The 81,665-nt window shown below is 39.9% G+C and carries 82 protein-coding genes; 75 read left to right on the top strand and 7 right to left on the bottom strand.

Annotated features, from left to right (window positions below):
* Nucleotides 1–458 precede the first annotated feature (458 nt).
* The 15 genes from IJ535_RS03715 (at nt 459) to IJ535_RS03645 (ending at nt 8,304) form a co-directional block, all read left to right on the top strand.
* A complete protein-coding gene (locus tag IJ535_RS03715) occupies nt 459–1,589 on the top strand; it encodes an RNA-directed DNA polymerase (RefSeq protein ID WP_294299022.1) in 1,131 nt (376 codons plus the stop codon).
* Nucleotides 1,537–1,845: a hypothetical protein gene (locus tag IJ535_RS03710; RefSeq protein WP_294299019.1), complete on the top strand. Its 309-nt coding sequence runs from the start codon at nt 1,537–1,539 to the stop codon at nt 1,843–1,845. The genes IJ535_RS03715 and IJ535_RS03710 overlap by 53 nt, the downstream gene beginning before the upstream one ends.
* A 4-nt stretch (nt 1,846–1,849) precedes the next feature.
* Entirely contained in the window at nt 1,850–1,963 is a 114-nt protein-coding gene (locus tag IJ535_RS03705; RefSeq protein ID WP_294299017.1) for a CD1375 family protein, read from the top strand.
* Nucleotides 1,960–2,214 carry a hypothetical protein gene (locus IJ535_RS03700; protein ID WP_294299015.1) on the top strand — a complete coding sequence of 85 codons (255 nt, stop codon included), beginning with the start codon at nt 1,960–1,962 and terminating at the stop codon, nt 2,212–2,214. Before IJ535_RS03705 ends, IJ535_RS03700 begins: the two co-directional genes overlap by 4 nt.
* Before the next feature lie 25 nt (nt 2,215–2,239).
* Nucleotides 2,240–2,404 (top strand): hypothetical protein, encoded by a 165-nt coding sequence (locus IJ535_RS03695; protein WP_294299012.1) that lies wholly within the window; start codon nt 2,240–2,242, stop codon nt 2,402–2,404.
* Nucleotides 2,385–2,903: a phage holin family protein gene (locus IJ535_RS03690; RefSeq protein ID WP_294299009.1), complete on the top strand. Its 519-nt coding sequence runs from the start codon at nt 2,385–2,387 to the stop codon at nt 2,901–2,903. Before IJ535_RS03695 ends, IJ535_RS03690 begins: the two co-directional genes overlap by 20 nt.
* Nucleotides 2,869–3,585: a lysozyme gene (locus tag IJ535_RS03685; protein ID WP_294299008.1), complete on the top strand. Its 717-nt coding sequence runs from the start codon at nt 2,869–2,871 to the stop codon at nt 3,583–3,585. The genes IJ535_RS03690 and IJ535_RS03685 overlap by 35 nt, the downstream gene beginning before the upstream one ends.
* A gap of 141 nt (nt 3,586–3,726) precedes the next feature.
* Nucleotides 3,727–3,858 (top strand): hypothetical protein, encoded by a 132-nt coding sequence (locus IJ535_RS03680; RefSeq protein ID WP_294299006.1) that lies wholly within the window; start codon nt 3,727–3,729, stop codon nt 3,856–3,858.
* 153 nt (nt 3,859–4,011) lie between these two features.
* Nucleotides 4,012–4,209: a helix-turn-helix transcriptional regulator gene (locus IJ535_RS03675; protein WP_294299003.1), complete on the top strand. Its 198-nt coding sequence runs from the start codon at nt 4,012–4,014 to the stop codon at nt 4,207–4,209.
* Nucleotides 4,210–4,240: 31 nt separating this feature from the next.
* Nucleotides 4,241–4,426 carry a hypothetical protein gene (locus IJ535_RS03670; protein WP_294299000.1) on the top strand — a complete coding sequence of 62 codons (186 nt, stop codon included), beginning with the start codon at nt 4,241–4,243 and terminating at the stop codon, nt 4,424–4,426.
* A 178-nt stretch (nt 4,427–4,604) separates the two neighbouring features.
* Entirely contained in the window at nt 4,605–4,946 is a 342-nt protein-coding gene (locus tag IJ535_RS03665; protein ID WP_294298997.1) for a hydrogenase maturation nickel metallochaperone HypA/HybF, read from the top strand.
* A 27-nt stretch (nt 4,947–4,973) separates the two neighbouring features.
* Entirely contained in the window at nt 4,974–5,555 is a 582-nt protein-coding gene (locus IJ535_RS03660; RefSeq protein ID WP_294298994.1) for an ABC transporter ATP-binding protein, read from the top strand.
* A 17-nt stretch (nt 5,556–5,572) separates the two neighbouring features.
* Entirely contained in the window at nt 5,573–6,268 is a 696-nt protein-coding gene (locus tag IJ535_RS03655) for an MgtC/SapB family protein (RefSeq protein ID WP_294295750.1), read from the top strand.
* A 124-nt stretch (nt 6,269–6,392) separates the two neighbouring features.
* Nucleotides 6,393–6,623, top strand: a complete 231-nt coding sequence (locus IJ535_RS03650; RefSeq protein ID WP_294295749.1) for a GlsB/YeaQ/YmgE family stress response membrane protein — start codon at nt 6,393–6,395, stop codon at nt 6,621–6,623.
* Between the two features lie 103 nt (nt 6,624–6,726).
* Nucleotides 6,727–8,304: a helicase HerA-like domain-containing protein gene (locus tag IJ535_RS03645; RefSeq protein WP_294298992.1), complete on the top strand. Its 1,578-nt coding sequence runs from the start codon at nt 6,727–6,729 to the stop codon at nt 8,302–8,304.
* Here the strand turns inward: IJ535_RS03645 and IJ535_RS03640 are convergent, their stop codons facing one another.
* Nucleotides 8,305–9,129 carry a biotin--[acetyl-CoA-carboxylase] ligase gene (locus IJ535_RS03640; protein ID WP_294298990.1) on the bottom strand — a complete coding sequence of 275 codons (825 nt, stop codon included), beginning with the start codon at nt 9,127–9,129 and terminating at the stop codon, nt 8,305–8,307.
* 271 nt (nt 9,130–9,400) lie between these two features.
* Between IJ535_RS03640 and leuB the strand changes: the two genes are divergently transcribed.
* The 34 genes from leuB to IJ535_RS03470 all read left to right on the top strand — a co-directional run bounded on the left by leuB (nt 9,401) and on the right by IJ535_RS03470 (nt 49,158).
* Complete coding sequence (gene leuB, locus IJ535_RS03635; protein WP_294298987.1) at nt 9,401–10,492, top strand: 3-isopropylmalate dehydrogenase; 1,092 nt, start codon at nt 9,401–9,403, stop codon at nt 10,490–10,492.
* 179 nt (nt 10,493–10,671) lie between these two features.
* Entirely contained in the window at nt 10,672–12,342 is a 1,671-nt protein-coding gene (gene ilvD / locus IJ535_RS03630; RefSeq protein ID WP_294298984.1) for a dihydroxy-acid dehydratase, read from the top strand.
* Between the two features lie 374 nt (nt 12,343–12,716).
* Nucleotides 12,717–14,387, top strand: coding sequence for a biosynthetic-type acetolactate synthase large subunit (ilvB, locus tag IJ535_RS03625; RefSeq protein WP_294298980.1), 1,671 nt, complete (start codon nt 12,717–12,719; stop codon nt 14,385–14,387).
* A 23-nt stretch (nt 14,388–14,410) separates the two neighbouring features.
* Nucleotides 14,411–15,493 (top strand): 3-phosphoserine/phosphohydroxythreonine transaminase, encoded by a 1,083-nt coding sequence (gene serC, locus IJ535_RS03620; RefSeq protein ID WP_294298978.1) that lies wholly within the window; start codon nt 14,411–14,413, stop codon nt 15,491–15,493.
* Nucleotides 15,494–15,626: 133 nt separating this feature from the next.
* Nucleotides 15,627–16,790: a phosphoglycerate dehydrogenase gene (locus IJ535_RS03615; protein WP_294298976.1), complete on the top strand. Its 1,164-nt coding sequence runs from the start codon at nt 15,627–15,629 to the stop codon at nt 16,788–16,790.
* A gap of 94 nt (nt 16,791–16,884) precedes the next feature.
* The gene (locus IJ535_RS03610; protein ID WP_294298969.1) at nt 16,885–17,757 is read left to right on the top strand and encodes a mechanosensitive ion channel family protein; all 873 of its coding nucleotides are present in this window, start codon (nt 16,885–16,887) and stop codon (nt 17,755–17,757) included.
* 17 nt (nt 17,758–17,774) lie between these two features.
* On the top strand, nt 17,775–20,687 hold the full coding sequence (locus IJ535_RS03605; protein WP_294298966.1) for an insulinase family protein: 2,913 nt from the start codon (nt 17,775–17,777) through the stop codon (nt 20,685–20,687).
* Between the two features lie 134 nt (nt 20,688–20,821).
* Nucleotides 20,822–21,736, top strand: a complete 915-nt coding sequence (gene era / locus IJ535_RS03600; RefSeq protein WP_294298964.1) for a GTPase Era — start codon at nt 20,822–20,824, stop codon at nt 21,734–21,736.
* Nucleotides 21,737–22,462 (top strand): DNA repair protein RecO, encoded by a 726-nt coding sequence (gene recO, locus IJ535_RS03595; protein WP_294298961.1) that lies wholly within the window; start codon nt 21,737–21,739, stop codon nt 22,460–22,462.
* Nucleotides 22,459–22,596, top strand: coding sequence for a hypothetical protein (locus IJ535_RS03590; RefSeq protein WP_294298959.1), 138 nt, complete (start codon nt 22,459–22,461; stop codon nt 22,594–22,596). Before recO ends, IJ535_RS03590 begins: the two co-directional genes overlap by 4 nt.
* 56 nt (nt 22,597–22,652) lie before the next feature.
* Complete coding sequence (locus IJ535_RS03585; protein WP_294298958.1) at nt 22,653–23,231, top strand: hypothetical protein; 579 nt, start codon at nt 22,653–22,655, stop codon at nt 23,229–23,231.
* 15 nt (nt 23,232–23,246) lie between these two features.
* Nucleotides 23,247–24,644: a glycine--tRNA ligase gene (locus tag IJ535_RS03580; RefSeq protein WP_294298955.1), complete on the top strand. Its 1,398-nt coding sequence runs from the start codon at nt 23,247–23,249 to the stop codon at nt 24,642–24,644.
* Between the two features lie 28 nt (nt 24,645–24,672).
* Entirely contained in the window at nt 24,673–25,323 is a 651-nt protein-coding gene (locus IJ535_RS03575; protein ID WP_294298953.1) for a hypothetical protein, read from the top strand.
* Nucleotides 25,324–25,342: 19 nt separating this feature from the next.
* Complete coding sequence (locus IJ535_RS03570; RefSeq protein ID WP_294298950.1) at nt 25,343–26,986, top strand: putative manganese-dependent inorganic diphosphatase; 1,644 nt, start codon at nt 25,343–25,345, stop codon at nt 26,984–26,986.
* A gap of 686 nt (nt 26,987–27,672) precedes the next feature.
* The gene (locus IJ535_RS03565; protein ID WP_294298947.1) at nt 27,673–29,151 is read left to right on the top strand and encodes a flagellin N-terminal helical domain-containing protein; all 1,479 of its coding nucleotides are present in this window, start codon (nt 27,673–27,675) and stop codon (nt 29,149–29,151) included.
* A 486-nt stretch (nt 29,152–29,637) separates the two neighbouring features.
* The gene (locus tag IJ535_RS03560; RefSeq protein WP_294298943.1) at nt 29,638–31,089 is read left to right on the top strand and encodes a flagellin N-terminal helical domain-containing protein; all 1,452 of its coding nucleotides are present in this window, start codon (nt 29,638–29,640) and stop codon (nt 31,087–31,089) included.
* 381 nt (nt 31,090–31,470) lie between these two features.
* Nucleotides 31,471–31,656, top strand: coding sequence for a type II toxin-antitoxin system HicA family toxin (locus tag IJ535_RS03555; protein ID WP_294298939.1), 186 nt, complete (start codon nt 31,471–31,473; stop codon nt 31,654–31,656).
* Between the two features lie 21 nt (nt 31,657–31,677).
* On the top strand, nt 31,678–32,076 hold the full coding sequence (locus IJ535_RS03550; RefSeq protein WP_294298936.1) for a type II toxin-antitoxin system HicB family antitoxin: 399 nt from the start codon (nt 31,678–31,680) through the stop codon (nt 32,074–32,076).
* Nucleotides 32,077–32,083: 7 nt separating this feature from the next.
* Entirely contained in the window at nt 32,084–32,266 is a 183-nt protein-coding gene (locus IJ535_RS03545) for a hypothetical protein (RefSeq protein ID WP_294298933.1), read from the top strand.
* A gap of 2 nt (nt 32,267–32,268) precedes the next feature.
* Nucleotides 32,269–32,817, top strand: a complete 549-nt coding sequence (locus tag IJ535_RS03540; protein WP_294298929.1) for a helix-turn-helix domain-containing protein — start codon at nt 32,269–32,271, stop codon at nt 32,815–32,817.
* Nucleotides 32,818–33,212: 395 nt separating this feature from the next.
* Nucleotides 33,213–34,721 (top strand): flagellin N-terminal helical domain-containing protein, encoded by a 1,509-nt coding sequence (locus IJ535_RS03535; RefSeq protein ID WP_294298927.1) that lies wholly within the window; start codon nt 33,213–33,215, stop codon nt 34,719–34,721.
* A 221-nt stretch (nt 34,722–34,942) separates the two neighbouring features.
* Nucleotides 34,943–35,467, top strand: a complete 525-nt coding sequence (locus IJ535_RS03530) for an adenine phosphoribosyltransferase (RefSeq protein WP_028243037.1) — start codon at nt 34,943–34,945, stop codon at nt 35,465–35,467.
* Between the two features lie 728 nt (nt 35,468–36,195).
* On the top strand, nt 36,196–36,897 hold the full coding sequence (gene tsaA, locus IJ535_RS03525) for a tRNA (N6-threonylcarbamoyladenosine(37)-N6)-methyltransferase TrmO (RefSeq protein WP_294298922.1): 702 nt from the start codon (nt 36,196–36,198) through the stop codon (nt 36,895–36,897).
* A 68-nt stretch (nt 36,898–36,965) separates the two neighbouring features.
* Entirely contained in the window at nt 36,966–38,213 is a 1,248-nt protein-coding gene (locus tag IJ535_RS03520; protein ID WP_294298918.1) for a transglutaminase-like domain-containing protein, read from the top strand.
* 56 nt (nt 38,214–38,269) lie between these two features.
* Complete coding sequence (locus IJ535_RS03515; protein WP_294298913.1) at nt 38,270–38,986, top strand: aspartate/glutamate racemase family protein; 717 nt, start codon at nt 38,270–38,272, stop codon at nt 38,984–38,986.
* A gap of 109 nt (nt 38,987–39,095) precedes the next feature.
* Nucleotides 39,096–40,607: an amino acid adenylation domain-containing protein gene (locus tag IJ535_RS03510; RefSeq protein ID WP_294298910.1), complete on the top strand. Its 1,512-nt coding sequence runs from the start codon at nt 39,096–39,098 to the stop codon at nt 40,605–40,607.
* A gap of 354 nt (nt 40,608–40,961) precedes the next feature.
* Nucleotides 40,962–41,195, top strand: a complete 234-nt coding sequence (locus IJ535_RS03505; RefSeq protein ID WP_294298908.1) for a phosphopantetheine-binding protein — start codon at nt 40,962–40,964, stop codon at nt 41,193–41,195.
* Nucleotides 41,196–41,199: 4 nt separating this feature from the next.
* Entirely contained in the window at nt 41,200–42,792 is a 1,593-nt protein-coding gene (locus IJ535_RS03500; RefSeq protein ID WP_294298905.1) for an MBOAT family O-acyltransferase, read from the top strand.
* 160 nt (nt 42,793–42,952) lie between these two features.
* Entirely contained in the window at nt 42,953–44,011 is a 1,059-nt protein-coding gene (locus IJ535_RS03495) for an SGNH/GDSL hydrolase family protein (protein ID WP_294298902.1), read from the top strand.
* Nucleotides 44,012–44,113: 102 nt separating this feature from the next.
* Nucleotides 44,114–44,929: a flagellin gene (locus IJ535_RS03490; protein WP_294298899.1), complete on the top strand. Its 816-nt coding sequence runs from the start codon at nt 44,114–44,116 to the stop codon at nt 44,927–44,929.
* A 162-nt stretch (nt 44,930–45,091) separates the two neighbouring features.
* Nucleotides 45,092–47,293: a hypothetical protein gene (locus tag IJ535_RS03485; protein ID WP_294298895.1), complete on the top strand. Its 2,202-nt coding sequence runs from the start codon at nt 45,092–45,094 to the stop codon at nt 47,291–47,293.
* 187 nt (nt 47,294–47,480) lie between these two features.
* On the top strand, nt 47,481–48,353 hold the full coding sequence (locus IJ535_RS03480; RefSeq protein ID WP_294298893.1) for an NAD(P)/FAD-dependent oxidoreductase: 873 nt from the start codon (nt 47,481–47,483) through the stop codon (nt 48,351–48,353).
* A 30-nt stretch (nt 48,354–48,383) separates the two neighbouring features.
* Entirely contained in the window at nt 48,384–48,695 is a 312-nt protein-coding gene (trxA, locus tag IJ535_RS03475; protein ID WP_294298890.1) for a thioredoxin, read from the top strand.
* 19 nt (nt 48,696–48,714) lie between these two features.
* Nucleotides 48,715–49,158, top strand: coding sequence for a MarR family winged helix-turn-helix transcriptional regulator (locus IJ535_RS03470; RefSeq protein ID WP_294295476.1), 444 nt, complete (start codon nt 48,715–48,717; stop codon nt 49,156–49,158).
* Nucleotides 49,159–49,160: 2 nt separating this feature from the next.
* Here the strand turns inward: IJ535_RS03470 and IJ535_RS03465 are convergent, their stop codons facing one another.
* Together IJ535_RS03465 and IJ535_RS03460 are read right to left on the bottom strand one after the other, a co-directional pair.
* Nucleotides 49,161–50,345 carry a hypothetical protein gene (locus IJ535_RS03465; RefSeq protein WP_294298887.1) on the bottom strand — a complete coding sequence of 395 codons (1,185 nt, stop codon included), beginning with the start codon at nt 50,343–50,345 and terminating at the stop codon, nt 49,161–49,163.
* Between the two features lie 25 nt (nt 50,346–50,370).
* Nucleotides 50,371–51,318 carry a hypothetical protein gene (locus IJ535_RS03460; RefSeq protein WP_294298886.1) on the bottom strand — a complete coding sequence of 316 codons (948 nt, stop codon included), beginning with the start codon at nt 51,316–51,318 and terminating at the stop codon, nt 50,371–50,373.
* 177 nt (nt 51,319–51,495) lie between these two features.
* On the opposite strand from IJ535_RS03460, the gene IJ535_RS03455 reads away from it, so the two are divergent.
* Nucleotides 51,496–53,832 carry a hybrid sensor histidine kinase/response regulator gene (locus IJ535_RS03455; RefSeq protein WP_294298883.1) on the top strand — a complete coding sequence of 779 codons (2,337 nt, stop codon included), beginning with the start codon at nt 51,496–51,498 and terminating at the stop codon, nt 53,830–53,832.
* Between the two features lie 15 nt (nt 53,833–53,847).
* The gene (locus IJ535_RS03450; protein ID WP_294298880.1) at nt 53,848–54,087 is read left to right on the top strand and encodes a hypothetical protein; all 240 of its coding nucleotides are present in this window, start codon (nt 53,848–53,850) and stop codon (nt 54,085–54,087) included.
* A gap of 74 nt (nt 54,088–54,161) precedes the next feature.
* Here IJ535_RS03450 and IJ535_RS03445 read toward each other — a convergent pair whose 3' ends face one another.
* On the bottom strand, nt 54,162–54,617 hold the full coding sequence (locus IJ535_RS03445) for an acyl-CoA thioesterase (protein ID WP_294298878.1): 456 nt from the start codon (nt 54,615–54,617) through the stop codon (nt 54,162–54,164).
* A 183-nt stretch (nt 54,618–54,800) separates the two neighbouring features.
* On the opposite strand from IJ535_RS03445, the gene IJ535_RS03440 reads away from it, so the two are divergent.
* From IJ535_RS03440 to IJ535_RS03420, 5 genes are all read left to right on the top strand, one after another.
* Entirely contained in the window at nt 54,801–56,630 is a 1,830-nt protein-coding gene (locus IJ535_RS03440) for a hypothetical protein (protein WP_294298875.1), read from the top strand.
* Nucleotides 56,631–56,804: 174 nt separating this feature from the next.
* Nucleotides 56,805–58,145, top strand: a complete 1,341-nt coding sequence (locus IJ535_RS03435; RefSeq protein WP_294298874.1) for a butyryl-CoA:acetate CoA-transferase — start codon at nt 56,805–56,807, stop codon at nt 58,143–58,145.
* Between the two features lie 200 nt (nt 58,146–58,345).
* A complete protein-coding gene (locus IJ535_RS03430) occupies nt 58,346–59,869 on the top strand; it encodes a glycoside hydrolase family 43 protein (RefSeq protein WP_294298872.1) in 1,524 nt (507 codons plus the stop codon).
* 21 nt (nt 59,870–59,890) lie between these two features.
* Nucleotides 59,891–60,844, top strand: coding sequence for a glycoside hydrolase family 43 protein (locus IJ535_RS03425; protein ID WP_294298870.1), 954 nt, complete (start codon nt 59,891–59,893; stop codon nt 60,842–60,844).
* Nucleotides 60,831–61,079, top strand: coding sequence for a DUF6171 family protein (locus IJ535_RS03420; RefSeq protein ID WP_294298867.1), 249 nt, complete (start codon nt 60,831–60,833; stop codon nt 61,077–61,079). Before IJ535_RS03425 ends, IJ535_RS03420 begins: the two co-directional genes overlap by 14 nt.
* 107 nt (nt 61,080–61,186) lie before the next feature.
* Here IJ535_RS03420 and IJ535_RS03415 read toward each other — a convergent pair whose 3' ends face one another.
* Nucleotides 61,187–62,107 carry an ArsR/SmtB family transcription factor gene (locus IJ535_RS03415; protein WP_294298866.1) on the bottom strand — a complete coding sequence of 307 codons (921 nt, stop codon included), beginning with the start codon at nt 62,105–62,107 and terminating at the stop codon, nt 61,187–61,189.
* Nucleotides 62,108–62,507: 400 nt separating this feature from the next.
* Between IJ535_RS03415 and IJ535_RS03410 the strand changes: the two genes are divergently transcribed.
* The 9 genes from IJ535_RS03410 to IJ535_RS03370 all read left to right on the top strand — a co-directional run bounded on the left by IJ535_RS03410 (nt 62,508) and on the right by IJ535_RS03370 (nt 70,430).
* Complete coding sequence (locus IJ535_RS03410; RefSeq protein ID WP_294298863.1) at nt 62,508–63,935, top strand: ABC transporter substrate-binding protein; 1,428 nt, start codon at nt 62,508–62,510, stop codon at nt 63,933–63,935.
* Between the two features lie 61 nt (nt 63,936–63,996).
* On the top strand, nt 63,997–64,893 hold the full coding sequence (locus tag IJ535_RS03405) for a carbohydrate ABC transporter permease (protein ID WP_294298857.1): 897 nt from the start codon (nt 63,997–63,999) through the stop codon (nt 64,891–64,893).
* A 1-nt stretch (nt 64,894) separates the two neighbouring features.
* Entirely contained in the window at nt 64,895–65,764 is an 870-nt protein-coding gene (locus tag IJ535_RS03400; protein ID WP_294298854.1) for a carbohydrate ABC transporter permease, read from the top strand.
* A gap of 9 nt (nt 65,765–65,773) precedes the next feature.
* Nucleotides 65,774–67,294, top strand: a complete 1,521-nt coding sequence (locus IJ535_RS03395) for an alpha-N-arabinofuranosidase (RefSeq protein ID WP_294298851.1) — start codon at nt 65,774–65,776, stop codon at nt 67,292–67,294.
* A 133-nt stretch (nt 67,295–67,427) separates the two neighbouring features.
* Nucleotides 67,428–68,315 (top strand): DegV family protein, encoded by an 888-nt coding sequence (locus IJ535_RS03390; protein WP_294298848.1) that lies wholly within the window; start codon nt 67,428–67,430, stop codon nt 68,313–68,315.
* 3 nt (nt 68,316–68,318) lie between these two features.
* The gene (locus IJ535_RS03385; RefSeq protein ID WP_294298845.1) at nt 68,319–68,891 is read left to right on the top strand and encodes an HdeD family acid-resistance protein; all 573 of its coding nucleotides are present in this window, start codon (nt 68,319–68,321) and stop codon (nt 68,889–68,891) included.
* 1 nt (nt 68,892) lies between these two features.
* Nucleotides 68,893–69,138, top strand: a complete 246-nt coding sequence (locus IJ535_RS03380) for a hypothetical protein (RefSeq protein WP_294295440.1) — start codon at nt 68,893–68,895, stop codon at nt 69,136–69,138.
* Nucleotides 69,139–69,146: 8 nt separating this feature from the next.
* Entirely contained in the window at nt 69,147–69,719 is a 573-nt protein-coding gene (locus tag IJ535_RS03375) for a TetR/AcrR family transcriptional regulator C-terminal domain-containing protein (RefSeq protein WP_294298843.1), read from the top strand.
* Between the two features lie 126 nt (nt 69,720–69,845).
* Nucleotides 69,846–70,430, top strand: a complete 585-nt coding sequence (locus tag IJ535_RS03370) for a manganese efflux pump (RefSeq protein ID WP_294298840.1) — start codon at nt 69,846–69,848, stop codon at nt 70,428–70,430.
* Here IJ535_RS03370 and IJ535_RS03365 read toward each other — a convergent pair.
* Nucleotides 70,374–71,006 carry a hypothetical protein gene (locus IJ535_RS03365; RefSeq protein WP_294298838.1) on the bottom strand — a complete coding sequence of 211 codons (633 nt, stop codon included), beginning with the start codon at nt 71,004–71,006 and terminating at the stop codon, nt 70,374–70,376. The genes IJ535_RS03370 and IJ535_RS03365 overlap by 57 nt on opposite strands.
* Nucleotides 71,007–71,225: 219 nt before the next feature.
* On the opposite strand from IJ535_RS03365, the gene IJ535_RS03360 reads away from it, so the two are divergent.
* The 10 genes from IJ535_RS03360 (at nt 71,226) to rpsI (ending at nt 80,978) form a co-directional block, all read left to right on the top strand.
* Complete coding sequence (locus IJ535_RS03360) at nt 71,226–72,926, top strand: VanW family protein (protein ID WP_294298836.1); 1,701 nt, start codon at nt 71,226–71,228, stop codon at nt 72,924–72,926.
* An 18-nt stretch (nt 72,927–72,944) separates the two neighbouring features.
* Nucleotides 72,945–73,943, top strand: a complete 999-nt coding sequence (locus tag IJ535_RS03355) for an AIR synthase family protein (protein WP_294298833.1) — start codon at nt 72,945–72,947, stop codon at nt 73,941–73,943.
* A gap of 197 nt (nt 73,944–74,140) precedes the next feature.
* Nucleotides 74,141–74,623, top strand: a complete 483-nt coding sequence (locus tag IJ535_RS03350; RefSeq protein ID WP_294295887.1) for an Lrp/AsnC family transcriptional regulator — start codon at nt 74,141–74,143, stop codon at nt 74,621–74,623.
* On the top strand, nt 74,620–75,789 hold the full coding sequence (locus tag IJ535_RS03345; protein ID WP_294298831.1) for a pyridoxal phosphate-dependent aminotransferase: 1,170 nt from the start codon (nt 74,620–74,622) through the stop codon (nt 75,787–75,789). Before IJ535_RS03350 ends, IJ535_RS03345 begins: the two co-directional genes overlap by 4 nt.
* 314 nt (nt 75,790–76,103) lie before the next feature.
* Entirely contained in the window at nt 76,104–76,601 is a 498-nt protein-coding gene (gene trmL / locus IJ535_RS03340; RefSeq protein ID WP_294295889.1) for a tRNA (uridine(34)/cytosine(34)/5-carboxymethylaminomethyluridine(34)-2'-O)-methyltransferase TrmL, read from the top strand.
* Nucleotides 76,602–76,610: 9 nt separating this feature from the next.
* Nucleotides 76,611–78,374 (top strand): energy-coupling factor transporter ATPase, encoded by a 1,764-nt coding sequence (locus IJ535_RS03335; RefSeq protein WP_294298829.1) that lies wholly within the window; start codon nt 76,611–76,613, stop codon nt 78,372–78,374.
* A 46-nt stretch (nt 78,375–78,420) separates the two neighbouring features.
* Nucleotides 78,421–79,221, top strand: a complete 801-nt coding sequence (locus IJ535_RS03330; protein ID WP_294298827.1) for an energy-coupling factor transporter transmembrane component T family protein — start codon at nt 78,421–78,423, stop codon at nt 79,219–79,221.
* Between the two features lies 1 nt (nt 79,222).
* Nucleotides 79,223–79,960, top strand: a complete 738-nt coding sequence (gene truA / locus IJ535_RS03325) for a tRNA pseudouridine(38-40) synthase TruA (protein ID WP_294298826.1) — start codon at nt 79,223–79,225, stop codon at nt 79,958–79,960.
* 177 nt (nt 79,961–80,137) lie between these two features.
* Complete coding sequence (rplM, locus tag IJ535_RS03320) at nt 80,138–80,566, top strand: 50S ribosomal protein L13 (RefSeq protein WP_294298823.1); 429 nt, start codon at nt 80,138–80,140, stop codon at nt 80,564–80,566.
* A 13-nt stretch (nt 80,567–80,579) separates the two neighbouring features.
* On the top strand, nt 80,580–80,978 hold the full coding sequence (rpsI, locus tag IJ535_RS03315) for a 30S ribosomal protein S9 (RefSeq protein ID WP_294298820.1): 399 nt from the start codon (nt 80,580–80,582) through the stop codon (nt 80,976–80,978).
* Nucleotides 80,979–81,134: 156 nt separating this feature from the next.
* On the opposite strand, the gene IJ535_RS03310 is transcribed toward rpsI, so the two are convergent.
* Nucleotides 81,135–81,665 (bottom strand): tyrosine-type recombinase/integrase (locus IJ535_RS03310; RefSeq protein WP_294298814.1); only part of this gene is annotated, 531 nt, incomplete at its 5' end.

Here is an 81,665-nt window from a genome sequence, read left to right as displayed (position 1 = left end):
GTCTTCTTTGTGGCTGTGCTGTGCCTCTGAACGCTGCGCTGTCTTTCTCGGCTTGGACCTTCGGGCTCGCCTTGACTTGCGACCAACCTTCCGTTGCATAGCAACGCTAAAGGGGGACCGGGGGATTTCTCCCCCGCGTATCTCCATAATTAAATATACTAGGGGCTTTGAGATGCGACTGACCGTGTCCCATCGTGCTTTGCGCGCTTCGGTGGCAATGGCAACAATGGTCTTCTTTGTGGCTGTGCTGTGAATCTGAACAATGCGCTGTCGAACTCGAATTGGAACTACGGGCTGGCCTTTACTTTCTGCTTTTGGAATAATAACCAATGCATCTCAAGGTCATTTACACCGCAGGCCGTTGCAATACGGCTAGGCTATTGCCGAGTGGAAATTCAGCCGATGAAGGAGAGGGCTAGTAATACGGACATAATGAACGCCTTCTAGGTGAATAAGTCATGAAAACATATAAGCATTTATTCGAGCAAGTGGTTGCAGAGGATAATATAAGGCAAGCGATAGAAGAGGCAGCAAAACGCAAACGGGAGCGAAGAGATGTGAAAAGAGTGCTCAACAACATGGACTATCATGTTGAAAGAGTTCAAAAGATGTTGATAAATGAAGAATATTCAGCGCATATCGACAGAGTATGTGTAATCAACGAAGGGACGCACTTGAAAGTAAGGCGAATCAGAAAGCCTCATTTCAAATACGACCAGATAATACACCACGCGGTGATACAAGTGTTGGAACCCATTCTGATGAAGCCTATGTATGAGATGAGCTGCGGATCTATTCCAGGACGAGGCTCACATTACGGCAGAAAGAGAATTGAAAAATGGATTCGTTCTGATGCTAAAAATACAAAATATATCTTCAAGATGGATATCAAACATTTCTATGAAAGTGTAGATAAGGATATCCTAAAAGGCATGCTCCAGAGAAAGATTAGAGATTGGAAGATGCTCAATCTACTATTTGAAATCATTGACGGATGTGAAAGAGGTCTACCGCTTGGTAACTACACATCACAATGGTTTGCGAACTTCATGTTGACCGAGCTAGACCACTACGTTAAGGAGGAGCTTAAGGCTAAATACTATGTTAGATACATGGATGACATAGTAATCTTTGGACCTAATAAGAAAGAGCTCCACAGGATACACAAGGAGATAGAAAGATACTTGAGAGAAAGGTTCCATTTGAGAGTCAAAGAGAACTGGCAAGTATACCGCTTCGAATATGTATCGCGTAAGGATGGAAAGCTCCACGGAAGAGACCTTGATTTCATGGGTTTTAGGTTCAAGAGAAACAGAACCATCTTAAGACGTTCTATTTACTATCGAATCACAAGGAAAGTAAGGAGAGTGGCCAAGAACGTGACCATCCAAGGAGCGTGCGGCATGGTTAGCTACATGGGATACATCAAGAACACCGATTCATATATGGTCTACAAAGAATACATCAGACCGGTTGTGAATATAGGAAAGCTGAAAAAATTCATATCTGTTAGAAGAAAGAAGGAGGCGATTAGGCGTGAAAATTACATGGAGAACCGTGACAGGTACACAGACAGAAGTTCCGCTTGAAGTAGATGTGACATCAAGCCAGGATACAGTGTATCTAAGACGAGACATCAAGCCAACTACCATAGAGATGGAAAGTGGCAACATTGAAGGCTACACATACCAAGAGGCGCAGCTGACAGTTGATGAGTACGAGCAATACATTTCAGAGATGGAACAGCTTGAGTCCGAAGCATTCAAAGCACAGGTTGCAAACAACGAAGCAATCATGGAAGCTTTGGCCGAAATGTACGAGATGATCGCAACGATTGGAGGTTGAAAGAATGGTTAAATTATATGCAAGATTAGTTATCTTAGGTAGCAGAACCATTGATGAAGTGCCTGAGAAGTTCAGAGAGGCTGTCCTTGAGGAAATCGAGAGACAGAAGTTTCTATGAAACGTCAAGAACCTGAATACTATCCTAAGTATTCAGGCAAGAGCGGAAGCCTAAACAATGCATTGAAAGAGTTAGGCGAAAAAACATTGAACGCTAAGGGGAAGATAAAAGTTGCAAAAGCAAATGCAATACCAGACTACACTGGCAGAGCAGAACAGAACCTTGCGTTGATTGAATTACTTAAGTCAGGAGCACTTATCAAACCAAAGTTAAGTGTTTTTGATACATCCTCAATTGGAGCATCTAAATGATGCTCCTTTTTAAGTGGAGGCACAATTGGAAAAAATATTACTAGCACAAAGTGAAATCATTGGAAGGCTCTGCGCGTTATGCGAGGAGCTGACAAAAGAGCTGGCTCAGTTCAAATGCATAGAACGCGAAGAAATCCTTCTGAAAGAAATTATGGAGGAGGACAATGTTTATGAGAACATTAATAGCTAATCTCAAGCTGTGGGTGGCAGCACTAAACACACCTAAGATTAATCTATGCGCCGCAGCAGGCGCACTTGGCAGTATCATCACATACCTATTCGGAGGATGGACAGAGGGCATGCAGACATTAATGGTTTTGATGGTAATTGATTATGTGACAGGATGGATTGTTGCTGCAGTATTCAAGCAGTCGAAGAAGACTGAAAGCGGAGGACTGTCGAGCAACATCGGTTTCAAAGGATTATGCAAGAAATTCGTCGAATGGATGATTGTGGCAGCTATGTTTAGACTAGATATTCTATTAGGCATTAAATATCTGAGAGACCTTTGTATAATTGGTTTTGCTCTCAATGAAATCATATCCATAACAGAAAATGTTGGATTGATGGGAATACCACTCCCACCAGCAGTCCAAAAGGCTATTGCAATATTAAACGAGAAAGCAGGAGCAGATAAGAAGGAGGATGAAGACAATGAAAACATCAACGGCAGGTCACAACCTGATTAAATCGTACGAGAACTGCAAACTGACAGCGTACAAGGCAACCTCATCAGAAAAGTATTACACAATCGGCTGGGGGCATTACGGATCAGATGTAAAGAAGGGAATGAAGATAACTCAAGCACAGGCTGACGCATACTTCATCAACGATTTGGCAAAGTTCGAAGCCAAGGTCAACAAGTACCAGGCTAAATACAATTTCAATCAGAATCAGTACGATGCACTGGTGAGCTTCGCATACAACGTAGGCTCGATTGATGGACTCACAGCAAATGGCACAAGAACTATCGCTCAGATATCTGCGAAGTTTGGAAGCTACAACACCCAAAAAGGAAAAGTACTTGCTGGATTGACTAAGAGAAGAGCTGCTGAAAAGAAGCTCTTTAATACAGCTGTCAAAGCAAGCTACATATATGAAGGCGTAGACATGAGTTTAGTGTTTAACGCCACATATTACGCCAACAGATACGCAGACCTTAAAGCGACCTATGGAACGAATGCAGCACAGCTCTTTGAACATTTCAAAGCTTACGGAATGAAGGAAGGCAGACAGGCGATTGATACATTCAACGTTGTAACCTACAAGGCAAGATACGCGGATTTGCAGAAGGCATTCGGAAACAATCTGCCTGAGTATTACAAGCATTATTGCACATATGGACATGCGGAGAAGCGAACAGCGGTGTAATCCTCCCTATATAGGCTCAGTGACTTAGGATATCTTAGGTTGCTGGGCTTATTTTTTTAAAAAAATTAAGAAAATTATTGAAAAACTGTTGACAATATACCGAAAAAGGTATATTATATAATCAGAAAGGAGGTAAAGACAATGGCTAAGAAAAAGAAGAACAAAAACAAAAAGAAGTTCCTAAAGAACCTCGAAGAGATTACAATAGGAACTATCGCAGGAGTCTTATCAGGAATTGCAACCTCGCTGATAATAAAACTCCTAAAGTGGTAAAGCAAAGGGGCGAAAGCCCCAACGCTTTCCTTGATTATAGCAACAAGCCATTGTTAAATCAATATGAGAATAGCGATAATTGTAGCCGTTATGGTAGGATGTGGAGTTACAATATATCTTCACAGAAAGCACAACAAAAGAGAGGATTAAAGCATGGACTTAGGGGCTAATCTAAAAAAGGCAAGAAACGATGCCGGACTGACACAAAAGCAATTAGCAGAAGCTCTTGACGTATATCAAAAAGATATAAGCCGATGGGAAAAGAACGAGCTAACTCCCAACACTCTGACCTTTGCAAAAATATGCAAAGTGCTTAATGCTTCTGCTGACGAAATACTCGAATTGCAATAAGAAATAACAAATATTTAAAGGAGAGGGAAAAATGAAAAAATACTACATTTACGACAAAGACGAAAGAAACTACCAGCAATACACATTCGAGCAAGTAAAAGAGTTCTTCAATATAGAGGACGATACAATCAAGGATATTGACGATGTGGAAGAATATCTGAAAAAAGAAGCGGATGGAATGGCTGTTCCATGGACAATTGAGGAAGTTCAAGACTGAGAGGCTTTTCTTGAACAAGAATAAAAAACGGCGTCACTTAGATAGACTCTAGGTGGCGCCGCCTTTTATTTTGTGGACAGATATGATATAACAATGTTCATAAAATACAAAAGAAAATTGCATGTGTCTATAACGGGGATGACTAATGCGATATTAAATAACTAGCAACGAGGAAGATATGCACGAATTAGCAGTAACAGAATATGTATTTAATTTGGTAAAAAAGCAGGCTGATGCCAATAAAGTAGAAAAGGTAGAAAAGATTCATCTGCTTATCGGTGACCAGTGTGATTATGTACCAGAGATTATTGAGGAATACCTGCAGGTAATGAGCGAGGGCACACCTCTTGAAGGTGTAAAGGTGGATGCCAAGGTAAAGGAATCTACAGTAATCTGTAAGGATTGCGGGGCAGTATTTACACGTCATGAATTTGCAGGAAGCTGCCCTAAATGTGGCAGCGATAATCTAAAGCTTAACCGGTGCACAGATTTTATTGTGGAAAACATCGAAGTTAAATAATTATTCTGATACAGAAGGTTTTTACAAATGACAATCATACTAGATAATATAAGCAAATCATATAATGGCAAAAAGGTACTTGATAATCTAAAGGTGGAGATAGAGGATGGCAGATGCTATGCTTTTGTAGGAGAAGCAGGTTCAGGAAAGACTACAGCTCTTAAGATATTCATGGGGCTAGAGCAGCCTGATGAGGGAAGCGTAGCTAGAATGGGAGATTACAAATATCCTACACTTCACAGCGCCTACGTTTCCCAGAATGGACAGCTTAATCTTAAGAAAAGCGCTACCTGGAATGTAAAAAAGGCTCACAGATGGGCTAGTAAAGGTAGGGCAGCAGAGGAACTTTTAAGGTTTCTTGATGCAGATAAATTGGAGCTTCCTGTTAGCGAGCTAACACCAGTTGAACGCCGATTGGTGGAGCTTACAAGAGCATTCTTTGTTCCTGCTGATTTCATAGTTTTAGACGAGCCATTTGAAGGAATGGATGAAGAGCTTAGAGCAAAATGCCTGGATTACATTATGCAGGTAAAAGGCAACAGACCTCTTCTGATAGCTCAAAGAACAGAGGACGGATTGGATTTCGCTAAAAAGATAAGATTGTCATAATGCTACGGGGGGTGTTTATGGTAAATACGATAATAGATTATTTGCAGGGAATGAACGATGGGGCAGTTGCCATACGTCTTGTTCTAGCCACCTTATGTGGCAGTTTGATAGGATGGGAGCGTGTAGTTAGACGGCACAGCGCAGGTATCCGTACATTTGCCTTGGTTAGTTTAGGCTCAGCAGTTGCCACGGTTCTTAACTTATATCTTGCAATACTTCCTAACATGGAAGCAGATGTTAGCCGTATTCCTGCTGGAGTTGTAAGCGGTATTGGCTTCCTTGGCGCAGGTACTATTATCGTAACAGGACGAAACCAGATAAAAGGGCTCACTACTGCAGCATCTCTTTGGGTGGCATCATGTATGGGAATGGCTTTTGGTGCAGGCTATGTGTTTGTGGGATTTGTATGCTTTGCTCTTGTAATGATTGCAAATGTTGTCCTTGTTCACGTAAGCCAGCAGATTGAAGAGAACAGCCGTTACGTCAGCATCTATATCGAGGTTGAGGAAACCAATGGTGTCAAAAAGCTTAGAAAGAAATTTTCCGAGATGGGCTACAGCATAAGCAGTATGAACAAGACTAAGGATAAGACACTTTCTGGTTCTGACACAGCCCTTATGATAGAGCTTGATTTCGGCAGCAAGCATTCTCATCAGGAACTGCTGGATGCTCTTAATAATTTAGATTTTGTAAGTTATGTTGAAGAGGTCTAGGATATTTATTTTTTACTAGAAACTAATTTTTTGAATTAAGGATTTTTACTTCCTCACATTATATTGTTTTTAGAAGCTGAATAGTTTCTATTGCAACTATCAACATTATAATGGAGGGAATTCTATGAATATTTTAGTAAGTATTATTACTGGCGGAATTGCTGGTTGGCTAGCTGGTATAATCATGAGATCCAACCACAATGTACTTATCAATGTGTTGCTTGGTTTGGCAGGCGGCGCAGTGGGTGGATTTATCCTAAGACTCCTTGGCATTTACGCTTATGGTTTCCTTGGAAATATACTGGTAGCTATCATTGGCGCTTGTCTTTTGATATTTATTGCAAAAAGATTTTAGGAATAAACCCTATTTAAAGTCTGACGAATTGTAGGATTCGTCAGACTTTTTTGTTATACTAATAAAAGTGAGAGTTAATTATGGAAAATTTTGGAGGGTGATTATGATTAGAGATGGTAAGGTTTGGATTGCAAATACAAAATCAGGGGAGCAGATTTTTATTCTTCCTAAGATGGCTAACAGACATGGCCTTATTGCTGGTGCAACGGGAACAGGAAAGACTATCACACTTAAGGTGATGGCAGAATCCTTTTCTGATATGGGAGTTCCAGTTTTTCTTGCTGATGTAAAGGGCGATATTGCAGGCATGATAAATCCTGGCAAGGATAGCGAGGATATGCAGGCTCGTATAACGAAGTTTGGATTAGATTCCCAGGGCTTTTCTTATCATAATTATCCAGTTACTTTTTGGGATGTTTTTGGTAAGAATGGTATTCAGGTCCGTACCACTATTACAGAGATGGGACCACTGCTTTTATCTAGAATTCTTGATTTAAACGAAAATCAAAGCAGCATTCTTTCCATAGTTTTTAAAATTGCCGATGAAAATAATCTTGCCTTAATTGATACTAAGGATTTAAAGTCCATGCTTAATTATGTGGCTGATAATAATAAGGAATTTGAGGATGAGTATGGAACACTTAACAAGCAAAGTATAGGCGTTATTCAAAGAGCTGTTGTGGCATTGGAGATGGCTGGAGGAGAGCAGTTTTTTGGAGAGCCTGCAATAGATATACGAGACTTTTTGACAGTAGGTGAGCAGGGACGTGGAATGATTCACATTCTTGATAGCAGAAGCCTTATTAACAATGGCACCCTTTATTCTACATTCCTTCTTTGGATGCTTTCGGAATTGTTTGAGACTATGCCAGAGGTAGGTGATTTGGATAAGCCAAAGATGGTCTTCTTCTTTGATGAGGCTCATCTTTTGTTCAAGGATACACCAAAGCATTTGATTGAAAAGATAGAACAGGTTGTTAAGCTGATTCGCTCTAAAGGAATTGGTGTTTATTTCATCACCCAAAATCCTAGAGATATTCCAGATGGGGTATTGGCGCAGCTTGGAAATAAGATTCAGCACGCTCTTAGAGCATACACACCATCTGACCAGAAAGCTATTAAGGCTGCGGCAGATTCGTTCCGGGAGAATCCTGCATTTAAGACAGTTGATGTGATAGAAGCTCTTGGTACAGGAGAGGCAGTAATATCTGTCCTTCAGGAGGATGGAACACCATCTATTGTGGAGCAGGCAGCTATACTGCCACCTCAGTCTCAGATGGGCGGAATATCAGATTCAGAAAGAGATAATGCAATAAAGGCAAGTATTCTTTATTCCAAATATGCTAATGGTTATGATGCCGAGTCGGCTTATGAGTTGTTGCAGAGAATGGGAATTGAAAAAGCTGAGGCAGAGGCGAAGGCTGCGGCAGAAGCTGAGGCTGCAAAAGTAGCTGCAAAGGAGCAGGCGGCAGCTGAAAAGGCAGCCGCCAGAGAAGCTGAAAAGGAAGCAAATCGCAAAAAGAGAGCGGCCAAATCTGTTGGAACCACTGTGGCAGGCACCCTGGGACGTGAAGTGGGAAAGAAGCTTGGCAAGCAGATTGGGGGCAAGTTCGGTCAAACACTTGGCGGTAACACAGGGGCTCAGCTATTTAGAGGCTTGCTTAACACATTGATTAAATAATTAGATTAATCTTTCGTTAAACTTTTTAAGGATTTGTTCCTTATTAATCTGGCTCCAGTCTAAAAGATGGCTGTAGATTTCTGCAATCAGCTGGTTCTTAGAGATTGGAGCTTGGCCATTTTTGAAAAGTGAACCGACGATTGATTGTAAGTCTTCAGGAAATTGGCTTATATCAGAGTCGAAATTAATGCCGATTCCAACAACAATCCACTGAACCATTCCAGAATCAAATTCGATTCCAGATTCAGTTAGAATCCCGCAAACCTTACACCCATCAATGAATAAATCGTTGATGGGTTTTATTTTTGGAGAAAGACCGGTTAAGCTTTCTATTGAATCTGAAACAGTAATGCCAGTGTAGGCTGTGATAACATCTGGCTCTAATGTAGGAAGCATTTCCGGGGAGAGGATAACACTCATGTAAATGCCACCCTCAGGAGAATAGAAGCTGTGGGTACCTCTACCTTTGCCTATAGTCTGACTACGTGCAATTATAAGAGAACCATGACAAATCCCTTCCATAGCCATTTCTTTGGCGGTTTTGTTGGTGGAATCCAAGGTATCAAAAATGTGGATAAGAGCTGTATCAATATTTCTATCCATGTTAGAAAGAATTCCCTGGGCAGAGATGATGTCGTTGCTTTCACCTAGGCGATACCCCTTTTTGTTTACAGCTTCAATTACATAGCCTTGTTTTCTTAGCTCGTTTATAGCTTTCCAAATAGCGTTTCTGGATATGCCAAGGGAAGAAGCAATGGCTTCACCAGAGATATAAGTATTTTTATTTTTTTCTAGTAATTCTAAAACCTTGTCTTTTGAACTCATGGGAGGACTCCTAAGTATTTATGGTAAGTGATGTTGTTATATGCTGCGATGTTACTATTCGCAGTAACTAAAACTACATTCATTATCTACGAATAGTAACTTTATTTTCACACTTTAAAGTAGTAAAGTTTACTAAACTCTCCATATATATATTAGAAGTATTTATGCTATTTTGTCAAAGTTATTAAAATGGGTCGCAACTTCTTGAATTTCACACTTTACTGCGATAAACTATTAAAAATGGTTTTTATATATAAGGGAAGGAATAATCATGACTTACAACATTGGTGTAATCAAAGGAGACGGAATTGGACCGGAAATCGTTAAAGAGGCAGTAAAGGTATTAGATGCCGTTGGTGCTAAGTTCGGTCATCAGTTTAATTATAATGAGATTCTTATGGGAGGCTGTTCAATCGATGCAACAGGAGAGCCTCTTACAGATGAGGCAATTGAAGCAGCAAAGGCTTCAGATGCAGTGCTGATGGGTTCAATCGGTGGCAACACATCTACCAGTCCTTGGTACAAGCTACCTGCTGATAAGCGTCCAGAGGCCGGATTACTTAAGCTTAGAAAGAGTCTTAATCTTTTCGCAAATCTCAGACCAGCATATTTATATGAAGAATTAAAGGAAGCTTGTCCTCTGAGGGATGATATTATTGGCGAAGGCTTCGATATGATGATTATGCGTGAGCTTACTGGAGGACTATATTTCGGAGAGCGCTCTACTAAGGAAGAGAATGGACAGCTTGTTGCCAGAGATTCTCTTACATATTCCGAGACAGAAATCAGACGCATTGCAAAGCGTGGTTTTGATATTGCAATGAAGCGTCGCAAGAAGGTTACATCTGTTGATAAGGCTAACGTACTTGATAGCTCAAGACTTTGGAGAAAGATTGTTGAGGAAGTGGCAGCTGATTATCCAGAAGTTACTTATGAGCACATGCTTGTAGATAACTGCGCAATGCAGCTTGTGAAAGACCCTGGACAGTTCGATGTAATTCTTACTGAGAATATGTTCGGAGATATTTTATCTGATGAAGCATCTATGGTTACCGGTTCCATTGGAATGCTATCATCAGCTTCGCTTAATGATACAAAGTTCGGACTATATGAACCATCAGGCGGTAGCGCGCCTGATATTGCAGGAAAGGGCATAGCAAATCCTATAGCTACAATTCTTTCTGCAGCAATGATGCTTCGCTACAGCTTCGATTTAGATGCTGAAGCAGATGCCATCGAAGCGGCAGTAAAGAAGGTACTAAAGGACGGCTACCGTACCATCGACATCATGCCCCGAGACGGCAGCGCCGTAAAGCAGGTCGGCACCGTGGAGATGGGCAACTTGATTGTAGAACGACTATAAAAGGCTTCCCCCTTGGGGGGTGCTAGACTCCAGTGGAGTCTGTTTAGCACCGACCGAGCCGGAGGCGAGAAAAGCTGTCACCGCAGGTGACTGATGAGGGGGGATGTAAATGCGACCCTCATCCGTCTGCTTCGCATCCACCTTCCCCCAGAGGGGGAAGGCTTTGAAAGGAGTCAAATATGAGAAGTGATAATGCAAGAGCTGGCATGCAACAGGCACCAGCACGTTCCTTATTTAATGCACTGGGCTTTACCCCAGAGGAAATGAAAAAGCCAATGGTTGGTATCGTATCGTCCTACAACGAAATCGTACCAGGCCATATGAATATTGATAAGATTGTAGATGCTGTAAAGCTTGGCGTTGCCGAAGCTGGTGGAGTTCCAGTAGTGTTCCCGGCTATTGCTGTATGTGATGGTATTGCCATGGGACACATCGGAATGAAATATTCCCTTGTAACACGTGACCTTATTGCAGATTCTACAGAGTGTATGGCACTTGCACATCAGTTTGATGCACTTGTAATGGTGCCAAACTGTGATAAGAATGTACCAGGTCTTCTTATGGCAGCAGCCCGCCTTGATCTTCCTACAGTTTTCGTATCAGGTGGTCCAATGCTTGCAGGTCATGTAGGTGGTCAGAAGCGTTCCCTTTCATCTATGTTTGAGGCAGTTGGTGCACATGCGGCTGGCAATATGACAGAGGATGAGGTAGAAAATTTTGTAGAAAATGTTTGTCCAACCTGTGGTAGCTGTTCAGGTATGTATACAGCCAATTCCATGAACTGCCTTACAGAGGCACTTGGAATGGGACTTAGAGGAAACGGCACAATCCCTGCTGTTTATTCAGAGCGAATTCGTCTTGCTAAGCATGCAGGTATGGCTGTTATGGATATGTATAACAAGGGTATTACAGCTCGTCAGATTATGACAAAGGATGCAATCCTTAATGCTCTTACAGTTGATATGGCACTTGGTTGCTCAACAAACTCAATGCTTCATTTGCCAGCTATCGCTCACGAAATCGGATTTGATTTCGATATTGAATTTGCAAATCCTATTTCTGAAAAGACTCCAAACCTATGTCATCTTGCACCAGCAGGTCCAACATACATGGAAGACCTTAACGAGGCAGGCGGTGTATGGGCTGTTATGAAGGAGCTTGCAGACATCGGATTACTTAACACAGACTGCATGACAGTTACAGGAAAGACTGTTGGAGAAAATATTAAAAATGCAGTAAATAGAAATCCAGAGGTTATCAGACCTGTGGACAATCCATATACAAAGACTGGTGGACTTGCAGTCCTTAAGGGAAATCTTGCACCAGATGGCTCCGTAGTAAAGCGAAGCGCAGTTGTGCCAGAGATGCTTGTACACGAAGGTCCAGCCAGAGTATTTGACTCAGAGGAAGATGCTATCGCAGCCATCAAGGGTGGCAAGATAGTAGAAGGCGATGTAGTGGTTATCCGCTACGAAGGTCCAAAGGGTGGTCCTGGTATGAGAGAGATGCTCAATCCTACATCTGCCATTGCAGGTATGGGACTTGGCTCATCAGTTGCCCTCATTACTGACGGTCGATTCTCAGGTGCCAGTCGTGGAGCTTCCATCGGACATGTTTCCCCAGAAGCTGCCGTAGGCGGACCTATTGCACTTGTTGAAGAAGGAGATATAATCTCCATCGATATACCAAATTACACCATGACACTAAAAGTTTCGGATGAGGAGCTTGCTGCACGTAAGGCTAAGTGGCAGCCTCGCGAGCCAAAGGTTACAACAGGTTATCTAAGAAGATACGCAGCGCAGGTTACTAGCGGCAACCGCGGCGCAATTCTGCGTACCCCAGAGATTTAAACCGCTGGTTACGTTAACAAGCCCTGCTTCAACTGTTACGCTCACAAGCATTATATTTCTACGCTCGCTAAAATGCTTCGCTTTAGAAACATAATAGCTTGTTAGCTACAGTTAAAGCAGTTCTTGTTAACTACCAGCTCATCTAATAAGCGGCTACACAACCTAGGCAAGCGCGAGCAGGGGTGCTAAAGGTCCAGTGGACCTTTGCTTAGCACCGACCGGAGTGGAACAGAGAAAGTATCATGCAAGCTAGGAAGGAACCGCGAAGCGCAAGCGTAGCGGGAGGTTGCCTAGCGCAGTATGAGGGGTGCCCTGCGGGAGCATGAAAAACTACTAAGCCGCGTAGATATATATACGTCGAGAAAGGTAAAGATATGTTATTAAATGGTTCAGAGATAACTATAGAATGTTTGAAGGAGCAGGGCGTGGATACTGTGTTTGGGTATCCGGGAGGCGCTATTCTTAATTTGTATGATGAGCTTTATAAGCATAAGGATGAGATTCATCATGTGCTTACAAGCCATGAGCAGGGCGCAGCCCATGCAGCTGATGGCTATGCAAGGTCTACAGGTAAGGTTGGCGTGTGCTTAGCTACCAGTGGTCCTGGGGCTACAAATCTTGTTACAGGTATAGCAACAGCACACATGGATTCAGTGCCAATTATTGCCATTACATGTAATGTTGCGCTTCCACTTCTTGGTAAGGATTCATTCCAGGAAATTGATATTGCAGGTATTACAATGCCTATCACAAAGCATAATTTCATTGTGAAGGATGTAAGGGATTTGGCAGAGACAATCAGACGTGCCTTCGTTATTGCAAAGAGCGGTCGCCCAGGTCCTGTACTTATCGATGTGCCAAAGGATGTTACAGCTCCTAATAATAAATGCGAATATATGCCTATGAAGCCTATTCCTGTAGGTAGGGTTAAGAAGAATATTACTCCAGAAGCTTTGGAGGGTGCAGTAAGCCTTATTAAAAAGTCTAAGAAGCCAGTGATTTTTGTCGGTGGTGGAGTTGTGCTTTCAGGTGCGGCTAAGGAGTTAAAGAAATTTGTTGACCTTGTAGATGCTCCAGTTTGCGATACTCTTATGGGTAAGGGTGCATTTAGTGGAACAGATGAAAGATATACTGGAATGCTTGGAATGCATGGCTGTAAGGCTTCTAATCTTAGTGTTTCAGAGTGTGATTTGCTTATTGCAATCGGAACTAGATTTTCAGATAGAGTTCTTGGCAATCCAGATAAATTTGCTAAGAATGCAAAGGTGCTACAGTTTGATGTAGACCCAGCAGAAATCAACAAAAACATCATTACTGATCATGCAATCATAGGTGATGTTAAAGAGACTTTGTCTAGATTAAATAAGATATTGGAACAGCAGAACCACGAAAAATGGGTGGCTCAGGTTAAAGAGCTTTCTGACAAGAATCCACTTAAGATTCCATCAGAGGGACTGTCAGGACAGTTTGTTGTGGCTGAAACATATCGTCAGACTAAGGGCGAGGCTATCATTACTACAGAAGTTGGGCAGCATCAGATGTGGGCAGCTCAGTTTTATAAATATAAAAAGCCACGTCAGCTTCTTACATCAGGCGGACTTGGAACAATGGGCTACGGTCTTGGAGCTGCTATTGGTGCGGCAACAGGAAATCCTGGCAAGAGAGTAATTAATATTGCTGGAGACGGCTGCTTTAGAATGAATATGAATGAGATGGCAACAGCTTCTAGAGAGAAGCTTCCAATCATAGAGATTGTTATTAACAATCATGTGCTTGGAATGGTTCGTCAGTGGCAGACCATCTTTTATGAAAAACGCTATTCTGCAACAGTTTTAGATGACGGCGTAGATTATGTAAAGCTTGCAGAAGCCATGGGGGCAACAGGAATCAGAGTTACTTCCCAGGAAGAATTCAAATCGGCACTCAAGGAGGCACTAGTCTCCGAGAAGCCAGTGCTTATTGACTGTATCATTGATTCGGATGATAAGGTATGGCCAATGGTAGCACCGGGAGCACCTATTAATGAGTTCTTTAAGGAAGACTAATTCTAAATAAAGGAGAGAGCGTAATGAGTAGAGTTTACAATTTTAGTGCAGGACCAGCAGTTTTACCAGAAGAGGTATTGAAGGAAGCGGCAGATGAAATGCTTGATTATAAGGGCTGTGGAATGTCGGTTATGGAAATGAGCCACAGAAGCAAGGTTTTTGATGAAATCATCAAGGACGCTGAGGCTGATATCCGTAAGCTTATGAACATCCCTGATAATTATAAGGTGCTTTTCCTTCAGGGTGGTGCAAGCCAGCAGTTTGCAGCAATACCTATGAATCTTATGAAGAATAAGAAGGCTGGTTATATCATCACAGGACAGTGGGCTAAGAAGGCATATCAGGAAGCAAAAATGTATGGCGAGGCTGTAGAGCTTGCTTCATCAGCTGATGAGACATTCAGCTATATTCCAGATTGCTCGGATTTACCTATCACTGATGATATGGATTATGTTTATATCTGCGAAAATAACACAATCTATGGTACAAAATTTAAGACTCTTCCTAATACAAAGGGTAAGGATTTGGTAGCAGATGTTAGCTCATGCTTCTTATCAGAGCCAGTGGATGTTACAAAGTATGGTATCATCTATGGCGGTGTTCAGAAGAACGTGGGTCCAGCTGGTATGGTTATTGTAATTATTCGTGAAGATTTAATCAGAGATGATGTTCTTCAAGGAACACCAACAATGCTTAAGTATAAGACACAGGCAGACAATGACAGCTTGTATAACACTCCACCATGCTATGATATTTATATCTGTGGCAAGGTATTCAAGTGGCTTCTCAAAAACGGCGGTCTTAGCGCAATGAAGGAGCTTAATGAGAAGAAGGCTAAGATTTTATATGATTATCTTGATTCTTCAAAGCTTTTCAAGGGCACTGTTAGAAAGGAAGATCGTTCACTTATGAACGTACCTTTTGTTACAGGTAATGAAGAGCTTGATGCTAAGTTTGTAAAGGAAGCAACAGCTGCAGGCTTTGTAAACCTTAAGGGTCACAGAACTGTTGGTGGCATGCGTGCTTCTATCTACAACGCTATGCCAATCGAAGGTGTAGAGAAGCTTGTTGAATTTATGCGTAAGTTCGAGGGGGAAAACGCGTAAGACGTTTTTTAATACCTATGAGGAGCCTGTAGGTAACAAGCTATTATATTACTCAAGGGAATCATCAGATGACTGGAGTAATATAATGCTTGTTACCGTAACAGGCGGACTAGGATTTTATGGAGGTTATAGAATGTTTACATATAATTGTTTGAATCCAATTTCAGATAAGGGTCTTATAAATTTTTCAACAGATTACAAAAAGGTTGAAAATATTAGCGATGCAGATGCATGCTTAGTTCGTTCAGCAGCAATGCATGATATGGAGCTTGGCAAGAAGCTTGCATGTATCGCAAGAGCCGGAGCAGGCGTTAACAACATTCCGCTTGATAAATGTGCAGAGGAAGGAATCGTTGTATTTAATACACCTGGTGCTAATGCAAACGGTGTAAAGGAGCTTGTATTCGCCGGAATGCTTTTGGCATCACGCGATATCATTGGTGGTATCCAGTGGGTAAACGAAAACAAGGATGACGAAAATGTTGGAAAGACAGCAGAGAAGGCTAAGAAGGCTTTTGCCGGAACAGAGCTTGCTGGTAAGAAGCTTGGTGTAATTGGCCTTGGTGCTATCGGTGTAAAGGTTGCTAACGATGCCACACATCTTGGAATGGAGGTTCTTGGCTATGACCCATACATCTCTGTAAATGCAGCATGGAATCTGTCTCGCAATGTTAAGCATGTTACTAATGTAGAAGAAATCTATAAGGAATGTGATTTCATTACAGTACATGTTCCACTTCTTGATTCTACAAAGGGAATGATTAACAAGGAAGCTGTACAGCTTATGAAAAAGGGTGTAGTAATCCTTAACTTTGCAAGAGACTTGCTTGTTGACGAGGCAGCGGTAATAAACGGTATCGAATCAGGTAAAATTCGTCACTATGTTACAGATTTTGCCAACCCAACAGTAGCTGGTGTTAAGGGAGTTATCTGTACACCTCATCTTGGTGCTTCTACAGAAGAAGCCGAGGATAACTGTGCAGTGATGGCTGTTAAGGAAATCATGGATTACATGGAAAATGGCAACATCATCCACTCAGTAAATTATCCAGATTGTGATATGGGAATCTGCTCTGCAGAAAGCCGTGTAGCCATTCTTCACAAGAACAAGGCTGGTCTTATCGCATCATTTACAGGTATCCTTAGCAAGGAGAATGTAAACGTAGATGACATGACTAACAAGAGCCGCGGAGATTTCGCATACACACTTCTTGATTTAGGAACAAAGCTAACTGATGAAATTATCGCAGAAATTGAAAAGGTTGATGGGGTAATTAAGGTTAGAGTGGTAAAATAAATACAAAGAATAGAAAGACGGCTGATTTAGCCGTCTTTTTTCATCCTCTAAAGTGTGTTATAATACTACAGATTGTAAAGATTTGGAGGATGCTATGGATACAGTAGAAACAGTATCAGCAGATGAGCTGGTTCAAGATATTCAAACAGGAGTATTTCAGCAGCAATTAGAAAGCTTGGTTCCTAAGTTCTGGAGTTTCTTTTGGAGTGCTATTTTGGCACTTATCGTATTTTTCATTGGAACTCGCATTATAAAAGGTGTTATAAAGCTGTTTCACAGGGCAATGAACATTAAGGACGTTGATCCTGGTGTTGAGACTTTCTTAGAGTCGGTTCTTAGATGGATTCTTTATATTATATTACTCACCATTATACTTGGATTGTTTGGGGTGACTACCACTTCAATATCTGCCGCTGTTGCAGGATTTGGTGTGACCATTGGTCTTGCACTGCAGGGGGCACTTTCCAATTTTGCTGGTGGTATATTGATTCTTCTTATGCATCCATTCAAGGTGGGGGATTATATTATTGAGCATGCCACTGGGCAGGAAGGTACTGTTAGCAAGATTAATATCATTTATACCACTCTTAAGATGGTGGATGGCAGATTGGTGCAGATTCCAAACGGTACACTTTCAGCAGCGTCTCTTACCAACTGTACAGCCCAGGAATATCGCCTCTTTAATGAGACTGTTGGCATTAGCTATGATAGCGATATCAAAAAGGCTAAAGAAATCCTTAAATATATTGCAGAAAACTGCGAGCATAGGGTAGATAATCTCCCTATTCAGGTGTTTGTATCTGAGCTGGGAGACAGTGCAGTGCTGCTAGGGCTTAGATTCCCTATAGAGATTGATTACTTTTGGCAGGCAAAATGGGACACCTTAGAAGAAATTAAAAATAGATTTGATAAAGCTGGTATTGAGATTTGCTTCAATCAGTTGGATGTCCATATTAAAGATAAATAGACTAGAAAGGCATAATATTGAATAACGCATACGAATTATTAAAAGAGGAAAAGCTAGAGGGGCTTGATTCCTTAGGATTTATATTTGAGCACAAGAAGACAAAGGCTCGTATTTGTTTTATTTCAAATGATGACGATAATAAAGTATTTTATATTGGATTTAGGACTCCCCCAAAAGATTCTACAGGTGTAGCTCACATAGTTGAGCACACTGTACTTTGCGGCTCTGAAAAATATCCAGTAAAGGACCCTTTTGTAGAGCTTGTAAAGGGAAGTCTTAACACATTCCTTAATGCTATTACATATCCGGATAAGACAGTTTATCCAATAGCCAGCACTAACAAAACAGATTACATGAATCTTATAGATGTATATATGGATGCAGTTTTCCATCCAAACATCTACAAATATCGTGAAATCTTTGAGCAAGAGGGCTGGCACTACGAGATGGAGAATGAAGATAGTGATTTAACCATCAACGGCGTTGTTTACAACGAAATGAAGGGCGCATATTCTTCACCAAATGATGTGTTGTCTCGCCAGATACTTAATTCTCTATTTCCTGATACCACCTATGCTATTGAATCAGGCGGTGATCCTAAGGTAATACCAACTCTTACCTATGAGGATTTTTTGGCATTCCATAGTAAATACTATCATCCTAGCAATTCTTACATATATGTATATGGAGATGTGGATATAGATGAGCTGTTAGAATACCTGGATACTAAATATCTTCGTTACTATGACTATTTGCAGGTGGATTCTGAGATTAATATGCAGCCTGCCTTTGATAAGCCTGTAGAGATAACAGTTGATTATCCAATCGGGGCAGACCAGGATACGGCTAACAATGCATATCTTTCTTATAATGTCTGTATTGGAGATGTTCTAGACCCTAATATGTACAGGGCTTTTGATGTTTTAAATTATGCACTTGTTTCAGCACCTGGTGCGCCACTATATCAGGCTTTGATAGATGCTAACATTGCAGAAGATGTTGATTGTTCTTTTGAATCTTCTCAAAGACAGATGTATTTTTCTATTGTGGCAAGAGGTGCCAATGAAGAAGACAAGGATAAGTTTGTTGAGATAATCGAAAGCACTCTTAAGCAGCAGATTGAAAAGGGCATCGATAAAAAATCATTATACGCTGCTATTAATGGAGAGCAGTTTAGGGCCAGAGAGTTAGATTTTGGTAGTGCGCCTAAGGGACTCATTATAGGTCTGCAGCTTCTTGATAGTTGGCTATATGATAGGAATCAGCCATTCTTACATCTACATGGTGTAGAGATATTGGAGAAAATTAAATCAAGAGTTGATAACGGATTGTTTGATTATATTGCCGATGTATTCCTTTTATCAAATAAGCATAAATCTATAGTTACACTTCGCCCTAAGCAGGGTCTTACAGCAGCCGATGACGAAGCACTTAAGGTTAAGCTTGCAGGCATCAAAGCATCCATGTCTGCAGAAGAGATAAAAGAGATTGTTGAGCATACAGCTTATTTAAAGGAATATCAACAAACACCTAGCCCTAAGGAGGATTTGGCAAAGATTCCTCTTCTTAGCAGATACGATTTAACCCGCCAGGCTAGGCCTATTGATTTGGCTGTTTATGAGGAAGATGGAACCACAATCCTTCATCACAAGGTAAGCACTAATGGCATCCATTATTTTAATATGGTGTTTGATATATCAGACCTTCCACTTGAATCAGTGCCTTATGTATCAATGCTAGAACGGTTTATTGGTCTAATGGATACAAAGAATTACAGCTATACTGATTTTACCAATGAGATGTATTTGCACACTGGTGGAATTACTACAAACACAGCAGTTCATGAGATATATGGTGAAAGTGATAAGTGCAAAATGACCTTTGAGGTTCGTTCAAAGTTCATTTATGAGGAAGCAGAAAATGCCAAGGATCTTGTCCTTGAAATGATATGCAATACTAATTTCTCAGATGAAAAGAGGTTAAAGGAGCTTATTACAGCTGAAAAGTCTCAAATGGAATACATCCTAAATTCCAGAGGCAATCAGGTGGCTGCCACAAGAGCTCGCTGTGGATATTCAAGGCGTGCAAATATAGCAGACCTTGGAAACGGAGTTCGCTTTTATCGCTTCCTAAAAGATATAGAAGACAACTTTGAAGCTAGAAAAGAGGAAATTATATCTACACTTAATAAAATTAGCGAGATTATCTTTTCTAAGGATAGGCTGCTGATTTCTTCAACTGGCAAGGGTGAGGCTTTAGAACAATCAAGGAAGCTTGTAGCTCAAATAAAGCCAATGCTTACCCAGCAAAGGTTAGAGTTTGAGGGTAGTGACAGCTTTGAGATACATCCTGTTAAGGAAGCTTTAAAGGATGCCTCTCAGATTCAATATGTTGCCATGGCTGGAGATTTTGTTAAAGCAGGATATAATTATAGTGGAGCTTATAAGATTCTCAACACAATCCTAGGCTATGATTATTTCTGGATAAAGGTAAGAGTTCAGGGTGGAGCCTATGGCTGCAATATGAATGCAAGTCGCCAGGGAGATATGGTATTTGTTTCATACCGTGACCCAAATCTTGCTGAGACAATAAAGGTATTTGAGCAGACAGGTGATTATCTAAGAAGCTTTGATGCAGACGAACGCGACATGACCAAATATATAATAGGAACAGTTAGTGGAATGGATACACCTCTTACACCATCCCAGAGAGGGCTTAGAGGGCTTAATTGTTACTTATCTGGTGTTACACAGGATATTCTTCAGCGCACTCGTGATGAGGTATTGGATGCTACTGTGGAGGATATACGTGCACTAGCTGCGCCTGTGGATGCAGCTATGGAGCAGGGATATGTATGCGTCGTAGGTAATGAATCTGTAATCGAGGCGAATAAGGAACTATTTAATAATATAGAGAGTTTATATAATTAATTTAGGAAGAGCACCCTCATCAGTCAGCTGCGCTGACAGCTTCCCCCAGAGGGGGAAGCCATAAGAAAGCCTTCCACAAAAGGGGGAAGGTGTCGCCGCAGGCGACGGATGAGGGTGTATCTAGAGGTATTAGAATGAGTGAAAATTTTAAATCAGGTTTCGTTACTATAGTAGGCCGCCCAAACGTAGGCAAGAGCACTCTTATGAACCATATTATCGGTCAAAAGATTGCCATCACCAGCAACAAACCTCAAACAACACGAAACAGAATCCAGACTGTCTACACAGACAGCGAAAAGGGACAGATTGTCTTTTTGGACACTCCAGGTATGCATCAGGCTAAGAACAAGCTTGGTGAATACATGATGACAGCAGCCAAGGGTACCATTAATGACGTAGACCTTATTCTTTGGCTTATTGAGCCGGACACTAAGGTAGGCGCAGGTGATAAGAAGATTGCAGAGCTTCTTGGCACTGTAGATGCACCAGTTATTCTTGTAATTAACAAGATAGATATGGCAGATGGTGCCAAGGTTGGTGAAGCTATTTCAGCGTACAAGGATTTGTGCAATTTTGCAGAGGTTGTTCCAGTATCAGCTCTTCATGGGGAAGGCTGTGATGATTTGCTTTCAACCATATTTAATTATCTTCCTGAGGGACCAGCCTTCTATGATGAGGAGACTGTTACCAATCAAACCCTTAGAGAGATTACAGCAGAGATTATTCGTGAGAAATCTCTTCATGCTCTTAATGACGAGGTGCCACACGGCATTGCAATCCTTATTGACAGTATGAAGGAAAGACCAGGGAAAAGACCTATGTGGGATATTGAAGCTACTATCATTTGCGAGAAGAATTCCCACAAGGGCATTATCATAGGAAAGGGCGGCGCCATGATTAAGAAAATCGGCACTAATTCCCGCTATGAGATTGAAAAGCTGCTAGAGGCTCAGGTCAATCTAAAGCTTTTTGTTAAGGTTAAGAAGGATTGGCGAGATAGTGATTTCGAACTTAAGAATTTTGGATACAAGAAAGAGGATTTGAACTAAATGGGACTTGTTACCCTGACAGGGTTAGTGCTATCAAGCTCTGATGTGGGCGAATTTGATAAGAGATTGGTTATCCTTACAAAGGAATCCGGTAAAGTGACTGCCTTTGCAAAGGGAGCCAGACGCCCTAATAATCCCCTTATAGCAGCCTGTTCACCATTTTGCTTCGGTACATTTGATGCTTTTGAAGGAAGAAATTCTTATCATGTTAGCAAGGCTAATATTTCTAATTACTTTAGGGATCTTGTAATGGATTATGATAAGGTTTGCTTAGGGTCATATTTTTTAGAGGTGGCAAACTTTCTTGCAGTGGACGGCGCAGACGAAAGGCTTAGACTAGCACTTTTATATCAAAGCCTTAGGGCATTGGAGTCGGGCAAGTTTAGTCATCGGTTACTTAAGAACATCTATGATTTAAAAACATGGGTTATAGATGGAGAGTATCCAAATGTATTTAGCTGTATGAAATGTGGCAGCAAGGAAAATCTTACAGCATTTTCTGTAAAACACCATGGAATGCTATGTGATAAATGCGAAAATCTTGAGGCAGGAATAAAAATTTCCACCTCAACCCTATATGCTATGCAATTTATTGTTTCCTCAAGCATTGAAAAGTTGTATACTTTTGTGTTGAATGGAGAAACTGAGGAAGAATTGACTAGAATTTTGGACGCTTATAGATTAAACTATAGGTCGCACAAATATAAGAGCGAGGAATTTTTATGACAACTAATAAGTCAAGGACACCTGGTATGCGCTCTAGAAATACAGGGGCCCGTCCTAGACAGGGAGTGGCTTCAAGGGAGTTGCAGGAGGCCAGAAGAAAAGAAGACAGCGAGAAGTTTTACGCAATCGAATAATTTTTGGAGCAGGCATTATAATAGTTGCAGCCCTGTTAATTTTTATCATTATAAAGTTGATAGGTATTGCGCTTAATTCAAGCAAGACAGCCGATACATCCAAGCTTACATTTACAGCAGATGGACAGGTTGTATTCGAGGAAGTTACAGACTTTGACTCAGACACTTATTCTAAGTCAGAGTTTAAAAGCTACACTACAGATTTAATAGATAGCTTTAATGATACCTATGGCAATAAGGCTATTGCTCTTAACAAGCTAAAGGTTAGTGGTGACAAGGCCTATGTTAAGGCTACTTATAAGGATGCCCAGTGCTATAGTTCATTTACTTCATATGAAACATATAATGGGTCTTATACTGATGCAGTAGAGGCAGGATATGATTTTGCAGCCTTGTTTTCACAGGTGGCAGATGGTAAGCTACTAGAGGCTAATGTCATTAATGCAGATGAGATATTTGCTGATTCTTATGTTGCAGTAGTTAATGAGAATGTTACTGTTACAGTCCCTGGCGACATTACCTACGTCTCTAATGCAGATATCACACTTGTAGATTCAGATACCATTACCATTTCTCAGGCGGATGGCAATGCAGATGCTACGGATTTGGTTTATATAATATATAGTAATAAATAGAAGGGAATATATATCATGGAAAAAACAATGGACAAAATAATTGCTCTTGCAAAAGCTAGAGGCTTTGTATATGCAGGCTCCGAAATCTATGGTGGTCTTGCTAACACATGGGATTATGGTAACCTTGGTGTAGAGCTTAAGAACAATGTTAAGAAGGCATGGTGGCAGAAGTTTGTTCAGGAGAATCCATACAATGTTGGTGTTGATTGTGCTATTCTTATGAATCCACAAACATGGATTGCTTCAGGACATCTTGGTTCTTTCTCAGATCCACTTATGGATTGTAAGGAATGTCACGAGCGTTTTAGAGCTGATAAGATTATTGAGGATTTTGCAGCTGAAAAGGGTATTGAGCTTAAGTCATCAGTAGATGGTTGGAGCAAGGAAGAGATGAAGGAATTCATCGAAAGCAACAATGTTCCATGTCCTACATGTGGTAAGCATAATTTTACAGATATCCGCGAGTTCAACCTTATGTTTAAAACATTCCAGGGTGTTACTGAGGATGCTAAGAATACTGTTTATCTTCGCCCAGAGACAGCTCAGGGTATCTTTGTTAACTTTAAGAATGTTCAGCGTACATCTCGTAAGAAGGTTCCATTTGGTATTGGCCAGATTGGTAAGTCATTCCGTAACGAGATTACACCTGGTAACTTTACATTCCGTACACGTGAGTTTGAGCAGATGGAGCTTGAGTTCTTCTGCAAGCCAGGCACACAGGATGAGTGGTTCCAGTACTGGAGAGGCTTCTGCCGTGATTGGTTAATCTCACTTGGCATGAAGGAAGATGAGATGCGTCTTCGTGACCATGATCCAGAGGAGCTTTCATTCTACTCAACAGGCACTACAGATATCGAGTTCTTATTCCCATTTGGTTGGGGCGAGCTTTGGGGTATCGCAAGCCGTACAGATTACGACCTTACTCAGCATCAGAATGTTTCTGGTCAGGATCTTACATACTTTGATGATGAGTTAAATGAGAAGTATTTACCATACGTTATCGAGCCATCACTTGGTGCTGACCGTGTAGTTTTAGCATTCCTTTGCGCAGCATATGATGAGGAAGAAATCGGTGATGAGAATAGAAGCGATGTACGTACAGTACTTCATTTCCATCCAGCACTTGCACCAGTTAAGATTGGTGTGCTTCCACTTTCTAAGAAGCTTAATGAGGGTGCAGAAAAGATTTTTGCAGAGCTTTCTAAGAAGTATAACTGCGAGTTTGATGACAGAGGTAACATTGGTAAGCGTTATCGTCGTCAGGATGAGATTGGTACTCCATTCTGCGTAACATACGATTTCGATTCAGAGGAAGACCATATGGTTACAATCCGTCATCGTGATTCAATGGAGCAGGAGCGTATTGCTATCGCTGATTTGGATGCATACTTTGCAGACAAGTTTACATTTTAATTAATGTATATTAAGGAGGATTAATGCTATGGAAAACCCTAATGTAGAGGGCGTTAAAGGAGATGTTCGTGAGCTTGAAGAAGCTAAACCTTCTGTTGATTTAGGTGAGGATTTATTATTAGAGCAAATCGATGCATTTCGTGAAAAAGCAACACAGCTTCAGCAGCTAATCGCTCAGAAGGAGCAGAAGGCTGCTGAGTTAGAAGCAATAGTTAGAGAAAAAGAAGCAATAAATGTAAAGTTGCAGGAGGAGCTTGCAAGAAAGCAAGAGGAAGCAGATAATCTTGTTGCTGATGTAGAGACTCAGGTAGACAGAATGATGCAGGTTGTTAAGAACAACATGGATCAGCTTGAGGTTGATATTAAAGGACAGGTTAGTGGCAACCAGGAATCTTACGAGACTCACAGCAAGAATTTACAGGATACACTTAAGAATGTATCAGCAGGTCTTGATTCAATCCAAAGCGAGCTTTCTGAGAAGACACATTCAGAATCAGTTCATTTATATCGCTTGATTCAGGATTTATTAAAGGAGCATGACAACAGTGAAGAACAGGCTCTTAAGGCTGTAGAGCATTACAGCTCACTTAAGAAACTTTCTGTTGTAGTAATAGTTTTATTAGTAGTTTCACTTGGATTATCAGCAGCTTCATTTATTCATTCTTTAGGAATTTTTTAAGAGATAAAATGGAGGAAATATGCCGAAGTCAGTTTATATAATCGGTCACAAAAATCCAGACACAGATAGTATTTGTGCTGCTATAGCTTATTCTTATCTTAAGAATGCACTTAGCAGTGGTGATAATTTTGTTCCAAAGAAGGCGGGTCCACTAAATGAAGAAACCCGTTATGTTTTAAATCGTTTTAACGTACCGGAGCCAGAGACAATCTCTGACGTAGGTGCACAGCTAATGGATATCGAGTACAGACAGTTAGAGGGTGTTGACGGACACATCTCGTTAAAGAAGGCATGGGAAATCATGCTTGATAGGGATGTTGTTACTCTTCCTGTTGTAGCAAGAACAGGTAAGCTAGAGGGTGTTATCGTAAATGGTGATATCGCTTATTCATACATGGATATATACGATAACAGTATTTTATCCCGTTCACGTACTCAGTATTCTAATATTATAAGCACACTTAATGGTAGACTTGTTACAGGAAATCCACATGCTTATTTTGTAAAAGGTTCTGTGGTTATTGCATCAAACAGCCGTGAGGAGCTTATTGATGATATTAAGACAGATGATTTGGCGATTGTTGGTAACATTACAGCCCGTCAGCTTATCTGTATTGAGGCAGGATGTAGCTGCCTGATTGTTTGCGGCGCAAGCAAGGTTGAAAAAGAGGTAGCAGAGCTTGCTGAAAAGAAGCAGGTAGTTCTTATTACTACTGAGTTTGATACATTTACAGTAGCTCGTCTTATTCATCAGTCTATGCCTATTAGACAGTTTATGCAAAAGGATAATATCATAAGCTTCGAATTAGACGACTATGTTGATGAAGTAAGAGAGGTAATGAAATCTGTTAGACATAGAGATTTCCCTATCTTAGATGAGAATAGACATTATATTGGTATGGTTTCAAGACGTCTTCTTTTGAATATGCAAAAGAAGAGAGTAATTCTTGTTGACCACAATGAGAAATCTCAGGCGGTAGATGGAATCGACCAGGCTGATGTTCTAGAAATCATCGACCACCACAGATTAGGTTCACTGGAGACTGTTTCTCCTATATTATTTAGAAATCAGCCTTTAGGTTCTACAGCTACCATCGTTACCCTTATGTTTAAGGAGCGAGGGGTTGATATTCCAAAGGATATTGCAGGTATACTTTGTTCAGCTATCCTTTCGGATACCCTTATGTTTAGGTCACCAACCTGCACACCTACAGATGAATCTCTTGCAAGAGAGCTTGCTGAGATAGCAGGTGTAGATGTTACAGAGCTTGCAACATCTATGTTTGAAGCAGGAAGTGATTTCAAGGATCGTACAGCAGACCAGATATTCCATCAGGATTACAAGGTATTTACAAGCGGTGAGATTAAGTTTGGCGTGGCACAGGTTAGTTCAGTTTCCCGAAGCCAGCTAAATATCATTAAGCCAGATTTGCAGGCTTATATGGATACAGTTCTTGCATCATCTAGCCTTAATGCAGTATTTGTAATGCTTACAGATATTCTAAATGAAACTACAGAGCTTTTATTTGTAGGTTCAGATGCTGGCAAGATTATTGCAGACGCATTCCGTATGCCAGTTGCAACAGACAGCTACATGCTAGAGGGAGTTGTTTCCCGTAAGAAGCAGCTCATTCCACCAATTATGGAATCATTGCAGGAATAGAATAATTTATTTATGACAATTCCGTGAAAAACGGTAAAGAACAATTAAAGATGTTATAATAGGTGTTACAAGAAGACTAAGTCTTTGCTGTAACACCTTTTTTATAGCTAAAATAATTTTTTGAAAAATTTTTCAAAAAGGGGTTAAGTTTATAACGGTACGTCCGATATAAGTATTGCAAGGCTAAAAAAGCCTAGCCTTCTCCCTCCGGGAGAAGGTGTCACCGCAGGTGACGGATGAGGGTAAAAACTACCTACAGAAATATTTTTTAAATTTTTTCAATTTAGGGGTTAAGTTTTCCAATCATCATCCGATAAAGTATTTAGAGATAAATGAAAAGGATTTCTGAATCTCGATTTTAAGTTACATCACAACCTCATATAGGTTTCGTTACCAGGACAAGGATGTTAAGGATCGAAATATTCGTTATATCTTTTTATTTATCTATTGTACTCACAATAGTGTTTTTTCATGCACGCTTTTTTTTTAATAAGGAGGAGATGGTCATTAGATGGCCACTCATAGCAAGTGATTTTCACATTAAAATGTGAAAATGCACATACAGATGATATCTAAGCAGCATATGCGCGAGTGCTGTAAGATATAAATGTAACTAAAAATATTGAGTGCGAAGGCACTTCTTCCAGGAAAGGAATCCAGGAAGTATCTACAAGGAGGTAGAATTTATGGTAGTACAACACAATATGCAAGCAGCTAATGCTTCTAGAATGCTTAACATCACATCTGGCAATCAGGCAAAATCAACTGAGAAACTTTCTTCAGGTTACAGAATCAACAGAGCAGCAGATGATGCAGCAGGACTTTCAATTTCAGAAAAGATGCGTAAGCAGATTAGAGGTCTTGATCAGGCTTCTACAAACGCACAGGATGGTGTATCTGCAGTGCAGACAGCTGAAGGTGCTTTAACAGAAGTTCACTCAATGCTTCAGAGAATGAATGAACTAGCAGTTCAGGCTTCAAACGGAACAAACAGTGAGTCAGACCGTTCATCTATCCAGGATGAAATTAATCAGCTTACAACAGAAATCGACCGTGTTGCTGAGACAACAAAGTTCAACGAGACATATCTTCTTAAGGGCGATTATGGTACAAAGACAATCCAGATTAAAGCTCATGATGCAGGTCTTGCAGGAACATTAACTCAGAACACAACAAAGGCTACCTTTACAGTTAAAGCTCTTGGAATGGGCGACCAGGTAACAATTGGTGGTACAAATTACACAATCGGTGTTTCTGGTTCAACTACAGCAACTATGCTACAGAACGCACTTAAAGTTATTGGTGCTGGTAATGGTTCAGCTTCAACATTGGGTAATGGAGAGGTTGTAAAGATTGATGGAAAGTCATTTACAATTGCATCTACTACAAATGTTGAGACTTCTGAATTAAACAAAGACGAGTTGGATAAGTTCGCAAGTAATGGTTCAACAATTGAGTACAATGGCAAATCTGTAACATTATTTAATGATACAGGAACAGCTAATGCAAATGGACCAGCATCAGGTATTGATTCAAAGAATACTACAGTTATTACTGCAGCAAAAGCTTACGAGCTTATGGCAAACGAACTTAGAGCAGCATCTTCAATCGGTGCAGATAATGTTATTGCGGCTCCTACTGTTAAGTTTGATACATCTCAGGAGGCTACAGCAGCAAATGTTAACAAGCGTCCAGATGAATTGACAGACAAGAAAGTAACATTTACTATGACAAAGGGAACAGCTGAGGTGCAGAATGACCTTACATTTAATCTTCATGTTGGTTCTGACGCTGATATGACAAACAAGATTGGTGTAACAATAGCTGATATGAGCTCTGCTTCACTTGGTATCCAGGGACTTAACGTAGCAGATGCAACAGGTAAATCTGCAACATACGCAATCGATGCAATCGCAGATGCAGTAGCGGCAGTATCTGCGCAAAGAGGTGCACTTGGTGCTATCCAAAACAGATTAGAGCATACAATCGCTAACGTAGATAACGTAGTTGAGAATACTAACGCTGCTGAATCTCGTATCCGTGATACAGATATGGCTGATGAGATGGTTACATACAGCAAGAATAATATTCTTCAGCAGGCAGGTCAGTCAATGCTTGCACAGGCTAACCAGTCTACACAGGGCGTACTTTCAATCTTAGGCTAATTCGTGATTTTTAAAGCTTGACTTTCAAAATCACGAACATGACGAGCCCATCACCGCAGGTGATTTTCAAATGGGCGAGTATCATTGGCTAATTTATTAAATGAGAAAACTTTCAACGATTCGTTTTCGCGCAGACTAGTTAAATACTAGAGTATTTGGGGCCTTAAGGTCCTTAAGGCCCCATTTATTAAAAGCGAAAAGAATCACTTTAACTTCGATAGTAATTTATGGTATGTCGCGCGAGTACCGTAGTTATTATATAGTTTCATTCAGAGGCAAGTAGATTTTGAATAAAATTGAATGCTTGCATTCAAATTTTAAGAAAAATCTATTTGACGAGAACCTCATATGAGCAAAAGGAAAGCTGCGTAGCAGCGATTTTGCGAATAGGAGCTGAATGAAACAGAGTAGGGTAATAACAATCAAGTGCAAAAGCACTTCTCCTAGGAAAGGATTCCGGGGAGTATCTACAAGGAGGTAGAAATTATGGTAGTACAACACAACATGCAAGCAGCTAATGCTTCAAGAATGCTCAACATCACATCTGGAAATCAGGCAAAGTCAACTGAGAAACTTTCTTCTGGTTACAGAATCAACCGTGCAGCTGATGATGCAGCTGGTCTTTCAATTTCAGAGAAGATGCGTAAGCAGATTAGAGGTCTTGATCAGGCTTCTACAAACGCACAGGATGGTGTATCTGCAGTGCAGACAGCTGAAGGTGCTTTAACAGAAGTTCACTCAATGCTTCAAAGAATGAATGAACTAGCAGTGCAGGCTTCAAATGGAACAAACAGTGAGTCAGACCGTGCTTCAATCCAGGATGAAATTGATCAGCTTACAACAGAAATCGACCGTGTTGCTGAGACAACAAAGTTCAACGAGACATATCTTCTTAAGGGCGATTATGGTACAAAGACAATCAATATCAAAGCTCATGATGCAGGTCTTGATGGAACACTTACTCAGAACACAACAAAGGCTACCTTTACAGTAAAGGCTCTTTCAATGGGCGATGAAGTAACAATTGGTGGCACAAATTATACAATCGGTGTTTCTGGTACAAACACAGCTACAATGCTTTCAAATGCACAGACTATTCTTGGTGCTACAAGCCTTTCAAACGGTGAAGTTGTAAAGATTGATGGAAAGTCATTTACAATCGCATCTACAACTAACGTTGAGACATCAGAGCTTGCAGCTACTGAGCTTAACAAATTTGCAAGCAACGGTTCTACAATCGAGTACAATGGCAAGTCTGTAACATTATTTAATGATGTAAGAGACAAAGGACCTTCTACTGGTGTTGATTCTAAGAACACTACAGTAATCACTCAAAAGAAAGCTTATGAGTTAATGCAGAATGAGCTTAGAGCAGCTTCATCAATTGGCGCAGATACAGTTATCGGTGATCCTACTGTTAAGAAGAATGGAACAGATACTATGGATGAGACTAGTGCAAACGTAGTACAAGCAGGAGCAAATGATAAGTTTACATTCACAATGACAAAGGGAACAGCAGAAGTACAGAATGACCTTACATTCAACCTTCATGTTGGTTCTGATGCTGATATGACAAACAAGATTGGCGTAACAATCAAGGACATGAGCTCTGCTTCACTTGGTATCCAGGGACTTAACGTAGCTGATGCAACAGGTAAGGCTGCAACATACGCTATTGATGCAATTGCTGATGCAGTTGCAACAGTATCTGCACAGAGAGGTTCTCTTGGTGCTATCCAGAACAGATTAGAGCATACAATCGCTAACGTAGACAACGTAGTTGAGAATACTAACGCTGCTGAATCTCGTATCCGTGATACAGATATGGCTGACGAAATGGTTAACTACAGCAAGAATAATATTCTTCAGCAGGCAGGTCAGGCAATGCTTGCACAGGCTAACCAGTCTACACAGGGTGTACTTTCAATCTTAGGATAATTCGTGATTTTTAAAGCTTGACTTGAAAAATCACGAACATGACGAGCCTATCACCGCAGGTGATTTTTAAATAGGCGAGTATCCGATTATTCGTTTCGCGCAGACTAGTTAAATAACTAGTGAAATTAGGGGGCTTGCTATCCCCTAGCAGGCCCCTAAATTTTCAAAACAGTGCCTCTGGCACTCTCTTGGAAAGGGACTTCAAAGAGTAACTTACAAGGATGTAATTGATTTGGACCTCCACTTGGAGGTCCATTTTCTTTGTGCAAAAATTTTCACTTGACATAAATACGAATACACCGTAATATAATTACGAATAATACAAATAATTATTGCTTTACACACGTGTGGACACGTGTTATTATTAAGGGAGAGTATTACTTGAAAACAAGCGAATTAACAAAAATACTTAGAAGAAATGGGTGTTATTTGGTTGAAAATGGTGCGGAGCATGATAAATGGTATAGCCCTATAACAGATGAGTACTTCAGAGTACCTAGACATCCAGGAAGAGAAATTGCAAAGGGAACAGCAAATAGAATTTTGAAAGACGCAGGTTTGAAATGATTATTTAAGGAGGAATTGTTTATGGCGAAGTATACATACCCTGCTATTTTTACACCAGAAGATGACGGATTGTATTCAGTATATTTTCCGGATATTAAAGGTTGTTATACTAGCGGAGAAAATCTTGCAGATGCAATTTATATGGCACAAGATGTTTTAGCATATGCATTATTTGATTTAGAACGAGAAGGTTTAGCTATACCTTCATCTTCTGATTTATTAGATGTAAAGCATGAGCCAAATGAGTTTGTAAATTACATAGCATGTGATACCTTGAAATATAGAAAATTACATAATAATAGAGCTGTTAAGAAAACACTTACTATCCCAGAATGGTTAAATGAAACAGCTACAGAAATGGGAATTAATTTTTCTCAAGTGTTGCAGGAAGCACTATTACAGAGAGTAAATATGGGGTGACTACAATATGTGTAAAGCTGTCATGGATTTGAAACAAGAGGGAATAGAGCAAGGTGAAGAAAACATACTTAACCTGTATTCTTGGCTTATAGAGAATGGCCGCGACACAGAGGCAAGGGACATTATGATAAAGGAAAATAGCAGTCTTCGCAAGAAGCTATATGATGAGTATGCTAATACGGTTAAATAATTATGATATCAACAGCAGATGAAAAAAGTAGAGTTTCAAAGAATATAAAATATTTGCTTGAAGTTAAAAAGAAGACCCGTAAACAGGTAGCAACCGATTTAGGATATAAATATACTACCTTTTGCGATTGGGTCAATGGAAACACAACCCCAAGCTATAGCTTTTTAGAAAAGCTTGGGCAATACTTTAATATTGAGCCATGGCAGTTTTATGGAGATTTAACTGATGGCAAGGTAGGGCGTGCTAAGGCTTTGGTTGCATATGCTAATGCCGCAGCAGATGCTAAGTTATTAGATATAAGTATGTTGGATAATTTAGGAGATGTCCAAATCAAAAGCCTGATGGAATCTGGATTCAGATTTCGCCATAAAACATTAGAAGAATATGAAGGTGTTAAGATAACAATATCAGCATCAGACGCTGTTACAGACCTATCTGTTAGTGGCAATCAGTTATTTATTTCAAATGGAGATGTTAACACACCTGTACCACTCAGTAAAGTTGTTCAGCTAATGGATATTATGCAAGCAGTATTAGATGAGAATAGTTAGAATAGAAATAGGACTTCCAGCCGGGAGGTCCTATTTTTTTGAAATCTATTCTAAAGTTTCGAAAATCTTTTCCGATAACTGTAGTAGATGGAAACAGTAAACAAATTGTTTTTGTTGTCCACCTAAGTTTAGTTGTTTTTCATTATCGCGCGGAAAAGTGACTAAACTACACTAGTAGCTTTACAATTTAATAAGGCTAAACTACTTTAATTTCTTTCCTTGATTACACGCGGAGGTTGGTCACTCCCTTGTAATATAGATACTGGAAATAAGCCTAAAGTATGTATGTTTCCATGTCATGAAACTTTTTTAAGATTATTAACTAATGTTATGCGAAAAAATATCGCATCTCTCATGAATGGAATCGTGAGAGTATCTACAAGGAGGTAGAAATTATGGTAGTACAACACAATATGCAGGCAGCTAATGCTTCAAGAATGTTAGGAATAACAACAAATGCTCAGTCTAAGTCTACTGAGAAACTTTCAAGTGGTTTTAGAATCAACAGAGCCGCTGATGATGCAGCTGGTCTCTCAATTTCAGAGAAAATGAGAAAGCAGATTCGTGGTCTGGATCAGGCTTCAACCAACGCATCAGACGGTATCTCAGCAGTACAAACCGCCGAGGGTGCCCTTACAGAGGTACATTCTATGTTACAGAGAATGAATGAATTGGCAGTCCAGGCAGCAAACGGTACAAACTCTGAAGATGACCGTTCATCTATCCAGGATGAAATTATACAGTTAACTACAGAAATCGACCGTGTCGCTGAGACGACTAAGTTCAATGAGACCTATCTTCTCAAGGGGGACTTTGGCACCAAGACACAAGTAATTAAGGCGCATGATGCGGGTCTTGAAGGCACACTTACACAGAACACCACAAAGGCAACATTTACAATCAACGCTCTTGCAATGGGTGATACAGTAACAATTGGTGGTACAAAGTACACAATTGGTGTCGCTGGAGCTACAACCGCAACAATGATTAATAATGGTTTAGCTATTTTGGGTGCAACAAATCTGACTAATGGTTCTGTAGTTAAGATTGATGGTAAGTCATTTACAATTGCTGACAACACAAATGTTAACACATCTGAGCTTAACAAGAATGAGTTTATCAAATTTGCCAGCAACGGTTCTACTATTGAATACAATGGTAAAACAGTGACACTATTCAACGATATGGGAGCGACTGGACCAACTACAGGAACAACAGGTGTAACAGAGACTGGTGTGGATTCTAAGAATACAACCGTCATTACTCAGGCAAAAGCATATGAGCTTATGGCAAATGAGCTAAGAGCTGCATCTTCTATTGGTGCAGATGCTGTTATTGATGGATTGACAGTTAAAATCGGTAATACAACAATCATGACAAATGGTCAAGCAGAGAGTAATATTGCTACAGCAAGCAATAAGTTACCATCTGAAATCACAACAGCTAATAATAAGGTTCAGTTCATCATCCAGAAGGGAACAGCAGTAGTTCAGAATGATCTTTCATTCAATTTGCATGTAGGTTCAGACGCTGATATGACAAATAAGATTAGCGTAAATATCGAATCAATGTCAGCAACAGCACTTGGAATCCAGGGCTTAAATGTAAGTGATGCCACAGGTAAGGCAGCAACATACGCAATTGATTCTATTGCAGATGCTTTAACAAAGGTTTCTGCTCAGAGATCTAGCCTTGGTGCCATCCAAAACAGATTAGAGCACAGTATAGCAAATCTTGATAACGTAGTTGAGAACACAGATGCCGCTGAATCACGTATCCGTGATACAGATATGGCTGACGAGATGGTTACATACAGCAAGAACAATATTCTTGCTCAGGCAGGCCAGTCAATGCTCGCTCAGGCAAATCAGGCAACACAGGGTGTTCTTTCATTACTTCAGTAATTAGCGTGGCCAAACGCATCGGTACACACAAGCTTCCCGAAATGAAGCTTAGTACTATCCACAAATTGGGGTCCTCCGGGACCCCTTTTTTAGGTTTATACAATGCACTTGAAATATAGATACAAAAACCGTATAATTTATAAGGATAATATCTTTTTATCCAATGTTTTTGTTAGCCGCTCCAATGGAAATTATGCGGCACATAAGATAGAAGGAGTCATATGAAAAAAGTAGAAGATTACATCAGAACTATTCCGGATTTCCCAGAGCCAGGCATCATGTTCCGTGATGTTACAAGTATTTTACAGGATGCTGAAGGCTTCCACCTCGCTATTGATGAGATGAAGAAGTTACTTGAGAATGTTGATTGCGATGTTATCGCAGGCGCTGAGAGCCGTGGATTTATATTTGGTGCACCACTTGCTTATGCACTTAACAAACCATTTGTACTTATTCGTAAGAAAGGTAAGCTTCCATGCGAAACTATCGAGAAGACTTACGACCTTGAGTACGGCACAGCTACTATCGAAATGCATAAGGATGCAGTTAAGCCAGGCCAGAAGGTTGTTATCGTAGATGACCTTATCGCTACAGGCGGTACTATCGAAGCAGCAGCTCAGCTTGTTGAGGAGCTTGGCGGAGAGGTTGTTAAGATTATCTTCCTTATGGAGCTTGCAGGTCTTAATGGACGTGAGAAGCTTGCTAAGTATGATGTATCATCAGTTGTTACATACGAAGGAAAGTAATAGAGATTATTATTGGGCAGTACTTTAGGTACTGCCTTTTATAATATAGGTTTTTGTAGGCTTTTTCCTTAAGTAGCCCACAAGAAGTCATAGCTTTTTGTGGGTGTTTTAATTTTTGGTCCTAAAAACATTGAATTAGTCAGGTGTATTTCCCTATTAAATAAAATCGTTTATAAATATAAGTGTTATTTATTTGTTTATAAAATCCACTTATCACTCCCAAGAAAAAGTTAAGTGTAAATAGGCTTTTATCCTAGAAAGCTTACTATTTTGGTAGGTAGTTAAGTGGTATATTTGACATCTCCAATTACACTTATAAAAAATGTAAGTGCTTTTGCACATCTAGTGAGAATCACTTAATTCACATCCTAAAAAGTGCGTTTATTCTAGGTTTTCTCCAAAAACACTTAACTTTTTAAAATTGGTGGTAAGTGTTTTTCTTCTATAGCCATATTCAGCTTAAGAATTCCAGCAAAAGTTAAGCGGTTTAGCAATTCTCAGAAATTCACCCACATATTAAAATCTCAAAAGTTAAGTGGATTTCAAAAGCTTCTTATTTCCGCTTAAAAGTAAAAAACGCTGTTAAGTGGATTATTATAATTTGAAAAATACACTCAATTATTTCTTTTTATTCCCTCAGTTAATTAAGATTTTCTACAAGAATACATTACTTTTTTTATATGTATTAGTATAATGATATTTGAAGCTGCATATAAGCAGTACTATTTTTGATTAAACAAGCTGAGGTAAAGATGGAATTAAAAGAAATTGCATACATTAAAACAGGATTTACACAGAAATTTGGCATACCTAGGCAAAGCGGGCTGGCAGATGAAATAGGTTATATTGTATTCACCTCAGAATATAGAAATCCTACATACATAGAAGGTATTACGGATTATGATTATCTGTGGTTGCTATGGGGGTTTTCTAAGAACAAGCCATTAGAAGGTGGCACAGTGCGTCCGCCACGTCTAGGGGGAGAAAAGCACATGGGAGTGTTTGCAACAAGAGCACCATATAGGCCTAACAATATAGGTATGTCCTCTGTGAGGCTTTTAGAGGTAAGACAAACAGAAAATGAAGGACATATTCTAGTGGTAAGTGGCGTTGATATGTTAGACGGCACACCTATTTATGATATAAAGCCTTATATCCCTTATGCCGATGCACATCCAGATGCCAGGGGAGGTTTTACCGATTCATTGTCAAAAGATCGGCAGGTGCAGGTTGATTTTCCAAAGGAGCTTCTTGAGAAGCTTCCAGAAGATATTAGAAGGTCTGCAATACAGGTGTTATCTCAGGATCCAAGAGCGGGCTATGATAGAGGAAAGCAAAGAGATTTCAGAATGGCATATCACGGTTATGATATTGTCTTTATGGCAACAGATGGGGGACTAGTAGTAACTGATATTATTAAGCCCTGTTAGATTTGACTATATGTTCCATGATTGATAAAATTATCTTCGAGTGAATTCACTCTGGAGAATGTATTATTATGGAAAATGATGTCAGAAGAAAAAATCATAAAAAAATGCAAAAAACAAGTAGGCTCATTATACTTATCGCAGCTGCAGTTGTGGCAGTCTGTGCAGGGGTGGGGGCCTACTTTTATTATGATTATTCCAATAGAGTTTATACAAAATGCCAGGTGGAGCTTGGAGGGCAGGTAAAAGCTACCGACTTTCTAAAAAATCCATCTGATACGGCTGAATTTGCCACTGGTAGTGTATATTCAACAGATATTGCAGGCAGCTATGATGTAAAAGTGATATGTGGCAGATATACTTATGATTGCGTGCTAGAGGTGGTGGATACCGTAGCTCCAGAGCTTTCAGTAAAGGAACTGACACGCACTAAGGAAGAGATTCCAAAGCCAGAAGATTTTGTAGAATCGGTAAGTGATGCCTCAAATGATGTTAAGGTATATTTTGGTGAGGGAATCAGCTTTGATAATTATGGTGATATTCCTATTAATATTGTTGCAGAGGATTCATCATGCAATTGCACAAGTGTCAATACAACCCTTCATCTTGTGGAAGAGTATGATATTGTTCCACCTGTTATAGAGGGGCAGCTGGATAAGACTGTCTACACAGGACAGGCAGTTAGCTTTAAGCAGGGAATTATAGTTACAGATAATGTAGATACAGATATAGAAGTGCAGGTTGATAGCAGCCATGTGAACCTAGATGTTCCAGGGGAATATCCTATAGAATATACAGCAACGGATTCTATGGGAAACATGGATTTAAAAGAAGGGGTTATCACTGTAATTAAGGCTGAGTACACAGAGGACGAGGTTAATGCACTAGCCGATGAGGTACTGTCAGGAATTATTACAGAGGATATGTCAGACTACGATAAGGCTCATGCAATCTATGTGTGGGTGAAGGGCAATATTGGCTATAGCGAAAGTGAAGATAGAGGTGATTGGCATAAGGGTGCCTATGATGGCCTTAAGAATCGCCATGGAGATTGCTACAACTATTTCGCTGTCAGCAAGGAACTTCTTACCAGGGCAGGTATTAAGAATGAGGATATCGAAATCATTCCGACTGCCACCAGACATCATTTCTGGAATGTAATAGATTGTGGCGAGGGCTGGAGACACTTTGATACTACACCTCGTACAGATAAGGAATTCAAAGGATTTTATCTTACAGACGAGGAGCTGATGGAATATTCCAACGCCCACTATCGTTCCCACAATTACGACAGAGAAATATATACTTATTTTAATTGAATGAGGCTTCTCCCTCTGGGAGAAGCTGTCAGCGAAGCTGACTGATGAGGGTGAATATGAAAAAACTAGGAATTATCGGTGGCCTTGGTCCAATGGCAACAGCCTATTTCATGCGCCGCATTATCGAAATGACGGACGCCGCCACAGACCAGGATAACATTGAAATGATTATATACAACTGCCCAACCATTCCGGACAGAACAGGCTACATCTTAGGTGAGAGCGAAGAGAGCCCTTTGCCTAAGATACTAGAGCTTGCACATGAATTAGAGCGGCAGAATGTTGATTATATAGCTATGCCATGCATTACAGCTCACTTTTTCCACGACCAGATTGCAGATAGCGTATTTGTGCCTGTATCGAATGGAGTAAAGGAAGCTGCCTTGTATCTACACGAAAGAGGAATTAAAAATGTAGGTATCATGGCTACAGATGGCACAGCTCAGATGCATCTATTTGATTCTGTGTTCAAGGACTACGATATTAAATGCATCTACCCATCTACAGAATGCCAGAAGCTTGTTATGTCAATAATCTATGATGATGTTAAAGCAGGCAGACGTGTGGCAATGAAGGAATTCGAGTTGATTAAAACAGAGCTTCTAGAAGCAGGGGCAGATGTGATAATACTAGGCTGCACAGAATTATCCATAGTAAAACGCGACCACGCTGTAGGAGATAAGGTGCTAGACATCATAGACGTACTAGCCGCCGACTGCGTAAAAAAATGCGCAAAGCTAAGAAAAGAATACGAAGAATTAATAACAAAATAAAAAAGCCTTCCCCTTGAGGGTTGCTAGGCTCCAGTGGAGCCTGCTTAGCAACGACCGAGCCGGGAGGGGAGACAAGGGGGGACCGCTTTAGCGGTGGATGAGGTGTATAATGCAAAACAACGTACTAGACTATTTAAACGAATCTTTAAACCGAGTACCAACCAAAATCGCCTACGCAGATGACGAGGTACAGCTTACTTTTTCAGACGTAAAAAATATCATGGATTCCGTAGGAACAGGCTTGATAAACAAAGGTTGCAAGCGTGAGCCAGTTATCGTGTTCATGAAAAAGAGTCCAAACACCATAGCAACCTTTTTTGGGGTAATCAATGCAGGCTGCTATTATGTTCCAATCGATAGCGAAATGCCTGCTACAAGAATTAATCTTATTTTAGATAACTGCAAGCCACGTGTAATTATCTGCGATGATAGCACAGTGGAAATCGCAAAAGGCTTTGATTATAAAGCAGACATTGTTCTGTTTTCAGATATCGTAAATACGAAGCCAGATTATGATGCACTTGCTCTTGTAAGAAAGAAGGCAATCGATACAGACCCAATATACATAGTATTTACATCAGGCTCTACAGGTGTGCCAAAGGGTGTGTGTGCCTGCCATCGTTCTGTTATCGATTACATAGAGCAGCTATCAGAAACACTTGGCTTCAACGAGGACACTATATTTGGAAATCAGACACCACTTTATTTTGATGCCTGCCTTAAGGAGCTTTATCCAACACTTAAGTTTGGAGCAACTACATATTTGATTCCACACTCATATTTTATGTTCCCAGTAAAGCTGGTGGAATATATTAATGAGCACAACATCAATACAGTATGCTGGGTAGTTTCAGCACTTACAATGATTAGCGCCTTTGCTACATTTGATACAGTAAAGCCTACCACACTTCGCACTATCGCATTTGGTAGCGAGGTATTCCCAATCAAGCAGTTTAGACTGTGGAGAGAGGCTTGCCCTGAGGCAAAGTTCTTCAATCTTTACGGCCCTACAGAGGGAACAGGAATGTGCTGCTATTATCCAGTCACTCGCGAGTTTGCTGATGACGAAGTAATCCCAGTAGGCTTCCCATTCAAGAACACTGAAATCCTTTTACTAAAGGATGACAACACCCTTGCAGCAGATGGAGAGCAGGGCGAAATCTGCATCCGCGGTACATCAGTTACACTTGGCTACTACAACAACCCAGAAAAGACTAGCGAAGCCTATGTTCAAAATCCTTTGAACACTGCTTATCCAGAAATCATTTACCGCACAGGAGATATGGGCCACATTAATGAATATGGGGAGCTTGTGTTCCACTCTAGAAAAGATTTCCAGATAAAGCACATGGGACACCGCATCGAGTTAGGCGAAATCGAAGCCAATGTAAACCTTGTTCCAGAAATAAAGCTCTCAGGCTGTATCTACGCCAAGGAACAGGGCAAAATCGTCCTTTACTATGTAGGCGACATCACAGAAGGCGACCTTATCAAAGCCCTAAAGACCAAGCTACCACGCTACATGCTACCTAACAAGGTAAACCGACTTGAAGAAATGCCTTTCACAGCCAACGGCAAAATTGACCGCGTGCGCTTAACTCAGATGTTCGAAAGCCGTTAGTCCGCCTGTTACGCTAACAAGCATTATGATTTCTCCGTCGAGCTGAAGAAAGCTCTCCTTGAGAAATATAATAGCTTGTTAACTACAGGCTCATATAATAAGCGGCTACTCAACCTAGGCAAGCGCGAGCAAGATATGACCATCATTTTCCGAGTGTAATGAAGGAAAATGTTGGTCTAGTAAGCGGAGCTTACATCAGTGGCCCTCAAAGTTCCTTGCAAAGCAAGGATGCCTTTGAGGACATGCCATGGAGTTAAGGAGGGACCCTTTAGGGAGGTTCCCTTGGCTCCAATGGGAGATGGCTTGCGGGAGCACGGAGTACTCGGAGGCCGCTACGATAATAAGGAGGAAAAAATGGAAGAATTATTAGAGATTTTAGGAGACTTACACCCAGAGGTGGATTTCACAACTGCAAAGGATTTAGTGACAGGAGGAATACTTGATTCATTTGATATTGTGTCACTGATTTCGGAGATTAATGAGGAGTTTGATATTACAATTGGTGCAGCAGAACTTACACCTGAGAATTTTGCATCAGCAGAGACAATCTATGCTTTGATTAAAGCTAAATTAGATGATGAGGACTAATTAGATGTTATTTACAAGCTACGAATTTTTATTATTTTTATTAGTAGTATTTATAATGTATTATTTGTTGCCAGGAAGGGCCCAGTGGTCCTTCCTGCTTCTTGCAAGTTACGCATTCTATTTTATGTGTGACCCAAGATATTTGATTTTTATTATGGTCACTACAGTGACTACTTTTTTTGCCGCCAAAAAGATTTCTGATAAAAAGGAAAGCTTTGATGCATGGTTTAAAGAGCATAAAAAGGAATATGAAAAGGAAGAAAGAAAAGCTCTTAAGGCTAAGGAGCACTCTGCGGAAAAGAAGATATTCTTAGCTTGCCTTCTTTTTAATTTAGGTATACTTGCAGTTACAAAGTACACTAATTTCACTATTGCAAATATCAATTCTATTTTAAACACCTTTGGAAGGCCAGATGGAATCTCCTTTGTAGATCTGATTATCCCAATGGGTATTTCCTTCTACACTTTCCAGTCTATGGGCTACCTTATTGATGTTTTTAATGGCAAGTTCAAGGCTCAGGATAATCTGTTTAAGTTCGCACTTTTTGTATCCTTCTTCCCACAGCTGGTGCAGGGACCTATCAGCCGTTACGCTGATTTGAGCCAGACTCTTTATGAGGAGCACAAATTTGATTGGAGAACTGTAAGCTTTGGCTTGGAGCGAATCCTATGGGGATTTTTCAAGAAGCTTGTTATTGCAGATAGAATACTTGTGGTTGTTCAGGCAATCATTGCAGATCCAGATACCTATAATGGTTTCTATGCCTTTGCAGGCGCAATGTTCTATGCCTTAGAGCTTTATGCAGATTTCACCGGAGGTATAGATATTACTATCGGTGTGGCAGAGACAATGGGAATTAAGGTTACAGAAAACTTTATTCGCCCATACTTCTCAAAGAATATCAAGGAATACTGGAATAGATGGCACATCACCATGGGAACCTGGTTCACAGATTACATTTTCTATCCTATATCTGCCAGCCAGTTTATGATGAAGCTTTCAAAGAAGAGTAGAGCGCGTCTTGGAAATAATCTTGGTAAGCGTGTACCCGTTTACCTATCCAGTTTTATAGTTTGGTTTACTACAGGTATCTGGCATGGAGCCAGCTGGAACTTTATCGTATGGGGATTGGGCAACTTTGTTGTCATCATGATTTCTCAGGAGCTAGAGCCATTCTACAGATGGTTCCACAGCAAGGTTCACGTAGATGGCACCTTCGGCTGGAGATTGTTCCAAGTAATCAGAACAGTACTTATCATGTCATCACTTCGTATGTTTGACTGCTACAGAGATGTACCACTTACCTTCAAAATGTTTGGAAGCATCTTTGCAGATTCATGCTTAGCTCAGCTTACACCAGCAGCCTTCACAGGAATGGGCATCACAGGATTTGATTATGCAGTAGTATTTATAGGAATGTTAATTCTGGTTGCTGTGAGCCTTATTCAAAGAAGTGGAAGCGTAAGAGTGAAGATTGCAAATTGCGCTGCTCCAGTGCGCTTCATTATCTGGTACAGTCTATTTATGGCCACCCTAATCTTCGGCGCCTACGGCATCGGATATTCGGCCAGCCAGTTCATTTATAATCAGTTTTAATAAAGAAAGTGCCAACCTCCTAGTACTGCATGCTCCCGGAAGCCATCTCCCATTGTAGTCAAGGGAACCTCCCTAAAGGGTCCCTCCTTAACTCCATGGGGCCCTCTTCCTCGCGCTTGCCTAGGTTAAGTGGTTGGCACTTTAAATAATGAGGTGTTAAATGAAAAGAATTATTACAATACTACTAGCTGTCACCATATCCATCACAGGCCTATTCTTCACCACCAAACTCCTAGAGCCTAAATACATGACAGGCATCTTAGAAGGTGCAATGATAGGTGAATACTACGACGACCCAATAGACCACGATGTGGTTTTTATCGGCGACTGCGAGCTATATGAAAACATATCACCTGTTTACTTGTGGGAAAATTATGGCATCAATTCGTATATACGTGGCAGCGCTCAACAGCTTATCTGGCAGTCATACTATCTGGCAGAGGAGACTATTAAAAGAGAGCATCCTGATATGATAGTGTTCAATGTGCTTTCTATGAAATATAACGAGCCACAAAACGAGGCATACAATCGTATGACTATTGATGGAATGAAATGGTCTAAAAGCAAGGTTGATACAATCAATGCATCTATGACTGAGGATGAGCATTTTATTGAGTATTTATTTCCTATATTAAGATATCACAGCAGATGGAGTGATTTGAATTCAGATGATTTTAAATATCTGTTTCATCGCGACAAGGTTTCCTTCAATGGTTACTACATGCGAGTGGATGTAAAGGAAGCCACTGATGTTCCAGAGGGACGACCTCTTGCTGATTATCAGTTTGGAGAAAATGCTTACTATTATCTGGATAAGCTTACAAAGCTTTGTAAGGAGAATGACGTAAAGCTTGTGCTTGTAAAGGCCCCAACACTTTATCCTTATTGGTATGATGAGTGGGATAAGCAGATTGTAGACTATGCTGATGAGAATAATCTTACCTATATTAATTTCCTTGAAGCTCAGGATGAAATAGGCTTAGATTGGAGCAAGGATACTTATGATGGAGGCTTGCATCTTAATTTAGCTGGAGCAGAGAAGCTTTCAAAATATTTTGGAATGATTCTTTCTAATGATATGAAGGTTCCTGATAGAAGAGGGGATGAAAAACTCGCAAAATACTGGGATTCTGTAGAAAAACGTTACAATGCCGAAATCAAAAGGCAAACTGACAACCTTGAAAAGTTTGGTAACGTCCATGGGGACACTGAGGATTAGTAACAAAATTTTCACATGACAATTAAATACTGTGGTGTTATAATTCTGTTAAGAATTGATAAATAATAACAATATATAACGGAAAAGATTGAGGTGAGTGTTATGAGGATTCAATCTAACGTAAATACATCACAGTATCAGAACAGCGTTAATCACATGAAAGCTACTGAGGAGCAGCAAAAGAAAAGTGCTAAGGAGCTTTCTACTGGAAAGAAAGTTAATGGAGCAGCTGATGATGCAGTAGCTCTTGCAATTTCTAAGCAGATTGAAAAAGAAGTTAACAGTCTAAATCAGGGTAGCAAGAATATTTCTTATGGAATAGATGCTACTAACATAGCAGATGGAGCTCTTTCTAACATCTCAGATTCACTTGGAGATATAGAGCAAAACACAGTAAGAGCAATGAATGGGCTTTACTCTGATAGTGATAGAGCTATTTTGCAGGAGGCTAATAAGCAATCTGTTGCCACTATCAATCAGACAATCAATCAGGCTCAGTACAATGAAAAAAATCTTTTAGACGGAAGTACTGGTGATATAAACATTTATACAGGTACAGCCAGCGCTACTATAACAGAAGCTGATGCCAAGTCAGCTATGGCAGGATTAGAGAATTTTGATGTTTCTGTAAATCCTGAAAAAATTTCTACCGACGCTTTAGATGAGACATATTCATCACTTTCATCTATGCGGAGTAAAATCGGTGCTGAAACTAATGGTCTATCAGCTGCTTATAGTGTAAACAATAATACCGCTGAAAACCTTACAGCAGCCCAGTCTCGCAAGGAGGATGCGGATTTTGCGGATGCTGTTACGAAAATGAAGAACAGCAGGATTGTTAATCAGGCACAGAACATGGCTTTGAAGAAGCAAATGGATAGTGAAGAAAGCCTTGTAACTAAGATGTTTGAAGCATAATTTTGTAAGTTAAGCAACCCAAGCCTAAATTGGCTTGGGTTTATTTTGTATTTTGAGTAATTTTATACACTTTTAGGAAACCTGTGTCCAAAAAAGTAGTTTCCATAATGGTATTTCTGTGCTATAATTTTTTCGGTTTTAGTAATAAGGGAGGATAATAGAATGAAAAAGTATTGTAAAATTCTTTCATTGGCTATTGCCAGTGCTTTTTTATTGCAATCTTTTGTTCCTGTTTCAGTATACGCTGAGGCTGATGCTTCTACGGAAGCAGTGGCAGATGGACAGGCTGCAGAAGATACGGTAGTTACAGAAGCCGTTATTCCTGAGACGGAAGTGACTCCTATTGAGGATGTAGTAATAGAGCATACAGAAGATGTTACAGATGATTCTATACTTGATACAGTCGGCGTATCAGCAGAGGAAGCCGCTGTAGTAGAGCCAGTTGAGACAGCTTCTGAGGCGATAGCACAGGACGTATTAGTAGACGCTAAAGAAGAGATAGAAAAGACAGAAGAATCTGAGGAATCAGAAGAAACTGAAGAATCAGAAGAAATCGATTTAGATAAGCTAGAGCTTATTGAACCAGAGGATGGTAAAGATTTCAATTCTGATGGTGTATCTGATTTAATGACAAAGCTTTTATGTGATGGAGAGATTCTTACAGCTGATGGCAACAAGGTATTTGGAGGTTATTCTTATCTTGATGTTCAGAAGACTAATGATTTAGATGGTGACAACCTTTTAAATGGTGATGAATTTGTTATTAAGACAGATGACAATGGTAAGGAGTATGCAGAGCTTTTATCAGATCCAACAAAGCTTGACACAGATGAAGATGGTATTAATGATGCAGATGATACAGCACCATTTGAGTATGGTCTTGCAGGCGGTGTAGTTGGTTCCGTTAGATTAGTGGCTCGTCATGACGAATCTACAGGCAATCCAACACATGGACATGTATATATTGTATACACAAGCTATGTAAACAATCTTACTATTAGCATTGATGATTTGTATGGATATTACCTTACAAATCCACAGTACCAGGCTCAGCTTAAGGCTGCAGCAGAGGGCGATAATGCTCAGGTTGTTTCTTGGAGAAGTACAGTTAATGAAATTACTGATGCTAACGCTTCAGAGAGAGATGCTGCTGCAAGCGAGATGTTTGTTCCACAGGAGCACGAATTACATACTGCCGGTTCAGTAGTTCTTAATCGTGGAGATTATGTTTCTATCGGTAACTATGGTATGGCAACTACACAGGAAGTTGTTGCAGACTATGTAAAGCAGGCTGAAGTACTTTTCAAGGATAACTATGATGAGCTTGTTAAGCTTTGGAATGCGGCAACAGGCGAGAACAGAGATGAGCAATATGTTAAGGATCATTTCTACGAGGTAATTATGCACCTTGGACAGAGCAGCCAGATTATGGTTGATAGCGTTCTTAAGGGCAAGACACCAGGTGGTGTATTTATTAACCGTGAGCTTTACAATCAGAAGTTTGGCTACGATCAGGGACCAAATGAAGTAATTGAGCAGGATATTACTGCTGATCAGACTAAAACCATGATGGATTACTTCGGTAAGGAAAGCAGCTTTAATATGATGTCACACAACTGTACAACAGTTGGTGCCGGTGCATGGAACGCAGTATTTGGTTTCAAGACAAATGATGATGGACAGGTTGTTGCATCAGATTACTATGTTAATCCTGGTTTCAATGTATTAGGTTACCAATTTGATTTCCCAGTTGTTGTAAAGAATGTAATCAAGAATATGTCTAATCTTTCTGGTTACATTGGACCTATGACATATGTTACAGGTAAGGCTGTTACAAACACTGTTAATACAAGTGTTACTACATTTGATATTATTAAGCTTTTCAGAGAAAAGGTTGTTCCAGTTGTACCTACACCAACACCAGCAGGTCCAACAGTTACTCCTGCTAATCCATCAAATGGTGGAAATAATGGTTCAAGCACTTCTGTTAATAATACAACTACAGGAGCGACAATTGATTTTGCAAGTATGATTTCACCTACACTTACAGCAGCTACAAATATGCTTATTCAGGATGAGGCAGTACCTGCTGCAGCAGTATCTACTAGAAGAGCTAGAAGAAGCGTAGCATCAGCTACAGGCCGTCGCTCAGGAGCAGATGCTGAGGAAGAGGTTGAAGAAGAGGAAGTACCAGAAGAAGAGCCTGAGGTAGAAGATACCACAGAAATCGAAGATGAGGATACACCTCTTGCAGTAGAGGAAGAAGTAGAGACAGGCTTCCCATGGATTATTATTGCAATAATCATTGGTGCATGTGCTGTAGCAGCAGTTGTTACAGTATCAATCAAGAAGAGAGCAAAATAGTTTTACCTTTACTTTAATTGTAATATTTGCTTTTAACACAGGGCTTTAGGATAATAATCCTAGAGCCCTAAATTTTTTCGAAAAAACGTGTTGACAAATACAATTGGATTGTGTACAATTTAATCAACCTAAAAGATTGTATTAAATCTAATAGGCTTCCTAAGTGTTTTTTTAAGGAGGTTATAATATGGAAAGATATGATATTGCAGTTATTGGTACTGGTCCAGCAGGCTTAGAGGCAGCTATTACTGCTAAGGTTAGAAATAAATCAGTATTACTTATTGGAGGAAAGGGCTCATCTGATAAGGTAGCTAAGGCTCACACAATTCAGAACTACCTGGGGCTTCCTAATGTTTCTGGTGAGGATATGGCTAAGGCATTTCTTGACCATGCCACATCAATGGGTGTAGAGATTACTGAGGACAAGGTTAATGCTGTTTATTCCATGGGTAAGTATTTTGCTATTCAATGCCACGGTGGTGACTATGAGGCCAGCTCAGTTATCGTAGCAGCAGGAATGACTACTATGAAGCCATTCCCAGGCGAGATGGAATTCTTAGGACGTGGCGTTAGCTATTGTGCTACATGTGATGCAGCGCTTTATAAGGGTAAGACAGCTATAATCGTTGCATATGGTGCAGAGGACGAGGAAGAGGCTGAGTTCTTGGCAGAGCGCGCAGATAAGGTTTATTATTTACCTCAGTATGAATATTCAGGTTCACTTGGTGGTAATATAGAAGTAACCTGTGATGTTAAGCCTAAATCTATAGATTATAAGGATGGTGTTGCATCTCTTGAAACAGATAAGGATACATATAAGGCAGATGGTATTTTTATTCTTAGACAGCAGATAGCTCCATCACAGCTTGTACCTGGTCTTACAATGGATGGCAATCATGTAGCAGTAGATAGACAGATGGCTACTAACATCAAGGGCTTGTTTGCTTGTGGTGATATTACTGGTACACCTTATCAGTACATCAAGGCAGCAGGAGAGGGAAATGTTGCAGCTCTTTCAGCTGTTTCATATTTAACAGAACTAAAGAAAGCTACAGAGTAATTGTTGATTTAATTTGAAAGGAGATATACTATGGTAAAGAAAATTAATCAGGATGAATTTAAGACACTTGATAAGTCAGGAATTTCAGTTTTAGATTTTAATGCTACATGGTGTGGCCCATGTAAGATGCTTGCTCCAGTTCTCGAAGAAGTATCAGAGGAGCTTGCATATAAGGCTAATTTCTATAGCGTAGATACTGATGATAATCCAGATTTAGCTAGAGAATATGGTATAATGAATATTCCAGCTATCGTTGTCTTAAAGGATGGCGAAAAGGTAGACATGAACGTAGGCTTTGTTCCAAAGGACGCACTTACAGATTTTGTGTCTAAAAATCTATAATTAATAGAGGTGAATTACAATGGGCGATAAATTTGATTGCTTGAAAATTTCAAATCAGCTATGCTTTCCACTTTATGCATGCTCTAAGGAGATAGTGAAAAGGTACAAGCCATACCTTGATCCAATCGACCTTACATACACTCAGTACATTACCATGATGGTAGTGTGGGAGGAGAAGGAGATTACAGTTAAGGCTCTTGGTGATAAGCTGTTCCTTGATTCAGGTACACTTACTCCAGTACTTAAAAAGCTAGAGCAGAAGGGATATGTTAAACGAAGCCGTTCTAAGGATGATGAGAGAAATCTTATTATTACTCTTACTGACGAAGGTTTGGAATTAAAAAAGCAGGCATGTGAAATACCTGCTAAAATGGGCAAATGCGTTCAGCTATCGCCTGATGAATCGGCTAAGCTATACGAATTGCTATATAAAATTTTAGGAAGCTTCCCAGAGGAAAGCTAAGATTAGTCGAATATATCAAATATATCTACATTATCACGAGCTTTTGAAATGACATCGTCTATAAATGAGGCGGTGTCATTTTTTATTTCATCCCAATCAATAATATCAACATGGGACAAATCGGCACCTGCATTTTTAAACACATCCCCCATATTATCAACCTGTTTGATTTTGCCCTTTACATAGCCTTCTGCTAAAGAAGTGCTATTCTTGGCCACCACCAAATCTGTCAATTCCATCTTAATTCCATCATCAACATAGTTTAAAAGAGCTCCGGAATCTATAGTGAACTTGTCACCAGCATTTGTGGTATAGGTGATATTATTAATGTAAGCATTAGTGTAGGTTGTATTGCCATCTCTTTTTATGGTTGCTATAACCTGTTCATTATCTGGAAGAGGGCTGAAAAGCTCTAAGGTACTTAGGTTTTTGCCATAGATGGAAATGTAAGCGCCCTTTCTTTTGTAAGAAAGGTCAAATACAAGCTTTCTTGTGTGATTGAACTTGTCCAGATAAATGTAGGATTTAATATCATGGTCAGGGGCATCCATACCAAGCAATTCCCAAATGAAATCGCCTTCGCCCTTAGGGATGGTAATGGCAAACTCAGTGGCTTTGGTTCCATCTTCGTCTGTATAAGTTTTATCAGTTTTTTTAATATCGATTTTGCGAATGAAATTGAAAATATTCTTTTTATTATTGTGGAACCATTCCCTGTTGATATCATTGTTAAGATTAGGTGCTTTTAAGAATAGATTCTCATTAGTATCAAATCCGTAGGATATGTTACCAAGCATAGGTGCCACCAGATATATAGTGTCATCCTCAGCATAAACATCCATTTTTCCAACGTTTAATACCAGCACATCCAAATCAGCTTTACATGAGAATTTTTTTTGTTCTGAAGAACGTTCACCCTTAATGCTACCGCTGATAGAATAAGGGAAGCCTTTAACCTTTTTAATATAAGCGCTACCGGTGTAGCTAATGTCTGCATTTGTATAATTTCTAAACAAATCCTTCAGGTCAATATTGTAAGCCAGATAATCTGAGCTTTTAAGGGTGGACTCTGAAAAATTAATTACAGAGGCCAATACTCGAACAGAGGGATTGAAATCCAACTCAGCTTTAATGAAAATAGCTACAGTAAAAATAATAATTAATGCAATTCCTAATTTTTTCTTCATGATTCATTACTCTCCATAACAGAGATTATAATAAATCCAAAGGAGTATCGGCAATAGACAATGCGATTGCAGTGTCCATCTCCAGCAAATGTTCTGCAGCCTCTGCTTCTTTTACGGCAATGGTTCCCTCAGCAAACTTAACGCAGGAATTATGATATTTCTCTGTTTCACCACTTAGCTTGTACACCATCATGTAAAGCTGAGCAGCAGCAAGCTTCATGTGTACATCATTAGAGATGGTAGCAGATGATTCAAGGCTTGTGGCAACAGCTTCAGCTTTAGCGAATTCCTTCATTCCGCAGAAGGTTTCAATTAGAAGACGTAAATCCTGAATATAATCCTGAATGGTAATCCTTGAGTTCTTAATAAAGGTAACTAATTCATCAATATGGTCGTAGACATATTGCTCATCGCCAATATGAAAATGTAAATTAGCACTAAGTACAGAAATACTAAGGTCGTGGTGGTGCATGTCGTTTTTCATTGCGATTTCCTTGGCTCTTTTCAGATAGTTTTCTGCGTCCGGGTATCTGCGAATGTGCAAATATGAATATGCTAAATTCATGCAGGCCACCATATAAGAGTGAGGCTCATTAGGAAAATCGGTGCCATGATCCTCTAAATCCTGAAGCGCCATTTTACCGTAGTTTATGGCACTGTCATAATCACCAAGAATCATATATCTATCGCAGATGGTTGTATAGAATAGATGCTTTGCTCCTTGTATTCCTTTTTTATCAGCATAGTTAAGCGCAATAAGACATTTTTGCAGCACCTTACTGTCATATCCTAGAATACCGTATGCAATAGCAAGGCCTCGCATTGTCCAAATATAAGAAATAGCATCATCTAATTCTTCATAAATAGAAAGAGCCATATTTAGATTATCAATAGCAAGCTCCACATTAGTTGAGTGGATTAACTCCATACCTTTATCATAATATTCTCTTGCAATCTGTTCTGAACTGGCCATAGTCACCTCCTACGAGATTTTAATAAGAATCTGCTCATTTAAAATCAGTATATCATTTAAAAGTGTATATAATGTTTAAAATTCTGTGACATTTTTCGTAACTTGTTGTTTTGAATAGGATTAAAGATTAAAATAAATCTTAAGAATTTCAATTTTTATGTGTATTGAGGGACTAAAATGGAAAAGACTAGTAGATTTGTTTTTCAGATAATAATTACCTGTAGTGTTGTTTTATATGTCTTTGTCATAGGACTTATGATATATGGCGAGCATTTCTGGCCTGATGAACGCACGTACAGTGATTTTTCTTTAGAAAACTATAGTGAAGGATGGCAGCGGTTAGATTCCGATGGTAGTTATAAGGATATTACAGTTCCTGGAGAATACGAAATGTCAACAGGTAATAGGCTGGTAATTCAAAAGGAGATTACTGGTGTTTTTGCTGACCGATTGTATGTATCCTTTAATTCTGAAAAGCAGGATGTATATGCCTATATTAACGATAAGCTTATATATGAGTATTCTACTAAGTATACCCGCAAATTTGGTAACAATAGCCCAGGGGCATTGATGTTTGTTCCAGTTAAAAAGGTTGATGAGGGGAAGCTTCTTAGAATCGAATTTGTAGGCAACAACAATTATTCAGGCGTCCTTGATGAGATAACGATTGGTACTCAGCTTGGAATCACACTGGATTTGTTTGAGAGAGAAAAGCTTTCCATGTTTTTATCGGGGCTTCTTATAATGCTTGGCTTCATAGCCTTTGTAATAGGTGTGGGAGTAAAGCTTTCTTACAATAAGACCCAGCCTCTTTTCTTTGCTGGATGGGGTGTAATGTGTGCAGGACTTTGGGCACTTTCAGAATCCACAACAAGACAGTTTATTGCACCTAATTTTTCCCTTATTTCCTATATTACTTATATTAGTCTGATTATGTTGCCTTTCGTTATGTCTATGTATTTTGACAGATTGCAGGAGGGGAGATACCGCATATTCTACATGGTTACCGAGGTTCTTACTATATTTGTAGGGTATCTTGGAATCATACTTCAGTTTTTTAACAAGATTGATTTAAGTGGCGTTTTACCATTTGCCTTTATGGGAATACTTCTTTCTATAGTTATTTTTATAGTTACCTGTGTGTGCGATTTTATTCAGGGCTATATCAAGAGGCTATTACCTGAAATGATTGGAATATTAGGAGCCATGATTGCAGGTGTTGTACAGATTGTTTCTTATCACAATCATCCAACATCTATGGATAGAGTGATAATTCTTTTGGGCTTATTGTTTATGATAGTAATGTCTTATATAAGATCCCTTGGTAATGTCCGCAGCATGGAACGAGATATGTACGCCGCAGTACAGGCGCAAGAGGCCAGCACAGCATTCCTCACAAGAATGTCTCACGAAATGCGTACTCCAATCAACGCAATCCTTGGAATGAACAAAATGATTCTTAGGGAAAGCAGGGAAGAGAATATCTTAGATTACGCCAGAGATGTTAATGGCGCAGGCAATTACCTTCTTAGCATAGTAAACGAGGTGTTAGACCTTGCAAAAGTAAATGCAGGAAAGATAGAGATTGAGGAAGAAGATTATGATTTGATTGATATGGTAAGAGAATGCTATGCTTTGGTTCGCCCAAGAGCAAAGGCCAGCAGATTAGCCTTTGAGGTAGATATGAGTGATGTGCTTCCTTCTGTATTAAGGGGTGATAAGGAAAGAATTATTCAGGTTATCACCAATCTTCTTACAAACGCTGTAAAATATACACCAGAGGGACGAATTAGTCTAGGCATCGATGGCAAAATATTTGAAGGCCGTCTTCTTTTAATAGTAAAGGTTAGTGACACTGGAATTGGTGTTGAGAAAGAAAATATCCCATATCTTTTTGATTCATTTAGAAGAGTAGGAGAGTTCCAACACAAAAAGATAGAAGGAACCGGATTAGGCCTTACTATCACAAAGCAGCTGATAGATTTGATGGATGGCTCTATATCTGTTGAATCAGAAGTGGGCAAGGGCACCACATTTACAGTTGTACTTCCTCAGGAAATACGCTCTATTGAACCATGTGGCATATTCTCTATGGGACCAAACGGAGATAGACGTGTGGCTGACAGACACGAAACCTTTGATATATTAGGCAAGATTCTTGTAGTAGATGATGTTGCTATTAATCTTAGAGTATTTTCAGTTTTGCTTAACAATACAGATGTGGCTGTAGAAACTGCCATTAGTGGAGCAGAAGCAATAGAGAAGATAAAAAGTACAAAATATGATATGATATTTATTGATCATTTAATGCCAGGTATGGATGGTATAGAGCTTAAGAACATATTAGATTCCTTAGACGAGAATCCTAATAAAGATACACCTCTTATCATGCAAACGGCTAATGCAGTAGTTGGCGCCAAGGAAGAGTATGAGCGCTTAGGCTTTGATGATTATATTGAAAAGCCAATTAAGGAAGAGGAGCTTCGTAAGCTACTGCGTAAATATATATTGTAGTAGGAGAATAGAATTATGGCATTTAATCCAGCAGACTTATTAAGAGTAAGAAGTGCAGCAGCAAAATTTAATTCAAATCACCCTAAGCTTTTACCATTTTTTAATGCAGCTAGGGGAAAGGCAATGACACCGGGTTCAGTTATCGAGATTGCTATTACAGATCCTAAAGGAGAGAAGATTGAAACAAACCTTCGTGTTCAGGAATCGGACATCGAGCTTATCAACCTGTTAATGGAAATAGGAGCGAAACAATAAAAAAGCCTTCCCCTTGAGGGGAAGGTGGCCAAGGGCCGGATGAGGTGTGTATAAAAAGCACCTCATCCGATTTTTTATTTAAATTCAAAGAACTTCGTATCCAGCTCCGGATAAGCGCGCTTCATAGAAATCGGTATACCACTTCTATCTACAAAGCAATGGCTGGTTTTGGCAATAGCCCTGTCTTCTCCAGTAGCTTTATCGTAAATACGATAGGCAACCTCCATTTCATGCCCATCATAGGACAAAAGCTTTGTTTCTACAACAACAGTTTCGTCAAATTTAACTTCACTTCTGTATTCTATGGAGTGGGAAATCATTGGAGAACTAATCTCCATGTCTAACATCTGTTTAAATGAAAGACCCATCTGCTCCATCAAATTCATTCGGGCATCTTCTATCCAATTAAGATAATTAGATGTGTGAATAACACCCTGCAAATCTGTTTCATGATATTTTGTGTGATGCTCAAAAGGGGTAATGGTAACCTGTTTTGGTGCACCAGCAACTTCAATTTCTTGTTTAGCCATAGCTACACCTCCTGATGAATATCTTTAATTATATGATATTTTTTTTCATGTAAATATTCAAGATTTTTATTGTTAGGGCAGGCTAACATATGTTATAGTCTAATAGTTCTTGTTAGCAAGCACTAACGCTAATCCCATTATATGTTTTAAATCTAAAAACTTAATAAAAACAGGAGGATATTTATGAAAAGATTTGTAGCGAAACTACTTATCCTTGGACTTGCAGTGACTTCACTTGAAACTCCAGTTTTTGCCGCTGAAACTACTGAGGACAATACTAGTGTAGTAGCAGAAACAGATGTGACTGTAGAAGAGACTTCAAATGAGGAAGTAAAGGAAGAGGCCGAGGTAAAGGAAGAAGTAGAGGCCGAGGTAAAGGAAGAAGAGACAGAAGCTGCCAAGGATAGCACAGAGGCTAAAGACGAAACTACTGAGGAAGCAGCTGTTGTGGAAGAACAGCCAGAAGCTGAGGAAGAGAATGTTACAGCAACATCAGTAGAGGTGATTGGTGAGACATATTACTTTATCCGTAAGACAGATGATATCAATGAAGCTACTGTAGTGGTTATAGGGGAAGGAACAGAAGAATCAGAGATTCCCTTTGCAGACTTTACTAAGGTAGACGAAACTGATATCTACTATTATACAAAAGCTGATTTATCAGGAAATATCTATGGCGCAGCTAAGGCTTCTTATACACAGCTTTACAAGGGCCAGACATCAGCTGATGAGTACGATGCTGTATCATCTGCAACAACTAGAAAGAATACTCTTTTTGCAAACACAGATACATCTGAGGTAACAGAATCAGGTTATTATATCTATGGATTAAAGAGTGCTAATGTAGCTATTAGCAAGGAGGCTTATGTTAAGGCTTCTATCTTAGATGCAGCAGGCTTAGGCGTAAAGGATGCTTACAAGAATATTCTTGCTGTTGCAGTAAATGAAAATCAGGCAGTTATTCCATCTTATTATTTACCATATGATGGAGAAAGCTTTGGTAAGGCAGTAATTAGAAAGAAGATTGTGGTTCAGGATGCAACAGCTGCACTTAAGTACTTTACAAGATATGGTACATACCAGCTAGAGGTTAATGAATCATCTACAAATTATCTTAGAAAAACAAGAGACAATGATATATATCCTGTAAATAATGCAGTACATGGTGCTATCCTTAGAGGCGTTGATGCTAACGGTAATGCTATTTCTCTTGGTGTAAGACACTTAAAGGAAATCTGGGTTTCAACATACGAAATCGCATTTGAGCCAGATATGAATGCAAGTGCATCATTTGAAGGTGGCTACATTAATTCTGTAGATTATCTTACAGCTGACGATGTATACAGCTATGTTTTTGATGAATCTGTATATGTTAAGCCTGTTTTTGATACAGCAAACGTTAAGACATATTTCAATGTAAATGATAACAAGCTTCTTACAGTTGAAGGTATTGATAAGGAGATTGGTGAGGCTACACTTTCACTTTCATACAAGGAAGGCAGAACTACAGTAAGTGTAGTAGATAGTGCACCTGTAACAGTAGAAAATGGTGTAGTTAAGGTTAACGTTGAAGAGGAGCTGATTCCAGAGACAGCCTATACTGTAACTATCTCAAATGAGAACTATGCAGATATTATTCTTTCTGTTACTCCAGAAACACTTGGTGGTGAAGAAGAACCACAGACACCAGAGAAGCCTGAAAATCCTGAAACTCCAGAAACTCCAGAAAATCCAGGTGAGCCAACAACTCCAGAAACACCAGTGATTTCGGGAGATGATACACCATCAAAGGATGAGCCTGTTATTGATGATACAAAGCCAGGTGAGGATGAAAAGAGCCAAAAAGAGCAGCAGGAGAAGGAAGCTATTGATAATGCAGTTAAGGTAATCAATGATGTGGTAATTCCATACGTATGTGCTCATTGGAATGAGATTAAGTGCTATATTCCAACAATTATTAAATATGTACAGTCTCATTTTTGCGAGATTGTAAAATATATCTTTGGATTTTAATTAAATAGAAAAGCATATTTATGGGATTCTTGAACGAAATTTAAAGATTTTGTTTTTTAGATTAAAAACAAAAGTCTTTTCATATCTAAACAACATATTTTTTTATTTGCAGTAAACCTCCTATCGTGGTAAAATGTATCTAATTGATAAATTTTTAACGAGCGGAGGTTTATTATGGATTTTCAAGCTGAATATAAGCGCAAGCTTACGACAGCAGAAGAAGCTGTTAAGGTTGTAAAAAGCGGAGATTGGGTAGATTACGGTTGGTGTACAGGTACACCAGACGCACTTGATAAGGCACTTGCAGCACGTACAGATGAGTTACGTGATGTTAAGGTTCGTGGTGGTATTTTAATGAAGCTTCCAGCTATCTTCGAAAGAGAAGATGCAGGTGAGCATTTCTGCTGGAACTCATGGCACATGGGTGGTATCGAGCGTAAGCTTATTGCAAAAGGCTGCTCATACTATGCACCTATCAGATACTCTGAGCTTCCTAGATACTATCGTGAGCACATTGAGCCAAACGATGTTCTTATGCTCCAGACAACAACAATGGATAATCATGGATATTTTAACTTCGGTCCTAACGCATCTCATCTTATGGCTGCAGTTGAAAAGTCTAAGCACATCATCGTAGAAGTTAACGAGAACATGCCACGTTGCCTTGGCGGTTTTGAGGAAGGCATCCACATTTCAAAGGTTGATGCTATCGTAGAAAGCAACAACCCAGCTATCTCAGAGATGGGCGCAGGCGGTGCTCCTACAGATGTAGATAAGGCAGTAGCTAAGCTTATCGTTGAGGAGATTCCAAACGGTGCATGCTTACAGCTTGGTATCGGCGGTATGCCTAACACAGTAGGCGCTATGATTGCTGATTCAGACCTTAAGGATCTTGGTGTTCATACAGAAATGTACGTTGATGCATTCGTAGACATTGCAAAGGCTGGTAAGATTAACGGTTCTAAGAAGAATATCGACAGATTCCGTCAGACATACGCTTTCGGTGCTGGTACAAAGAAGATGTACGATTACATGGATGAGAACCCAGAGCTTATGAGCGCACCTGTTGATTACACTAACGATATCCGTCAGATTTCAGCACTTGATAACTTCATCTCTATCAACAACGCCGTTGATGTAGATTTATATGGTCAGATTAACGCTGAGTCAGCTGGAACAAAGCACATTTCTGGTGCAGGCGGACAGCTTGACTTCGTACTTGGTGCTTATCTTTCTAATGGTGGTAAGAGCTTTGTATGTCTTTCATCTACATTTACTACAAAGGATGGTACTGTTAAGAGCCGTATTCGTCCTACACTTGCAGAGGGCTCTATTGTTACAGATACTCGTGCAAACACACATTACCTTGTAACAGAATATGGTAAGGTTTGCCTTAAGGGCCTTTCAGCTTGGGAACGTGCAGAAAAAATTATCAGTATTGCACATCCTGATTTCAGAGATGAGCTTATTGCTGAGGCTGAGAAGATGCACATTTGGAGACGTTCAAATAAATAATTGGTATATTAAGATAAAACCCCTTTACCGTAAAAATTCTTACGGTAGAGGGGTTTTCTTAGTATAACCTATGATTGTTTTAGAAAAATATAAAATAATTATTGAAAATCTAAATATAATTTGATATATTATCTTTGAAATAAAGCTAAGCATTTTTTATAGGGGCTTGATGCTAAGCAATAAGACAAAGGAGGAGACGCATGAAAAGATTAATTTCATGTGTTCTGGCAGTTTCTATGGTTGGAGGTCTTACAGCATGCGCGGGCTCAGAATCTAAAAACTTTACAGTTAGCTACGACGGCATTGCAGTAGGTGACGTATCTTCGGGCGTATCTGTCCATGATCCATCCATTTTAGAAGTTGACGGAACATATTATATTTACGGCTCTCATATGACAGCTGCAAAAAGTACTGATTTACTTAATTGGGAGAGTATTGCAGATGGATATATGAAGACCAATCCAGTTTACGGTCAGATTTATGATGTGAAGGATAAGGCATTTGCTTATTCTGGCTCAAAGGACAGTATCATCAAAACAGATGATGGTGGTACCCATGTGTGGGCACCTGATGTAATTTACAACGAAACTACAGGTTTGTATTATATGTATTATTGCACAACCAGTACATTTAATGCTTCGAACCTGTGCTTTGGCACCAGCACATCCCCAGAGGGACCATTTGAATGGCAGGGAGCACTTATTTATTCAGGCTTTACAAATAAAAATATAGAAGCAACTGATGTGCTTGATTATGTAGATGAGGATTATGCCAAGAAGCATTACATTAAGGGCGGTGCTTATAACTACGAAGATTACCCAAATGCCATCGACCCAACAGTGTTCTATGATAAGGATGGCAGAATGTGGATGGTTTACGGTTCTTGGTCAGGTGGTATATATCTTCTTGAGCTGTACCCAGCTACTGGGCTTGTTATTCACCCTGAGGCTGATGAAGCAAAGGGTGTAGATGCATACTTTGGTAAGAAGCTGCTTGGCGGTGGTCACATCTCTATTGAGGGACCATACATTATGTATGACGAAGCTACAGATTACTATTATCTGTTCGTATCATACGGTGGTCTTACCAGCAATGGTGGATATCAGATGAGAGTATTCCGCTCTAAGACTGTTGATGGAGAGTATGTAGATATGAATGGAGCTTATCCAGAAAAGAGTGCAATGCATGAAAACTTTGGACTTAAGCTTTCAGGTAATTACAAGCTTCCTAGTCTTGATAAGGCATATATGGCAACAGGTCATAATTCAGCCTTTGTTGATAAGGATGGCAAGGTTTACGTAGTCTACCACACCAGGTTTAATGATGGTGGAGAAAATCATTCACCACGTGTTCATCAAATGCTTATGAATGCGGAAGGCTGGCCATGTGAGCTTCCATATCAGACACAGGGGGAGACTGTTTCTGATAAGGGATACAGCAAGAATGATGTAGTTGGCCGCTACTATGTGATTAACCAGGGCACTGATATTTCAAGCGATATTGCTAATCCTAGAATCTTCTATCTAAACAAGGATGGTTCTGTAGATGGAGAAGAAGTGTCAGGTACATGGAGTATGAAGGATGGCAGCTACTACATGAATATTAAAATGGGAGACAAAGAATTCAGCGGTGTATTTTGTCAAATGAAAGATGAGGCAGGCACAGATGTGATGACTTTTTCTGCTGTAGGTGGTAACGAATCAGTTTGGGGAGTTAAATACTAAAGAGGAGAGAAAAATAAAAAAATGGACAAATATTTTGAATACAATAAACCTTGGATTTTACAGCGAGCAGATCCTTATGTGTACAGACATACTAATGGCAAATATTATTTCACAGCATCAGTGCCAGAATATGACAAAATAGTTCTTAGATGCAGTGGAACACTTGAAGGACTTAAAGAGGCTCCAGAGCTAGAAATCTGGCACAAGCATGAAGCAGGTCCACAGTCTAAGCATATCTGGGCACCAGAGATTCACTATCTTTTTGGCAAATGGTATATCTATTATGCAGGTGGTGAAATGGAAGATATCTGGAAGATTCGTCCTTATGTGCTGGAGTGCCAAGGGGATGACCCAATGCGTGACCCTTGGATTGAAAAGGGCAAAATGACAAGAGCAGCGACAGATGAATTTTCATTTGAGGCATTTTCTTTGGATGCAACTGTTTTTGAAAATCATGGAAAGTGGTATTATATTTGGGCAGAGAAAACAGGCGTAGGTAAACAGATATCTAATCTTTATATTGCCAGAATGAAAAACGGCTACACCCTTGAGACAGATCAGGTACTTCTTACAACTCCTGACTATGATTGGGAGCGACATGGCTTCTGGGTAAATGAAGGACCATCAGTTATTAAGCGAAATGGCAAGATTTTCATGACTTACTCAGCCAGCGATACTGGCATCAACTACTGCATGGGTATGCTTACTGCAGATGAAAACAGCGATTTACTAGATCCTCTTTCTTGGAGGAAGGAGAGATACCCTGTGCTTGCATCATCAGAAAAGCATGTAGTATACGGGCCAGGTCATAATTCATTTACAGTTGATGAAGATGGAAATGATATTCTTGTTTATCATGCTAGAACAGAAACTGAAATAGTAGGAGATCCACTTTACAATCCTAATCGCCATGCAATGCTTATGAAGTTTGGATGGCAGGATGGAAGACCAGTATTTAGTTATGATCGAAAATAGAGTATGTACCAGGTGTCTGCTGAGAGATATGATTGATGCAGACACCTCTATGATTGAAAAATACAAGGCAGCATTGAAGGCTGAGGATATTGTTAGTGATGAAGAATATGAAAGCCGTCTTAATGTATGCAAAGGCTGCGACAAGCTTAATGAAGGCACATGCATGGCATGTGGCTGCTACGTAGAGCTTCGCGCCACAGCCAAGGTATCCCGTTGCCCGAAGAAATTATGGTAAAAAATAAAAGCCAATCTGTAGGTAACAAGCTATTGTAATTCTCAAGTGAGGAGTGTTTCCGAACGGAGAATTATAATGCTTGTTACCGTAACAGATTGGCTTCATTTTTATTTTACAGGACAATAGTTGATTGCTACACGTATATCCTGTCCATAATTTCCGAAGGTCTTTCCAAAGAGTGTAACACCTCCGATATGTTCAGCGTCATCTTCAACTGCAATTCTAAAATCAAGAGGCGCCCCCTGCGCTAAATCTAAATCTTCGATAGTGATATCTGAAATCTGTAAACCATCAATGAAAGTTCCATGCTTATTTACAACTAAAAGCTTTAACAAACCATATTGATTCCAGTTAGGTGGAAACCAGTCAGGTGTAAACATTCCTCGGATTTCTCCACCGAAATCACCAGGGCTTGTCCACATACCAAGCTTTTTGCCGTTAAGTGAGAATGAAATATCACTTGGCCAGTTGTTATCAATGCCTGGTGCCTCAGATGAAATCTCAAATGAGATGGAAATCTGAGTGATTTGATTGTTGCTAGGTATAAGATTTGGAAGAGAGTACTCTATATATCCCTTTGTAAACCAAAGTATATCTGCATTGAAATGGTCTGGATGACTAAAGTATCTGCTGTCGTCAATCTCTCCGATAACTGACTGACTGTTGGCAAGACCACATGTGGGACAGATATCATATTTAGAAAACTGACCAACCTTAATATCAGTAGTAAATACATTAGTAAGGTCTTCTGGCTTTTCAATTTCTACTACGATTTTGTCCTGAATAACAGAGCAAATCTTGGAATTGCCATGGCTGGCAGATTCGTTAGATGTAGAAATAAGACCACATTCTTCAAGCTTCTTAATATGACCTGTAAGAGCGCCGTTTGATAGCTTTAGCTCTGTGGCTAATTGATTCATGCTCATATGATCGTTTTCTAGCAATATGTTAAGTATCTGGATACGCACGTCTGAGCCTAAGGCTTTAAATAATTCAAGTCCTTCTTCCAGTGATGTGATATGAATCATTACACTGCTCCTTTATAAGAAAATAAAATAATATCTATAATTATAAAAACTAGTACAATTCATGTCAATAAATAAGATGAAAATATGGAATTTATTTTACGAAAATATAAACATAATAATATTTTCGTTCTAAAAAACCTGAATTTATGAAACTAATTGTATAATTTGCCTAAAAAAACTATGGTGAATTTGTGAAGAATAAAAGAATATCCAAAATACTTTAGAAAAAACTAAAATAATTATTGACTTATACCAATGCAGATTTATAATAATTACATAATCGTTAAAGAGCTTTACTGGTTTAGTGATTTTGACTAACAAGCCTCAGTCAATTGTACTACATTATGAAAGTTCTAGACAATTAAAAACAATATTTTCTTTTTACAAAAGGAGGAGAAGAATGAAGAAGAAGTTGATTAGTGCATTACTTTGCACATCAATGGCAGCTAGCTTGTTTGTAGGCTGCGGCGGAGCAGCTTCAGAAGGCGGGGTTGATCCTGATGCTGCTGCAACAGATGAGGAGGCTGCTGAGTCAGCTGAGTCAGAGGTAGTAACTAACACATTTGGTGATCCAAACGGAACACATCTTGAGATGTGGACATTTGTTGAACTTCACGGTCAGCACTACGGTGTTATGGCAGAGGAGTGGAACAAGGAACACCCAGACAACACAATCGAAATTACATGTACAACATATCCTTATGGTGATATGCACACAAAGCTTCTTACAGCTCTTGAGGCTGGCACAGGTGCTCCAGATATCTGTGATGTAGAAGTTGGTCAGTTCCCTAACGTAGTTGAAGGTCTTGATCAGTGGCTTGTACCACTTAACGATTACGCTAAGGATTACCTTGATACAATGGTTCCTGCAAGAATGGAAACATATCAGGGTGAAGATGGTAACTACTACGGAGCTCCTTATCACGTAGGTGCTACAGTAATGTACTACAACGTAGCTGCAATGAGCGAGGCAATGGGACTTAGCCAGGATGAAGTAATTGCTAAGATTGATGCAGTTAAGACATGGAAAGATTACGAAGCTCTTGGTAATGAATACCTTACAGCTTTAGGAGATGATACAAAGTACTTTACATCAGTTGATACAGGCGGAGTTGATTGGCTCTGGATTGCAATGGCTGAGTATGGCGATGACTGGACAGGTGGATTCGAAGGTTCAGCAAATGTTCAGCTTGATTCAGTTAAGGAAATGCTTACAATGCAGCAGTCTTGGTTAAAGTCAGGATTTGCAATGGTTTCTCCAGATGGACATGTTGACCTTGAAGCTGGTTTCCAGAACATTATGGATAGAAACATTGTTTCTTTCCCTAAGGCAATGTGGTATATGTCACGTTTCACAAACTACATGCCTGATGAAAAGGGTAACTGGTACATCGCTAAGTGTCCTGTATTCAAAGAGGGACAGAAGTGCTCAGTTGGTGTAGGTGGTACAGGTACAGTTGTAACACAGCAGTCAGCTAACAAGGAGCTTGCAGCAGAGTTCACATGCTGGGCTAAGATGTCAGAGGCTGGTGAACAGCACATCTGGGATACACTTGGATTTGATGTATGTAACACAGCTCTTTGGAGTGATGAAGCATTCGCTCATGATGACAACAATCAGTATAACCAGTTCTTCATCAACTATCCATACGATGTATTAAGCGATATCGGAATGGACAACATTGGTAAGATTTCAGTTGTATCTATCAGCCCAACAATCAACGAGTATCTCTGCACAACAACACTTAATGAGGTACTTGAAGATCCAGATTACTCAATTGATGATGCTTTACAAGAAGCTCAGGATGCGATTGACATGGAACAGTAATTTCTACGGGATGCCGGCCTAGGCAGGCATCCCTATTTTAAAAAATGGAGAAAGGTGCATTATGAAAATCAAGAACTTTTTATACTCTCAAAAGGTGGCACCATATGTTTTTGTTTTACCTTTTATTTTAAGCTTTTTCTTTTTCTGGGTTTACCCACTTATTACAGCTTTCACAATGAGCTTCCAGGATATAGGAGCAATCAAATCTGATTGGGTTGGTTTTGCTAACTATGCAAAGCTTCTCAAGGACAACGTTTTTCATATCGCAGTATGGAACAGTGTAAAATACATGTTCTTTACTTTAGTCCTTCTCATTCCATTCCCAATGCTTTTTGCAGTGCTTCTTGATAGCAATTTGGTAAAGGCAAAGGGCGTATGGAAGGCAGTTCTTTACATGCCAGCATTAACATCAGTAGTTATTTCTGGTACATTATTCCGCCTGATGTTTACAGAGTACACAACAGGTCAGATGAACATGATTACAGCGGCTTTAGGCCTTGGAACATATAAATGGTTAAAGATGGGTTGGTCAGGTATGCTCGCCCTCTTAATCGTAGCCTGCTGGAGATGGACAGGTGTAAATATGCTCTATTTCCTTTCAGGTCTTAAATCAATTGATACTTCATTATATGAAGCTGCCGATATTGACGGCGCAACAGGATGGCAGAAGTTCAAGTATGTAACACTTCCACTTCTTAAGCCAACAACAGTATATGTACTTACAATTTCAGTATATGCTGGTCTTGCAATGTTCCTTGAATCATATATGTTATGGGCAGGAAATTCATCACCAAACAACATCGGTCTTACAATTGTAGGCTACCTATACAAGCGTGGTATTGAAAAGAATGATATGGGTTATGCATGTGCAGTAGGTGTAGTACTTCTTGTTGTAGCACTTATTATCAACTTTGCACAGCTTATCGTGAACGGTACATTCAAGAAGGGAGAGGATTAATATGGCAAAGCAAAAGACAATGGCTAGCTCTCCTAAAAGAGTTGTGGGCACAGTACTTGGAACAGGATTTTTTGCAATCCTTTGTTTAATAATCATTTTTCCTGTATTTGCAGGTTTACTTGCTTCATTTAGACCTGGTACAGAGCTTATTCGTAGGGGACTTTCAATAGATTTGAATGTTACCACAATGAATCTTGACAACTACAAATATTTATTTGGCGGAAACGCTGACAGTGTTAAATATTTCATGTGGTACAAGAATTCGTTATTAATTACCATTATTTCGGTAGCACTTACACTTATAATCTGTTATTTTGTTGCTTATGGTTTAACAATGTATGAGTTTAGATTTAAGAATCTGCTCTTCACAATAGTACTTGCAACAATGATGGTACCTTTTGAAATCCTTATGCTTCCATTATATAAGGAAATCATCGCACTTAAGCTTGTTGATACTTATGTAGGTGTTATCATTATCGGACTTTGCTCCGCATCAACAATTTTCTTCTTTAGACAGTACTTATCAGGACTTCCTAAGGATTTGCTTGATGCAGCACGTATTGATGGTTGTAGCGAATATGGTATTTCTGTAAGAATCATCCTTCCACTTGCAAAGCCAGCCTTTGCATCAATGGGTATTCTTAGTGCAATGGGCGCTTGGAACGCTATCCTTTGGCCACTGCTTGTACTTAAGGGCGCAGAGAAGTTTACACTTCCAATCGGACTTAATACATTACTTACACCATACGGTAACAACTATGATGTACTTATAGCAGGATCAATGTTTGGAATTTTACCTATCTTTATAATCTTCCTCATTTTCCAGAAGTACATCATCGATGGAATGACAGCAGGTGCTGTTAAGGGATAAGGAGAGAATATGGCAAAATTAGTAATTAACAACGAAAACAAAAAGAGCACAATTGCCCCAGAAATCTACGGACATTTTTCTGAGCACTTGGGCCGTTGCATCTACGAAGGACTTTACGTAGGTGAAAATAGCGATATTCCTAATGTGAATGGAATGCGTACAGATGTAGTCGAGGCACTTAAGGAAATGAAGGTTCCTGTACTTCGTTGGCCAGGTGGATGCTTCGCAGATGAGTATCACTGGATGGACGGAATCGGTCCAAAGGAAAATCGTAAGAAGATGATTAACACACACTGGGGTGGCGTTGTAGAGGACAACAGCTTCGGTACACATGAATATTTCGAGCTTTGCAGACAGCTTGGTTGCAAGACTTATGTAAATGCAAATGTTGGTTCAGGTACTGTTCGTGAAATGAGCGAATGGGTTGAATACATGACATTTAAGGGTGTATCTCCAATGGCTGACCTTCGTAAGAAGAATGGTCATGAAGAGCCATGGGTAGTAGATTACCTTGGTGTTGGTAACGAATCATGGGGCTGCGGCGGTAATATGCGTCCACAGCACTATGCAGATGAGTACAGACGTTACCAGACATTTGCTAGAAACTACAATGGAAATAAGCCAATCTCAAAGATTGCTTGCGGTGCTAATGTAGATGATTATCACTGGACAGAAGGTGTTCTTGAGACATGCTTCGACCATACACCAGAGCAGTTCCATGGTTTTATGGATGGTCTTTCACTTCATTACTATACACTTCCTGAGACAGAAGATGATTGGAACATCAAGGGAAGTGCTACAGACTTCACTGAGGAAGTGTTCTACCAGACACTTAAGCGTAGCTACTTCATGGAAGAGCTTATTAATAAGCATGGTGCAATCATGGATAAGTATGATCCAGATAAGAAGATTGGACTTATTATTGATGAGTGGGGTATCTGGACAGATGTTGAGCCAGGTACAAACCCAGGCTTCTTATATCAGCAGAACACAATGCGTGATGCACTTGTAGCTGGTATGAATCTTAACCTCTTCAACAAGCATTCAGACAGAGTTAAGATGGCAAATATTGCACAGATGGTTAACGTGCTTCAATCAGTTATTCTCACAGATGGTGAGAAGATGATTAAAACACCTACTTACTATGTATTTAAGATGTATCGTCATCACCAGGGCGCTACTCTCCTTGGCAGTGACTTACTAAATAATAGTATAGTTGGTAGCGGTAAGAATGAGCTTCCAAAGGTATTTGAATCAGTATCTGAGGATGCAAATGGTGTAATCACAATCACTCTTACAAACAACTCTCTTGAGGCAGATGAGACTGTAGATATTCAGCTAACTCATGACGCCGCTTCTTACAATGTATGTGAAGCTACTTATGTAGCAGGTGCTATGGCTGCACACAACACATTTGAGAATCCAGAGGTTGTTAAGGAGCAGGAATTTAAGGATTACGCTAAGACAGCTGAAGGCATTAAGGTAACACTTCCTAAGTGCTCAGTTGTTAGCATTCGCCTAAACAAGTAACTTTCTTTTTCATAAATCCTTCCATATAATAAATTCCGATAAGCCAGTAGAGAAATCTGCTGGCTTATTGCATTTGGTAGGGTAGATGGAGTATACTCAAAATGCTGAAAAATTTAAAGAATAGGATGATGTTATGGGAGATTATATTATTAGTTGCTGTTCAACAGCAGATGTTACAGATGAGTTTTTAAAGGAAAGAGATATCCAGTATATTTGCTTTCACTATTATTTAGATGATAAGGCATATAAGGATGATTTGTATCAGTCAATGTCACCACAGGATTTTTACCAGGCAATGGTTGATGGTGCCATGACAAAGACATCACAGGTTAATGCAGATGAGTTTACCCAGTATTTCCGTAAGTTTTTAGAGCAGGGGAAGGATGTTATTCATCTTACATTATCCAGTGGTATTTCAGGTGTTATTAATTCAGCCCGTATTGCAGCTGAGGAGCTTTCAGAGGAATTCCCTGATAGAAAGATAGTGGTTTTTGACAGCCTTACAGCATCAGCAGGCTATGGCTTGTTCATGGACAAGCTTGCTTCACTTCGTGATGAGGGGAAGAGCTTTGATGAGCTTGTAAAGTGGACTGAGGACAATATTCAGAATCAGAATACATGGTTCTTCACCACAGACCTTACCTTCTTTATCAGAGGTGGTAGAATTTCTAAGGTCTCTGGTTGGTTTGGTACAGCCCTTAATATCTGTCCGCTTCTTAACATCAATGATGAAGGAAAGCTTATTCCTAGACAGAAGTGTCGAGGTAAGAAGATGGTTAAGAAGGCTTGCCTTGCAGCTATCAAGGAGCGTATTGAAAACGGAGCTGACTATGACCAGAATATCTTTATCACACATTCAGTGTGTATGGATGATGCCAGGGAGATGGCTGATATGATAGAAGAGGCATTTCCTAAGATGAAAGAAAAGGTTCGTATATTCGATATTGGTCCTACAATCGGTGCACATACAGGCCCTGGTACAGTTGCTATTGGTTTCTGGGGTGGAAAAAAGGAGAACTAAGCTATGAAGGATAAGATTAAAGAGTTTAGATTAAACATTACAATACCTGCAGTTTTTACTATGGTCATTGGAATTTTGCTTTTAGTATTTCCTGTTGAAAGCTTGGCTACTATAAGCAAGGTGATAGCAGCTATAATTATTCTTTCAGGAATATTTGTTGTTGTGAATCAGCTTATTGAGCATGGTGTAGATAATGCCCTTGGAATAGCTGTTGGTATGATGATACTTATCGTAGGTATTTGGCTTTTTAACGACTCAGGTAAGATAATAAGCATTATTCCAATTGCAATCGGTGTAATTCTTGTTATACACGGCGTGCAGGATTTAGGAATGGCAGTTGAGGCTGCCAGAGCTAAGGCTTCTAATTTTTGGATTAGCTTTGTACTTGCGGCTGTTAATATACTCTTTGGAATTATCTGCATCGGTGCAGCATTTCAGGTAGTTAGTCTTGCTACAAGAATAATAGGTATCATGCTTATCTGGGATGGCATTACAGATTTTGGCATTGTCCACTCTGTTAGAAAGGCCACTGGTTCTGTTGTAGATGGAACCATCACCAGGGAGGAAGATATCTAAAATGAGACAAATGGAATTTAAGATGGAACGCACAGGCTTACTAGAGGTAGGGGATGTGCTTCCGGTTACTGAATATGCCCTTTCTAACTCATATTATTATGTGTTAGGAAGGTCTTATGCTATGTCCGCAAATTATACAACACTAGAAAGACTCAAAACTGTAAACGGTAAGACCGAAGCTAAGGTTATAGATGTTAAGGAGACCCCAAAGGGATTTTACGTTACAGCTGAATTTGAAGATTCTTGAGGAGAATTATGAATAATCAATCACAGAATGCAATCGATATTGTGCTTGCAGAAAGCTTAAAAGAACTTGCGGCAATTAAGCCTATCGATAAAATAACAATCAAAGAGATTACAGATAAAGCAGGGGTAATCAGACCTACCTTTTATAATCATTTTCAAGATAAATATGAGCTACTTGAGTGGATAACTGTTAACGAATTGTTCGCGCCTGTGGATCCCCTTCTTTCAAATGGAATGCTAAAGGAAGGTGTAACATTTATCCTTACCACCATGGAAAAGGAAAAGGATTTCTATAAAAGAGCTGCAGCCTTAGAAGGGCAGAATTCATTTAACGAAATCTATAACAGGTGTGTGGCAAAAGCAGTTCTTAAATACATTGATGTAGAAAGCTTGGCTGCAATGGCAGATTACAGTTGGCTTAAAAAGGAATTGGTGGCTGAGTTTTTGGCACATTCCATAAGCTGGGTTACCATCCGATGGATTAAAAGAGGGATGAATGTGCCAGTGGAAGAATTGGCAGATGTATATATTAAGATATTTAGGAGCCCAATTATAGAGGTTATTACTAATGAAAAGCGCTAATACAAATGTACGATAATGTAGTTTTTATTTAAACAGGCTTTTATTATTGAATATTTTATATAATCTATGTAATGAGCTATTATTATTAAGCAAACTGTTATAAATGTGAAATGGAGTAAATATATTATGACTTGGTTGGAAAACTTGCTTATTATAGCAGGTATATTATTAGATGTTTTTGCTGCAATGGAAATACAAGGGGCAATGATAGCAAACCTTAAGAAAAGGACAGTGGCTGTTGCTTGCGCAGTGGTTGCTGCATCTGAATTGGTTTTTTATTTTGGGGGCTATGCAATCTGCAGATTAATGGCTGTTAATGGCTACATTGCTAATCCTGTAAAGCGTGGGGAGGTTGTGGCTGTAGTAGTTCTTGTGCTACTGGGCCTAAGACTTATTGCAAAGGCAATTAAAAGAGAATTCATTCAAGAAAGAAGAAGGGATGCTCTTATTGTTTTAGATTACATCAGAATTGTTATTGTATCCAGTGCTTATACAGCAGCTGCAGGTTGTGCCTGCGGGCTTGTGGGCACCACCATTTGGCAGATTATTGCACTTATTCTTGCAATATCTGTACTTGTAGTTCTTGGCGGTCTTTATACAGGCATGCATTTTGGCTTTGAGAAGAAGACTATAGCTTACATAGTAGGCGCAGCATTACTCTGGGGAGCTGGTGCTGAAATCTTCCTCAGTAGAGTCATCGATTTTGTTTAAAATAGAATTTTTTAATAACAGGTTACTGTTTAATATGCGCTCACGAAGGAAGCTTAGCTTTTCTGTCTGTGAGCGTTTTTTATAGCAATCAGAAAGCATAATGTAGCTTTCGCTAATGTCTGTTCCAACGCCAATGGCAAATTCCAATACATTTACGGCATCATTTTCCATACCAGCTTCTATTAAAGCCTTGGCATAGGAATTTAGAAGGATGCATGCTTTATCGAAATCTTCACCTATCTGGCTCATTGTTTCGAAGTTAGAAGTGCCGTAGGTAAGCTTTAAATCAGTGTTTGAAACACCAGAAAGATTAAGCAGCCTGTGGGTTGAAAGCTCCTTTAACTGGGTTTCAATCTCAATAACTTTTTCATCATTACTAAAATTTAATGGAAATTTCTCTATTGGAATGGTAATATATCTTAGATTAGATATATCCTTGGCAGGGGTTGCTTTGGCCGCTTTTTCTTTAGCCCAGAATTCTTCCTCCTGCTGTTCTTGCTTAGCATCTAGGGTTTTGATTCTGATTGCAAGCCAGATTAGGAATATTAAGAAAAAAGGTAAAATAGGGAAGCCCATAGTTTCTCCTTTACTTATGCGAGGTATTTTATGAAAAGATCTAAAAAACAACAGCTTATAGCTGGAATAATATTAGTAGTTGTAGTGGTATGTATGGTATTTACCACATTTGCTTCTGCTTTAATTTAAGTTTATTTTAATAGATTATTAATGTCAACAATGAGGCTTCTCCCTTTTAGGGAGAAGCTGTCAGCGCAGCTGACTGATGAGGGTTATATTATGAAAAAAAGAGTTCTATCACTATTACTATCATTAACATTTACAGCAGGTTTATTTACACCAATTAGCGCATACGCCGAAGAGGTCACAGAAGAAAACACAGTTTCTGAAGAGGAATTAGCCAATGAAGAGGCAGAAGCAGTTTCTGCAGACGAGGAGGATACTAGAATCATTCCTAAGGGCGTTTCAATAGCAGGAACATCTGTAGGTGGTATGACAGTGGCTGAGGCTAAGGAGGTTGTAGACGATTATTTTGCACAGTATGATGATGTGAAATTTACACTTTCTGCCAACGAGCAAACTATCAGTGCCACAGGTGCAGATTTATGTATAGGTGCTAAGAATACTGATGTTACTACTAAGGCTGCATCTTATGGCAGCTATGGAAATTTTGCAGAGCGCTTTAAGGCTAGCAAGGATTTGGAGGATGGAAGAGGCAAGGATTTTGCACTTTCATTAGGGGTAGATAGAACAGCTCTTACCACATATTTACAGACAGCATCTTCACAGGTTAATGATGAAGCAAGCGATGATTATCTTACCAGAGAAAATGGGGAATTTGTGTTCCACGAAGGTACAAGCGGTGTGGTTGTTCAGGTTGATGAATCTGTTGCAATAATTGCAGATTATATCGAAAACGATTGGAACAAGGAATCAGCAACAATCGCTCTTGCAACCGTTGTTAAGGAACCTAGAGGTAGCAAGGAAGAGCTTGCAGAGATTAAGGATTTGCTTGGCAGCTTTAATACAGATTATAGTTCATCATCTGCCGCTCGTAAGAACAACGTGGCAAACGGTGTAGGATTTATAAACGGAACTATTCTTTATCCTGGTGATGAGTTCTCAGTGCTTAATACAATCACTCCATTTTCTGCTGAGAATGGATATATGTTAGCTGGTTCTTATGAAAATGGAACCACTGTAGAGACTTATGGTGGCGGTATCTGCCAGGTATCTACCACACTTTACGGAGCAGTTAGAGAGGCAGAGCTTGGTATTGTAACCCGTTCATGTCATTCTATGATAGTTACTTATGTTCCACCATCACAGGATGCAGCCATTGCAGAAAGCGGTGGTAAGGATTTCCAGATTAGAAATAACAAGAATTATCCTATATATATAGAAGGATACTGTGACGGCAACAAGGCTTACTTTAACATCTATGGTAAGGAAGAGGATGACAAGTCTCATAGTGTTAAATACGAGACAGAAATCACTGGTGTAAATGTTCAAAATACCCAGTGGGTTGCTGACCCTAATGTGCCTCTTGGCAAGATGACCACAACCGTTGGAGGCCACACAGGCTACACAGCTCGTCTTTGGAAGATTGTTTATGAAAACGACGAAGAGGTTAGCAGAGAGGTATATAACAACAGCAAGTACAATCCATCTAATAGAACTGTTACAGTAGGTATTGCATCAGAGGATCCTAATCTTTCATACGCAATGCTTCAGGCTGTTGCCACTCAGGATGCTACAACCATAGCAAATGCTATAGCAGTGTATGCACCAGGTGTTGTTAATTCTACTCCATTTGTAATTACACCAAAGTACAAGGTTACAAATCCAACAGAGACAGAAGACACAACTAATGCAACACAAGCTCCTGCTACAACACCAGCTACAGAGACACCAGCGCCAGATGCAACAACTCAGCCTGTGGAGCAGCCAGTGCCTCAGGCTACAGTACCAGCTAACTAGATTTTAGGGAATAATCTTATGGAAATTGGAAAACTTAAAGAAAGCGTACTTAAACGTTCAGTTATAAAACAACTTCATGTAAAACGTCCTGAGGTAGGTAGTGGTCCTAGCATCGGTGAGGATTGCGCCACCCTTCAGGTAGGCCCTGATGAAGAAATAGTAATGAGCACTGACCCTATAACAGGCACAGCCTCAGATATAGGTGAGCTTGCCGTTACTGTATCTATCAACGATTTAGCCAGCGCAGGGGCGGAGCCAATAGGAATCCTGCTTACAATCCTGCTTACCCCTCGAATGCGTGAGGCCAAGCTAAAGGCTATTATGGAACAGGTTGATAATGCCTGCAAAAGATACAATGTACAGGTTATGGGTGGCCATACAGAGGTTACAGAGGTGGTTAATCAGCCTCTTATCTCAGTTACAGCTGTAGGTAAGGTAAAGAAGGGCCAGATGGTTTCCACAGGTGGAGCCAAGCCTGGAATGGACTTGGTGGTTACCAAATGGATAGGTCTTGAAGGTACATCTATTATTGCTAAGGACCACGAAGAAGAGCTTCTTACCAGATTGCCAAAGAATCTTGTAGATACAGCAAAGAGCTTTGATAAATATTTAAGCGTACTTCCTGAAAGCCGTGTGGCTGTAGAGCATGGCGTGGCGGCTATGCATGATATCACAGAAGGCGGTATATTTGGAGCCTTATGGGAAATGGGCGAAGCTTCCGGCGTAGGCCTTGATGTAGATTTAAAATCTATTCCTGTAAAGCAGGAGACAATAGAAGTGTGCGAGTTCTTTGGTATCAATCCATACGAGCTTATTTCATCAGGTGCTATGCTAATAGCTACAAACGATGGCAACGGACTTGTTAGAAAGCTTGCGGAAGCGGGGGTAGCATCCGCCATTATCGGGAAGTCCAACTCTTCAAACGATAAACGCGTTATCAGCGGCGACGAGGTTCGCTTCCTAGAACCTCCCAAAGCCGACGCACTATATTCCGTACCAAACGTAGAACGAAAATAGTATTTTAGTAACTAACAAATTTAGATGAGTCAATTGGAGTAGACTATAAATGTTATTATGAGCCCTTGATGAGCCATCCCTACTTAGATGGTGCTTTAGCAGCATCTTATGTAGGGCAATGAGCGAATAAGAGCGAAAGCGTGGCGAATAATAATATTTATAGGCTATGGAAATTGACGGACTTAGGGGTGATTAAAATGAGAGAGAAGATTTTAACTTATATTGAGCATAATAGTAAGATTGATTTAGAGGATTTGGCAATGATGCTAGGCTGCGACCAGGCCACAGTTATGAATGAGCTTGAGGCCATGGAGAATGAGCATATTATTTGCGGTTATCCTACTCTTATTAATTGGGAGAAGGCCAGCGTTGAGAAGGTGTCTGCTCTTATTGAGGTTAGAGTTACACCTCAGCGCGGCATGGGATTTGATAAGGTTGCAGAGCGCATCTATAATTATCCAGAGGTAGATGCTGTTTATCTTATTTCAGGAAGCTATGATTTCATGGTTTCTATTGAGGGACATACACTTAGAGAGGTTGCAGATTTTGTTTCTGCTAAGCTTTCTCCACTTGATTCAGTGCTTAGCACACAGACTAACTTTGTACTTAAGAAGTATAAGGATCACGGAATTATTATGGCAGAAAAGCACGTGGATGAGAGGGAGAAGGTGAGTCTATGAGAAACCCTTTAAATCAGACTATTACAGAAATAAAGCCATCAGGCATTCGTAAGTTTTTTGATATAGTTGCAGAGATGCCAGAGGCAATATCTCTTGGTGTTGGCGAGCCAGATTTCGATACACCATGGAAGGTAAGAGACGAGGCTATCTATTCTTTGGAAAGAGGTCGTACCTTTTATACATCTAATTCAGGCTTGAAGGAGCTTAGAGTTGAGATTGCAGATTTTCTTAAGCGTCACTATGGACTTGAATATAATCCGCTTACAGAGATGCTTATGACAGTAGGTGGTTCTGAAGGTATAGATATTGCACTTCGTGCCATGCTTGACCCAGGTGATGAGGTACTTATTCCTCAGCCTTGCTATGTAAGCTACGAACCATGTACCATCCTTGCTGGTGGTGTACCAGTTCCTATTGCTCTTAAGGAAGAAAACGAATTCAGACTTAAGCCTGAGGAGCTTGAGGCTGCAATCACCGATAAAACAAAGATTCTTATTATGCCATTTCCTAACAACCCTACAGGTGCTGTTATGGAAAAGGCTGATTTGGAGCCTATTGTAGAGCTTGTTAAGAAGTACGATTTGTTTGTGCTTACTGATGAGATTTATGGTGAGCTTACATATACAGGTGAAGGCCATGTATCCATTGCCAGCTTCACTGGAATGAAGGAGCGTACAATCTACATCAATGGATTCTCAAAGAGTCACGCTATGACAGGCTGGCGTCTTGGCTATGTATGTGCTCCAGAGGTTATTATTAAGCAGATGACTAAGATTCACCAGTTTGCTATTATGTGTGCACCTACCACCAGCCAGTACGCTGCAGTAACAGCTATCCGTGACTGCGATGAGGATGTTGCTCACATGCGAGAGGAATATAATGACAGACGTCGTTATCTCCTTAATCGCTTTAAGAAAATGGGAATTAAATGCTTTGAGCCATACGGTGCATTCTATATTTTCCCATCCATTGCAGAATTTGGAATGTCTTCCGAAGAATTCTGTACACGCCTCCTTCGTGAGAAAGAGGTTGCAGTGGTTCCAGGCACAGCCTTTGGAGAAAGTGGCGAAGGCAATGTACGTATATCTTACGCATATTCCCTTGAAAGCCTAAAGCGCGCCATGGACCGCATCGAAGAATTTGTGGACGAACTACGTAAATCGTAGGCTGAGCACAAATCAGCGTAGACTGTGTGCATAATTCTACGTTAACAAAGTAAAAATATTCTTCATTCGACTAAGAATGTCTCATTCAGAACATTTTTACTTTGTTAACTGAATTATGTTCGTTAGGTTTATGATGATTTTGTTCGTACGGTTTACGATACGTAGTTGATTAGAATAACGTAAAGAACAGAATGCAAGCATGTAAGTAACAAGCTATTATATTTCTCAAGGGAGGCGTGTTGCCGAGCGGAGAAATCATAATGCTTGTTACTGTAACAGGCGAAGCATTCTGAACACAGATTAGAGGTTTTAAAATGTTAAATATTGTATTACATGAGCCTGAGATTCCTGCAAATACGGGGAATATTGGGCGAACATGCTGTGCTACAGGAACTCGTCTTCATCTGATTGAGCCGCTTGGCTTTGTGCTTACAGATAAGACAGTGAAGCGAGCAGGTATGGATTATTGGGATAAGCTAGAGGTTTTCCGTTATGATGATTGGGAAGATTTCAAGGCAAAGAACCCAGATGCTAAGGTTTATATGGCTACCACAAAAGCCAAAAGAAAACATACAGATGTTCATTACGAACCAGACTGCTACATAATGTTTGGCAAGGAATCAGCAGGTATCCCTGAGGAGATTCTTGTAGACAATGAGGAGAATTGCGTTCGTATTCCAATGGGACATGATATCAGATCACTTAATTTATCAAATTCAGTGGCAGTAGTTTTATACGAGGCCCTGAGACAAAACGACTTCCTCGGTTTGGAGACTGAGGGTAATTTACATAGACTCAACTGGAAGGAATAGTGGGTACCAATGTCAATTATCAGATCTAAAGATTTAGTACATGAATATATAAGACGTGATGAAGAGGGCAATGTTGAAAGCATTCAGACTGCCCTTGATCACGTTAATCTTAATGTAGAGCCAGGTCAGTTTATTTCTATTTTAGGACATAATGGCTCTGGTAAGTCTACATTCGCCAAGCACATCAATGCACTTCTTACTCCATCAGAGGGCACCATCTGGGTAGATGAAATGAATACATCTGACGATGAGTATACATTTGCAGTGCGTCAAACAGCAGGCATGGTTTTCCAAAATCCAGACAACCAAATTATTGCATCTGTTGTTGATGAGGATGTAGCTTTTGGTCCGGAAAATATCGGCGTTCCAACAGAGGAGATTCTTGTTCGTGTGGACAAATCTCTTAAGATGGTGGGAATGCAAAAATATCGTAATCATTCACCTAACAAGCTTTCAGGTGGACAAAAGCAGCGTGTGGCAATTGCAGGCGTTATGGCTATGGAGCCAAAGTGCATCATCTTAGATGAGCCAACAGCCATGCTTGACCCTGATGGTAGGGCCGATGTACTTAGGGCTGTTCATACCCTTAACCGTGAAAAGGGAATCACTGTAATCCTTATTACTCATTACATGGAAGAGGTTGTTGATTCCGATTATGTTTTCGTAATGGAAAAGGGTAAGGTCTTTATGGAGGGCACTCCAAGAGAGATATTCAAGGATGTGGAGCTTCTTAAGGAGCACAGTCTTGATGTACCACAGGTTACTCTTTTGGCACATGAGCTTAGAAAGGCTGGTCTTCAGATTCCAGAATGTATTCTTACAAGAAAGGAACTGATAGAGGCTCTTACTAAATTAAACCTACGCAAGTTAGCAGCAGGTCAGACACCAGTTGCATCACAGCCAGAAGATAAAAAATCATTTGGTGACAATGTACTCATTCTTGACCATGCATCATATAAGTATTCACCAGGAACAGCCTACGAGGTGACAGCCTTAGATGATGTTAGCCTTTCTATAAAAGAAGGTGAGTTTATTGGCATTATCGGTCACACAGGTAGTGGCAAGTCCACACTTGTGCAGCATTTAAACGGGCTTATCAAGGCTACAGAAGGTCACATCTATTATCGTGGTCAGGACATTTACGATAAGGATTTTGATATAAAGGATTTGCGTACTCAGGTAGGAATGGTGTTCCAGTATCCTGAGCATCAGCTTTTTGAAACTACAGTATTTAAGGATGTTCAGTTTGGCCCTAAGAATCAGGGCTTAGACGAAAAGGAACAGATAAAGCGTGCATACGAGGCTCTTAGCCTTGTTAAGCTTCCTGAGGAGCTGTATCTTGCTTCTCCATTTGAGCTTTCAGGTGGACAGAAGAGAAGAGCTGCAATAGCAGGTGTTATTGCTATGAAGCCGGCAGTACTTATTTTGGATGAGCCAACAGCAGGTCTTGACCCTAAGGGACGTGATGATATCCTTGGCCTTATAAAGGATATGCATGAAAAGAGAGGCGATACAGTTATCCTTGTATCCCATTCAATGGAGGATGTTGCTAATTACGTAGATAGAATTATCGTAATGGACAGCGGACGGCCTGCATTTGATGGCACACCTAAGGAGGTTTTTGCTCATTACAAGGAGCTTGAGAAGATGGGGCTTGCAGCACCACAGGTTACTTATGTGATGAACGATTTAATAGAGGCAGGCTTTGATGTAGATTCTTCTGCTACCACAGTGGCAGAGGCTACAGAATCTATTTTAAAAGCCTTGAATTAATAGCAGATACCAGTTTTGGATTTGACTTAAAAAGGAATTTATAAATATGCTTAGAGAAATTACATTAGGACAATATTATCCAGCAAAGTCCATTCTCCACTCATTAGACCCAAGAGTGAAGCTGTTTTCCACATTGGTTTTTATAATCACTTTGTTTTCTGTGGATAATGTTGTTTTATTCGCAATAGTTTTGCTTACATTAATTGGAATTATAAAAATGAGCCATGTACCTTTTTCTTTTATGGTAAAGGGACTTAGGTCTATTGTGGTGCTTCTTATAATAGCAGGCTTGTTTAATTTGTTTTTAACACCTGGAATCACCATATTTTCATTTGGCTTTTTAAAGATTAGTGATGTGGGACTTAAGAACGCAGTGCTTATGACTAGCCGTATGATTCTTCTTATTATCGGCACATCAGTTATGACACTTACAACCACACCAAATCAGCTTACAGACGGATTGGAGAAATCCTTAGGTTTTCTTAAGAAGTTTAATGTTCCAGTGCATGAGATTTCGATGATGATGTCTATAGCCCTTAGATTTATTCCAATCCTCATTGAGGAAACTGATAAAATCATGAAGGCTCAGATGGCTCGAGGTGCTGATTTTGAGACAGGTGGTCTTATTAAGAAGGCTAAGAATATGGTACCACTTCTGGTTCCACTTTTCGTATCAGCCTTCAGACGTGCTAACGATTTGTCTTATGCAATGGAAGCAAGATGCTACAATGGTGGCGAGGGCAGAACTAAGATGCGCCCGCTTAAATACAGCTCACTTGACCAGAGAGCGTACATTTGTATAGTAGCATACATAATCATTTTTTATGCAGTAAAGGTAGTTTTATAATATGAGAGTAATGATAGTAGTGGCCTATGACGGGTCTAACTATAGCGGCTGGCAGATTCAGCCTAACGGAGTGACAATTGAACAGAAGTTAAACGAGGCTTTGACTGATCTTTTGCAGGAGCCTATTTCAATAATGGGCGCCAGCCGTACAGATGCAGGTGTGCATTCTCTTGGAAATGTGGCAGTGTTTGACACTAATTCCAGAATGCCAGCTGACAAAATTAGCTTCGCTCTTAATCAGCGTTTGCCTGATGATATTGTTGTTCAGTATTCCTGCCAGGTGGAGGATGATTTTCATCCTAGATATGCAGCCTGTCGCAAGACATACGAATACAAGATTTTAAATCGCAAGATGCCAGACCCAACAAAGCGCAAGGATACTTTCCATTACTATTATGATTTGGATGTGGACAAGATGAATGAAGCAGCTGCTTATCTTATCGGTCAGCACGATTTTACATCTTTCTCATCAGTGAAGGCACAGGTTAAATCCCGTGTCCGAACCATCTACACTGCTAAGGTGTACAGGGAAGATGATGTAATCCACATACGCCTTACAGGAGATGGCTTCCTTTACAACATGGTCCGTATCATAGCCGGCACCCTTATTAAGGTAGGAGCAGGTGAGATGGAGCCTATGTACATGCTTGAAATTTTCCGTGGTCGCAACCGCGAGCTCGCTGGCCCAACAGCCCCAGCCCATGGTCTTACCATGATAGGAATTGAATATTTAGAATAAAAATAAAGTCAAATTAATTATTGACGGATATTAAACTCTATTGTACAATATAGCAGTTGATGTAGTAAGGAGACTTGTGTCTATTAGCCCAGAGACAAGTTTACTATAACATTCCATGCAGGTGCCCGGACATCACCGGCAGGAATCTTTTACAGATTTATTTAAGGAGGAATTCTCATGAATACTTATATGCCAAACCCATCTCAGCTTGAGAGAAAATGGTATGTAGTTGATGCAGAGGGACAGACACTTGGTCGCCTCTCAGCAGAAGTTGCAAAGGTTTTAAGAGGTAAGAATAAGCCAGTCTTCACTCCACACGCTGATTGTGGTGACTATGTTATCGTAGTTAATGCAGAGAAGATTAAGGTTACAGGTAAGAAGCTTGATCAGAAGGTTTACTATCATCACTCTGATTACGTTGGTGGTATGAAAGAGACAACTCTTAAGGAAATGCTTAACACACATCCAGAGAGAGTTATCGAGCACGCTGTTAAGGGCATGCTTCCAAAGGGACCACTTGGACGTCAGATGTACACAAAGCTTTTTGTTTACGCTGGACCAGATCACAAGCAGCAGGCACAGAAGCCAGAAGTGCTTACATTTTAATAGGAGGTAGATCATGGCTAAGAATACAACAAAGTATTATGGAACTGGTAGAAGAAAGTCTTCAGTTGCTAGAGTATATCTTGTACCTGGCACAGGCAAGATTACAATAAATAAGAGAGATATCGACGAGTACCTTGGTCTTGAGACATTAAAGGTAGTTGTTCGTCAGCCACTTGTAGCTACAGGTACTGTAGATAAGTTTGATGTTATCGTTAACGTAAAGGGTGGCGGATACACTGGTCAGGCTGGTGCTATCAGACACGGTATCTCACGTGCACTCCTTGAGGTAGATGCTGAGTACAGACCTACACTTAAGGCTGCTGGATTCCTCACAAGAGACCCACGTATGAAGGAGCGTAAGAAGTACGGCTTAAAGGCTGCTCGTCGCGCACCACAGTTCTCAAAGAGATAATCTTTCGAGATTCAAAAAGAATTTACAAACCTCAGAAACTCAGTGTTTCTGGGGTTTTTCTTTTATCTATAATTGTATTCAGTTGTGGTGAAACGCAGAAAATTTTGTACCGTAAACAGCGAGTAAACAGCAGGTAGACAGCAAAATTATCAAGTCTTAGATTTTATTTATTGCTTCTACCAGAGACTGGATATCAAGGTGTGTGTACACTTTCTCTGTCAGAGACATTGCTCCGGAGTGTCCTACGATTTTCTTAATCATTGTAGGATCCACATGAGCTTCCGCCAGCATTGATATGCAGGTGTGCCGAGTATCATGAGGATTGTGCTCCATCCCAAGGTTTTCTATTAGTGGTGTCCAGTAGCTGTCTTTATAGTTTCTGTAGGTGAATTTTTTGTTGTCATCGGTGTGAAGAAGGTACTCACAATCAGAGGATTCATACCAGGCTTTGTAGAATGGTAGAACCTTATCTGCTATAGGAACCTTTCTGATACCATTTTCAGTCTTACTTAGTATCACATCGAAATACTGTTCTTCAAGATGAACATTTTTCTTTTCCAAATCCAGTAGTTCAGATATTCTACAGCCGTTGTAAATCAGCATCAGTACTGTCTGGTAGAACGGATCATCCTTGAGTTCCCATAGCCTGTCAATCTCAGCTTTTGAAAAGATATCTCTCTCAACCTT

This window comes from Pseudobutyrivibrio sp. (assembly GCF_017471675.1).
In the GTDB taxonomy this organism is placed as follows: Bacteria; Bacillota; Clostridia; order Lachnospirales; family Lachnospiraceae; genus Pseudobutyrivibrio.
This window is presented reverse-complemented; position numbering and strand designations above follow the sequence as displayed.

Excerpts from the sequence above, each read along its gene's own strand:
- IJ535_RS03715 (WP_294299022.1), top strand. The coding sequence starts at position 459 with ATGAAAACATATAAGCATTTATTCGAGCAAGTGGTTGCAGAGGATAAT.
- IJ535_RS03705 (WP_294299017.1), top strand. The coding sequence starts at position 1,850 with ATGGTTAAATTATATGCAAGATTAGTTATCTTAGGTAGCAGAACCATT.
- IJ535_RS03700 (WP_294299015.1), top strand. The coding sequence starts at position 1,960 with ATGAAACGTCAAGAACCTGAATACTATCCTAAGTATTCAGGCAAGAGC.
- IJ535_RS03690 (WP_294299009.1), top strand. The coding sequence starts at position 2,385 with ATGAGAACATTAATAGCTAATCTCAAGCTGTGGGTGGCAGCACTAAAC.
- IJ535_RS03685 (WP_294299008.1), top strand. The coding sequence starts at position 2,869 with ATGAAAACATCAACGGCAGGTCACAACCTGATTAAATCGTACGAGAAC.
- IJ535_RS03680 (WP_294299006.1), top strand. The coding sequence starts at position 3,727 with ATGGCTAAGAAAAAGAAGAACAAAAACAAAAAGAAGTTCCTAAAGAAC.
- IJ535_RS03675 (WP_294299003.1), top strand. The coding sequence starts at position 4,012 with ATGGACTTAGGGGCTAATCTAAAAAAGGCAAGAAACGATGCCGGACTG.
- IJ535_RS03670 (WP_294299000.1), top strand. The coding sequence starts at position 4,241 with ATGAAAAAATACTACATTTACGACAAAGACGAAAGAAACTACCAGCAA.
- IJ535_RS03665 (WP_294298997.1), top strand. The coding sequence starts at position 4,605 with ATGCACGAATTAGCAGTAACAGAATATGTATTTAATTTGGTAAAAAAG.
- IJ535_RS03660 (WP_294298994.1), top strand. The coding sequence starts at position 4,974 with ATGACAATCATACTAGATAATATAAGCAAATCATATAATGGCAAAAAG.
- IJ535_RS03655 (WP_294295750.1), top strand. The coding sequence starts at position 5,573 with ATGGTAAATACGATAATAGATTATTTGCAGGGAATGAACGATGGGGCA.
- IJ535_RS03650 (WP_294295749.1), top strand. The coding sequence starts at position 6,393 with ATGAATATTTTAGTAAGTATTATTACTGGCGGAATTGCTGGTTGGCTA.
- IJ535_RS03645 (WP_294298992.1), top strand. The coding sequence starts at position 6,727 with ATGATTAGAGATGGTAAGGTTTGGATTGCAAATACAAAATCAGGGGAG.
- IJ535_RS03640 (WP_294298990.1), bottom strand. The coding sequence starts at position 9,129 with ATGAGTTCAAAAGACAAGGTTTTAGAATTACTAGAAAAAAATAAAAAT.
- leuB (WP_294298987.1), top strand. The coding sequence starts at position 9,401 with ATGACTTACAACATTGGTGTAATCAAAGGAGACGGAATTGGACCGGAA.
- ilvD (WP_294298984.1), top strand. The coding sequence starts at position 10,672 with ATGAGAAGTGATAATGCAAGAGCTGGCATGCAACAGGCACCAGCACGT.
- ilvB (WP_294298980.1), top strand. The coding sequence starts at position 12,717 with ATGTTATTAAATGGTTCAGAGATAACTATAGAATGTTTGAAGGAGCAG.
- serC (WP_294298978.1), top strand. The coding sequence starts at position 14,411 with ATGAGTAGAGTTTACAATTTTAGTGCAGGACCAGCAGTTTTACCAGAA.
- IJ535_RS03615 (WP_294298976.1), top strand. The coding sequence starts at position 15,627 with ATGTTTACATATAATTGTTTGAATCCAATTTCAGATAAGGGTCTTATA.
- IJ535_RS03610 (WP_294298969.1), top strand. The coding sequence starts at position 16,885 with ATGGATACAGTAGAAACAGTATCAGCAGATGAGCTGGTTCAAGATATT.
- era (WP_294298964.1), top strand. The coding sequence starts at position 20,822 with ATGAGTGAAAATTTTAAATCAGGTTTCGTTACTATAGTAGGCCGCCCA.
- recO (WP_294298961.1), top strand. The coding sequence starts at position 21,737 with ATGGGACTTGTTACCCTGACAGGGTTAGTGCTATCAAGCTCTGATGTG.
- IJ535_RS03590 (WP_294298959.1), top strand. The coding sequence starts at position 22,459 with ATGACAACTAATAAGTCAAGGACACCTGGTATGCGCTCTAGAAATACA.
- IJ535_RS03580 (WP_294298955.1), top strand. The coding sequence starts at position 23,247 with ATGGAAAAAACAATGGACAAAATAATTGCTCTTGCAAAAGCTAGAGGC.
- IJ535_RS03575 (WP_294298953.1), top strand. The coding sequence starts at position 24,673 with ATGGAAAACCCTAATGTAGAGGGCGTTAAAGGAGATGTTCGTGAGCTT.
- IJ535_RS03570 (WP_294298950.1), top strand. The coding sequence starts at position 25,343 with ATGCCGAAGTCAGTTTATATAATCGGTCACAAAAATCCAGACACAGAT.
- IJ535_RS03565 (WP_294298947.1), top strand. The coding sequence starts at position 27,673 with ATGGTAGTACAACACAATATGCAAGCAGCTAATGCTTCTAGAATGCTT.
- IJ535_RS03560 (WP_294298943.1), top strand. The coding sequence starts at position 29,638 with ATGGTAGTACAACACAACATGCAAGCAGCTAATGCTTCAAGAATGCTC.
- IJ535_RS03550 (WP_294298936.1), top strand. The coding sequence starts at position 31,678 with ATGGCGAAGTATACATACCCTGCTATTTTTACACCAGAAGATGACGGA.
- IJ535_RS03545 (WP_294298933.1), top strand. The coding sequence starts at position 32,084 with ATGTGTAAAGCTGTCATGGATTTGAAACAAGAGGGAATAGAGCAAGGT.
- IJ535_RS03540 (WP_294298929.1), top strand. The coding sequence starts at position 32,269 with ATGATATCAACAGCAGATGAAAAAAGTAGAGTTTCAAAGAATATAAAA.
- IJ535_RS03535 (WP_294298927.1), top strand. The coding sequence starts at position 33,213 with ATGGTAGTACAACACAATATGCAGGCAGCTAATGCTTCAAGAATGTTA.
- IJ535_RS03530 (WP_028243037.1), top strand. The coding sequence starts at position 34,943 with ATGAAAAAAGTAGAAGATTACATCAGAACTATTCCGGATTTCCCAGAG.
- IJ535_RS03520 (WP_294298918.1), top strand. The coding sequence starts at position 36,966 with ATGGAAAATGATGTCAGAAGAAAAAATCATAAAAAAATGCAAAAAACA.
- IJ535_RS03515 (WP_294298913.1), top strand. The coding sequence starts at position 38,270 with ATGAAAAAACTAGGAATTATCGGTGGCCTTGGTCCAATGGCAACAGCC.
- IJ535_RS03510 (WP_294298910.1), top strand. The coding sequence starts at position 39,096 with ATGCAAAACAACGTACTAGACTATTTAAACGAATCTTTAAACCGAGTA.
- IJ535_RS03505 (WP_294298908.1), top strand. The coding sequence starts at position 40,962 with ATGGAAGAATTATTAGAGATTTTAGGAGACTTACACCCAGAGGTGGAT.
- IJ535_RS03500 (WP_294298905.1), top strand. The coding sequence starts at position 41,200 with ATGTTATTTACAAGCTACGAATTTTTATTATTTTTATTAGTAGTATTT.
- IJ535_RS03495 (WP_294298902.1), top strand. The coding sequence starts at position 42,953 with ATGAAAAGAATTATTACAATACTACTAGCTGTCACCATATCCATCACA.
- IJ535_RS03490 (WP_294298899.1), top strand. The coding sequence starts at position 44,114 with ATGAGGATTCAATCTAACGTAAATACATCACAGTATCAGAACAGCGTT.
- IJ535_RS03485 (WP_294298895.1), top strand. The coding sequence starts at position 45,092 with ATGAAAAAGTATTGTAAAATTCTTTCATTGGCTATTGCCAGTGCTTTT.
- IJ535_RS03480 (WP_294298893.1), top strand. The coding sequence starts at position 47,481 with ATGGAAAGATATGATATTGCAGTTATTGGTACTGGTCCAGCAGGCTTA.
- trxA (WP_294298890.1), top strand. The coding sequence starts at position 48,384 with ATGGTAAAGAAAATTAATCAGGATGAATTTAAGACACTTGATAAGTCA.
- IJ535_RS03470 (WP_294295476.1), top strand. The coding sequence starts at position 48,715 with ATGGGCGATAAATTTGATTGCTTGAAAATTTCAAATCAGCTATGCTTT.
- IJ535_RS03465 (WP_294298887.1), bottom strand. The coding sequence starts at position 50,345 with ATGAAGAAAAAATTAGGAATTGCATTAATTATTATTTTTACTGTAGCT.
- IJ535_RS03460 (WP_294298886.1), bottom strand. The coding sequence starts at position 51,318 with ATGGCCAGTTCAGAACAGATTGCAAGAGAATATTATGATAAAGGTATG.
- IJ535_RS03455 (WP_294298883.1), top strand. The coding sequence starts at position 51,496 with ATGGAAAAGACTAGTAGATTTGTTTTTCAGATAATAATTACCTGTAGT.
- IJ535_RS03450 (WP_294298880.1), top strand. The coding sequence starts at position 53,848 with ATGGCATTTAATCCAGCAGACTTATTAAGAGTAAGAAGTGCAGCAGCA.
- IJ535_RS03445 (WP_294298878.1), bottom strand. The coding sequence starts at position 54,617 with ATGGCTAAACAAGAAATTGAAGTTGCTGGTGCACCAAAACAGGTTACC.
- IJ535_RS03440 (WP_294298875.1), top strand. The coding sequence starts at position 54,801 with ATGAAAAGATTTGTAGCGAAACTACTTATCCTTGGACTTGCAGTGACT.
- IJ535_RS03435 (WP_294298874.1), top strand. The coding sequence starts at position 56,805 with ATGGATTTTCAAGCTGAATATAAGCGCAAGCTTACGACAGCAGAAGAA.
- IJ535_RS03430 (WP_294298872.1), top strand. The coding sequence starts at position 58,346 with ATGAAAAGATTAATTTCATGTGTTCTGGCAGTTTCTATGGTTGGAGGT.
- IJ535_RS03425 (WP_294298870.1), top strand. The coding sequence starts at position 59,891 with ATGGACAAATATTTTGAATACAATAAACCTTGGATTTTACAGCGAGCA.
- IJ535_RS03420 (WP_294298867.1), top strand. The coding sequence starts at position 60,831 with ATGATCGAAAATAGAGTATGTACCAGGTGTCTGCTGAGAGATATGATT.
- IJ535_RS03415 (WP_294298866.1), bottom strand. The coding sequence starts at position 62,107 with ATGATTCATATCACATCACTGGAAGAAGGACTTGAATTATTTAAAGCC.
- IJ535_RS03410 (WP_294298863.1), top strand. The coding sequence starts at position 62,508 with ATGAAGAAGAAGTTGATTAGTGCATTACTTTGCACATCAATGGCAGCT.
- IJ535_RS03405 (WP_294298857.1), top strand. The coding sequence starts at position 63,997 with ATGAAAATCAAGAACTTTTTATACTCTCAAAAGGTGGCACCATATGTT.
- IJ535_RS03400 (WP_294298854.1), top strand. The coding sequence starts at position 64,895 with ATGGCAAAGCAAAAGACAATGGCTAGCTCTCCTAAAAGAGTTGTGGGC.
- IJ535_RS03395 (WP_294298851.1), top strand. The coding sequence starts at position 65,774 with ATGGCAAAATTAGTAATTAACAACGAAAACAAAAAGAGCACAATTGCC.
- IJ535_RS03390 (WP_294298848.1), top strand. The coding sequence starts at position 67,428 with ATGGGAGATTATATTATTAGTTGCTGTTCAACAGCAGATGTTACAGAT.
- IJ535_RS03385 (WP_294298845.1), top strand. The coding sequence starts at position 68,319 with ATGAAGGATAAGATTAAAGAGTTTAGATTAAACATTACAATACCTGCA.
- IJ535_RS03380 (WP_294295440.1), top strand. The coding sequence starts at position 68,893 with ATGAGACAAATGGAATTTAAGATGGAACGCACAGGCTTACTAGAGGTA.
- IJ535_RS03375 (WP_294298843.1), top strand. The coding sequence starts at position 69,147 with ATGAATAATCAATCACAGAATGCAATCGATATTGTGCTTGCAGAAAGC.
- IJ535_RS03370 (WP_294298840.1), top strand. The coding sequence starts at position 69,846 with ATGACTTGGTTGGAAAACTTGCTTATTATAGCAGGTATATTATTAGAT.
- IJ535_RS03365 (WP_294298838.1), bottom strand. The coding sequence starts at position 71,006 with ATGGGCTTCCCTATTTTACCTTTTTTCTTAATATTCCTAATCTGGCTT.
- IJ535_RS03360 (WP_294298836.1), top strand. The coding sequence starts at position 71,226 with ATGAAAAAAAGAGTTCTATCACTATTACTATCATTAACATTTACAGCA.
- IJ535_RS03355 (WP_294298833.1), top strand. The coding sequence starts at position 72,945 with ATGGAAATTGGAAAACTTAAAGAAAGCGTACTTAAACGTTCAGTTATA.
- IJ535_RS03350 (WP_294295887.1), top strand. The coding sequence starts at position 74,141 with ATGAGAGAGAAGATTTTAACTTATATTGAGCATAATAGTAAGATTGAT.
- IJ535_RS03345 (WP_294298831.1), top strand. The coding sequence starts at position 74,620 with ATGAGAAACCCTTTAAATCAGACTATTACAGAAATAAAGCCATCAGGC.
- trmL (WP_294295889.1), top strand. The coding sequence starts at position 76,104 with ATGTTAAATATTGTATTACATGAGCCTGAGATTCCTGCAAATACGGGG.
- IJ535_RS03335 (WP_294298829.1), top strand. The coding sequence starts at position 76,611 with ATGTCAATTATCAGATCTAAAGATTTAGTACATGAATATATAAGACGT.
- IJ535_RS03330 (WP_294298827.1), top strand. The coding sequence starts at position 78,421 with ATGCTTAGAGAAATTACATTAGGACAATATTATCCAGCAAAGTCCATT.
- truA (WP_294298826.1), top strand. The coding sequence starts at position 79,223 with ATGAGAGTAATGATAGTAGTGGCCTATGACGGGTCTAACTATAGCGGC.
- rplM (WP_294298823.1), top strand. The coding sequence starts at position 80,138 with ATGAATACTTATATGCCAAACCCATCTCAGCTTGAGAGAAAATGGTAT.
- rpsI (WP_294298820.1), top strand. The coding sequence starts at position 80,580 with ATGGCTAAGAATACAACAAAGTATTATGGAACTGGTAGAAGAAAGTCT.